This window comes from Mediterraneibacter sp. NSJ-151 (assembly GCF_022487435.1).
Taxonomy (GTDB): Bacteria; Bacillota; Clostridia; order Lachnospirales; family Lachnospiraceae; genus Schaedlerella; species Schaedlerella hominis.
Genome location: NZ_JAKVPP010000002.1, coordinates 115344 through 230686 on the forward strand (window position 1 = coordinate 115344; position 115343 = coordinate 230686).

Here is a 115343-nt window from a genome sequence, read left to right on the forward strand (position 1 = left end):
TCCAAATGCATTGATCATTGTTTTTATTTCTGCATTAGCCAGCACTTTATCAATACTTGCCTTTTCGACATTTAATATCTTACCGCGGATTGGCAGGATTGCCTGATAATTTCTGTTTCTGGCAGTCTTTGCTGAACCACCTGCCGAATCTCCCTCAACAATAAATATTTCACATTTCTTCGGATCACGACTCTCGCAATTCGCCAGTTTTCCATTACTGTCAAATGAATACTTCTGTTTTGTCAAAAGATTTGTCTTTGCTTTTTCTTCTGTCTTACGAATCTTCGCTGCCTTCTCTGCACTGGATAACACTGTCTTTAATGTTTCCAGGTTACGGTCGAAATACAGAACAATCTCATCTCCAGTCACTTTGCCAGTTGCTTTTGCTGCATCTGGATTATCAAGTTTCGTCTTTGTCTGTCCCTCGAAACGCGGGTCCGGATGCTTGATCGATACAATTGCAGTCATACCATTACGAATATCTGCTCCTGTAAAGTTCGCATCCTTTTCTTTCAATACTCCAAGTTCACGTGCATACTGATTCATCACTGTTGTAAAAGTTGTTTTAAATCCAGTCAGATGTGTACCACCTTCTGAATTGTAAATATTATTACAAAAACCAAGTACATTTTCATGAAACTCATTTACATATTGAATCACAGCCTCCACTTCAATTCCATCCGCTTCTCCTTTGAAATAAATTGGATCATGAAGTACTTCTTTCTTTTTATTCAAATCACGGATAAAACCTATAATTCCATCTGGTTCGTGATATTCAACATGTTCTTCACTTCCCGGACGTTTATCATCAAAGACAATTGTAAGATTCGGGTTCAGATATGCTGTCTCATGCATACGACTCTTTACTTCTTCTGCACGAAATTTCGTCTTTTCAAAGATTGTATCATCCGGCAAAAAATTCACCTTAGTTCCGGTTTTTCTTGTCTTTCCGACAACCGGAAGTAATCCATTCTCCAATTCAATTGTAGGAATACCTCTCTCATATGCATCATGGTGGATTGCCCCTTCTCTACTGATCCACACATCCATATGTGTCGACAATGCATTCACGACGGAAGATCCAACCCCATGAAGACCTCCGCTTGTTTTATACGCCGAATCGTCAAACTTTCCTCCTGCATGCAATGTTGTGTATACAAGTCTCGCTGCGGAAACTCCCTTTTGATGCATTCCCACCGGTACGCCTCGTCCATTATCTTCAACCGTTGCGGAACCATCCTTCTCTAATGTCACATGAATCTCAGAACAGTATCCGGCAAGATGCTCATCCACTGCATTGTCTACAATTTCATAAATCAAATGATTCAATCCTTTTGTAGATACACTTCCTATATACATACCCGGTCTTTTACGAACCGCCTCTAGTCCTTCCAATACCGCAATACTATCTGCATCATATGTATTTTTATTCGCCATATCCTCTCTCCTTCTCTTGCTTCCTGTATCTTTCCAGAAATTTGATCTTATTCCATCAGACACAGACTGCCTCATGGCATACTTCTTTATATTATCACGAATCTCAATTACTTTTCAATATCTTTTTCTCTATTTTGCAAACATATGTTCTCCTTCTGTTTTCTATCCTATCAATACATTCTGCAGGGTCACAGCAAGTACTTCCATTGCATTTCTCATTTCTTCTACTGTATTGGTTTGAGCCCCTGCCTCAATCAGTAAAGATTTTGGAAGTAAATGTAAATTATAGCGATACCCTCTCAAATAAATATGTCTCGCAAATCCCGGATACATTCGTTCACAGGCAAGCTGCATTTGAAGTGAAAACGCCAAATTATCCTGTATGTAAGGATTATATAAATATTCAATATCTCCATTTGTCCTGGTTCGGCTAAGTCCATTAAAAAACATAATTTTCGCCGTCTGCTTTCCTCCAATATCCGTCACAAGATGTGTCTCTTCTGCCACTCCATCCCTATGCAGATCTATTGCCACTTCAACGGAAGGATTCGCCTCCAGTATTGGTCTGACAGAGGCCTCTGCATTTTCATAGGCATTACTTCTATCTAGTTTTCCATTGATAATATCATAAACCCCTGTGTCATGGATTGTCTCTATCCCTTTCGCATTTAAAAGCTGTGTCAGATACTCTCCGATTCCTACTATACTGGTACTTGGATCTCCTGGTATAGAGTCTGCAAATGTTTCTTGCGAATGCGTATGAAAAATCAAAATTTTCGGCCCCTGACTGCTCTGATCTATTTTCATATTCTCACTAAGCAATGCGTCCGCATTCAGTTGTTCCGGTCCAATCATTGTTGAACTGTCTACAATATAGAAATTACTCAGTAGATAATCAAAATCTCTTAATCTTTCTATCGACAAATCGAGAACCGGCTGACTCTGTGCAGGCACAACTTCATCCTCTTGAGTTTCATTTTCCACCAGATTTCCTTTTTCATCAACATGATTCTCGTCATTTGCCTGACACTCCAGAATCTTCGCAATTGTGTCTTCATCCTCCACCACCTGCTTATATTCTCCTTGTTCAGTAACATAACCAACGAACGGAAACCACCTCATCGTACTCTTAAGCACCCATTGTTTTGCAGTATTTTTCCCTGACAGTTCACTTGCAAATACAATGGATGGCAAAAACATAGTCCCAAGATTTTGTATCAACATTTCATCGAATTGATATTTTATCATCGCCACTCCCGGCTTCACACCTCCGCAGGCATATGAAAATACCAACGTCAACACAACAATGCCTGCTGCCTTTGTCCCCCACCTTGGTATCTTCATATTTTTCACGACCTTCCTTTATATTAAACACCATCTAAATGACAGACATTTATACTTAGACATATTCACACAACATCTCCGTTATATTTATATATGAAATAACATTTTTAATTATTCGTTTTCATTTCTGTAAAAAGCATATTTAACGATTCAGATAAAGTGTAGCTGATTTGCTTTACAAGTTCATCTTCGTTTTTGGGTGTGACAAACATTCCATTTAAATGTGGTGATATCAGTTCTTTAATCAGCTCATATTTTTCACTATTATTATAGCTTCGCAATACATTTCCGACTCCTTTTAACACCTCCGATGTTTCCAGCGCACTAATTAGATTTTCCATAGTATCATTGACAATCGTCGCTGCATCTACAACTGTCGGAACTCCAATTCCGATTACCGGAATGCCCAGTGTCTCTTTTGTAAGACCACTCCTATGATTTCCTACTCCTGAACCCGGATGGATTCCCGTATCTGCAATCTGAATCGTTCGATTTAATCGTTTTGAATTTCGTGCAGCCAATGCATCAATCGCAATAACCATATCCGGTTTTGTCTCTGACACAATGCCTTTTATAATCTCAAGCGTTTCCATCCCCGTCTGTCCCATCACCCCCGGCACAATCGCGCTGACAATTCCATTTTCTTCCATATCCATTGCATATTTCCCATACTCTTTCATAATATGCCTCGTCACTCTTAAATTATCTACAACATATGGACCAAGTGCATCCGGCGTCACCTGACGATTGCCTAGTCCTACAACTAAAATGGAGCAAATTTCTTTCTCCTGCAAATGTATTATCTCCCCAATTTTTCTTGCAAGCTTTTCGGAAATTTCTCTGTGATAATCTTCGTCTGACATTGCCATATTAGGTGCTTCAATCGTCAAATATACTCCCACAGGTTTTCCCATGCTTTTAGCTCCGTTTTCCGTTTCGATTTTAACCTTTGTAATCTGAATCTCCAGTTCTTCTTCATACTCTTCCTCTAAAATCACTCCCGGAATTTCAACCTGATCTGATTCAAAACGTTCTTTTTCTTCCAACGCAAGATCAGTTCTCACATTATATTTTTCTAACATCGTCAATTTTTCCTCTTTTCCTTTTTTCTACTTGTATTTTTTACAGTATTTTTCAAATTATGTATTGACAAGTTCTTCCTATTAGCATAAAATAAACGAGTATGTTCCATTAGAACGTCCGTGTCCGAGTCTAATGTGGACAAGTAAAGTGGTGATTTATCATCCGCTTGAGATATTATTACATTTGAAAATTTATTATTATTTGGAGGTGCTCAGATTGGCTAACATTAAATCTGCTAAAAAAAGAATTTTAGTTAACGAAACTAAAGCTGCTAGAAACAAAGCAATCAAATCTAAAGTTAAAACTGCTATTAAGAAAGTAGACGCTGCAGTTGCACAGAAAGACGTTGAGGCTGCTAAGACAGCTCTCAAAGCTGCTATCGTTGAAATCACAAAAGCTGGAAGCAAAGGTGTATACCACAAAAATACAGTTTCAAGAAAGATTGCTCGTCTTTCAAAATCTGTAAACAGCATTGCTTAATTAATATATAGACGATTTTAAAACATCCGCTACCGTCATGGCGGATGTTTTTTATTGCGCTTGTGACGGTCGCTTGCAACACCTACATTGTACACCACAGTGTGCATCCTTAGCGGAGCGATTTTTATATATTAGGAAAGCACTTTCCTAATATATAAAAAAGCACTGCCCTACAACTATTATTGTTGTAGAACAATGCCTTTTATCTAATCTTATCTTTTCCTGATTTTCTAATTAGTTATTGATCAGTTTATCCTCATCACTCCAGCTATAGAGTTTTCTAATCTCAGCTCCAACCTTCTCTGATGGATGTTCTGCTGCCAGTTTTCTCATGGCTTTGAAATGAGCCTGTCCGCCTGCTTCTGACATATCTAACAGGAAGTCTTTTGCAAATGTACCATCCTGAATATCTGTAAGGATCTTTTTCATTGCTTTCTTTGTATCTTCTGTAATGATCTTTGGTCCTGTAATATAATCACCATACTCAGCTGTATTTGAAATAGAATATCTCATTCCTTCAAATCCTGACTGATAAATCAAATCAACGATCAGTTTCATCTCGTGAATACACTCAAAGTAAGCATTTCTTGGATCGTATCCAGCTTCGCATAATGTTTCAAAACCTGCCTGCATTAATGCACAAACACCACCGCAAAGTACTGCCTGCTCACCAAACAAGTCTGTCTCTGTCTCTGTTCTGAATGTTGTCTCAAGAACTCCGGCTCTTGCTCCACCGATTCCTGCTGCATATGCAAGTGCAATATCAAGAGCTTTACCTGTAGCATCCTGTTCAACAGCTACCAGACAAGGAACTCCCTTACCTACCTGATACTCACTTCTTACTGTGTGTCCTGGTCCTTTAGGGGCAATCATTGTAACATCAACATTTGCCGGTGGTATAATCTGATTGAAATGGATATTAAATCCATGAGCGAACATTAACATATTTCCCTCTTCCAGATTTGGTGCGATATCTTTTTTATAAAGTGCAGCCTGTTTCTCATCATTGATCAGAATCATAATAATATCAGCTCTCTTAGCTGCTTCTGCTGCTGTATATACTTTAAATCCCTGCTCTTCAGCTTTCTTCCAAGATTTGCTTCCTTCATACAGACCGATAATAACATTGCATCCAGAATCTTTCAGGTTCAATGCATGTGCATGTCCCTGGCTACCATATCCAATAATTGCAATTGTTTTTCCCTCTAACATTGAAAGGTTACAGTCTTCCTGATAATAAATTTTTGCTGCCATTTGCCATTCCTCCTAAAATTTCATGTCGGATTATCCCGACTGATTTGTATCTAGTTAAAGGCTTTTAAACCTCTAGCTTCTAAATTAAAAATTACTGCAATCCCTACTTCGATATTCTATAAGGATTATAAATATGTAATATCTTTGCTTCCTCTTGACAATCCTGTGATTCCGGTTCTTGCAAGCTCTAAAATCTCATAACCATCCAGCAAATTTAAAAATGCTTCCAATTTTGACTGATTTCCAGTAAGCTCAATCATAAGTGAATCCTGCTCTACGTCAACAATCTTCGCACGGAAGATATCTGCAACAGAAACAACTTCACTTCTCTGTTTTGAATTCGCTCTAATCTTAACCAGCATCAATTCACGATACACAGAATCTTCATCCTGTAATTTCTTAATACTTCTCACATCTACAAGTTTACGAAGCTGCTTTTCAATCTGTTCCAAAATCAATTCATCACCCGATGTTACTACCGTAATTCTGGTAAATCTTGAATCTGCAGTTCTACCTGCTGTGATACTGTCAATACTGTAGCCTCGTCTACTGAACAATCCTGCAATCCTACTTAAAACACCCGGATTGTTATCAACGAGTAAAGAATATACTTGTCTTCTCATAGTATCTCCCACTTTCCCACAAACGCTATTTTGTTTTATTTATAAAACAGAGTGCGTTCTGTTTTTTTATAATAGCAACTATACTTGTTTTTGTCAACACTTTCTACATTATTTCTCAAAAGTTTTTTCGTACACATCCCAATAGAAAAAGTGGCTGCCAACTTTCGTTGACAACCACTCATAGTTTTTAACTACCTATTACTCTTCGTCTCTGTATCCATTCGGATTGTGTGACTGCCATCTCCATGAATCTGCACACATCTCTTCAATACCACGCTCTGCTACCCAGCCAAGCTCTTCCTTTGCTTTTGTTGCATCACAATAACATGTTGCAATATCTCCGGCTCTTCTAGGTTTAATCTCGTATGGAATTTTCTTTCCACAAGCCTTTTCATACGCTTTCACAACATCCAGAACACTATATCCAACACCTGTTCCAAGATTATAGATATGAACTCCTGTCTGTCCTTTCATCTTTTCAATTGCTTTCACATGGCCAACCGCAAGATCAACTACATGAATATAATCACGTACGCCTGTTCCATCCGGTGTATCATAATCATCACCAAATACACCAAGACATTTCAACTTACCTACTGCAACCTGCGCAATATATGGCACCAAATTGTTCGGAATACCCTTTGGATCCTCACCAATTCTTCCTGATTCATGTGCTCCGATTGGATTGAAATAACGAAGCAGCATCACATTCCATTCTGGATCTCCAACATATAAATCTGTTAAAATCTGCTCTAACATTCCTTTTGTTCTTCCATATGGATTCGTAATCTCTCCCTTTGGACAATTTTCTGTAATCGGAATCTCCGCAGGGTCTCCGTATACTGTTGCGGAAGAACTGAAAATAATATTCTTACATCCATGTTTTCTCATCACATCTGTCAAAATCAGTGTACCTGTAATATTGTTGTGGTAATACTCCCAAGGTTTCTGAACAGACTCACCAACAGCTTTTAATCCGGCGAAATTAATCACCGCTTCAATATTTTCATTTTCAAAGATAGGATCAAGATCTTCTCGATTAAGGACATCCCCCTCATAAAACTTCAAAGATTTTCCTGTAATCTCCTGTACTCTCTCTAATGCCACTTCACTTGAATTATACAAATTGTCAATAACAACAACTTCATATCCTCTATTCAGAAGTTCCACACAAGTATGGCTTCCAATATATCCTGCTCCACCTGCTACTAAAATTGCCATAATCTTTTCATCCTTTCTTTTACAATGCTGTCAAACATAAAATCTTTAATTTAGATTCATGCCTATGCTTCCCACAAATGTTGTGGATAAACACCTGTATCCTTTAATTTCTGGACTGCTGAAACAACAGCTTCTTTGTCCTCTTTATATGTAATTCCGTACCATCTGTCTTCTGAACGCAGGACTTTAACATCTGCTTTATCTTCCTCTATCAGATCACTTACTACAGATGGAAGGAAATACTCACATTTCATAGGATTTTCTTTCAATCCTTTTTCCAAAAACTCTGGGAAACGACATTCCAGTTCTTTTAACATACTTGCTGTAAATCCAAACATGTTCATAGACACAATACTATCTGCTGCAATATCTTCCCATGTCTTCCCATCATCCTCTGTAAACTGTACGCCCATATCACGCTGCTCTATGTGTGTACGTTCTGTGATTCCTGTCAGAAATGCATCCTTATCCATCTCACAGATTCCTCTGGAAACATATCCATTCTCTGTCAATGTATTAGACAAAATGTAGCCTACCATTGCATAATGATACTTCTCATCATCTTCATTTTCAGTCAGATAATTATAAATCTCCTGGAATGCATGTACTCCATAATAATCATCTGCATTAATTACTGCAAATGGTCCATCTACTACATCTTTACAGCTTAAAATTGCATGTCCTGTACCAAATGGTTTTACGCGTCCCTCCGGAACTTCAAATCCTTCCGGCAGTGTATCCAGTTCCTGATATACATACTCGACATCCATATACTGGCTGATTCTGTCTCCAATTCCCGCTTTAAATTCCTTCTCAATTGCTTTCTTGATGATGAATACTACTTTTTCAAATCCGGCACGCTTTGCATCATAAATGGAAAAATCCATAATAATATGTCCTTCATTATCTACCGGATCAATCTGTTTTAATCCACCATATCTGCTGCCCATACCTGCTGCCATAATTACTAATACAGGTTTCTTCATTGTTATCTTCCTCCATCCTTCATCGTAATCAGTATACTTCGACTATATTTTCAAATCAATAAACGAAACGTGCATAATACGTTAAATTTATGTAATTTTGTTGCACGCTGTCTATATCTTTTGTAACAAAAATGCTATTTTTTCTGCGCTTCAATCTTTTCAGCCAAATCATTCAAATACACCCAGCGATCCATTTTTTCTTCAAGCTGTGCTTCCGCCTCCGATTTTTCTCCCATCAATTCTGAAAGTTTTGCAGAATTCGTTGCATTCTCCATAATTGCTGCATCCAGATTCTCAATTTTTTCTTCCAGTTCAGCAATCTCGTCATCTATCATATCATATTCTCGTTGTTCTTTGAAACTAAACTTTAATTTCACCGGTTGATTCTGTTTCCATTCTTTCGCGTTACTTTTCTTTTCTTCCGGCGTATTTATCGCTTTTTCGGAACCACTTCCCGGATTACTTCCGGTTTCTCCCATTCCCATTCTCTGTCTTGTTTCCAGATAATCCGTATATGCACCTTCATACTGTTTTAATTTTCCATTTCCTTCAAATGCAAAAATCCGCTCAACTACATTATCCAAAAAATACCGATCATGGGATACCGTAATAATAATTCCAGAAAATGAATCCAAATAATCTTCCAAAATAGTCAACGTTGGAATATCCAAATCATTTGTCGGCTCATCAAGAATCAATACATTCGGAGATTCCATCAAAACCTTGCATAAATACAATCTTCGCTTCTCTCCACCAGACAATTTTTCAATCGGAGTATATTGCATTGCCCCATCAAACAAAAATCGCTCCAGCATCTGCGAAGCCGTAATTCGCCCTTCCTTTGTCGGTACATACTCGGCCACATCTTTGATGTAATCAATCACTCTCTGTTTGCCATCCATATCTGTGACTTCCTGTGCGAAATAACCGATTTTAATTGTATCTCCGATTTCAACTTCGCCTTCATCCGGCTGAATCACTCCTGTGATAATCTTCATCAATGTAGACTTTCCACACCCATTCGGTCCGATAATTCCTAAACGCTGATTCTTTAACACAATATAATCAAAATCGTCGATTACCCTCTTCTCTCCATAACTCTTACTTACATGGTGCAGCTCGATCGTCTTTTTCCCCATTCGCGTTCCAATTGAATCAAGCTCTACATTCTGATCTGTAACAGGTGCTTTCCCGGCCTTTAAAGCTTCCAATCTTTCCAATCTGGCTCTCTGCTTTGTTGAACGTGCACGACACCCTCTTTTTGCCCACTCCAATTCCATACGAAGTACACTCTGTCGTTTTCGCTCCGTTGCCAGTTCCATCTCCTCGCGTTGCGCCTTCATCTCCAAAAACTTTGAATAATTCGCCACATAAGAATAAAGCTTACCATGACTAATCTCCAAAATCTTGTTCGTTACACGATCCAGGAAATATCGATCATGTGTAACCATAATTACAACACCACGGAATCGATTCAAATAATCCTCCAGCCATATAGCCATCTCATTATCAATATGGTTCGTAGGCTCGTCCAAAATCAGTACATCTGCCGGATTCACTAACGTTCGCGCAAGTGCAACACGTTTTTTCTGTCCTCCCGACAAATGCTCGATCAAAGCATCATGTTCTGTAATCCCCAAATTATTCAACACTGTCTTAGCTTCACTCTCCGTTGCCCAATCCTGGCTCAGTTTCCCATCAGCGACATAAGACAGTACCGTTGCTCCATCTGGAAATTCCGGGTTCTGCGGAAGATATGTTACACGCAATCCATTCTGGCGGATTACCTGTCCCTCATCTGGTTCTTCCAACCCCGCAATAATTTTTAATAATGTTGTCTTTCCGGTTCCATTGATTCCAATAATTCCAATCTTATCGCCTTCGTGAATTCCATAAGAAACATCATCAAAAATCTTTTTCTCTCCATATAATTTACTAACATGTTCAATATTTAAAACATTCATTTAAAATCCTCTTGCTTAAGTTTCTTTTACGTCAACGTATATTCAAATCGTACATTCATGACATGTAACGCACGATATCCCATATTACTGATATGCTAACGCTCACTTATCATATCATGTTCTGTAATATATTGCAAAAGGGCTTCGCATCCTTCTTTTATATCATCGTAAGTAATGTCAAAATTACCTGTATACCATGGATCCGCAATACTTCTCGGAGAATCTGTAAAATCCAAAAGCAACTGAACCTTGTTCTCTGGATCTTCTCCTAAAATCCGCATCATATTTCTTCTATTCTCACGATCCATTCCGATGATATAATCAAATTCATCATATTCTGATTTTTTCATCTGACGCGCCCTGTGATCTCCACAAGGGATTCCCATTTTTTGTAATTTTCGGCGTGTTCCATGATGGACCTGATTGCCGATTTCTTCCCGACTGGTAGCTGCGGAATCAATGTAAAACGAATCCTCCAGACTGGATTTTTTAACTAAATCTTTCATAACATATTCTGCCATGGTAGAACGGCAGATGTTGCCGTGGCAGATGAATAATACTTTTATCATTGTTGCATAACCTCGCATTTCTTAGTTTTTCTTGATATTTCTGGCTTTGTGAGCCTTTGTCAATTTTTGCTTTCTGGCATAAGTTGGTTTATTTTCGCATAATATCGTCCGCAAAAGGTGTAAAATCAGGTGTATTTTTTTAGACTTTACACCTTGCTATTTTTAATCGAAAATCGTAATTACACAATCCGCAGCCGGGCAACTTCTTCTCTGGCATCTTCAAGATTTACGTGCGTATATGTATTCAGCGTTACACTGATGTCTGAGTGACCCATAAGGTACTGTAATGTCTTCGGATTCATCCCTGATTTTGCCATAATGGAACAATAAGTATGTCTGCATACATGTGGAGTAATATTCGGCATCTGGACTTTGTAAATATTATTGTACTTCTGAACAATATGCTTAAAATAATGCTCCCAGTGCAGAGAATAACAGATACTCCCGTTTTTATCAAAGTATAGAAATCCTGCTTTTCCATTCACCATAGGTTCTGCTTTCGGTGGATTTCGTTTTTCTACAATCTTTCTAAAACATTCCTCCACATCCGCAGTCATAGGTATCTTTCTTGTTCCACTGGTTGTCTTTGTTTCTTGAATATAATATCCGATTTTTGATTTTTTCTGCAATTGATGATCAATATTAATCGTATGCTCTTTAAAATCAATATCAGAAATCGTCAGTCCACAGAATTCTGAGATGCGAAGCCCCGTCTTAAACAATATATAAATACCTTCATAGTATTTACTGAAATGTGCATCATCCTTTACAAATTGTAAAAACTTACGTTCCTCCGCTCTGCTGATTGCTTCTCTAGTCACACTGTCATTCACAATCACTTCCATTAGCTGAAACTGAAATGGATTCTTCCTGATCAGATCATCGTCCACCGCCAGCTGAAATGCCGGACGAAGAACTCCACGGATCGAATGAATGGAACTATAGCTTTTCTTTTCTACCTGCTGAAGATGTATCAGCCAACATTTGGCATCTGAAATTCGAACTGTATCAATTCTTCTTTTGCCAAACGGATCTTTCTTCAATAGATTCAGAACTGTTCCGTATCCTGCAACCGTTGTTGGTCTGACACCGGTTTTCGTTGAAGTATATTTTTCAACCAATTCCAGCACCGTCATATTGCCGCCATTTGCTGCAATCTGTTCAAAGTGATCTGCCTGGATTTTCTTCTCCATCTCTCGAAGCGACAATGTACGACGCTTTCCTTTCGGAGTTGCATCGTTACGGTCTAATCGCCAGCTATATACACAGCGTTCCTTTCCCATCTCATCGATATACTTAAATCGATATCTGCCATCAGATAACTGTATTTCTCCATTGTGTAATATACGTCCTCTATGATCTCTCCTTTTTTCACTCATAATATTTTCGTCTCCTTCATCAAATGTTCATTTAACTTGGAAGACCATCTCGGTGTGTTCATTATAACACAAGACATTCTCTTCGCTAAGATAAAATAAACATTATTTTCAACGCTATTTTTGCAGTTCTTATGACTTAAACTGTGCCGGTTGTGTCCAGGTACTCTTCAAATAATTTTCTTTTAAATCGGATGTGTGAACCAACTTCCAAAATAAAATCCGCTCCCTCATTTTCACCTGCAATTTGTCTTAATCTCTTCTCGCCAATTCCATAATATTCTGCTGCTTCGGAAACATTTAAAGAATATTTCTTCCATACAGGTATCGTTCTGTCAGTATTATTCATACGCATTTCTCCTCCCCTCCGTTGGTATCAAGTAACTTTTTCGCTTTCTCCATTTTCATACTCGCAATCACTTCTCGCTTACTTGCACCTCCAACATACATTGGCGTACACATTTCTAAAATGCGATCATAAATACGCCTTTTATCTAACGTGGTCTCACTTTTTATTTCTTTTAGCGGAAGATTAGTTGTGATGATCAAAGGTCGTCCTGAACGGATTCTGCGATCTATAACACCGAAAATAATTCCTAATGCATACTCCGAATTTCGTTCTACTCCAAGATCATCAATAATTAAAAGCTGATAAGAAGCCAATGCATTGATATATTCCGTTTTATCTGCGAGCGGAAATATATCATCGATAATGGTATTAAAATTTGTCATCTTTACCGTTACTTCCCGCTTCAAAAGTTCATTGGCAATGCACCCGGCAATATAACTTTTTCCAGTGCCAACTGGTCCCCAGAACAAACAACCCATATGATTTCTTTTCATTTCTTCCCAGTTATCAACATAATTTTTTGCCTTATGCATTACCGCATCTGACATATCTGCATTTTCAAATGTCCACTCTTCCATTCTGCTCTCGTCAAAACAGATGCTCGTATTTCTACTGACTAATTCCCGGTGCTCTTTATCTTTAAAATATTTTCGTTCTTCTTCATTTGCTTTTCTGTCACAGGCACATTGTCTGGAATGTTTCCTCAGCCCCATGAATCCACCATTTGGAAAATAAGCTTCTTTCGCTTCCCCACAGACTTTGCAATATTGCAAGCCATCACTGCCTACACATACGGTATCTTCTTCTCTCATCACAAACTCTCTCCTTCTCCATAGCAATAATTTACTTCATGATATTTATTTCTTTTATATTTCTCAGTTACTTTACTAGGTGCCATATTTCCGACTCCTGCACAGCCATTTTTATGACCAGATGAAGGTTGCTTTTCCGACTCTGTTATAGCCATCTTTTCATCCGTATTATTGTCAACCGGCTGTAAACCTATCTCATCAGATGGAATTCTCACATATAAATGATTGGGTTTTGAAAATCCACCAGACCTGCGAACTAATAGTCCCACATCATCTAATTCCTTCAATGCTGTTTTTACAGAAGACTTGCATTTGCCGATTTGAACAGACAATTCATCTATTGGAAATATCAGATAAACATTTCCATACTTGTCTATCCAGCTATTCTTTCTCGATATCCGTGCCCGGTCATACAAAATCATATAAAGAAATTTTGCATTTTGAGAAATGCGCAGTTTTAGCAAAAACTTCGGAAACTGGAAGTACTGAAGCATCTGCTCTGACTCCTTCATGTATTCATATTTCATTCTTTTCTCGCCTCATTTCTTTTTCTAATTATTGTAAAAATCATTTTTATGCCAGCTCAAAAATGTCCTTACACATATTCAAAAGATGAAGGGCATAAATACAGGCTCCTGATAGGAATTTTTTATTTTTTCCTGCAAAAAAATGTTCTTACATAATACGAAACGCTGAGAGACATATTTACAGCCCCCTGAGGAGATTTTTTTCTTTTTCGGTTAATTGAATACTTAAAAACAAAAAAACACCCACCTATTCCAGGTGAATGCCTTATCAAAATTTCATTATTTTGTTGTCCGTGATGCTTACTCAGAAACGCTTGCGTGTCTGCTAAAATGTAATTGCCAGCAATTATATTTTCACGTGGGTATGGGGACGTAATCCCCATCAAGGTCTGCTACTCGTAAGTAATACAAAATTGTCAAAATGACAATACTGTAATACACGGGTGGATCTTGCTCTGGTATTTTCTCCTCAGCAAATCAATTTGTAATATTTGGATATTATCCTACGGCCATTCTCTAAGAAAATGTTTCTACAAAAACCCGGTCGAGCCTCCTAATATTATTCGCCATGTCCTTCAGTTCTCCCATTCGTACAGATTTCGCATTCATGAATTCAGGACCTTTTCCGATGTCCTATATATTGCAATCTATACAAACCGTAAAGGACACCGGCCGTAACCATAAGAAAAATACTTATAAAAGACACACCCCATATCTATTGCCAAATAGATATAGAAGTGCGCCCTCTCTAACTTGTTTCTGCCAATTATTTTATTTACGCCACCTGCTTATATCTCATAAACACATACTCAAATATCAGCTTGCGATATTCAAATATTCTCTGATCTGAATAACTTTCCGGCAATTCTTCCCACAGAATCTTTCCAATCAATGTGTCTACCTCAGCCTTGGTCTCCTGCTTGTCAGTCCAGTGATCCAGCTCTGCTATCTTTATTTTAATCTTATCCAACAAATCTACAGCAATCTTCTTAATTTTCTTGATATCCTCTTTGGAAAGATTTTCATCAAAAAGCATATCATACATAGAAAGTTCTTCATCGCTGCTGAATCCTTCACGAACATAGCGCTGTTCCTCTTCATTCATGGAATTTGCCAGATTCATCAGTTCCATAAATGTCTTTTCAATATTAGCCCTATCCTGCTCCGAATTATATTCCTCAATAATCTGCTGATACCGTATGTAATAATCCACTCTGCGAGGATTCTCCCTCATCATGGCATCCAGCCTGACTTGAATCAATTCATCCAAATCCATGAATGCCAGATTTTTCTTTTTAATTCGAGCAAACTCTCTCCGCAATAAATCAAAGTCAATTTTGCTGATATCAAAACGTTTTGCAACTCCACGATCATCCGGTGTTCTCTCAATCACGATATAATCACCCAGAATTCCGTTAATCTGCACCATGATATCTGTATTATCAACATGCTTCTTTTTTTTCTTTAATTCATCAAAGATAGCAATAATGGCATCTTTCCTTTCACGGTCTGCCTTGGAAATATCATCACGATCCAGATATTTCATCATACGATTAAGTTCATTACCGTATGTCATAAACTGTTTCTTTGATTCCCTGGAGTCGGATACTGCATTAGCTGCTGTCAGTAGTAAAGAAATCTTTGCAAAATCCTTTGCATATATCAGATCATCCAAATCAAACTTTTTAGACTTCAAAAATTCAGTGGCCACAGCAATAGTTTCAAGCACTCTTTCTATCAGCTCGCCCTTGTCTATCGTCGGGTCAGTACTTCCATCACCCACATTGGCGGTATAATCAGCAAGTGCCTTTCTCAGAGCTTTAACAATACCTATGTAATCAATAATAAGTCCATTGCTCTTGCCTTCTGCCACGCGATTTGCTCGGGCAATGGTCTGCATAAGAGTGTGTGCCTTAAGTGGCTTATCCAAATACAGGCATGACAAACACTTCACGTCAAAACCGGTAAGCCACATTGCGCAGACAAATACTACTCTCAGCGGATTATCTTTATCCTTGAATTCCTTATCTAACTCCCGCTTTTCCATCTTTTCACGATGATACTTGATATCCAGATTCCATTTTTTGAAGGTCTGAATTTCATTCTGTTCCTGCGAGATAACAACTGCCATCTCCGTTTCCTTCATCCATTTCAGTTTTCTCTCCAATTCCTGGACTTCCTGTTGTGATGCGGTCTGTATCTGCTTTTCTAAATTCTTAATATCGTCCTGCCAATATTTCTGCACAAGATCATACATTCGCACGCAGGTAACTTTATTCAGGCAGACAAACATGGCCTTGCCACTGGTCCACAAATCAGAATAATGTGACACAAAATCCCTAGCTATAGACTTAAGTCTCGGCTCAGCAGTAAGCAAATGTATTTCTTTTTCAAATTCGTGTTCCAGCTTCTCCTCCTGCACCGGATCCATATCCGCAGCTTCAATGGCGTCAAGAATCTTGTCCGTAATATCTGGATTATGGATATCCAGAATCTTTTCTCCTCGATTTTCATAATATAGAGGAACGGTCGCCTTATCTTCTACCGCACGCTTAAAGTCATAAATGGAAATATATCCACCAAAGGTTCGCTCCGTAATATTATCATTAGAAAGAAGCGGTGTGCCGGTAAATCCGATTCTGGAAGCAGTAGGCAACAATCCAACCATATTGTCGGCAAAAACTCCATACTGGCTTCTATGAGCTTCATCAGACATGATAATAATATCGTAATCCGGAATGATTGGCTCGTCCACTTTCTTATTAAATTTCTGTATCAAAGTAAAGATAAAACTCGGATTTCCATTTAACTTATTGATTAAATCCTCTCCGCTTGTCGCTATAAACTTGGATGCCTTAGTTTTGCCCAATAATCCACAATTTTCAAAGGTATCTGAAATCTGGAAATTCAACTCTTCACGGTCCGTAAGAATAACAATGGTAGGAGATCCTGCAAACTTTCTGCGAATCTTCTGGGACAGAAAAACCATAGAATAGCTTTTACCGGAGCCTTGCGTATGCCAAAACACACCCAGCTTACCATTATTCAGCTTACGTGCCTCATAAGCCTTGACTGCTTCATTTACACCAAGATACTGGTGGTTTCTCGCAAGAATTTTAACTGTTTTACCTCCGGAGTGATCAAAAAGAATAAAATTCTCCAAAAGGTCCAGGAAGTTCTCTTTCTTGCAAATTCCGCGCAGCATTGTTTCTAGGGCTACACTGCCCTGCTCCTGTTCGGATAGTCTCTTCCACTCATGGAAAAATTCATACTTACTTCCCAAGGTACCAACCTTAGCTTCCACACCATTGGATAACATCAGAAATGCATTATAATAAAATAACTGTGGAATGGTATCCAAATAATCTGTATAGTTGTCTGTATACGCATTCTGAACATCCACAGAGTTCTTTTTCAATTCAATAAAAAGAAGGGGAATGCCATTTACAAAACCAACAATATCGGTTCGGCGACGATATAGATCACCGTAAATTTTCATTTCCTTTACCGCTAAAAAATGATTCCGCTCCATATCGTCCGGATGCTGAAAATCAATAATCATTGCTCGCTTTTCTTCCATCTGGCCATTTGGCTTTTTCTCTGTAACCGGAATTCCATCTCGGATATATGCATATTTTTCTTCATTAATCTGCATCAATGGTGCGGAGGAAAGATACTTTTCTAAGGTACCCTGGGCTTCTACCACCTGAACGTCCGTAATCCATGGATTAAGCGTACGAATAGCCTTTTGAAAATAACGTACCAAAAGAATATCCTTGTAAGAGCTTCTTCCAAAAGTCCCATTTGTTCCAAGGATTTCCTTATTATAAGCAAGTTCTACCTGCCAGCCCAGTTCATCAGCAAGCAGATGTCCTGCGCTTTCTTGAACTAAAATGTTTTCTGAATAGTCATAGCTCATAGAAATCCCCCTCCTCCTTTATCATCTCGTTAAGACAACAATCGTCATTTATCTTTATGATCATCATTATCATAACTTTTAAAAAGGTATAATAATCCGTAGTCATAGTTTTTTCGTCAGTGATAATCGAGTCATGTATATATCTATTTCTGATAGCTTTTCCATCGCTAAACTCAGAATTATTTAATAAATAGTCAAAGTATTGATATTCCGGTTTGGTTAACAGTTTATTGTCAGTTACGATTTCTCCTTTAGCAATCAATTCTTTAAGTATTGGAGATTTCATATACTGCATTGAAATCACATTTTTCTCATAAAGTTCTTTTAATAGAAGTACTCTTTCTTTTTGACATTTAATAACTTCATCTTCAAGATATATTACTCCTCTTTCAATCAACCATTTTATGGCCTCTTGATTATATGGTTGACAATCTGCAATCCCTATTTCTTCATTCAAAACGAGTTGAACCATATTATCATATTGGGAGCCTGTCTTTTCTGTATATGCAAGCATATTCTGATCAGAAAACATAAAGTTCATTTCTTTAGTAATATCATCACTATTTGCGTAACAGTATTTATTCTTAATCAAACTGGGGACATCCTTTATTCGCGGTGAATCAGTAATATACCTAAATAAGTCCAAATCTATTTCTCCATCATCACAGAACATTTTGTATTTGCTTAATACACCATCAATAGCAGATGCTAATGTCTTGCATTTACTCAAAATGCTGTCATTTGGTTTTGGCATGTTACACGTAAAATTTCTAATTCCAAACTCCTCAAACAAATAACTTTCAAAAAACCATTTTATGACATTCTCAATATTAATACCAAGAACATTCAATTGCTTAACATATCCCGCCATTTGAATATCGGACAACGATTCCAACATATCAAACGCTGTTCCCTTTTTATACATTCCTTTACCTCTGACTGAAAAGAAATCAGACAGAGCACTTTTACCATAATTATTTGATGCGTACGTACATCTGGTCTGGCTATCGGTATATTCAAACAAATATATAAAATTATTAAGCAACGTTGGATAGTCGGTATTACTTTTTATCCATCCAGTATCATATTCTAATGTCCATTTTCCATTTTCATTTCGAATATTTTTTACATTTTCATATGGACCAAACGACACACAAAATCCATATTCATGTGTAAATGCAGACTTATTACTATTCCAAAATTCTGTATTTCTCTGGTCTGCCATTTTTTTCATTTTAGGACTTATTGGTAATTCAGGAGTATATTTTGCATTTATGATAAGCTGCAAGATATTTGGATTAACATCTTCCCCCTTAAGATAAGCCTCTATCAACTTAACTCTCTTATCTACGGTAAAACTCCTTGGAATATATACCTTTTGCGCTTTCTCATGTTCCTCTAAATAATGAGAAACAATAAAGTGTAAACCATATGTCTGCTCTTCAAGCAAAAGTGTAATTTCTTTGTCAAAGTATTCAACAAACGACTTGTCCTGCAATATTTGAAACGTATTCCAATGAAGCCCTTTTAATACATCACATATCTTTTTTCTGGAAATACATGTGTAAGTCTTAAACTTATAAAAGAAATCTCTAAAGTCGTCCCAATAACTCACATAGCATTCATCAAAAATTGCGACAATATTATCCTCTGTAATTGACTTGAAAAACTCATGAACAACATTATTTAATTTCAATGTTTTTCTTTTGTGCTCGCTATATTTTTCTTCCGTCCACCCAGGGATTTCAGAAACGATTTCGAAAAATAATTTTGTATGATAAAGCTCAAATACCTTGTTTATATTTGTCAAATCAATTTGATTTTGAGCATAAGAATCCAGTATGGCGACAACTTTCTCTTCATCGCCATGGAAACATAATCTGGCATCAAAATAATCTTTATGTTCAAAATCCTTCAAAATAATTTACACCTCGATTTCTCCACTGATAAGTTTTGGTAATAAACAATCTCTCACTTGAGATAGTTTTTTTATGTTTCTGCTCAGTACATATATCTTCTCAAATATTGGTTTGCAATAATCGTAATATAGTTTCCTAAGTTCATCGTTTGGATATACCACTTCAATATTTCCAAACTTAGTTTTATTTACATTAGTCATTGTGGCTCCATTACTACCAACACCTTCTAGCAATTCTTTCAACCGCTTCATTGATGAATATACATAATATAAATCTTGCTCATTATTTAGAATAATAGAATTAATCTGCTGATTTGTTTGACATAGTTCAATTGCAATATTCACTAAACCAACTGTTGCAATACAAGAAACCATGATTCCGTTCTTTGGAATATACTTATTCTTTTGCGTGTTTGCCCCCTCATTAGTTAAAGTAACCTCTGTAGTTATAGGAAAAACACAACCATGCATATCAGGTATTTTTATAAAAGGAATATTGCCTCCATAATACTGTTCTTTAGAGGTAGAAGGTGTTTTTCCTGTTATGATTTCTCCCAAATCAGATATTTTTTTCTGGATCCAGCTTTCCGGAATTCCATCCACAATTTTGCAATTCTCATATCCAGGAAATCTCAAATCAACAAACCATTCCTTGTATAGGCGCTGGGTTACCTCTTCGAGAAGTTTAATTTGTTTTTCATTATTATAAATTAATTTGTCATATGTAGATAACACATTAGCAATCCGATGCTGCGTCCCTATATCAGGCACTTCTGCTTCATACACTGCCAATCTTCCTTGACTAAGATTTTGGATATTCGCACCAATTGCAGTTCCCGACATTGCTTTTCTAAAACCTTGATTTTTAAAATGGTATGCCCAAAAAACCGGGTCATGCTTTTCTAAATCCTTTAAACGTGCTCTGATGCAAAACCCTGAAAATGTAATCTTTGTCGGTGGATTCTGTATCAACATACATCTTCCTACTAATTCCTTGTTACCGTTTGACCTTACAAAAACAATATCTCCATCAACAAGTAAATCATTTTGACGAACAATATCTTCTTTTACTTCCTCAAGTTCTTTATAATCCGGGTAAAAACGATTTCTAAAATTAGATACCCCAATAAGTTTTATACCTTTAGAATACGCTTCTTTTCCAAAATTTAATCCATTGCCAAACTCAGCTATATCACCCAGTTTTACTCTCGTCCAACTCATACCCCCATCTCCTTCATATTCTTTGAAATGGTATCCATCAAATCATTGGACTCAGCCTGTAATGATAATAATTCCCGATGGATTTCAGCCATTCTTTCTTCAAAGTCAACATCATCATCTTCAGCCGGAGCTACACCTACATAAGCACCGGGAGTAAGAGACCATCCTTTTTCTTCAATTTCCGACAAACTTGCCACTTTGCAAAGCCCCAGGATGTCTTTATATTCTCCTTCACCAAATTTCTCATAAATCCAGACTGCTTCCTTAGCCACAGTAATCTCATCATTTTTTGCAGCTATCATTTCATCATATTTAGCCTGAATTCGTTTTTTATCCTTTCTATCAGCCTGTTCTATTTCCAGCTTTGCTTTCTTCTGCAAATCCTTTAATTCATTCTTTAAAAGATGCAGAGTCTCCTCAAAAGGAATCGCCTGTCCCAGAATTTTTCTATATTCCTCTAATAAAGCTGTATACTTGTCCTTTTCTCCACGATACAGACATACTATGGCATTCAGATTCTTTAACTGCCACTCGTTCCACTCATTCAAAGTGCGGTCTACTACGGTATAATAATTTCTGGCATCTATAAACAGAACCTTATCCTTCAGTTCCTCAGCCTTTCCTTTATCAAAGAACCATAGAGAACATGGCAGGCCCTTCGTATAAAAGAAGTTATTGCCTACAGAAACCATTACATCCACATGACCTGTCTTCACCAGTTTTTCACGAATCTCTTTATCCCGTCCCTGACTGTCTGTTGCAGAAGAAGCCATAACAAAACCTGCACGACCTGTCTCATTCAGATATGCATAGAAATAAGAAATCCAAAGATAGTTTGCATTTCCTATTTCCTTATTTTTGTTTTCCTTTGGCACACCAAAAGGCAGTCTTCCAGCATTGGCTGCTGTTTCTGCCTTTACCTTATCTACATTAAACGGTGGATTTGCCATAACATAGTTACACTTGCCTTCCAGATGATGGGCATCATGATAAAAACTGTTTGCTTCATCACCAGATTTGATTATACCGGTAAGTCCATGAACCGCCATATTCATAAGGCAGAGCTTAGCATTATATTCTACCTTCTCCTGTCCATAAAAAGTCATACTCTTATTAGCCTGAAGTCCAGTCTCATTTACGAAATCACCAGTCTGCACAAACATACCGCCTGATCCACATGCCGGGTCCAAAAGTATTCCGTTCTTTGGTTCAAGGATATTTACAATCATTTTTACCAGTGATTTTGGGGTAAAGAATACACCATCGTCAGACGCAATGTTTTTTGCAAATTTATTCAGAAAGTACTCATAGATACGTCCGATTACATCTCCACCCACTTCATCCAAAGCGTTGTTATTAAAGATTCTGAGCAGTTCACCAAGAAGCTCATCCGAGAAATCGGTGTAGCTTTTAGGAAGAACACCTGTAAGCTGATCACTCTGCTGTTCCACCAATTCCATGGCATTATTCACCACTTCCCCCAGACTTCCCATGGTCTGTCCGGATACATTTAATAGTCCCAGAGAAACAATATTCTCCGGAAGATTTACCAAATAATCAAACTGTGCCTTTTTAGGAAGGAACAATGCACTCTTAGCCGTGAAATCACTTGCCTCTACTGGCATCTTACGACCATTTCTTACCGGTCTATCCTTTAATATCTCTTCCTCAACCATTTTGTATCTGCTATGTGCATATCTTAAGAACAGCAGTCCCAATACGGGCATACAGTATTGATTCGATGTAAGTTTTGATCCCGCACGCAGGAGATCCGCAGACTCCCACAAATCTGCTTCCAGCTTCTTAATACTTGCCTTATCCATTTATCTATATCCTCCGAAATTAATTACTTTTTTTCTGTTTAAGCTTTTTGGCCTTACGTGGGTCTATCGGTTTTTCTGTTCCAACTGGAATGAACCACATTCTGCCTTTCTGAATGGCTCCTTCAATTCTGCCTTTCTTGCAATATATAGCCACCCATCTTTGGGATACATTCCACTTTTCTGCACATTCCGCCGAAGTTAAATATTCCATGTGTTTTCCTCCAAAAATGTATAAAAACTTAATTTAATTATATTCCATCAAGCGAATACTTTCAATTGAATTCTTCTTTGCTACAAACTTAGCGCTTTTTCAATGACTACATTTCACACATTACTTTGCACTAAAAAGCACTAATTTCCTAATGTATCAAAGTTTGGATAATCAAAGATTTTAATGGGCTTTCTAGCACTAATATGTATAAACACGAAAAAAATCAACCGCAAATTTTTACGATTGATTTTGAGTGTAGTATTCTTTTTTTTCAAATGAATTGTAACAACCATTCCGATCCGATCTTCCAAAGGTATAAATAAGGTGTAAACTATTCCTTTCTATCTAGAAAACTACATAAAATCAAGGCTTTCGCAACATACATTAAATATTGCCTTGGCAAACAAATAGTATTTTTATCATTGTTGCATAACCTCGCATTTCTTAGTTTTTCTTGGTATTTCGGGCTTTGTGAGCCTTTGTAAATTTTTGCTTTCTGGCATAACCTGGTTTATTTTTGCATAATATCGTCAGCAAAAGGTGTAAAATGGGTTACAAATTAACTGTATAACACATCACATTTTTATCCAAATACTTGCTTCAATAATTCAACAACATCCTCGTTTTTCAGCCCATATCTTTTCAATGAATTTTGATCAAATGGTTCTAGCTCCAATGAATCAATAAAGCTATGTATATCGGCATCTACTGCTACCGGCAATTCTTCTGTTTTTTCAAGCATAAGTTCCGAAGCAATACGCAAAACATCTTTTTTATGCTTCTTTATGTCACTAGAATCCACTTTTTCGCCTAAATCTTTTCGCTTTTGTAAATCAAGATATGCTTTTGCTTTAAAAAGAATGATATATTCTGGCCTTAAAACAGAAAGTCCATTTCTCACTTCTTTTCCATTGAGTAGTGCCTTATAGTAATCATCATTCAAAAGGATTGCTGATAAACTGGAGACTTCATCATCAATATGAATTGGAGTAATTCCTTTCGCATTTTTTAGTTTAAAATCACTTCTACAAAACAATTCGATCATTTTCGGAAATTCATCGTCTTCTGGTTTATCAAACCTATAAAATTGAGGGTTGCTACCGTTTGTTGCTTTGTTTCTATATTTTCCATCAACGATAAACTTCCAAAATTTCTCGCCAAACTCCGGCGTTAGTGCTTCAATAATCAAAACCATATCCAGATCTCTTGTTGCCCTGAAATTTACTTCATTGCTTTCAAACAGAATATCACAGGCTGCGCCACCTATTAAAACATACTGTTCTTCATAATCTTTTAAGTACTTCTGAAATGTATCTAATCCCTTGACCATACATATTCCTCCAACATCTCATTAATAGAAATATCTACCCGTTCCTCTTCTTGCTCTTCTTCTGTCAGTGACAGTACTACACTCAAAGGGTCCTGCAAGCCTTTTCCCAAAAAATCAGTGAAATATCCAACTTCCAAAACAACACACCCAATTTCTTCCAATTCACTTGCTTGCTTTTCTTCTTTCACTCCACTAGCTTTCAGCTCTTTCTTCGTTACCGCATAGGTAGGATAAGCGTTATCGGACAAAAGAGAATACTCGCATAAAGCAGAAATACCTGCTTTCTTTTCAAGTTTCATATCTTTTCTCAATATAAATCTTCGGATCACTGGATTTCTTAACACACTCTCAATCTGCTGCCATAATTGTTCTCGGTCATCCGGAATATTGATAACTCTTGATTTACCTTTCATGCCCAACACCTTAACATTTAAATATTCCAACTCATCAAAGCACCGACTTGCAGATTTTGTTGACACTTCCAAACGTTTCGCCGCATCAGATACTCTCACTTCATTCCAACGTTCATAAATGGCAATCAAAAGCATTTTTTGCGTCAAAAATGAAATTAAATGAACTGGTGGCAATTCTCTTTCATTTTCCTTACTCAGCAAATAACCAATAAATGGAAGAAATACTTGCTTTCCATCTATAACAAAAGGAATTCCTTCTTCCATCAATTTTTCTTTTATATAAAATGTAGTTCGATCAAGAAATATTGCACAGTTTAATCCTGTCATTTTTTCTACGCCAGCTCTGTCTCTACGTAACATAACAAGTCCGACATCCTCTTTGGGATGAATAGCCATCCATAATACACCATTCATCTCTACCGTAAAAATATTATATCTTCCACGATATGCTAACGGGAGCTTTTTATATACCTCTTTATTCTCCGTCATTATTACATTTTGCTGTAATGATTTTTCCAAAAATTCTTTCATATTAATCACCTTTTTATAAAATGTGACTCTTTTTACGTCACATTTATAATTTATCATGTGTTATTTAATTTTTCAAGTAATATATGATCACATAATCTAAGAAAAAAGACGCAAGATTCAACCTGCGTCTTTACTATTCTAACTAAGCCGATTCGGTCTTCCAAAGGTATAAATAGTGTGTAAATTCTATACTTTCATCCAAGAAATCCAATAAAATCAAGACTTTTGCTCCATTCCTTAAACACTGTCGTGGCAGATGAAAAGTACACGTATACTCATAAAAACTCCTTTCAAAATGCGCTATCCTGCTGTCATCTTGCACCTGAGAAGACGGATTTTGGAATCCGCATATCTGGTGACAGTATGGAACCAATGTATCATACCGGAGATGTTGCATGGGTTCATAAACAAGACAGTATCTCCAACGGTGAAATCGGTATCTTCTATCTCAATGGCAATACCTATATCAAAGAGCTGCATGACGGACCAGATGGAGTTTACCTTGTTTCATTGAATGAAAAGTATCATCCAATCCAGATTTATGAATCTGATTCTTTTAAAATCTTTGGGAAAGTAATCGGAAAATGCAAAGGGGCAGAAATCCCTGGTTTTCATTAAAGATCAACTGCAGACTTCTAGCCTGCTCCTGCTGAAAATAATAAAGGAAGTGATAAAATGGCAATTAACAACACACTTAAAGATATCCGTGAAAAACGAAATCTCGTTCAGGCGGATCTTGCAAAAGCTGTCGGTTCTTGCAGTGATACCATCGGACGCATTGAGCGTGGTAAGCGAAATGCTTCTCTCGAAATTGCAATCCGTCTGGCACATTATCTGAAAATGCCAGTAGAAGAGATTTTTCAAATTGAAGACTGACCCGCAAATATCAGAAAACCGAGGACTGTTCCCCAGTTTTTCTTTTTCGCTAAACTATTTAAAGTCCTTTTACAAACTCAACTGCATTTTTTATATCTTTTTCATCTGGATGCCCTTTTGCTATACCACCCACCAGTTTAAATGGGCCAAATGTGTCATAGCCCTTGCATCCGAATTTTCCGATTGCTGTAGAATGCTTCTTGTCCAAAATCTGCTCTATGGATTTATAATTCGCACTTCCACCATAAGTACAGATCAGAAATACCCTTTTATCGTCCGGTAGATTCTTCTCTGCAAATCTCAATATCGACTGATGAAATTTTGAAAAATAGATTCCTGATGCAAACCCAATCATATCATAACTGCTCAGATCTGCATCTGGCTGTTTTACAGCATCAATCAAATCTACCTGGCACTCTTCTGATATTCCCTTTACTATTTTTTCTGTATTTCCATGATGTACAGATGCATATACGATCGCTTTTCTCATTTGTTTTCCTTTCTGTCTGCTCCATCAATCAGGTCATAACTCATATCCAAAAAATCTAATGTCTTTGCTTCACTTACTGATCCATCCAGTAAAATTGTGATCCAGTGCTGTTTGTTCATATGGTATCCTGACAAAAATCCAAAGGTCTGAATAATCACACTTGTCATTTCCGGATCACATTTTACATTCATAATATCGACAAATTCATTTTCTTCCAATCCGAGTTTGCATTTTTCAACACTCATAACTACAGCATACCATTTTCCATTCTTATGTCGCAGCACAGCATTATCTGGTGATTGTGCCCATAAATACTCCGCACCGTACCATACTGTTTCTTCACATATTCAAAAATTTCTTCTTTCTTCACAGTTTATTCAACTCCTGATTATTCTGATATCCTGCCCATAATCATACCATATTTTTAACTCCCGTACTACCTGCCAAATTCTTTTGCATTTTCCCGGTTCTCCTGACTTTAACTAATAGAGGGGTAAAACAGCAAGGACAGGAAGTGAGGATACACTTCCGGGAAATCCCAATTTAGGGTACCCTGCCCTAAATTGAAAAACGCTGAAAGCAACGATACCCCTCCACTGAAGAAACAGTATGAGGAAATACACAAGATTGGTGTAAATATCAACCAGATTGCAAAAAAGGTAAATACCACCGGAGATCTATATCCAGAATAAATGCAAGAATTGAAAGAGATGGTGAAAGAATTATGGCGTATCTTAAGATCTTCCCCATTAAAGTAACAGACAAGAAAATACTGGACTATATTACAAATCCAGATAAGACAGATGAAAAACTTTTAGTTTCCAGTTTTGGCTGTTCCCCGGAAACTGCAGATCTTGAATTTTCTATGACAAGAGAAATGGCAAAAAAGAATGGAATGGACAAGGGTGATAACCTGGCATTTCATCTGATCCAGTCCTTCAAACCTGGAGAAGTTGATGCCGAAACTGCCCATCGCTTAGGGCAGCAATTTGCAGACGAAGCACTGAAAGGAAAATGTCCGTATACGTCTGGCTAAAAATCGTAGCAAAGCGAAAGCTCCAAGGCACCTATCCAGAGAAGCTCGCCTGTATATCAATATTTCCACCTATGTAACAACAGGCAATCGTGAAGGTTTTGAACGATGGGCAAAACTCAATAACCTGAAAGAAGCGGCTCGTACCTTCAACTACCTTTCTGAAAATAACCTGCTGAATTATGAAGATTTCCAGCAGCATATTTCTGATGTTGATGCTTCTGTTAAAGCGGCTGATCTGAGAATAGCACAAATCACCAGTGATCTGAGCATGCAGAAAATCATTCAAAAACACTGTGATTCTTACCGGCTTTGCCTTAAAGTAATTGAAGATTATAAATCTTCTAAAAATCCAAAAGCATACCGGACCAAGCATCAGGCAGAATACCAACTCCACGATTCACTAAAAAAAGAGCTTCAGGATCTCGGTGTTACCAAAATCCCAAGCTCTAATAAAATCCAGAAACAAATTGAAAATCTTGAATCTGAACGGGCTGTTACCGTCCGGGAAAAACAGGAATTACAGAAAAAGCAGAAAACACTGGATATCATTCAGCAAAATTTCTCTGTGCTGCTCGATGCTCCTGAGAGCAGTTCTAACTTACTTCCGGCGTTTTCTTATGTTTTTTGACCATAGGTGTTTCCAGTGTAATTCCACTCTGAATGTCTCTTAGGATACGTTCTTCATAACTTTTTTCACGCTTTTCCACAATTTTATAAAATTCTTCATATTCCGTTTTAGAAGCAAGCGATTGAACTGCCGTAAACAACCTTTTGCATATATCATTCATTTCAGTAGCATCCGGCATTCGCTGATTCTCAAGATAAAACTTCAAGTACATTTTGTATGTTTTATCTGATATTGCACTCTTCTGTTTTTGTTTTAAGTCTTTATAGCTTCTGTCGTTCCATTAGCATCTGATCAATATTATCATTCGTGTACCATTTACCTGATTGATGAATAGCATAAGCACCTTTTCCCAATGCCATTGCAGCTACACCGTAGTCCTGTGATACGACAATATCTCCTTTATGGCAAATACTGATCAGTTTATAATCTACTGCATCTGCTCCTGCACCGACAACAACAACTTCGCTATAAGCTGATGACAGAACATGATTCGTATCACACAACAAGGAACAGCAGAAAAAACTATAAACACAGTTTTTTCTGCTGAACATGATTATCCACAATATAAAAAAATAAAAATTCGTCACTTTTTACAATGACTTATGCATACCCTTGAACAGTAACAGGCAATCGTATGGATCATTTTTTCTACATCCAGTGGTTTGGCCAGATGTGCGTTCATACCACAGTCCAGTGCATGGCGTACATCCTCTGCAAAAGCATTAGCGGTCAGTGCGATGATGGGAATGGAAGAAGCATCCGTCCTGTCAAGCTTCCGGATCTGACGTGTGGCCTCGTATCCGTCCATCAGAGGCATCATAATATCCATAAGTATCACATCAAATGTCCCCTCGGGGTGACGGGAGAAAAGTCTTACAGCTTCCCTGCCATTGGATACTGCAGTTACCACAGCACCTTCCTCTTCAAGGAGTACCTGTGCCACTTCTCTGTTTATTTCATTATCCTCTGCCAGCAGGATCTTTATGCCCTGAATGGAGTTTCGCTCAGATTCTGGCTCAAAAGAGATATCCGTTTCTTCTACCTCTTCAAATGGCAAAGTGATCACAAAAGTACTTCCGATACCCGGAGTACTGGAAATCTCAATGGTACCACCCATCTGTTCAAATAGCGCTTTGGCAATGCTCATACCCAGTCCGGTGCCATGATATACACTTCGGGCATCCATATTCTCCTGAGTAAAGGGTTCAAAGATCTTCTCCAGATATTCTTTGTTGATGCCGATTCCCGTATCAGAGATCGTCCATCTGCAGACCAGCTTATGATCATGGGAAGGGAGAGCATGGATCTCCGTATGGATTGCCCCATTTTCTCTGTTGTATTTGATACAGTTACTGTAAATATTCATCATGGCACGACGGAGGTGCAGAGGGCTGCCGTATACAAAGGGATGTTCGTATATCTCCGGTGCGATATGAACGGTGAAATCAATGCCGTTTTTCTGTGCCTGCATATCAATCAGCATCTGTGTCTCTTTTTCATATCTGATCAGATCAAAAGGTTCATGGTTGAGTACAAGTCCGCCCTCCTCGATCTTGGACATATCCAGTACATCATTGATAAGAGAGAGCAGATGACTGGCTGAAATGAATGCTTTTTCACGATTACTTTTCAGGAATCCGATATCATTTTCGTGCTTTTTATCAATTTCCAGCAGACCAATGATCCCATTCAACGGCGTACGCATATCGTGGGACATACGGGAAAGAAAATTGGATTTCTCTGCATTGGCACGTTCGGCAGTATCAAGAGCTTCTTTGAGAAGCTTCTGGTGTCTGATTTCTGATTCCACCACATCGTCCACATTCAAAAATCCCAGAACAATGATACCGGAGTCTTCGTTTTTGATAAAGCGGAACTGATAGTAATGGATACCATCCCTGTCATTTATCCGGTAATTCCCCTTGTATTCGGACTGACCGGACAAAACACTCATTACATTATCCAGTTCCAGTGATTCTTCCAGCATTGTACGGTCATCCGGATATACACGCTGCCGGATATAGTCTGAGAGGAAAAGATCATAGGGGTATGTATTGTTGTGTTTTTTGTCCGGAGCAGGGACATCGCGGTCTTCCTGCTTGATCACAGAGAGAGTTTTTTCTCTGGGATTGATCAGGTATACGTTCAGGTAGTTGCTGCTCAGTGTCTGGACAATACTTACCTGTGTCTCATAGGCTTCCTGTGTTCTGGTGACATCCTCACCGTAGAGGATTGCTTCCAGATGGTTATTGGAAGGATTGAGCAGCAGTCTTGTCACATATTTGGAAAGCCTGGTTATATTGTCATCGTAGAGACAGCGGGAAACTCTGGTGACCTCTACCTGACCGTCCTCGTAGCTTTTCATCAGGGAACTGCGGCAAAATGCGTTGATGAAATCGTTTCTGTCCTTTAATACCGGTATAAAAACAGCAGTCTCTGCAATAAAATGGTCAATAGAAGCGTCAGCATCTATCTTATAGGCCAGGGCAGAAGTGCCTCCGATCTTCAGAATCTTATCATCTGTAAGATCGAGATGAAAGTAGCCGGCAGCATGGGCAATGGATGCCAGAAGAGAGTGGAGCTGATTTTCATAGATTTTGCGTGCTGTCACATCATTGTCTTCACAGGCCACTGCAATTACGAAATCCCGATAGTCATCGGCGTTTCCGTTTCTGGCAATGAGCAGATAATAGTAATGGACAGTATCTGTGACAACCCTGAAATGGATTTTGAAAGAGGCTTCCTGAGAAAGTCTTTCCAGCAGGGTTTCATAATTCAGGTGTCTGGACACATAGGAACGCTCATCCGGATGAATATATTTCTGGATGAGAAAATTAAATGACAGCTTATAGTCCGCATTATCTTTAATATCCGCAAAAGCATCAGTAAATCTGGAACGATATACGGAGATTTTCCCGGTTTCCCGGTTTACGCCATAAACAGACATGTAGTCAGAAGCAAGCAGGTTGATGGCACCCAGCAGACGGAGAGAGTTCTCACCTGTGGGAATAGACTTTGACAGGCTTTCTCCTTTGGCTACTGTGCTGAATACAAGTGCATGTCCTCTGCTACCATCGGGCTGTACAGTCTCTACTGCATCAACTGTCTCATAAATATGACGGATCGGATCCAGGTAGGTCTTTGGCCCCTGTATCCCCAGTGCTACAGGGCAGGGCGGGCATGGGGAATCAAGCCCCATAAGTGCCTTATAGCATTTCACTCCCGGCTGGAGATTGGGGTACAGTTGTTTGGCAGTGTCGTTATAGCTTAGGATATTATAGTCTTTGTCTATGCTGTAATATCCGGATGAGTGTGTGTTCATAATTTTATACTCCTGGTGTTTAGTGCTTTAAAGTATACTCTTTTTACCAAAAAATAGCAATGATAATGGACGAATTTGTAAAGGTTGTACAATGTTTCGGGATTTTGGCATATTCATGCCAAAACGCCTCGCGGGATAGTAGCGTGTGAACAGTAACCTAAACTTCTTGTTCATCTGTAAAAGCTGACCACCTTAGTATTCTTTCTCTTTCATCTTCAAACATATCCACTCAGCTAATTGAAGCATACTTATTTCAAGAAAAAGAGCATATGGATTTGATTCCATACACTCTATGATTGTAATCTTCATATTTATTTTACAGTGTCAAAATATCCAATGATTCCAATGTATCCATCCTTCTTTAAAGGCGACCACAATGTATGCAATTTCATTCTATACATCTGACTGTTATTATCCGCCGTCGCTTTTATCGTGGCAGATATTTCTTTATTTTGTACAGATGTCTGATGTAATAAAACACGAATACATTGAACCTCTTCTTCATTTACTCCAAATTCTTTGAACAAATTGAATTTCGGATTATCTCTCTGACATAATATCTGATGTTCTCCGTTTAAGATAGTTAATTGGCCTGAAATTGCATTGTAATCAATTGAGTACATTCCACTGTTTGATTTGAAGAAATCGATCTTTTCCTGCATGACCTTGACAACACTCTGTGAATAATTTTGATTCGGTAAAGATCTGTCGCTGAGTATTTCATTAGAAAGTCTCTGTACTTCATGGCGATAGCTATTTTCATCCATTTCCTTATCAAACATATTTGAAAATTGAAGACTCAGTTCTTTCAAACATTTCAGAAGGATGGGGTTAAATTGTCCGCATTGCCCATCCAGAATCATTTGAATCGCTGTGTCATGATTAAATGCTTTCTTATAACATCTTTCACTTGTAAGTGCATCATAAACATCAACAAGCGATACCACCTGCGCACAGATTGGTATTTCTTCTCATAAGTTCCTCCTGTCAATTGTATTCCACTAATTCATGAACCTCTGCTAATCATTTATATACATACCTTAAAATCGTTTTTATAACTTCATCAATCACAATCGGCTTTGACAAATGTGCGTTCATCCCTGCATCCAGTGATGCCTGAACATCTTCTGCAAATGAATTAGCTGTCATTGCTATAATAGGAATGTTTTTTCCATCCGGTCTGTCATTCATTGCCCTGATTGCTTTTGTTGCTTCATAACCATTCATTTCAGGCATCATGATATCCATCAGGATTACATCAAATGTGCCTTCCGGATGATTTCTGAAAATCTCAACAGCATTCTTTCCATCCACAGCTCTTTCTACATTCATCCCTAACTCTTCCAACTGCACGGCAGCAATCTCTGTATTCAGTTCATTATCCTCTGCAAGAAGGACATTCACACCTGTAAGATTTACCTTTTCAGAAAAACCTGTGTCTGACTTATTATATTCCTTATCTGTAATTTCCAAAGGAATATCCACAGTAAATGTGGTTCCCTCATGCTTTTTACTCTGCACGGAAATGGTTCCACCCATCATATCTACATACTTCTTTACGATAGCCATCCCCAGTCCAACTCCATGGTACTGCGTTCTCACACCGGAATCTTCCTGTGCAAATTCCTCAAAAACTTCTTTTGTAAATTCCTCACTCATGCCAATACCAGTATCCGAAATGCGGTAACGCATATTTATATATCCATCCCCGCCCTTTTCCTGACACCGGGCTTCAAATGTAATCGTCCCTCCATCCGGAGTGAATTTCACGGCATTGCTCAGAATATTGACCAGCACATCGCGCAGGCGTGCAGGATCCGCAAGTACATTTGGAATCTTTGCTTCTTCACGCTGAATTTTAAAGTTGATATTCCTGTTCATAAGAAAACCTTTTGTAATATCCAATGCAGAATCTGTAATGTTTTTCACATCCGCCGGTACCGGATTGTAATTCACTTTTCCACTTTCGATGCGGGTCAGATCTAATATATCATTGATTAGCGACAGTAAATGCTCTGAGCTTTCGTCAATCTTTTCCAGACAATTTTTCACTTCGTCTGACGGATTGTTTTTCATTGCAATACCGGTAAATCCTATGATTGCATTCATCGGTGTCCTCATATCATGGGACATATGTGACAGAAATGCTGTTTTTGCCTTGTTTGCAGCCTGTGCATGCTCTGCCAGTTCCGCCATTTCCTCAGCTTTCTCCTGGTCCGCCTTCTGAGCTTTTTTTCTTGCACTGAGACGCACCATTATCACAGCCATAGTAGTCAGCAGCCATCCAAAAATAAGAAGAACCCAAACAGTAACAATAGGATGCAGACGTATCCAGTCAACAAATGTCAGATCTGTTGCTTTGTATGTGGTATACTGTGCTGCAAGATCTTCAACAAGATTTTGGGGCATGGCATACATTGCTTTCGTCAGAATACCAGCCAGCGCATGGTTCTCAGTTGATGAAATTACCATGCGGTAGGTGAATGTAGGCTGTTCCAGCATAGTATATGTCATGGTGCCCGTAGTGTCACTGTTCACAAACGCCTGTGCCATGTAATAGTAGACGAAGGCGGCATCTGCTTTACCCTCACGGACAGCTTCCATCATTTCCTGTCGGGTACTGCACATCAGTTTTTCTGCACCGGGTGCCATTGCATCTTCAATTGAATTTGATGCTGTCTGGTCAACAGTAGTAACAACATTAATTTTTCCATCAAAGTCACGCCGTGTCACCCTTGCCAGCTGCATCGTAATGAAAGGTGCAGTAATCCCCCATTTTTTCGTCTCAGCATAGTTATCTGTTTCCAGGCGCGCATCGATGCTCATATCTGTGGTTTCCTTATTTTTCTGATAAGCAATATACTCATCTCTGGTGGCAGGTGTAAGAAACTCATAGGAAATCCCGGCATAGTCTGCAATTTTCCGGAAGTAATCCGGGATAATACCCTTCATCTCACCATTTTCATTATAAGAATATGGATAACGGGTCGGATCACACAGAACACGAATTGGGTTGTACTTGGAATATTGTGCAATAATACTTTTTTCTTGCTCCGTATATTCCAGATTCTTAGTTTCTATGCTTTCATAATTTTTATTATAAAGTGTCGTTTTCCAGTCACCCTCAACCGCATTCATCTGATCGATCGCATAATTGATCTCATTCAGCAATTCTGTATTGCCCTTTTTAACAATGACATAGAAATCGCTGCTGCCAAATTTCTCCACGATTCGCTCATTGTTTGTTTTTCTCAGAGAACTGGTAACAATCGCATCAACTTTTTCGCTCTGAAGGGCTTCATCCATTTCTGTGGTCGTATCAAAATAAGATGGAACATATGTAAATCCTTTGTCGTCTGCAAAATCCGCAAACTCTTCATTCCGAGTGTTTCCGTTCAAAAGTGCCACACGCATACCGTTGTAAGTGCTGTAATTGCCGTCCACAATCGTGCTGTTGTCACTGCGGACGGTCAGCATCCCATAATTGGTTCCGATCGGACGTGAAAAATCAAACTTTTCTTCTCTGTCCGGTGTTTTGCGGGCAGATGTTACCATGTCAATCTCGCCATCTTCAAGCATCTGCTGCATATCATCCCAGCTCTTATCATATCCGACATATTCGTAATCTACATCCCAATAACGGGCCATCAGCCGAAGAAAATCATAGCCATACCCACTGCGGTTGCCTTCTTCATCCATCACATGATAACCATCCATGGCAAAGAAACCGACTTTGACAGTTTCATGCTGCGAACTGTCCTCGGCTGCATATACAGTCTGGGGAGAAAATATCATACAGACGCATACAAAAACCAGTAACACTGCCACATATTTCTTTGCTCTCGAAATCATATTAAATCTCCTGTCTGTCTGTCTGTCTGTCTGTCTGTCTGTCTGTCTGTCTGTCTGTCTGTCTGTCTGTCTGTCTGTCTGTCAAATATATTTCTCTATACATCTCCTTGTCAACCTCCTATTTTATTCAAGTCGAACGCACGTGAGACTTGGTGCGTGATTCTGGTCAGCGAAAGCTGACATATTCTTCTCAGAATCACTGCACATCCCCGCGGAGCGTTTATCTCAGTCGGAGATTGTACTCCCACTGAGAAAGACTTGTTATTACTCACCACTTGCAGAAGTGGGAGTCTTCTCGACTGAGATAAAATTGCACTGCCACATCAAATCCATTTGTCACTGTTCAATAACCTGCGGTTCGGTACCCCCCCCCCACCAGATTTTATGCTTCTGATCGTCTTTTCCAGTACCTTCATCTCAACCGGTTTTGAAACATGTGCATTCATGCCAGCCGCAAGAGAATGCTGAATGTCTTCTGAAAATGCATTGGCGGTCATGGCAATGATCGGAATCTTCTTTGCCAGCTCATGGGAACTTCTGCGGATTGCTTTCGTTGCCTCATAACCATTCATAACAGGCATCTGTATGTCCATCAGGATCATGTCATAATCACCTGGAGCAGACTGTTCAAATGCTTTCAAAATCTCTTCGCCATTTTCACAGATGGTACATTCCGCACCTTCAATCTTTAACAGTTCCGTCAGAATCTCTGCGTTCAGCTCATTATCCTCTGCACACAGGAATCTCATTCCCTGAAGGATATTACCATCCTGCTCATCTGTTTCTTCTTGTGCCGCCAGAGCAACCGTTCTATCCTCTGCAATTTTCAGATCCATGAGAACCTCAAAACAGCTTCCCTGTCCCAGTTCACTCTCCACGTCAATGGTGCCTCCCATTGCCTCAACCAGGTTCCTGGTAATAGCCATTCCAAGTCCGGTTCCCTGTATCTTATTAGTCACAGAACTTTCAGCGCGAGTAAACGGATCAAAGATTGTTTTTTTGAAATCTGCCGATATTCCCAAACCATTATCGCTAACTAAGAAACGGTACTTTGCATAGACAGATGACTTTGTCTCACATTCTTCTACCAGAAGCTGAATTTTTCCACCTTCCTGCGTATATTTTATGGCATTAGACAGCAGGTTGCTGAAAATCTGCATCAAATGAACCTGATCCCCATTCACCCACTCATGTTGAATATTTTCTTTTATGATTGTAAAGGTCTGCTGCTTTTCATATATTTGAGAATGAAATATAGTGTCAAGTTCCTGCATAAAATCCAAAATAGAAAAGTCAGAATACTTGAAGACTGTTTTTCCTGCCTCAATCTTACTCATATCCAAAACATCATTAATAATTCCTAACAGATGCTGTGATGAAATATCTATTTTATCTGCATACTCTATAACTTTTGCTTTATCACCTGCATCATGTCTGATCAAAGACGTGATACCAATGATTGCATTCATAGGTGTACGAATATCATGTGACATATTAGACAGGAAATCCGTTTTCGCCTTATTTGCATTTTCAGCTGTCTGCAAAGCCTCTGTTGCAGCGTTCTTTGCCTTTTTCAGTTTTTGATTGACTACTTCCATTTCCTTCATTGTTTGTAAATGAAGGTCATTATTTCTTTTTTCATATTCTGCTTTTTGATCTGCAAGACTAAGTCTGGAAATACTGTAGAATAATCCGGCAAAAAGTAAAAGTATAAAACCTGCCATAAGTATTGTTGTAAACAACACCGTCTTCTGGTAATCCATCAGCACATTGTCAACAACTCCCTTTTCCACAATGCATACCAAAATGGTGTTGTTGCTTTCTATCGGGCAATACCCCAGATAATAGGGATTCTGTTTTCCCAAAAGTGCAACTCCGGATTCTCTGTTATCAAACTTCTTTTTGAACAAATCAGCCTCTTCTTCTGTAATAGCCTGTTCCCCTTTTAAATGTTTTAACAAAGAATAATTACGCTGGTATTTATCACCACTCAGGTTCGTATATGTAATATTTCCGTCATAATCCAGCATGAACAAATATGCTTTCCCATCATAACCTTTCAGTTTTAACATGGAATCCAGTTTCGAATGATCATACACAGTTCCAATTGCCGTATAAGTTTCCCCATTGATAGTGTATTCCTGACATGGGATTGCAACCAGATAACCGTCTTTTTTCTCCTGATCATAATCAAGACGCACCAGTTTTCCAATATTGTATCCATTCTTTAAGTCCAGCAGAAATTTACTTGGCATATCAATCCGCATTTTTGTTCCACCTGCTGATATTGCCTGACCATTTTCCTGAAGGAATATAAGTGTACTTTCCGATTCTTTTTCCCATGCTTCAAAGAAACTTTTGTTCGTATCCGTTTCAAGAGACAGCTCCCTCTCATGAAGTAAAAATTCCTCAACCAACTGCAGCTGGCTGTAGTACCCACTCACCTGAAGATCATAGGTCTGCTGTATCTGTTCAACAACAGCTCTCATACTGCTTTTTCCATTTTCGCTGATATACTTACTAGACTTACTTATAAGATACTTTATACAAACTAAGCTTAAAAGAATAATAAGTAGTATAAGCAACAGCCTTGTTATTTTTTTTCTTTTATTTATCGTTTGTTCTATCTCCACTTTTACTGTTCAACCTCTATATAGTCTTCCGGTGCTGACGGCTGCTGTCCTTTTGACATTGCTTCGATCCATGCACTTGATAATGTTGTATCTTTAAGCTGCTCAATCTCACATTGTGGATTTATTTTTTTCAAAACAGACATTGTGGTGTCTGTAAGAAGAATAGAGTATTCCTTTTCTTTGTCTATTTTCTTATCATTAACTGTCAAGTCCTTTAATGAAAATCCACTTTCCGCTTGATTGACGATCATTTTCATACCGGATGCAATTGGTAATTCGTATTTATTGGTTACATAAAAATTCTCATCAGCATCGTCGAGATAATTTTCCACGAGTTCATAAACCTGTTTACCATTAATTTTTGCAAAATATAATGCTGTATCTGAACTCTTCGCTGTCATCATGCCAACCCGGCTACTGCTGCATTCTCCTTTGTACATAGAAGAAGTAAAATAATAATATGGTGCCAGAGCCAGCTGTGCATCATTTTCTTCTCTGATCGTAGTTAAAATGGAAGATGCTGCATCACGGCCATTTCTATCGTTCAGTGAAATGGAATATTCATTTTCAAAATTCACCGTTGATTTTTCTTCTGGATCTTTACGATTCATTACACTGCGCAAAGTATCATAAGCCTGTGTTTCATCCATTTCCCCTGACAGTAATCCGTGAACAGCCTCAAGACTTGCATCAAATGATTTTTGAGCGGAATATCGGATATAAACAGCATTATTATTAATTTCCACTTCCAGTCCAGGCACATCCTGCATCATGGTTGGAACATCTGTATTCAATGAAATAACACCGCTTCCATCCGCAATCAGCTTTTGCCCCTCTTCTGAAATCATACAATCCAGCACATCCAGTGCAGTATCCAGTTTCTCCCGGTCTTTTTCTAGGTTTTTGTTAAATGCAATGTTTAAGGATGGAGTCATGTACACATAGGATTCATCCGATGTCTGTGAAAAGTAAGGAATACGGATCAGCTCCGCATCCATCTGTTTCTGTAGCTGCTGCATAACCGTCGGATGTCCATGAAACATTGCCGATTTTCCCTCGACAAACATCTGGGTTCCTGTATCGATGTCAATATTGATATCTTCTTTACTAAAGTGCGAGTCCTTAAGAAACTGACTGGTTTCTGAAAAAATACGTTTCCATAATGTATCATCAAACTTTACTTCATCCGCTGCAGTCTCTGCACCGTTTCGCCATTCAATACCATCCAGGCTTGTAAACTCACCGATTGCCGCAGCCTGGATGATTTCATTATTAGACCAGTCTTCACCAAGATCCATGGAATACGGTTTTATGCCATTATCATAAAACTGCTGACAGGCCTGTACATATTCCTCATAATTTTTTGGAATCTTAATTCCATACTGATCAAACAGTGTTTTGTTGGCAATGATCGTCTGCGGAATACCACAGATTGGCAGCCACTGGATTTCATCCTCCGCATTCTTATAATATTGCACCGCATAGGAATAATACTTAGAAACAACATCATAAGAAGCAAAATCCATAAGATAAGGCTGTAAGTCCTGTGCATCTGTTCCAGAAAATCGACGTACTGTTATGATATCCGGTAATTCATCATGTTCTTTAAAATAACTGTATAAATCGGTATCATTGTTACCAATAATAAATTCAATATCCTGATCAGGAAACTGTTCATGGATATAGGGTGCAATATTTTTCATCAAACGATTTTCCCACAGATAAACTGTAAGATGATCATCGTTTTTAGATACTTCTTTCTTTGACTGTCCACATCCAGACAAGACAGCAGTTGCTACAAGTACACCTGACACCACTGCAATCAAACAACGTTTTGCCTTTTTCATACTTTTATTTTCCTCATTCTTTCCTGATAAAATCATTATTGTTACGTCTGTGAAATAACACCGTAAAAAAGCACCGTCAGACAGACAGTGCACCTCATTTTATGCAGCTGGCTGCCATTTTACAGGCCCTGTAGCTTTGCGTCCCAGACTTTCGTCTGGTTTGCCGATTTCCTTATTATAGCTTTTAAACTTATGCAAAAAACTGGTTTCATTATACTATAGTTCTCTACTGTACACAAGAAAAACATTACCATTTTAACGCCCGAAAACAAAAAAAAGAACAGCCGATACATATGAACTGTCCACTTTTTTTAATAATATTCTCGTTCTTCCCACCAGTCGTTCACTTAACATCGGATTCCAATATAAATCACATTCTCAGGCAGTAACAGTACAATAAGATTTATCGGATATTTCAACAGACGCTTATAACAATCCACTGTATATTTTTAAATCTTCATCCTTAAACACATTAAAGATTACCTTTTTTATTCTGCTGTCTTTGTTAAGATACTGCTTTACAGTATTCGTTGCAATCTCGGCAGCTCGTTGCTGTGGAAAGCGGAATACACCTGTAGACAAACAACAGAATGCAATAGATTCCACACCCGTATCAGCTGCAAGCTTTAGGCACTCTGTGTAGCAGCTTGCCAACAGGTCTTCATCTTCTTTTGTGACTTTCCATTGTATAATAGGTCCTACCGTATGAAGAATATATTTTGTCGGAAGATTGTATCCCGATGTTATCTTTGCTTTGCCGGTCTCTTCTTCATGCCCCTGCTTTGCCATAATTTCATGCATTTTCAGACGAAGTTCCATTCCAGCATAAGTATGAATAAAGTTATCAATACAGGCATGCATCGGCGAAAAACAACCAAGCATCTGTGAGTTACACGCATTCACGATCGCATCACATTTCAAAGTGGTAATATCCCCCTGCCAGATATATAATCTCGAATCAGATTTTACAGGTGCAAGCGTGTCAACATCTGTGATTCCACGCTCTATATTTCTTTCTGTAAGATACTCATCCTGTATTTTCAAAAAATCATTACTGATTGGTCTTGGCGGTCTGACATTCATAAGTGAGCGGATCAGATTTTCCTGCCCCTGCTTATCCGTAGGAATGTTCTGTCTGCCAAACGGTATTTCTTCTTTTAAAAGATACTGAATTAGATATTCTCTTCGCTCATCCTGTGTCATAATACCAGCCCCCTTATATCAGTAATTGCCTTTGCCATATCACCGCCAATACCGATTACACGTTCCCCGAAGCTTTCCGGAACTACCGCTTCATCCATATTCAGGCGTATCAAACTATAAGACGAGTTCTCCCTCACCATCTTTTCAAAAGGGAAACGTATAATAATCGGCGTATTAAATCCAACTCCAAGTTCCAAAAGAACAACCCTTTTATCTTTATTCTGTTCCAGAAAACCCGCATACCTGTCGGCTGCCTCATGCCACGCTTCATCTTCCACAAAATAATTATCACAACGGAGATTCATAGCCATATTGCCGCCACACACCGGACATTTTGGTACAAGTTCTGATGGAATCAGGCAGTCTCTTCTTGCTTTATCCATTTTACGAAACAGGTCTTTTGCATCGTAAGTCTTTAGATGACAGGCTTTCTGGCACTGGATTTTCCCATAATCTCCCTGTGTTGCAAATATTCTTTTTTCATCGAATCCCGCTTTATAAAACTGATGATCCACATTGGTTGTAAGTACAAAATATTCTTTGTTCTTTACAATATCATAAAGCTCTGTATAAAGCGGCAATGCCGGAGGATCAAAGCGGTTCATCAATGCATGTTTTGACCAGTATCCCCACTTTGCCTCCTCAGACGGATATGGATAAAATCCGGCTGCATACATATCTGTCATGTAGTACTCACCGTATTTTTTTATAAATTCTTCAAAATTGTCTGTAAACCTTTTACCACCATATTGGATTCCCGCAGCTGTCGATGCCCCGGCTCCTGCCCCGATTATAACACAGTCTGTATTTCTTATATTCTTTGCTGCCCTGTCAATCTGGTCTTCATATGCATCCTTTTGGAATACATAATCCCTTGCCGGAGTACTACATAAAAAGTTTCTCCAGTCAGCATGCCCTTTTCTGATTTTCTTAAAAATCATAATGAACCTCTTTTCTCAATACACTGCTTCGGACAAATTTCTGCACATCTTCCGCAATGCAGACAATGATTCTGGTTGATAGTAACCGGAACTGAAGATATATCAATGCATTTTTGCGGACATACAGAGTAACACAGTTTGCATCCAATACATTCTTTTCCAATAAAATACCCTGTCTGAACTGCCTCGGTTTTTCCAATTGTTATAGTATCCCTCACAATATTTGATGGATTGCTGATATCAAAATACTCTCCCTGTGCCTCATACAGCCGAAACACTTCGATTGCATCTTTCGTATCTCCCGGATAGATTTTCTTCATATATGGATTTTTTTCAAACATAATATCAAGATTCTTTTTTCCGATGTTCTTTATTTTTCCACGCAGAGACACCGCAATTTTGTCTTTTGTTGCGGATATTGCCACATACTGCTGCTCCATTAACTGGTCATAAAATGCTTTTCCCTTTGCTGTAAGGAAATACACACCTTCTTCATCATAGTACATCATATCTATGATTCTTGTCTGAGGATGTCCATCTGAACCTATCGTTGCAACTGTTGTTGAATGAATTTCATCCACCAGAAGTTTAAGATAATCCATTTTTGTCATTTCAAAGTCTCTCCTTTCAGTATCGGTGTAAGTTTTTTATATGTCATCATGGCAATTAAAACAGCCCGCAGGACGGGATTCCCTGCGGGACTTGTTTTATCATATCTTCTCTCATCCGGACTTTACCGTCGGTTATGGAATTGCACCATATCAGCTTTTGCTCGCAGACTATACTGCCGGTCAGGAATTACACCTTGCCCCGAAGACTGTAATTTTTTCTGTTAATTATCTTTAAAATTCATAAGGTGGATTTCCAGAGAAATCTGCGATTAAACCATGCGGATTTTCAAGATAGAATACCTCAAAAATAGGATTATCTGCTGTCTGGTACTGTCCCTTAACGATAGGATTGTTCATGCATCCTTCCTTTACACTCTTGTTGTCCTCAAATACTGCTTTACCATGAAGGCGAATCCATGCGTATTCAGGGGAAGATACTGATACTTCTACTTCAGGATTTGCTAACATATCCTTGTAAACATCCTTTGTGTTGTTAGTACAGAACCAAAGCTTTCCGTCCTGCTCAAAACAGAACATGAATGGACGGCATTTTGCCTTTCCATCTCTTCCGACGGTTGCTAAATACTGAACCGGGTTTTTCTGTAAAAATTCTACTACTTTCTGCATTTTAAATTACCTCCTCGATATGTTGTAACAATGATTATTACATCTTGCAGCTATACAATATCATCCGTTTAATGTAATGTCAATAGTTACATCAAACTTTTTGTAACTTTTTTTGTTACAACTCCTTTTGAAGATTTTACATTGATTATGAAAAACGAAAAGGCTCCGGAAATTGTGATGATATAATCACTCATCCGAAGCCTTCTGTAGACTACTCTTCCTCTGTATACACTGCAATATCTTTTTTCACATCAGCAAGTGTCATTTCTGAAAGTTTTTCCTCCATTGCCTTCTGTACTTCTAACAGTCTCTTATCAAGAACATGGTGAATATTCTTTCCTACCGGACATTTCTGATTGGGATTCTCATGAAAATGAAACAGTTCTTCATCTGGTGCACATTCCACTGCTTTATACACATCAAGGAATGTAATCTGCTCCAATGGTCTGGTAATTGTCACACCGCCTGTCCCTCTTGCAACTTCAATAAGACCAGCAGCCTTTAATTGTTGCAATATTTTACGAACAATCACCGGATTAGTTCCAATGCTTGCTGCCATAAAATCACTAGTCATCTTCTGATTCGAAAATGTATCTATACAGGCAAACATATGGATTGCCATTGTAAATCTACTTGAAATCTGCATTATAAACACCTCTCTTTGACAGTAATCATATCAAAAAACAGATGTAATTTCAATGGTTACATTGTTGTTGAAAACTTAATATAAATACAATCAATAGTCTGCTTTAGAAAAAAACAGAAAGATACTTTACAAAATCTTCCTGTTCTCTTTTTGTTTTAGTAATAGCCTCGTTCCTCCCGCCAGTCTTTCACATAACTTCGGATTCCGATATAGACCACGTGCACAAGAAGTAATAGTAGAATAAGGTTCATCGGAATGATTGATTTTATCCATTTTCCGAAGTAGATTGCAATAGCTGTACTCATTATCGCCATCATGATACTATTTGAGATTCTATTGCTTAATTGTCCGAAAGAATCTGCACCTGTCACAAACTCTTGAAGCAGACTTATAAATCTGTATTTTCTTCAACAGTATATTTTGTCTTTTTATGATTTGGTTTTCCATCACTTTCCATGACGCTGATTGTGTCTGCCCATTCTGAAATTTCTCATCAATTTTTCTGGCATCCGCACCCTCTTGGATCGCCGGCATCTCTAATTTTCCCTGCCTTGCATAAGAAATCTGCTTTTACTTCCTCTGCAATCATTTCTGCTACTTTTTTGTTGTTCCGCTTGCACTGAAAAATGCCACTAATTTTTTACTCATAATAATGACCCCTTACTTTACGAATTTCTTGTATAAAAATAGGTGTACAAGATTTGATTTTCTCTTATACATCTATATTTTTATATTCCTACAAATTTTTCAAGAACCAGTATACCTTCAGAAATATTCATTTTTCCCTGAAATTCTTTTAAAAAAGTGTCTTCGACACTTCAACTCCCCAGCCCCTTTGTGTGGGCTATTTTCATCAGCATAATCATTGTATCAGGATAAAGTTCACAAAGTATCCGCAATACGTTCCCATAAGTTCATGTCATTATTGAAATCGTACATATTTCAGTATAAAAAGTTCACTATTCAAATTCTGATTATTTATAGTAAACATGGTCTATCAAAATGACTATTTTCTGTTTCATTGTTTAACTTAACAAAACAATTCCTATGCAAAAAGGCGTAATTCACTTTACATTTTCCCCATATATTTTTCTGCCATATGTACTGCCACAGCCCCATCTGCAACAGCTGTTACTATCTGACGAAGTAACTTTGTTCTGACATCTCCTACAGCATAAACACCCGGAATACTCGTTTCAGTATTTTCACCTGCCACAATATATCCTTTATTATCCAGTTCTATCTGATTATCTAAAAAATCTATTGTCGGTTTTCTTCCTATACTCACAAACAAGCCGTCACATTCTATAATGTTTTCTTCTCCTGTAACTGTATCTTTCAACCGCACACCAGTCAATCGTTCTCCATAAAGCAGTTCTTTTACTGTACTATTCCATCGAAACTCTATATTTTCAGTTTTCATCAGCTGGTCATTGTAAATTTTTGTTGCACGTAATGTATCCCTTCGATGAACAATGATAACTTTCTTAGCAATTCGACTTAAAAGAGTAGCATCTGATATAGCAGAATTTCCACCACCAACAACAACCACAATCTTATCTTTATAAAACATACCATCACAGGCGGCACAATAAGCAACTCCATGACCTATCAATTCTTTTTCTTTATCAAGACCAAGTTCTCTTGGATTTGCTCCTGTAGCTATCACTACTGTTTTCCCAATATAAATTCCCGAACTGGTTTCTACTCTCTTAAGCTTTCCTGCTAAATCCATATTAAAAACTTCTGCATATTCACTTTTAGCACCATATTTTTCCGCCTGTTTTTGCATTTTCTCTGCCAATGAAAATCCGTCAATTCCATTTTCAAAACCAGGATAGTTATCAATCTGCCAGGTCAATGACATCTGACCACCTGCAGATAATTTTTCTAAAACAATTGTTTCAAGTCCTGCTCTGGCTGCGTATAATGCTGATGTATACCCACCAGGTCCTCCTCCCACGATAATCATATCGTAAACATGATTTTCATTCATACAACAGTCCTCCTATTTTATTTTTCCAAAGCTTCATTAATAAAGTTTTCTATCATTTTTTTGATTCGGGTGCAACAATAGAATCTATTGCCTTTCCATCTCGATATAAAACCAGTTTTTCCTTATGAATTAATTGTCCAAACTTTTCTTTATTTATATTTATTGATGTCATATTTTTTAACCCCTTCCTCCTGTTTGAACTTAATATACCGCATAAAAGATCTTGCTTCCGTGATGATATCACAGAAAAGACAATTTACTTTATCACGCTTCTTTTTATTTCTATTTATGGCATATGTCAATTATGGAATTGACGCATCTTAAAAAAGCAAGTATACTATGTTCGTAAAGGAGATAACTGTTATGAACTTCGAAAATTATTTTCCACTATGGAATGACTTGAACATAGCACAGAAAAAACTAATTTCAGACAATTTAATCACACAGTATGTAAAAAAAGGGACAATCATTCACAATGGAAACCTGGATTGCACTGGATTATTACTGGTTAAATCCGGGCAGCTTCGAACCTACATACTTTCAGATGAAGGACGAGAGATTACACTTTACCGTCTGTTCGATATGGATATGTGTCTTTTATCCGCCTCATGTATCATACGCTCCATTCAATTTGAAGTAACCATTGAAGCAGAAAAAGATACTGATCTTTGGATCATCCCTGCTGAAATCTATAAGGGCATTATGAAGGAATCTGCTCCCGTCGCAAACTATACCAATGAGTTAATAGCCACCCGTTTTTCTGATGTCATGTGGCTGATTGAACAAATCATGTGGAAGAGCTTGGATAAGCGTATTGCTTCATTTCTTTTAGAAGAGACCTCTATTGAAGGTGCAAATGAATTGAAAATCACTCACGAAACTATCGCCAATCATCTTGGTTCCCACAGGGAAGTTATCACTCGAATGCTTCGATACTTTCAAGGCGAGGGGCTTGTCAGACTCTCCCGCGGCAAAATCACAATCCTTGATTCGAAAAGACTTGAAACACTACAAAGATCATAAAACTGTTTTTCTATAATATCTAAAAATCCTCCATTTATCAGAATTATGAAAGTCATTCTAATAAATGGGGGATCTTTTTATGCTACAAAAAAATCATAAAAATATTTTTGTTTATTTCTAATAATCCATACCACATGCATATGCCCTTTCGATCAGCGTACGGTCATTAACCACTGCATCATAGAAGCGAAATCCGCCGGAAAAGTTGTATGTTTCATATCCATTTCCCTCCAGAATACGGCTCGCAATATAACTGCGCAGCCCACTCTGGCATATCAGATATACAGGCTTTCCTTTCTCAACTTCATTGATACGTTCCCTCAGTTCATCTACAGGAATATTTTTAAATCCATTAATATGGCCCCTGCTAAATTCACCTACCGTTCTCACATCCAGCAGCACAGCATTTTTATCTTTAGAAATCTTATCCACATCTTCCAAATGCCATTGTTTTAAGGTTCCTTTTGCTATATTGTCTATCATGAATCCGGCCATATTTACAGGATCCTTGGCAGAGGAATAAGGAGGTGCATATGCGAGATCCAAATCTTTCAGCTGGGTTGCCTTCAGCCCTGCATGGATTGCTGTTGCAAGCACATCGATACGTTTATCAACTCCTTCATATCCAATAATCTGAGCACCAAGCAAACGATAAGTCTCTTTTTCAAAAACTACTTTCATGGTCATCACTTTTCCACCAGGATAGTAACCGGCATGACTCATAGGAGAAAGAATTACTGTATCTACCTCTAATCCTGACTTTTTAGCATTGGTTTCATTTATATCTGTAGTGGCTGCTGTCATATCAAACACTTTGATAATGGAGCTTCCCTGACTACCCAAGTAATGACTATCACCACCACAAATATTATCCGCAATGATCCTTCCCTGTTTATTGGCAGGTCCTGCTAAAGAGATTAATGCATCATTGCCAGTAACATAATGTTTTACCTGAACTGCATCACCTGCAGCATAAATGTCTGGTACAGAAGTTTCCATTCTATCATTCACTACAATACTTTCCTTGATGCCAAGTTCCAGACCAGCTTCTTTTGCTAATGTTGTATCTGGTGTAACGCCGATTGCCAGTACTACCATATCAGCATGAAGGGATGGATTATCTTTCAATAGGATCTCTACTCCATTGTCTTTTTCTTTAAATCCTTCCACTGTATAGCCCAGTACCAGTTTTATCCCGTGTTTTCTCATTTCACTATGAATCATGGATGCCATATCTGGATCAAAAGGATTCATCAGCTGCTTAGGCCGCTGGACAATTGTAACATCCATGCCAAGCTCCCTCAAATTTTCTGCCAGTTCCAGACCAATAAAGCCACCACCTGCCAATACAGCCGATTTTGGATGGTTCTTATTTATATATTCCTTTATCCGAAAAGTATCTTCTACTGTACGAAGTGTAAAAAGTTTATCAATGCCTACTCCAGGGAGTCTCGGCTGTGTTGGTTTTGCACCTGGAGAAAGGATTAGTTTATCGTAATTTTCTTCAAATATTTCACCGTTTTCTAAATTCTTCACTGAAACCGTTTTACGTTCCGGATGTATGGAGATAACTTCATGATGAATTTTCATGTTAATACGGAAGCGTTTAAAAAAACTCTCTGGTGTCTGTAGTGTAAGTTCTTCCGGGTCTGTGATCACGTCTCCAATATAATATGGAAGTCCACAATTTGCATAGGATATGTATCCGGATCTTTCAAACACAGTAATTTCAGCATGTTCATTCAGTCTGCGTATTCTTGCTGCAGCTGTAGCTCCTCCGGCTACACCTCCTACAATTATTACCTTCATCTTATTTTTCCACCTTTCCTGAGTAAGCTGCAATGCCACCGATATTATTTACTTTAGAATATCCCATTCGTTGCAGTATCCCAGTTGCCTGGCGGCTTCGTGAACCGGAATAACAGTATACAAACAGTGGGATATCCTTATTCTTCGCTACAGAAGCAATATTGTCAAGTTGCTGCAACGGCACATTTTTACTTTCTGGTATATGTCCTTCCTGATATTCCTGCGGTGTACGTACATCCAGCAGAACTGCATCATCAGTCCTTTTATATTCTTCTATGCCTTGATTAATATTCGACTGTTTAAAGAGATCAAAAAATCCCATTAGCACACCTCCCTAAAGCATTTCTAAAATCGCATTCTTAGGTCTCGCCCCTGAAACCTGCTGTACAATCTTCCCATTCTTCATAACCACTAAAGTCGGAATGCTCATAATACTGAACTTATTTGCCAGTTCAGGCTCTTCATCTACATTAATCTTTCCAACTTTAATATCTCTACGCTCACTTGCAATCTCCTCTACAATAGGTACTACCATGCGGCAAGGCGCACACCAAGATGCCCAAAAATCTAAAAGAACGGGTTTATCGGAATTCAGTACTTCGTTCTGAAAATTATTTTTATTGATATTAATTGCAGTCATTTTATAATCCTCCTTATCATTTCTTTGTGGCTTTATTATAATCTGAATTTTATTTCTTTTCTGTGATGACATCACCATACCACATTGCCTTAACTTCTTGCCATACCATCTACACTTAGTATAACACCTGTAATATAACTCGCTTCATCTGAAGCAAGAAACACAAATGCATTGGCAATATCTTCTGGCTGTCCAAGACGACGCAATGGAATTCTTTCAATCATAGGTTCGATAACTTCCTTTGGCACGGCCTTCATCATATCAGTTTCTGTAATCCCAGGTGCAACAGCATTAACACGAATACCTTTAGGTCCTAGTTCTCTTGCTAATGATACAGTCAATCCGTTTACTGCAAACTTCGATGCCGGATAAGCAAACCCACTTGGCTGTCCCGAAATACTCACCATGGAAGAAGTTGAGAGAATGACCCCCTTGCCTCTTGCCACCATACATTCTGCTGCTACACGAGTAGTATTAAATACTCCTTTTACATTTAGATCCATTACTTTATCAAAAGTCTCCTCTGTATAATCCATAAATGAGGTGTTTTCTGAAATCCCTGCATTATTTACCAGTATGTCGACACATCCATATTTTTCAGTTGCCTCTTTAAAAGCCTTTCTGACAGACTCCATGCTTGCCAGATTTGGACTAATTCCAGCAACTATTGCATTTGGATATTTTTCTTTTAATTTATCTACAGCAACGTCTGCCGATTCCTGTGAACTTGCTGCCAACACAACTGAAGCACCTTCCTTCAAGAATTTATCAGCTGTAGCAAATCCTATACCACGGCTTCCACCCGTAATGATTGCAACTTTATCTTTTAATCTCATTTAGACTACCTCCTTACTTTGTTTGTAGTTACATTATAAGCAAAAGGTAAATCATTTTCTGTGATATCATCACAAACTATCGCAATAAAAAACCCTGTTGCTCACACGCACCAGGGTTTTTGTTTATCTATCCGTATTTAAATAATCAGAATTTTATTCAACTTCTGAAAACTGATCTTTTCCAACATTACATAATGGGCATTCAAAATCTTCTGGAACGTCCTCCCACTTTGTTCCTGGTGCAATACCACCTTCTGGATAACCTTCCTCTTCATCATATTCCCATCCGCAAACGTCACATACATATTTCATTAGTTTGTTCCTCCTTATAAATATATTAATACACAGCATATATTACTGTTGTATCTGAATTATTTTGTAATCTCAGCACGAATGTCAAGTGTTTTTAGCATTTCCAGAACCCATGAAGATTGCAGTATGCGTATACTTCTTCTACATATTCTCCATCGCAAAGACAAAAATCTGCTACCGGCTCCTGCCCTGGATTTAACTGTTTTCTGTATATTCCCTGGTTTGTATTTAATGTAATCCACTCAATGAAATGCTCTTCAAGCATTGGATGTTTTGTCTCTCCGACCACGACATGAACATGACTGCCTTCTACCGTATATACAGGTACATGCTTCTCAACAGCAGCATCTGTCACTCCGGCTTTTAATTCCTGCATAGGTTCTCCGCAACAAATTACAGGTACCCCCTTATCCTTTACCTTTTCAACAATGTTTCCACAATGCTTACATATATAATACTTTACTTCCATGCTTTTATCTCCTTCCATGTGTAAAATTTATAATCCAATTGTCTCTATAATCTTTTTCAAAGAATCTGCGGATTCCTTAAGCTTTAACGCTTTCTCTCCACTTAAATTAATAGGTATATCAGACTCAATGCCATCTGCACCTACAATAGCCGGCATACTTAACGATACTCCGTCAATGTCATATACTCCATGAATCATATGAGATACTGGGAGTATTGATTTTTCATCTCTCATAATCACTTCGCAGATTCTTTTTACAGACATTGCGATTCCATAATATGTAGCGTGCCTTTTGTTTATAATCTCATAAGCACTGTTCTTGACTGCTGTAGCTATTTCTGCCGTGTTTTCCTTGTGCTTGTAATGTCCACGCATTTCACACATTTCACTCTCGTAATAATCTCATCCCCTTAATAATTCTCTTCATGTACTTCAAAATAGCTCTGTGGATGATTACATACCGGACATACTTCAGGTGCCTTAGTTCCTACCACAATATGCCCGCAGTTACGGCATTCCCATACTTTAACTTCACTCTTTTCAAAAACTTTAGCAGTTTCAATATTCTTAAGAAGTGCACGATATCTTTCCTCATGGTGCTTCTCAATCTCGCCTACTGCCCTAAATTTTGCTGCAAGCTCAGGGAATCCTTCTTTCTCAGCTGTTTTAGCAAAGCCTTCATACATATCTGTCCACTCATAATTTTCGCCTTCTGCCGCTGCCGCCAGGTTTTCCTTTGTATCACCAATTCCTGCTAATTCCTTGAACCACATCTTTGCATGTTCTTTCTCATTATCTGCGGTTTTTAAAAACAATGCTGACATCTGCTCGTAGCCTTCCTTTTTCGCTACAGAAGCAAAATAGGTATACTTATTTCTTGCCTGCGATTCCCCTGCAAATGCCTCCTGTAAATTTTTCTCAGTCTGTGTTCCTACGTATTTGTTTGCTGCCATTTCTTTTTCCTCCGTTTTCTTTACTATTTTTTCAAAATCTGATGCTGGGTGCTTACATAAAGGACATATAAAATCATCCGGTAATTCTTCTCCTACATATTCATATCCACAAATTCTGCAACGCCATATTGTCTGCCCATCCTCGGTTTTTCCGACTGCCTGTGGCTTAGGTTTAATATTATTCTGGTAATAATCATATGTGACAGAAGGAACATTACTTAAAACTTCCATATCTGTTATCTCACCGATAAACATTGTATGTGATCCTAAGTCCTCCGTTTTATTAACTGTTACAGAAATGTATGCATTTGTATCTTCTGTAATATAATAAATACCATTTGTACCCCTAGCACACTTTTCAAATGCTTCAAATTTATTGGTATCCCTTCCTGATTGGAAGCCAAAATGTTTAAACAATTCAAACCGTGCCTTCTGACTTAAGACTGATACTGTGAATTTTCCAGTTCTCTGAATCATGTCATGCGTGTAATTTGCTTTGTTGACGCAGATACTTAACTGGTTCGGTTCTGAAGCTGCCTGAATGGCTGTATTAATAATACATCCATTGTCTTTTTCATCTTCCCTGGCAGTCAGTACAAACAATCCATAACTCAACTTATACATTGCTTTCCTATCCATTTTTTTCCTCCTTTACCTTCTCCCTGCATTTTGGGCAAATACCTTTAAATGAAATATCATAATCCCAAAATTCGATTCCATGAGTGTTATGAATTCTTTCCAGCAAATCCGGTATTTCATCCATATCCACATCTGAAACTTCACCGCATTTTGTACACCTGACATGGTAATGATTTTTCAATGAAAAATCGAACCTATTCGCTCCATCCGGAACTTCAACCTTCCTTAACGAACCCTCATCTACCAATATATCAAGATTTCTATATACAGTTCCTTTTCCGATTGTAGGATATGCTGCTTTTATATCTTGCGTTCGATTATTTCCAACTCCCGCCGTTTTTTTCTATCAGTTTTTTCTGATTTAACAACTTATCTTCTATCACGTCGATGTCTCTGTTTCCCAAAAACTCTCCAATCTGACCCAATGGCATATCCAAAACGCGCAAGTAACGAATCGTATTTAAAACCTCAAACTGACGTGCACTATAATAGCGATAGCCTGTTTCCGGATCTGTGTATTCTGGTTTCAACAGACCTGCCTGTTCATAATGCTGCAGGCTGCCAACACTGATATGAAACATTTTTGCCACATCACCAATCTGGAATAATTTTTTATTCTCCAAGCTGTTTCTCCTCATGAATTATGTCTGTCATTTTCTGATCAAAACAAGCATCAACCTGTGAAGCGATTTCTCCATCAAGCCATCCTTTTTCTACCATATCATTTAAAATACCGTAAGCTTTTTCATGTGGCATTCCCTGTTTATACGGGCGGCTTTCTGTCAGTGCCTGATAAATATCGACACACGCCATGATGCGTTCCTGTGTGTTTAATTCAGCAGCTGTTTTTCCAAATGGATAGCCTGTCCCGTCCAGTCTTTCATGGTGAAAGGCAGCCCAGTCACGTATCTCTTCAAAATCATCGATTTCTGACAGAATAGAATAAGTATATGCTGCATGGTGTTTCATAACTGCAAACTCATCATCCGTCAGTCTTCCCGGCTTCTCCAGAATTTTGTTACCTATGGCAACCTTTCCAATGTCATGCAGCGCTCCTGCAAGATACATTTTCTGCATTGTCTCCTCATCAAATCCCATAAATCTGGATAATTTCTCAGCATCTGCCGCCACACCTATGGAGTGTGTACTCGTAAATGGTGATTTATAGTCTACGATGCGTGCGAAAAATTTCGCCAGTACTTTAATCTGTTCAAAGCTAAGATCTTGTTTTGTACGCGGCACTCTGTTCCATAAACGAGTCTCCACATCTTTTTCTCCAAGTGACAGAAAATGTTGTTCAGAAAAAGCATGTCTAAATGCTTCTATACATTCTTCATCCGCTATAGAACCTGTGATTTCCTGAAGAAATGCTTCTACATTCTGCCAGGTGCCTGAATCAAAAGAATCACTGCAGCAGACCTGGTCAAGCAGATCACATAGATGGATAATTCGTGCAAAAACCGGTACTTCTGTCCATTTTTTTCCAAAAGGTCCACTTCCATCTGCATTCTCATGATGATACAAAATGACATTCTTTATATCCGTATGGGATGGAATGTCTTTCATGTTCTTCTCACCTGCCGCACAGTGAATTCCCAGCTCCAGTGGAATCGCCGAACCTATTGAACTTGCAATATCATTGTGTAATTCTTCCTGAATATATTGAGTCAGTGCATTATCATGTAACAACGCACCGGCTGTCAGATCCTGCAGACTCTCCCCCTGAATTCCCATCTGTTCTGCCATGCAGACACTCATATATGCAACACGCTTCGCATGCTTATATGTTACATGCACTAACTCTGCTTCCACACAGTCCAATGCATAGGAACACGCTCCCAACAATCCCAAAACATCTAATTTCATACCCTTTTGTCTCCTGTCTGTATCATATATCTGACTGTTATTTTATCACAAAAAATTTATATAAAAAAGGTTTCATTGTTATTTATGCAAAAATAACAGGCAAATCTTTATCTGCATAATTATCAAATAAAAGACGGGATTATATATCATATTATTATATTGTAAATAATATAGTAATAATTCTCATTATTACTAAAAGATGCCCATGCTGAGCATCTTTAATCTAAATCATTGTTCTATTTTTCGTTCAAAAACATATTCAGTTTCTGATGATAAATCAGAACGGAATGAATAACCAAGTCTGTCGAATTTCTTAATATCCAGCGGATTCTCAATATTATTTTCTGCCATAAATCTGACCATTTCACCACGAGCCATCTTGGCATATGTACCTTTTGTTACCATTTTATCTCCAGAAACTTCACAAAATGTAACCGAAATATATCTGTCCTGTGGTGTCAAATACTTTTCTATACATTTTGAGTATTCTTTTGATGCAAGATTAATGATAATCCTGCTGTCATCTATTACTGATCGGTATAACAAGTCACCCCAGTACTCATACAGATTTTTGGCATCTCCAATCCTGATCTTTGCCTGCATTTCCAAACGATAAGGTGTCACACCATCCATTGGTTTCAGAGCACCATAAAATGCAGACAATATTCTCAAATGATTTTGCACATACTCAAGCTGCATATCTTCAAACACAGATGGTGCCATATATTGAAAAGCAATTCCTTCATATGATAAAACAGCCGGACTGAGCATCTGATAAAGATTCATATTTCTCAATCTATTGAAATTTTGTTCTGCAATCTTGTCATTACATTTCCAAATGCCTTTCAGTTCCTCTTTTGACTTACTTTTCAACCAGCTTTGTATCTCTGTCGTCTTTTCAATAAATTCAGGCAATGCATCCGGTTCAATACTGTCAGTATCTGTAATCATCTTTTTAGCAGGGGATAATATTATCTTCATTAATCTAATTCCTTAAGCATATTTTCAGGATCATCTGCAGCCTTGACTTTATCATTTACCTTTATAATAATCCCTTGTTCATCAATAAGATATGTGGTTCTTACTACTCCCATAGAGACTTTGCCATAATTTTTCTTTTCTTTCCATACATCATAAGCTTCAATAACTTTCCGCTCTGGATCTGCTAAAAGTGTAAATGCCAATCCATATTTTTCCTCAAATCTCTTGTGAGACGCTACAGAATCCTTACTGACTCCAAGAATAACTGCACCTTTTTCGGTAAACTGAGGGTATCTCTCGGAAAAACCACATGCCTGCTTCGTACATCCTGGTGTATTATCCCTTGGATAAAAATACAAAATCACTTTTTTTCCTATATAATCCGATAATCTATGTATTTTCCCATTTTGATCGGGCAACTCAAAATCAGGTGCCTTAATTCCTACTTCCAACATTATTTATTTCTCCTCATCTGTAACTTTCTCTTTTTTTGCCTTTTCTTTTCTATTCCCAGTAATCATTTTATGACCTGTATATATCGCCATTACCATACATAACATAGAACTTAAAGCAAAGTATTTATGACTTGATTTTAGCTTTTTATATCCAGTGTAATAAGTCCCAAACATTGTAATTAATGCTCCAACTGACCAATATTTATGTGCTTTCATGTAATTCCTCCATTTTTCAGTGTATTCAATTGTAATTATACTCTACCACATTCCTATGTCAATTTGATAATAGTACATTCCTATAAATTTTTCAGAATATCATGGTTAAAACTATGTATTGTTATCCTATTGTCCATAAGTAAATGCAGGAGTCTCTTCCATAATACCTTGTCGTATTGCGTTTTTCTTAGCTACCTCTGTTGCCATTTATGCCACACACACAAAGAAGAGTGTGGCATTTAACCACACTCTTCTGAGAATTACGAATCCACTTTTCGCCTAAATCTTTTTCGCTTTTGCTTTAAAAAGAATGATATATTCTGGTCTTAAAACAGAAAGTCCCTTTCTCCTATTATTTTGGTTCATTATTGCTAGATGGTGATTCTTTTTAAAGTTACTATCAAATCTTATTAGCAGATCCTTGTTAAATTTCTTACATCTTTCCACCAAAAGCAGGGAATTTTCCAGTGTCACCATAGCTCTCAATTTTCTTAAAATTCTTTAACAGTTCCATGTCTTCAGCACTAATTTCAAAATCTAGTTCTGCATTATTCTTCATATGTTCAGGATTACCTGTTTTGGGCAGAGAAATTGCACCAAGCTGAAGCGTATATCTAATGCAGAGCTGTGGAACAGTCACACCATACTTCTTTGCAATCGTAGTTATCTCTGGTTGATTCAATATTTCACCATGTGCAATTGGTGAGTATGCTTCTACAACAATATTATTCTTCTGGCAATATTCTACTAACTCCATCGGAGTATTACTGATATGAAGAAGAATCTGATTTACCATTGGCTTAATCTTTGCTATTTCAAGAAGACTTACAATATCTTCAATCAGAAAATTGGAAATTCCGATTGCCTTAAGTTTTCCTGCCTTATAAGCATCCTCAAGAGCTTTCCATGCTGCTCGATTTCCCTCTACGTATCTGTCTTCGCACTGATTAACCTTTGCCCATGGCTGTGGACTGTGAATAATCATCATATCAAGATAATCCAGTCCCATCTTTTCAAGCGTCTCATTGATTCCTGCCATCGCTTCTTCATATGTCTTATGCTCCGCGGCAACCTTTGATACAACAAACAACTCCTCACGCGGAATACCACAGGTTCTTACTCCTTCACCAACGCCACGCTCATTTCCATATGTCTGTGCAGTGTCAATATGTCTATATCCAATCTCTACTGCTGCTTTTACAGTGTCAGCAGCCTTATCATCATCAATAAACCATGTTCCTAGACCAAGCTGTGGAATTGTCACTCCATTATTCAATACAATACTTCTATCAAACATTTCATCTACCTCCTATTTTAGTTTTCTATATTCTTCATCACTTACCGGTTCAAGCCATTCATTGGAACTATTTTCGCCCGGAACTTCTATTGCCAGATGTGAAAACCATTCATCCGATGCGGCGCCATGCCAGTGTTTCACCTCTGCCGGAATATTGATGCAGTCGCCTGGCTTTATTTCTACAGCATCTTTCCCTTCTTCCTGATAATATCCTCTTCCGGCAACACATACCAGGATCTGTCCTCCCCCACTTTTTGCATGATGAATATGCCAGTTATTTCTGCATCCAGGTTCGAATGTCACATTAAAAATTCCAACCTGAGAAGTGGAGATCGGTGCAAGAAAACTTCTGCCGGAAAAATACTGTGCAAACCCATCATTTGGTGCACCAATCGGAAACATCATTTCTTTTGCATGCGCACGCATCGCTTCCTCTTCGTATGGCAAATCTCCTTCGCCTGCTTCCCACACTTCCTTTGCAAGATTGAAAACAGCCCATGCTTTTGGCCAACCTACATAGAATGCGACATGTGTGATCACTGCAGCAATCTCTTTTTGTGTTACACCATGATTTTTTGCATTTTGAAGATGATATTTTAAAGAAGAATCTGTAATTCCAGAAGCCATCAGCGCAACCACTGTGATGATAGTTCTTGTTTTTACATCAATATCCTGGTTATTCCAGTTTTCGCCAAAAAGCACATCATCATTAAAATGTGCAAACTCCGGTGCGAATTCGCCAAGTGCATTTCTTCCTGCTGTCTGTATTATTTTTCCCATATTATGTATCCCTCCATAGCACTGTTATTTATATAGATTTTACCCAATCACTGATTTCCTGTTTTGTTCCACGATTTAACATGCTGCCTTCTATGATAACTGCATCTGGCGCGGACAGCTGTAATTCCTTTATAGTATTACCGAATCCACTTCCACCGGATGTTGCAAAAAGCACGATCTTTTTACCGCTAAAATCATAAGTTTCCAAAAATGTATTGATGATTGTCGGGGCCACATACCACCAGATTGGAAATCCAAGAAGGATCTCATTATAAGAACTCATATCCATTTCTTTTTTCATAATCTCTGGTCTGTATTTCTTATCACTCATTTCCACACTGCTTCTGGATTTTTTATCCATCCAGTCAAGATCAGCTTTTGTATATGGAATCTTCGGCTCAATCTCAAATAAATCTGCTTTTGCTTCCTCTGCGATCATCTCTGCTACTTTTTTTGTTGTTCCACTTGCACTGAAAAATGCGACTAATTTTTTACACATAATACAAAACCTCTTTCCTTACGTATTTTTTCACAGAAAAAATAGATGTATAAGATTTACATTCATCTTACACATCTATTTTAAGCTCTATCACTTCATTATGTCTAATGCTTATATTGAATTTTGTTTTATGCCTGAAAAGCATTTATTTCTTCTATCATTTTACGGATTGCCAGCGAATATGGGATATTTCGTCTCCAGGCAATCACAGTGCTTGTCGTGATTTCAGGAAAAATTCTTCGCTGTACAAGAATATCCTCACGCCAATACTTTGCAGCACCTTCGATTGATATTGGATACCCCAGTCCATTTGCCGCCATGACTCCGGCATTTGTTCCAAGATTACTTGTAAAAGCAATCTGAAGTTTTGAAAAGTCTTTTCCAAACCAGTTGGCAAGTTCGCTTTGAATGTTCATTCTTTCCGGCAGGATCAATGGTTTTCCAATAAGATCTTCCTTTTTTATAAACTTTTTTCCTGCCAGCGGATCATCCGGCCGCATTCCGACACACCAGTGATCACAATCCGAAATCCGAATATAATCCATTCCTTCAGTGTCCACCGGTTCCAGAAATAACGCAATATCTACAAGACCTTTATTCATCATCTCATACACCGTATCTGCTGTTGCAGTATGAAGCGCAATCTGAACCAGTGGGTATTTTTCTTTATATGTTTTGCATATTTTCGCCAATGTTTCTACTGCCGCAAATTCACCACATCCAATGGTTATACTTCCCTCTACAACCTCTTCTTTTCCTTTCAGTTCCTCAAGCGTCCTTTCCTCAAGATTGAGGATCTCCAAGGCACGCCTTTTTAATAGAATTTCCTCATCAGTAAGTGATATTTTCTTCCCGTTTCGAATAAATAATGTTATTCCCAGGTCCTCTTCAAATGCCGCCATTTGTCTGGATAGCGTTGGCTGGGTAATATGCAATTGTTCTGCTGCTTTTGTAAAGCTCTGTTCTTTTGCTACTGTTAAAAAATAGCGTAATAATCTTAATTCCATATCTTTATATTCCTGCACTTTTTTGTTGTATTCATTCTATTCAGAATATAACGACGTACTTTTGGATCGATCTGCCATCCCCAGTCGCTTAGATTAACTGTTCCTTAAGGGTCTATATCATTTACAACCAATATTATAAGGCTTTATATATTTTTACAGTTTCATAGCACTGCGGATGCAGTTCTCAATAAATTCTTCTCCCAAATCTGTATTCAGGCTAAGATCAAAGTTTCCGGCTGCACCCCACATACGGCGGGTGTAATAGCGGTAGTTATCTGCACGAAGTTTTTCATTTTTCTGAACCGTAGCTTTTGCTTCTCCTTCGGAGATATTCTGTCTCTGTGCCACTCTTCTAATTCTGCTCGCAAGAGGCGCTGAAAAAAATACTTTCAGGCAATTTTCAGAATTTCTGAGAACGTAATCTGCACAACGGCCTACTATCACGCAGTTGCCTTTTTTCGCAAGATTGCGTACAACCTGACATTCTGCCTCGAAAATTTTATCCTTCGGCGCTTCATCCTGCCTATCTGTATTCAGGTACATCTGATTGACCAGATCATAGAGAAGACTATTTGTCATGATTTCCTCGTTTTTCTTAACGAATTCCGGTGTGTATCCGGTGGTTCCTGCTGTCATCTGGATAATCTCAGCATCATAAAAATCATATCCCAACTTTTCTGCAAGAACCTTGCCAATATCATGGCCACCACTTCCAAATTGTCTTCCAATGGCGATAACATTTTTTCCATAGGTTCCTGCTGTCTGTTCTTTTGCTTCGTTCTCGCTTTCTGCAGATACACTTTCCGGGAAAATCATATCTTTCAGGAATGCAAGTTTCTTACCGATGAGTCTGGCGATAAAGCCTACCAGAAGGGCAGCAATAACGGTACCTTCTCTTACACCAGCCAGTCTTCCTGCAAATACGAAAGAAAGTACAGCAGCAATCACTGACATGGATACATCAAAACAAATCTTGGTTGTTCCGAAATTTGTTTTCCATATAAGAACAATAGCACGGACAAAAGATTCTCCTGGAAGCATGACAACGTCTGCCAAGACCTCCATATATACACCTACGCCAAGAATCAGACATCCGATAAGAAGATATACAATCTTCATGAGGTACTCTTCCGGATTGACCCAGGACAAAAGAATCATGGCAAAATCAATAAAATATCCAAATATGATGGATACCGGAATCTGAAGGATGTGTTCCAATTTAAAGTTCTTTCTCAGAATGATCAGCTGCAGTACGATCAGAAATATACTGAAAAAGATGGTAAAATTTCCGAGTGTAAATGGAAAATTAAGACTTAATACGTAAGGAATTGATGAAATAGGGGATGTTCCTAGGTTTGCCTTTGTGATCAGGCTGACTCCCAGGGAGTTTATAAACAATCCCACCAGAAATATTAAATATCGTTTTAGTGTCTCCATTCTTTTTTATTTTCTCCTCATTTCATAGTTTTTTATCGTCAGCTCATTTCATATCTGCAAGATTTCGGTAGATCCGGCAAAAAATTTCCATAAACAGCTTCTGCTCTTCTTCGGAAATACTATTTAATGCAGTTTTTTCTATTTTTTTAAAAGCCTCCTCCACAAGCTTCTGATTTTTCTTTCCGGTTTCTGTCATAAAAATATGAAAAGTACGACGGTTTCCATTGAGCATTTTTCTTTCAATCAGGTCTTTTTCTTCCATACGGTTCAAAATGGACGTTAAAGATCCTGCCTCGATGAGACATCCTGCCGCAATCTCTTTCTGGCTGACACCATCGTGATCTTTCAGGTAATCCAATACTTTGGGCTGTCCCAAGGTAAGTCCTGTATCTTTCAGCTGTTCCATTAGTTTTTTCTGGATGGTCATATGGTTTATCATAGACATGTAGTGAAAAGAATCATCCATTTATTATTCATCTCCTTCTTTTATTATATAATGCTTATAATTCAAACAATTATAATTCGAATGTTTAGAATTATAACTATGTTTGTAGTGCATGTCAATAACTTTTTTCTTTTTTATTCTACCAGTAAACAGTATCTCTTCAGAAATTGGCCATTCATTTTCAAGAATGCCTCTGCATTCTTGCTGCGAGATGCGCGTCATGCAATGCATGACATACTTCTTCTGCGCATCTCTGCAATCCTGCCGGAGGCTATATCAGATGGGGGGATTGACTCCCACCACTGATACTGATTTGTTACTCGCCACCTACAGTGGGAGTCATCTCACATCTGATATGACCTTTGGATCCACTCTTTATATGTTTCCATATCAAGCGGATCTACTTTCGTAAATGATAAAATAAATATGTACAATCAATAATATTATAAAATATTTATTTATATTTTAGCACTATTTTCCTCTTCTATTCGTTTGCAAAAAAAGCCATAAGATTTTCTTTTCAAAATCTTACAGCTTTTCTATCATGTTGCATCCAGTTCCAAAACAAAGCGGATTGTGCCTGGTTACCCTGCTATCGATTGACAAAAATACTTTCTTACCATCAGCGGTCTGATGGAACTTCATATAGTCACCAAGCCAGCTCTCTAGCCAACGTTTTTCGTCGCGATAAGACCTGGCTCTTTATTTTGTATAAACTGTATTCCCTTTTGCAATTACTTCAACAAGCTGAAGTTCTTGGTCAAGAATACAAAGATCAGCATCATAGTCTTCTTTAATCTTACCTTTTCCTTTAAGACGAAGAATATCTGCTGGATTTGATGTAATTGTAGAAATAGCTATTTCTAAAGGAATTTCTGTTTTAAATACACATTCCTTTACTTCCTTCAGAAGGCAGCTGGACTGTCCAACGCCCATTCCAAGGAATTCGCCATCACTACTGTACATAGGAAGGCTTCCCTGTCCATCAGAAGAAATTGTCATGCGGTCAGGATTTACACCTGCATCTAACATCCGTTTAATGCCATTGCATACACGTACCTCATCACAGATAGTTTCCCAATAATCAATATCTTCATTTCCTGTAAAGTCTACTGCTCCGCCTTTTAGTGCATACTCAATCGACTTGCCAAAAAGCATCTCATTTCGATTAATATGTGTTGGCAGGATTTGAGAAGCCGGTATCTCTGTCTCATCTACTACTCGCTCAATAAGATCTAAGCATCTCGGACTGTCGCCAAGATGAACATTTACAATACCAGCTTTCCCTGAAAGGACACCACCAAGTCTCGTATCCGCAACAACACGTGTAAATTCCTCAAAAGTCGGCTGTGAAGAACGATGATCAGAAATCGCGATTTCTCCGGTTCCAACAATTTCCTGAATCATCATAATGTCTTTTACAATACTGTCAGTCAACGTGCGAACCGGAATCTGATAACTGCCTGTATAACAGTATGCTGACATTCCCTGCTCATTCAATCCTTTTGTCTTTGCAACCAGTGCACACATATCACGGCCGATTCCATCTGTTCCAAGACAGCCGACAACTGTTGTTACTCCAAACTTCGTAAGTCCTTCCATAGTTGCTTCCGGAGTACGATTGGCGAATCCGCCTTCGCCACCGCCTCCGAGTACATGAACATGACTATCAATGAATCCTGGAGTTAAAAGCAACCCCTCTCCATTGATTATTTCTGCCTCAGAAAGAAATCCGTCTGCGGATATAGAACCTGCATCTTTAATCTTGACAATCTTATCATTGATTGTAAGTACATCTTTTTTCCCCAGATGCTTTGGGGCATAAACATCAATATTCTGAATTAATTTCATCATAAATCACTCCCAATTACCAAATGCATATTTTAGAATCCAATTCCAACTGCAATAAGAATTGTAATGATTGCACCTATCATTAAGACACCAAGGAATTTCCACATGAATTTAACCCAGTTAGACCACTCAATCTTTGCAATCGCAAGAGATCCAATCAGACATCCGGATGTAGGAACAATCAGGTTTGTAAATGCATCACCTAGCTGGAATGCAACTACAGCTGTCTGACGTGAAACACCTAACAGATCTGACAATGGAGCCATAATCGGCATTGTAATTGCAGCCTGTCCTGTTCCGGATACAACAAAGAAATTGAATATGGACTGGAACAGATACATAAGTACTGCTGCAACTGCTCCGGAAACTCCAGACAGTGCATTTGAAATATTATACATAATTGTATTGATAACTGTAGGTGTTGTCGGATCAGATCCACCAAGAACCTGCATGATACCCTGAGCCATAGCAACAACAAGTGCTGCACCGATCAGGTCTTTTGCTCCATCTTTGAAAGAAGTTGCAATATCATTCAATCTCATATCGTTCAGCTTAAAGATAACTCCAATCACACCGGAAACAATTCCCATAATAAAGAACTGTGTTGCAATCTCTGGCATATAGTATCCTTGAGTCATAACTCCCCAAATTACCCATACTACTGTAGCAGCCAGTGTCAGAAGAACTAAAATATGTCCAAGACCAAATGAATGTCCTTCGTCAATTCCTGTTTTTTCATTCTGCTCACGGAAATATGAATCCGTCTTATATGCGATTGAGATCGTCGGAGTCTTTTTGATCTTTGATGCATAGAACATAGTCATTCCACAGCCAAGTGCTGTAAATACTACCCACATTACCATACGGAATCCCGCTCCGGAAAATACATCAATACCTGCAATCCCCTGTGCAATACCTACCGAGAATGGATTCATCCAAGATGAACCGAAACCAATCTGTGTTGCAACATAGGTAACAAGAACTGCGATAACTGAATCATATCCAACTGCTACAAATAATGGACAAAGAATCATAGTAAACGGAAGTGCTTCTTCTCCCATCCCGAAAACTGCTCCCCCAAGAGAAAACAGTACGAAAAGTACTGGAATCAGCAGTTTCTCGGCTCCCTTTGCCTTACGGATCAATCCGATCAGTCCGGATTCAATTGCACCGGTACGTATCATGATACCAAATGCACCACCTACAACCATAAGGAATGCGATAATCTCGATTGCAGAACTGCTTACGATTCCGTTATACATATAATTAAAGAATCCTGTTCCGCCATCTCCGCTAAAAAGTGCTACTCCTTCCGTTACTACGTTCCCTGCATCGTCTGTCAGATACTGGAAACTTCCGTCTTTGATTACTGTACGGGTTTTCTCAACACCATTGATCATGTACGAAATATCCTGTGTTTCGTAAAATCCCTTTGGTACAAGGAAAGTCAGAAGTGCTGCGACAACAACTACCAGAAAAATAATAATGTAGGTGTCAGGCACTTGAAATCCCTTGTTAAAAGACTTTAACCCTTTTCCTTCTTTTTTGCTCATTTTTGAGTCTCCTCCCATTTTTGATATGCTATATCAGTGTACCATAGAATACTCAAAATCTAACTAAAAATTTACATATTTCATCAATTTTATGTTATTTTCTTGTATTTTTATACACCTAAAGGTGGGATTTGGCTCTATAAAGCGTTTTACTCTTTCGGATTATCTCCAGCCCGATAAGGCACTGTTGCCGCCGGAACAACCGCCGAAGCTGGTTCTGTATGTATATCCTGATCATCAAAAAAGATATGTGCCCCAAATGCTGCAAGCACTTCTGTCTTGCTGACCCCACCAAGGAAAAATGCTTCATTAATGGATACACCCCAATTGCGAAGTGTTTTCACTGCACGTTCATGCGCAGGAGCATTTCTTGATGTGACAAGTGCTGTTCGGATCGGCTGAATATCTTTTTCTTTAAACATCTGCTGCACATAAGACAGTTTTGTCAGGAAGTTAGCAAAAGGACCTTTCGCCATCGGCGTGTTCGCATTTGCTTTCTCATGCTCTTCAAATGCCTGTATTCCATTCTTCTGGAAAATCTTTTCAGATTCAGCAGAAAATAGTACTGCATCTCCATCAAAAGCAATACGGATCTGATCAATCTTTTGCTTCGGATCAGCATGTGCTTCACCCGTAAGAATACGACCTGCAGCAATCCCATCATTGATTGCCGACTGTACATCATCTGAATTCGCCGACAAAAACAAGTCTGTCTTAAAAGCCTTTAAATAAGGAGCTATTTCTGCACCGCTTGTCAACGCAGCTCTCGTAATATCCAAGCCATAATGCTGTATAGAATTAAAAATACGAAGACATGTATTTGCATTATTCCGTGACATAATAATCACTTCCACCAGTCTTCCAAATCCTGTATTATTCAGCTCTAAAAATGCTTTGATCAATTGAAATGCTGCACCCTTTTGAAGGATCTCATTCTCATGTGCTACCTGATAAGCTTCATATGCTTCAACACCTTTTTCTTCGAATATTTTATTCTCCTGTTCAAGATTAAATAAAGCTCTTGAACTAATCCCTATTACAAGAGGTTTTGATAAATCATACGGCATTTTTACCACCTCCGATTAAGAAAAGAATCATATATCTATCACATCTTTCTTACATTATATATTTCCATCTTACGAGTTACAAGTGAAAATATATAGGAAAAGATTGCATTTTTATGAATTTTCAATGTAATCCCAATGAATTTTCAGTCTATTTTTTAAATTCTACTGCATGTTTTCTCTTCCAAAGCGGAAATAAATTACGCTGACATACATAATTCTTTCGTTCATCTATCGCAATCGCGTGAAAAAAGGTCTTCCACATATCTGTATACTCATCCTCATAATCTTCTGTCTTTCTCAATGTCTGAAATTCTTCATCTGTCAGATATCGCAGGTAGTTCTCTCCGTCTTTTGAATGAACACAGGCCGTTTTGCGATTATCGTCTATAATCATCCAATGCTCTGAAGGCATACGATCTGCAAAATGTCTGCCTACCAGCATAATGACATCACTTTTCGTCTCTAGATGACTGACATAAACATTGCCTGAGTTCAACCGCTCAAATCGTGCAAACTCTCTAAAATGATGGCTCTCATTGGACACTTTTCGACGCAATTCCAGTATCCGCATCACATACGGATTCGCATATTGCTGTAGTACACTCTCTCCGGTTTTGAATCCAACACGAAGGAAATTATAAATTGCCTGCAGTGCATCTTCCTCAGCAGACAAAGTCGCCAGATAGATATTCAGATATGCTTCATCCGAAATATCTCTCCGAATCGAACGAATTACCTTTTCTGCTTTGGAAAGATCTTGGTCTATATGAATATATTCATCAAATATCGTTTGTTGAAATACTGGTTCTTTCTTTAATTGTATTTGGTCATGGCCAATCCGCAAGGCTTCAGACCAAGCATCATAGATACAAGTCATGATATCTTCCAAACGGTCTTTACAAGTAAAAATCTTCATTAGCATACTCCAAAATCTGTCAACGTCATCTGTGTAAATGACTCATTCGCATGTTGTGTGTTCCATATATCCTTCGTGTCTACACTAATTAGTTGACGCGTAATATAAGATGCCTCAATAGGAGTATGATACATCTGTTTCCCACCACACGTGATGAAATAATGTGCACGCTTTAATACTACTCCCATCTTCTTTAGACTATCATAATCAAGTCTGCCATAGCGTCTTGCATAGGTGATACGACTCGCTGATTTAGGCCCGATTCCCGGAACACGAAGCAGTGTAGCATAATTTGCTTTTTCTACTTCTACCGGAAACTGCTCTAAATGGCGCAATGCCCAATCGCACTTCGGATCAATCATTTCATTGAAATTCGGCTGCTCTAAAGACAATAATTCTCCTGCCTGAAACCCATAAAATCGAAGCAGCCAATCAGCCTGATATAATCTGTGCTCACGTAAAAGCGGTGGTGGCGTTCCGATCTCCGGCAATACCTTGTCTTCGTTCAAAGGAATGTATGCTGAATAAAAGACACGTTTCAAATCAAACCCCTGATACAATGCCTGAGTCGTCTGCAACAACGTATAGTCACTCTCACCTGTCGCACCAATGATCATCTGCGTGCTCTGTCCGGCTGGAGCAAAGCTGCGCTTCAATTGCGACATGTCACGCGGTGCCAATTGATTCGCATTCTCCCATGTCAGTGCATGATCCAGTGAGGTATATCTTTTATAAGATTCTAATCGATTCATCTGAGAATCTTGAGAAATTGCTGTATCATTCTTCTGAGCATTCAAGCACTCAGAAAAATGCTTTTTCGAAGCATCAGAAAAAATACCTGCATTCAAAAACTTATTTCCTCCACTTCGATCCATATATGCTGACTTTCCAATTGCCATTCTGTGAGATGCGATTGTGCTCTGCACCTTCCCCATAGGATCCAGAATGTTCTTCATGGTCTTGTTTGGAGCCAACGTATGCAATCCTTCTTCCGTTGGTAATTCAAGATTGACACTAATACGATCTGCAAGATAACCTGCTGCTGCAAGTAACTCGTCCGAAGCTCCCGGAATCGTCTTGATATGAATATAACCATTGAAATGATATTTCGTCCGAAGCAACAATAACGTCTCGCACATCTTCTCCATCGTATAAGTCGGATTCTTTAAGATTCCGGAACTCAAAAACAGACCCTCGATATAATTACGCTTATAAAACTCTACTGTTAAGTCACAGATTTCTTCCGGAGTAAAAGTAGCCCGCTTTACATCATTGCTCTTGCGATTAATACAATACTTGCAATCATAAGCACAATGGTTTGTCATTAAAATCTTAAGCAAGGAGATACATCTGCCATCTGCCGCAAAACTATGACAAATGCCGCATGCCTCTGCATTGCCGAGCTCTCCTTTCTTTCCCCGCCGGCTTGACCCGCTTGATGTACATGCCACATCATATTTTGCTGCGTCAGCAAGAATCTGCAGCTTTTCCTGTGTTGTATAATTACTATTCCTAATATCTGTATTCATATTTTCATTATACAAACATTTGTTCGGTAATGCAAGTGTTTTTCGAACAAATGTTTGTATATGATCATTCGAAAAAATATCGTAATAGTCTTATTTCCATGTTTTCTATTTCTGCATATTATTTTTCTACTAATATATATTCCATTTGTCTTTCTTTCGTTCGCATTCCCATTTTTTCATAAAATTTCTCTGCTGGAGTATTTCCTGCCCATACATTCAATGTCACTTCATAGCACCCTATCTGTTTCGCTTCATTTTTTACATATTCAAACAGACTTTCGCCAACATGCTGACCTCGAACCTCTTGACTGACACAAAGATCATCAATAAAAAACGTCTTAAACGGAACCATGTTGTTTGAAAAAGGTTGCTCTTGTAATTGACAAAATGCATATCCTACACAAACATCATCCTCATCCACCGCAACATATATTGGCTTTTCTTTATGTTTCAAAAGCTCTCTCAATTCGTCTATCGTATATTTGGTCGTGCCCGGAATAAAAATATCAGGCCTTATATCTGCATGAATTTGTAACACTTGCTCTAATAACTCTAAAATTCTCGGAATATCTTTTTCTTTCGCTTTTCTAATAATCATTTTTACCTCCATCCATTCTCATTCTTCTGCAAAACATTTATCTACTGTTCGTTTATCACGCTCTATCTTGTTATATCAAACATTTCCCTGCAAATCATTTTTCCACATGATATTTTGAAAATATTATGATAGGCTTTTAAAGCCGCTTCTTTTGATAAACCATCTTCCATAATATTGACCAGGAAATCAGCCTCTACCAATATCTGATAATCTATACCATCAATATTATTATACGTATGATGATGTGCAATCAAATACTGCACACGCTCAGATACCTCTTGTTCAAATCCTAATTTTCTAAGCAGCTTTTCTGCTATTGCAGGACCTTCTTTTTCTTGTAGTTTTCCATTGCAATCCCCATATTTTTCTTCACAGAAATGAATTCCAATATCATGTGTCAAAGCTGCTGCTTCAATGGTAAACAAACATTTCTTATCTACATTTTCCGTTTCTGCTATCAATTTTGCATAACTATGCACTTTACAAAAATGTTGAATTCTCTTTGAATCTCCTCTATATAACTCAATCATTGCTAAATGTAATTTATTTATCATCTAAAATTTCCTCCTCTTGCACATTATAATAATTCTCAAATTAATCCTATATTTCCCTTGATATACATCACATTTTCCTTGTTGAATCCACATCATTAGAAACCATTAATTCAAAATGATTTCGATTTGTTTTTATAAAACCTTCTTTTTGTAACTTTGATATTTCCGTAGACATTGCTGCACGGTCAATACAAAGATAATCCGCTAACTGCTGCCGGTCAAAAGGAATATCAAAGGATAAAGATGAATGTCTGATGGATTCGGCTGACAGATATGACAATAGTTTATCTCTTGTCGTTCGCTTGCCAACATGTGTGATCTTATCGTTCAAGATCAGTATCTTATTTGCCAGGACACTGACCAGGTTACGGATCAACTTCTGATGATGCTCGCATGCAGTTGGACAAGTAACCAAAAGCTTCTGGACATTTAGGAAAATAATTTCGCAATCCTCATCAGCTACCACACTGATATTCAAAACAGCACCCGGACTTGCCGCATATGGTTCTCCAAAAAAATCACCGGCATGACATTTTGATAAAATATTGCGATGCCCCCAGAGGTCTTCCTGGATAACAAGAACACAGCCTGACACCACAAGTCCCATTACTTCTGTAGAATCTGCTGCTCTGAAAATATAAGAATCTCTCTCTTTTGAAACTGTTGTTGCCTCTACACAGTGCAATATGGATAATATCTCGTCATCAGTAAGACCTTTAAAGAAAGGACTGTTCCTTAAAATGGGTAAAAATTTTTTCAAAATTGTTCCTCCTGTTGGAAATCAAACATACAAGTTGCATTTATTATACTATGATTCTAACAGAAATAAAAATTTTATGCTATAGACGGAGGGTAAAAATGATAAGAAAGATTATTCGAATTGATAAAGAAAAATGTAATGGATGCGGTGCCTGTGCAGATGCCTGTCATGAAGGTGCCATTGATATCATTGACGGAAAAGCAGAATTGGTAAGAGAACATTTCTGTGACGGGCTTGGTGATTGTCTCCCGGAATGTCCTACAGGAGCCATTTCTTTTGAAGAAAGAGAGGCTCCTGCATATGATGAAGAAGCCGTAAAAGAAGCGCAAAAAAAAGTATTTGCCAAAAATCAGGCAATGTCTACACACACCGGCTGTCCTGGTTCTAGAAGTATGCAGATTCAGCGATCCGAAACACCTGAAAACATAAAATCAGCTCCAAGCGTAGAGCAGCTATCAAAACTTCAGAACTGGCCAGTTCAGATTAAACTGGCACCTGTAAGTGCCCCATATTTTGACGGCGCAAAACTATTGATCGCAGCTGATTGTACTGCTTATGCATATGCAAGCTTTCATCAGGATTTTATTCGGAATAAGGTAACATTAATCGGCTGTCCTAAATTAGATCAGGTGGATTATAGTGAAAAATTAACTGCAATTATTCAAAATAACAACATTCAAAGTGTAACCATCGTAAGGATGGAAGTTCCTTGCTGTGGTGGTCTGGAGATGGCAGCAAAAAAAGCGCTTCAGGATAGTGGAAAATTCTTACCATGGCAGGTTATAACAATAAGTATTGATGGGAAAACTATAGAATAAAAAAGGAGAATACAATAATGGATAAGAAAATGTTTTGCTTTCAGTGTGAGCAGACCGTCGGATGCGCCGGATGTACAGGAAATGCCGGTGTCTGTGGAAAAAAGGCAGATACAGCCAGATTACAGGATGAACTGACAGGTGCCTTGGTTGGTCTTGCAAGAGCTGTCGATAGTACAACAGCTATTTCCAAAAGAACCGGACAGGTCATAATTGAAGGGCTGTTTACCACAGTTACAAATGTAAATTTTGACGATGCCTCAATTGAAAACATGATACAAAAAGTCAGAGCTGAAAAAGAAAGACTAGTTCCTGACTGCAGCAAATGTCAGTCACCTTGCGGTAAAACAGACGAATACGATATGCAACAGTTATGGAATGCCAACGAAGATATACGCTCTTTGAAGTCTCTGATTCTTTTCGGAATTCGCGGAATGGCTGCCTATGCCTATCATGCAAATGTTCTGAATTATGAAGATACCGAAGTAAATCGCTTCTTCTGTGAAGCATTATTTAAGATTGGTTATGAAGAAAGTGCAGATGCACTGCTTCCTACAGTACTAAAAGTAGGAGAAATCAACCTGAAGTGTATGGCACTTCTTGATAAGGCAAATACAGAAACCTATGGGACACCAGAACCAACCAATGTTACACTTACAATAGAAAAGGGACCATTTATTGTTGTAACCGGACATGATTTGAAAGACCTGCAGCTTTTACTTGAACAAACAGAGGGCAAGGGAATCAACATCTATACTCATGGTGAAATGCTCCCTGCCCATGCCTATCCACTCTTAAAAAAATTCTCACACTTAAAAGGGAATTTTGGAACCGCATGGCAGAATCAGCAAAAAGAGTTTGATCATCTTCCAGCTCCGATTCTCTACACCACCAACTGTCTGATGCCGCCAAAAAGCAGTTATGCTGACAGAGTATTTACAACAGAAATGGTTGCCTTCCCCGGTGCTGTTCATATTGATGAGAAGAAAGATTTTACGCCGGTTATTGAAAAAGCGCTGGAACTTGGTGGTTACAAGGAAGATCAGGTACTCACCGGCATCAATGGCGGTACAAAAGTGACAACCGGTTTTGGTCATGCAGCCATCCTGTCCCATGCAAACACTGTAATTGAAGCAGTAAAATCAGGTGCAATCCGTCATTTCTTTCTGGTTGCCGGCTGTGATGGTGCTAAACCTGGACGAAACTATTACACAGAATTTGTAAAACAGACACCTTCTGACAGTATTGTCCTTACTCTGGCATGCGGAAAATTCCGTTTCAACGATCTCGATCTTGGAGAAATCGGTGGTCTGCCGCGACTGATGGATATGGGGCAGTGTAATGATGCTTATGGTGCGATTCAGGTTGCTGTAGCACTTGCAGATGCATTTGGATGCTCCGTAAATGAACTTCCGCTTTCCTTCGTTCTCTCCTGGTACGAACAGAAGGCCGTCTGCATCCTGTTAACACTTTTACACCTGGGTATCAAGAACATTCGTCTTGGTCCTTCTCTTCCGGCATTTTTGTCTCCTAATATTTTGAATTTTCTGGTAGAAAATTACGGTATAGCACCTATCACCACGCCGGAAGAAGACATCAAAACACTGATGAATTACAACAAATAAATTTCTTCAAATCTCTGTGGAATCAACGAAGCCGATACAGGATTCAAAAATCCTGCATCGGCTTTATGATCAGATTACTTCTGTTTCTTTTTTTACCTCAAAATACTGGAGCTAATATTTACAATCCATTTACAAACTCAACTGCATTTTTTATGTCGTCTTCATCTGGATGCCCTTTTGCAATTCCGCCAACCAATTTAAATGGACCAAATGTATCATAACCCTTGCATCCGAATTTTCCAAACACTTTAGAATGCTTCTTGTGTAAAATCTGCTCTATGGATTTATAATTTGCACTTCCGCCATAAGTACAAAGCAGAAACACCTTTTTGTTGTCTGGCAGATTCTTCTCTGCAAAATCTAATATCGACTGATGAAATTTCGAAAAATAGATTCCTGATGCAAATCCAATCATATCATAACTGCCTAGATCTGCATCTGGCTGTTTTACAACATCAATCAAATCAACACGGCACTCTTCTGCTATGCTTTTTACTAATTTTTCTGTATTTCCATGATGCACAGATACATATACAATTGCTTTTCTCATTTGTGTTCCTTTCTCTTTCTGTCCACATTATTTACACCTCGTTTCACACTCCGCTATATAACATAAATCCTTCATCTGCTTTTATTATAACATTCACCCTATATTTACGCACTAAAAAAGGATATTGAAATTGACTTTTCAAAGACTCCTATATACTTCGGTTCAAGAAGCTTGACCAGATCTTTCATATTTATATTGATTACATCTTCGCACGCAGAGCCTAAAACACTCATGATTAACCTCGGTTTTATTTTTCGACTGGAAGGTACTTGTGTGTAACAGACAAATTGATTTGACTTTTTTAGTACACGAGAATAAAATAATAACGTTGATTTTTCATTTCATTGACTGTGTTCTGACAGGATGCTATGATTTGTGCGTAAAGAACAAATCATTATTGTTAACGAGAAAAGAGGAATACAGTATGAAGGGTATAAAATTATTTAAAAATGCAAGGCTAAAAGGTCAAAAAGAACTTGTTTCTATATTAGTTGAAGATGGAATTACCAAGAAAATCTCAGCAGACATACCTTATGAAAAAAGTACCGTATGTGAGGAAGTTGACTTAAATGGACAACTGGTGATTCCTCCATATGTAGATCCACATTTACATCTTGACTATGTATTTACAGCAAATCTTGGTGAGGAAAACGGATCCGGAACTCTTTTTGAAGGAATCCGGCGATGGAGTGAATCAAAAGGAAACATGTCTGTCGAACAGATGAAGGATCGCATTTACAATGGAATAAAAAAGGAGATGCTGCATGGTATTCAAGCTATCAGAACTCATATTGATGTGACAGATCCGACATTTACAGGTCTTAAGGCAGCACTTGAAGTAAGAGATGAAGTAAAAGACTTTCTTGATCTGCAAATTGTTGCATTCCCTCAGGAAGGAATGTACGCATACAAAGGCGGGGATGAGCTTGTAGAAGAAGGTCTTAAAATGGGTGCTGACTGTGTTGGTGCAATCCCTCATTTCGAACTGAAATTAACGTTTGCGTAACTGGGAACGCTTGATTTTACTGGATTCTTGGAATATGATGTTGCAAACACGTTACAAACGCAGGACTTCTCATTACGCCTCACCACACCTCTAAATTATCAAAGAGGGAGATGACTCAAAGTAACAAATGTGCATCTTCCTCTTTTTTTCTCGCAATATCATTCAACTTCGACAATTTCTAATCAATTTTGTTTAAATATTATTCGTTGCTTTGTTATCATTGTTATATTCGAAAATATATATGTACTCTTCTGATATATTTACTTCTTTCTAAAAATAATTTGCAAATGTGATTTCAAAATTTTTATCTAAAAATTTCTATAATTGCATGTTCAACTTGATGTTCTTTTATTTTATCAATGATTATATGCATATTTTCTATTTCTAATTCTATTTTTGTATCCCCATCCTTCGGTACCATACCAAATTTTCGAAATACAAATCCAGTAAATGTATCACAATCTTTTGCTGTAAATGTAACACCTATAGCGTCTTCAATATCACTTAATCGTATATTTCCTTTCACTTCCCACTTGTTATCACTTATTCTTATAATAACAGTTTCTTCTTCCGACGATATTGGTTCAATATCATTTAAATCGCCAACAATTTCTTCTAATAAATCAAAAAGAGTCACTATTCCAACCACTCCACCATATTCATCTAATACAATCGCCATAGATTGCTTCGATTGTTTCATATTTTTAAAAAGCACATCTGCTTTTGTGGTTTCCATAACAAAGTATGGTTCAGAAATTGCAGAATCTATAACCATATCCTTACTTTTTTCTTTTAATCTAAAATAGTCTTTTGCATTTAAAATACCAATAACATGATCTATCGAATCTCCACAGACGGGATAAAGGGTATGTCGTGTATTATGGATCGTTTCATCCCACTCCTTCACATCATCAGACATCCATAATATTGTCACATCTGTTCGATGTGTAGCAATCGTACCAGCCATAATATCATTAAATTCAAAAACATTTTGAATAAACTCTTTTTCTTGATGATCTATTGTTCCTTTTTCACTTCCCGCATCAACAAGCATACGTATTTCTTCTTCACCTACTTGATCTTCCGTTTCATTTGGATCAATACCCCAAATCTTCAAGACAATATTGGTTGATATTGAAAGAAATGAAACGATTGGCTTAAATAAGATAGAGATTCCCGTAACCAATCCTGAAATTCCCATTGCCAGTTCTTCAGATTTTTTCATTGCGATTCTCTTTGGAACTAATTCGCCAAAAACCAACGTGAAATATGATAAAATCAATGTAATCAATATAACAGCTATGGTATCTAAAGTAGAACGTGGAATATTCACACCCATCCCAACAACCCAATCAACTAAAGGTTCTGAGAAATTATCTGCTGCAAAAGCACTTCCTAAAAATCCCGACAATGTGATTGCAACCTGAATTGTCGCAAGAAATCGTGCCGGCTCTTGCGTTAATCGTACTAATCTCTTTGCCCGACCATTACCTTGTTCTGCCATTCGTTCTAGCTTTGTTTCATTCATTGATAAAACAGCGATCTCTGCACTCGCAAAAATCGCGTTTAATATAATTAAAATAATCTGCACTACTAAAAGAATAAAAATTGATGTACTCATAAATAAAACCTTTCTACAATAAAATTATCTAAATATCACACTTACTTAAAAGCAACAAAAGACATGGTCTATGTTCCGAATACATAGTCCATGCCTTGCGATATATAAATAAAAATTCTATTGAATTGGTTCGCTTCAGAATCATTATCACTTTCGTCCATGTTAAATATTCCTCCTCTCAAATAGTATTGTAGTACAGTATAACAAAAAGACCTAACATAATCAATTCGAAAAAGTAAAAGTTGTGTTAAATTTATGTAAAACATAAAATCCGATTATTTTTAATTTCTTTGGGAAATTCAATGGTTAATCCGCCTGTTTTTCAACTCTTTATCTTATCACTACATACTGCGATATATACACTGCTGCCATTGCTCCGATTACACTCAATACGACATAGATTATTGCCCACCAAACTGCGCCTCGTTCCAATAGTTGATTCGTTTCCAATGCAAAAGAAGAAAATGTTGTAAACCCTCCACAAATGCCAACTTTTAAGAATAAAATCCATTGCGGGTTCCAGTCTTTCTTTACTCCAATAGCTACTACAAACCCTATTAAGAATGCTCCTACAATATTAATCAGTAATGTTTTTATAGGAAATCCACTTTGCGGATTTATTGGAATCAGCCCAATTAGATAACGAGCTATCGCTCCAAAAAATCCTCCCATTCCAACTATAATACAATTCACCATTTTACTTCCTCTCCTCTTGGATAAATGCCTCAGCATCTTTGGATTATTCTAATATTACGTATTAAGCAAGTGCTCATCTTTTCAATATTTAAGAACCTACTCTCTTGTCATAATCCCTGTAAACTGTCCAACACCGAAACGTCTCATAAACATTTCACATTTGCATAGGAAAAAATAATAAATATTTAATCCACAACCGCTTAATCCTTCAAAATTCCCCTGGCCTTTAGAAATTAACAGATCAGCGTTCTCAACCTCATCCATTGCTTCCTGAGATATTGCTCCGATAACATTACCTGGCATTCCCGTACCATTCCCAATTACCTTTTGTGCAACATCTTCCATATGCACATATTTTGCATCCTCTAACGTAGCATCATTTAAAACCGGCTTTCCTCTTACAATTACGGATATATATAAATCAGGATTGATGTCTCGAAGGGTTGCAATCAATAACCTATCTGTTACAATTTCTCCACAGTTATCTGTAAAATATACCAATCTGTTAGCATTGACTATCTCTTTGTGAAAATCAGTCAATAGATTAGAATCTATTTGTATATTTACTGCTTCATCCAATTTATCTTTCAATTCAATATCATTCACATTTTCCAATGCTCCGAAATCAATATAATTTCCAACCATTGCATACTGTATTGCCATTTTTAAATGATTTTCAGATGTATTAACTTTATTTTCCATGTACGGAAAATAATCCAGCATTAATTTATTATAATGCTGTTTGATTTCCGTGTAATCCATTGTGTTACCAAAGAGTTCTTTACGAAAATTATCCATTTGCTCGGCAACCTGTGGTGTAGTTAAACCATCACTATTTTTTACAATTTCATTAACTTTATATTGATATTCTTTTATTTTTTTCTCTGTTGCACCAACCGGATATCTATTATTATTTCGTTTTATCTGACATATTTTACACTTTTCATTTATAACCATAATACGGCACTACATTCCTCTCTCTGAAACTTCAGACTCACGAACATGCTTAAACAATGTAACTTCACCCCTATATACTGCTTCTATATCATATGAAGGTTCTTCATTTTGCTCAAATGTTCCATATGCATCAACGATATATATCACTCCGTCAATTTTTTGAATTTCTCCCTCGATGTTGAAATTAAAAGTCACTAAATCTTCTCTCTTGAACCTAGGTTTTCCTAACATTTGTTTTTTCCTCCATTAACTTTCTTGAACACTATATTATACAACTAATTATATATTTCTATTGTGTCATCGTCAATTGAAAAAGGACCAGCTCTCACTGGTCCAAAAACATTCTGCGTAAAGTTCTCTACCTCTCCCCTGTTATTCGTATTTATCAGCGAAACAAACCCTCTTTAATCCAAGCAAAGCTGCGGCTCCGGAAGCACTTGTTCCGAAAAATAATATTTCTGTAGATAGCAAATTGGGCGTGTAAAAAAACAAAGGTTTTTCACACGCCCAATAAGGCCGCCTATTTTCGTTCTAAAAGCACTACTGTTTCACAATGATCGCAAAATGGGAACATATCCACAGGCTGAATACATTTCACCTGATATCCATGCTTCGTTAAATATTTTAGATCTCGTGCCAACGTATCCGGTCCACATGAAATATATACCACTTTCTTCGGATTCAACTTCACAACAGATGATAAGAATTTTACATCACTTCCGGCTCTCGGAGGATCCATAAAAACTACATCTGCCTTTTGATCATTCTCTGCCATCTTCACCATAAACTCACCTGCATCTCCCTGTCGGAATTCTGCGTTTGTGATATGATTTTCTTTTGCATTGATTTTGGCATCTTTTACAGCGTCTTTATTTAGCTCTACCCCGATTACTTTCTTTACATGCTTTGCTGCAATCAGACTGATTGTTCCAATACCGCAGTAAGCATCAATAATTGTTTCTTTTCCTTTCAATCCTGCATACTCAATTGCTGTGTTATACAAAATTTCTGTCTGCACCGGATTGACCTGATAAAATGATTTTGGTGAAATACGAAATGTACATCCGCACAATTCATCTTTAATAAATCCAGTCCCATAAATCGGTTTTTCTTTTTCACCTAAAACCATACTTGTCTTTTTATCATTCACATTTAATACAACCGTTGTAATCTCCGGATGTTCTTTTCGAAGTGCTTTCACAAAATTATTTTTTGATGGAAGAATTGGAGAACCCAAAACAAGGATTACCATAATTTCCCCACTTTTAAATCCTCTACGGACCATAACATGGCGAAGCAGTCCGTACCCTGTATCTTCATCATATGTTTTAATTTTAAAAGATTTCAGTAGGTTTTTAATTGTATGAATGATTTCCTGGCTTTTCTGATCTTCAATAAGACAGTTTTCTACCGGTACAACTCGATGACTTTTCGCTTCATATGTTCCGGAAATGACATTCCCCCTTCTGTCGCGATCAAACACTGCATGCACTTTATTTCTATAGTAATATGGGTTTTTCATTCCTATGATTGGTTCTACTTTTCCATAACCACCCAACAAAGACTCTTCCTGTCTTTGTTTTTTCTGCAACTGCTTATGATATGACATTCCCTGATACTGACAGCTTCCACATTTTTTCGAGATTGGACAGACTGCCTGTTCTGTTGATTTTTTCTTATTTTTTCCTTGTTCTGATTTCATTTATCTACCTCTATAAAATTCCAATGCCTTCTAACAGAATCTTCAACCCGATTAAAATCAAAATGATTCCACCACATAATTCTGCTTTTGATTTATATTTTGTTCCAAATATACTTCCGATTTTTATTCCTACCGCTGAACAGACAAATGTTACAACTCCGATAAATACAACTGCAGGTAAAATTGCAACCTTCAGAAAAGCAAATGTCACGCCAACTGCCAGTGCATCAATACTCGTCGCAACCGCAAGCAAAAACATGGTTTTTATATCCATTGCATCATTTGACTCTTCCTCTTCACACAATGATTCTTTTATCATACTTCCGCCGATAAACAACAATAGTATAAATGCAACCCAGTGATCATACTGTGTCAGTTTTTCAGCAAAAAAACGACCTGCAAAATATCCGATCAATGGCATCAATGCCTGAAAGCCTCCAAACCACGCCCCTGCAATTGCCATATGTTTCTTCTGGATCTTTCCCAGTGATAATCCTTTGCAAATCGATACTGCAAAAGCATCCATAGAAAGGCCAACTGCTAAAATAAAAAGCTCTAAAATATTCATTGGTTTATTCCTCTTCTTTCGTTTGAACATAAGAAAACTCATAGACAACCTTTTCGTATTGTCCATGAGTCCCATCATTTTCAATTTTTAGAAAATTCTCATAATGTCATTATACATAACAACCACCATTAATATCATTAACAATGCGAATCCTGCAAAATGAACCATTCCTTCTTTTTCCGGCGGAATACGTTTTCCTCGAATGGCTTCGATAAACAAAAATATCAAGCGTCCACCATCTAATGCCGGAAATGGTATGAGATTCATCACACCTAAGTTTGCTGTCAACAAAATCCCGATATTTAAAATATTCAGCCATACCACCTGCATTCCCGCTGGTTTTGCCTGTTGATATGCATTATCTACTACCGATACGATTCCGACAGGTCCTGACATCTGATTGATTCCAACCTGTCCGCTAAGCAACATTTTTAAGCATTCGAAAGTATAAGATATCCAGTATTTCACTGTATAGGCACCATATTTTAATGTTCCGAAAATCCCCGGTTTTGTACGCTCACCAATACTTACGATACCAAGTCTGGCATAGGAATCATTTTCCAATTGTTTTGCCACCAGTTCTGCGGTATGCGTTTTTCCATCACGTTCATATGTGACAGACAATGAATCGCCCTCTTTTGTTGAAAAATTATACAATGTAATTTCTTCCCACAAATGAATACTATGACCATTGATCTTTGTGATAACATCCCCTGCCTGTAATCCTTGTTCCGCAGCGGAATACCCTGTTTCTACTGCACCTATTTCCGGTGAATGATACCCAATCCATCCAACCAGAATAATACAAAGAATCCATGCCAGTATGAAATTAAATATCGGCCCTGCTGCAATAACAGAAATTCTTGCCCAGACGGATTTACTATTAAAACTACCTTCCGCTGTATCATCCGCATCGTCCTCTCCCATCATGCATGCACCGCCCAAAGGAAGCAATTTCAGAGAAAATTTTGTCTCTCCAATCTGCTTCCCGATCAATGTCGGTCCCATGCCCAATGAGAACTCATCGACTCGGATTTTATTTGCTTTGGCAAGCAAAAAATGACCTAATTCATGAAAAATTACAATTGCACTAAATAATAAAATCGCAATGATTATACCCATTAATTACCACCTTTATATTTTGCTAAAATATATTCATACGTTTCCTGCTCTGTAGCCAGAATTTCCGGTATTGTTGGATTTACAATATTTTTATGATGCTCCATACACTCCCGGATAATTTCTGGAATCTGCAGATATCGAATCTCACGATTCAAAAACATTGCAACCGCTTTTTCGTTCGCAGCATTGAGTACTGTTGGAAGCGAGCCACCGATTCTTCCTGCTTCATAAGCAAGTTTCAATCCATAAAATGTTTCCATATCCGGTTTCTCAAATGTAATCTGAGTCAATGTTTCAAAATCCAATCTTTCCCCCGGTAAATATCTTCTCTCTGGGTAATATAATGCATACTGGATTGGAAGCTTCATATCCGGTGTACCTAACTGTGCGATCACCGCTCCATCCTCATATTCTACCATTGAGTGGATAATACTTTGTGGCTGTACAACCACCTGCACCTGATCTACATTTACATCAAACAGCCATTTTGCTTCTATAACTTCCAGCCCCTTATTGACCATGGTTGAAGAATCAATTGTAATCTTTCTTCCCATTGCCCAGTTCGGATGTTTTAATGCATCTTCGACCTGTATATGCTCCAGTTCCTCACGCTTTCTTCCTCTAAACGGACCTCCGGAAGCAGTCAGTAAGATTTTGTGTAATGCCTTTTCCTGTCCTCCTTGTAGAGACTGGAATATTGCACTATGTTCACTGTCTACAGGTAAAATTGATACCCCATATTCTTTTGCCAGAGGCATGATAATATGTCCTGCTGTAACAAGAGTTTCCTTATTGGCAAGCGCGATATCTTTTCCGGCTTTGATAGCTTCGATCGTTGGAAGGATTCCTATCATCCCCACAATTGCTGTTACAAGAATCTCAGATTCTTCTATTGCCGCTACCTCAAGCAAACCATCCATTCCTGTCACAACCTTAACATTCAAATCCTGAATATTATTCTTTAATTCAGCTGCTTTCTTTTCATTCCATACAGCAGCCAGTTTTGGATGAAATTCTCGAATCTGCTTTTCCAAAAGTTCTATATTATTCCCCGCTGCCAAAGCAACGACATCCAAATCTCCATTTGTTCTTGCCACTTCCAATGTCTGTGTACCTATAGAACCTGTTGAACCTAATATTGCTATTTTTTTCATTATACTCACCTATTATTCTCTTTATATCTAAATTATATCTCGCATATTGCTACATACTTTTTCTTATATTTACAAAATATTAGACAAGAAATATATCAATGGTGCTGTAATAATAACACTGTCAAATCGATCCAGGATACCACCATGCCCCGGTATCAGCTTTCCATAATCTTTAATATTATAATTTCTCTTTATCGCAGAAGCTGCCAGGTCACCGATCTGTGAAATCGCACCGCCTGCTGCTCCGATAATTGCAAATTCAGCAACACCGACGCCTGCACCGCCCCATTTATTGATTGCAAGTGCATAGAGAACTCCGATCAACGCTGCTCCGACAATTCCGCCGATTCCACCTTCTACAGATTTCTTTGGACTTAGTACCGGTGCCATTTTATGTTTTCCGATCAACATACCGACACAATATGCACATGTATCACATCCCCATGCACAGATAAATACAAGCCATACTTTAAATACTCCGCCAACTTCAATTCGGATCTGATAGATATATGAAAGCATAACAGCAACATAGAACAATCCAAAATATGCAGCCATCAACTGATCTGCATGATATGTTGGATATGCGAAAACCATAATTGCCATAAGACAGATTAAATATCCTAAGAACAACATCATAAACCAGTCATGATTACCTTTTGATAACAAGGAACTCATGTATAACAAAACATAATATCCTATGGTAAATAAATACCCACATATTCCCAATGGTTTTTTTTCAATTTTGAACACCTTGTAAAGTTCACTCAGTCCGATCAGACTGATAACTAAAACAGTTCCAAATAAAATATTTCCACCTGAAATAATTGTGATCAACGCAATGATCACTAATAATATTCCACTCAACAAACGTGTCTTAAACATTCTGATCCTCCTTTATTCCTCCGAAACGACGATCTCTATTATTATATTGTTCGATTGCACGGATCAATTCCTCTTTTGTAAAATCAGGCCATGGAACATCTGTAAAATAAAACTCTGAATAAGCAAGCTGCCATAACAGATAATTTGACAAACGCTGTTCTCCACTTGTACGGATCAGCAGATCCGGATCTGGAATATCCCAGGTATCTAAATATGAACTATACAATTTTTCATCTATATCTTTCGGATCTACTTTACCATCTACACAATCCTGAGCTACTTTTCGCACAGCACGGACAATTTCATCACGGCTTCCGTAATTTAATGCAATTGTAAAGTTCAATCCTCCGTTATCTTTACTTGCTTCTTCCAATTCATGGATACGTTTTTTAATATCATCATCTAAAGGGGCGATATCTCCGATCACGCGAATCTTCATATCGTTTTTCTTCGCTGTCTTCAGACATGTTTTCATATAATTACGAAGTAATGTCATCAAAGCATCGACCTCTGATTTTGGGCGATTCCAGTTCTCTGTAGAAAACGCATAAACAGTCAGATATTTAATTCCCATTCTCCACGCTTCTTCACAGATACGCTCTACATTCTTACTTCCCTGTGCATGTCCATAATTTCTAGGCATTCCTTTTGCCTTTGCCCAACGTCCATTTCCATCCAGAATAATGGCTACATGTTGTGGTACATTCATAGTTTTCCTCCTTGCTAAGTACATACAGCATAAGAGGGGCTGCAATAACTGCGCCCCTCCATATAATTAGACAGTCATGACTTCTTTTGTCTTCACATCTACTGCTACATCAATTTCTTTGATGTATTTATCTGTTAATTTCTGAAGCTGTTCTTCCAGATCTTTAATCTCATCCTCTGAAATATCACTTCCTTTTAATTTCTTGAACGCATCGTTTCCATCACGACGAATGTTACGGATTGCAACTTTTGCGCCTTCTCCTTTTTTCTTAACATCTTTTGCAAGCTCTTTTCTTCGCTCTTCTGTAAGCTCTGGGAAGATCAAACGAATGCTTGTTCCGTCATTTGTAGGATTGATGCCGATATCAGATACAAGGATTGCTTTTTCGATTTCCTTAAGCAGGCTCTTCTCCCATGGCTGAATCTGGATCATACGAGCTTCTGGTACAGATACGTTAGCAACCTGCTGGATTGGTGTTGGTGAACCATAATAATCTACTGCAAGCTTATCCAATACATGTGGATTCGCACGTCCTGCACGGATTGTAGCAAGCTCACTGTTCAGGCTGTTAATTGATTTCGTCATCTTGTCGTCGTATACTTTCAATTGTTCGTTCATATCTTATTAATTCCTTTCTTATACAGTTACTTTTGTTCCTGTAAATGTTCCACTCATTGTCTCAACAATACTGTTCTCTTCATTCAGTCCGAAAACAAGCATCGGCATCTTATTCTCCATACAAAGAATGGATGCTGTCATATCAACTGCTGCGAGCTTCTGATCAATAACATCCTGAATTGAAATCTCATCATACTTTTTCGCTTCCGGATTCACCTTCGGATCACTGTCGTAAATTCCATCGATTGCTTTTGCAAGAAGCATTGCATCTGCTTCAATCTCGATTGCACGAAGTACTGCACCTGTATCTGTTGAAAAATATGGATGTCCTGTACCGCCTGCAAAGAAAATTACTTTGCCTTCTTCTAATGAAGCAAGTGCTGCATCTTTTGAGAATAATGATGTAAATGCTCCACATACAAATGGTGTGAAAATCTCTGTCTTCATACCTACATGTCTGAAAATATCTGATACATAAATACAGTTCATAACTGTTGCAAGCATACCAATCTGATCTGCTTTCGTACGGTCAATTGTTTCACTTGTACGACCTCTCCAGAAGTTACCTCCTCCTGTTACAATCGCAATCTGATAACCTTCATCAACTAAAGTTTTGACCTGCTTTGCCACTCCGATACAAGTAGCTTCATCAAACCCTGTTTTTTTATCTCCGGCAAGTGCTTCGCCGCTAAGTTTTAAGAGTACTCTTTTCATAACAATCTGCTCCTTAACGTATTCCGATAGAAAAATAATTTATCATTTTTCTATATTTAGATTTATAAATTGAAGTATACCATATCTTTTCTATTTTGTCATGTATATATCGTTCTTCTTTATATGGTTTTCTATCTGGTTTTTCGATTAATATATCTTGCTTTATATTTTGAATATACAATCGTCTGATCTTTATACAAACTGTAATATCCTGACACTGCATAGCTGATAGAAATTGCGATCAAATAATATGCAGCACCGGAAAATCCAAACAATTCAAACGAAATTAACATTGCTGTAATCGGGCAATTTGTCACTCCACAGAATAACGCCACCATACCAGCTGCTGCAGCCACCTCCGGTGACACATCAAGTATATTTCCCATCACACAGCCAAACGTCGCTCCAATCGCAAATGCCGGTACAATTTCTCCTCCTCGATACCCGGCACGCATCGTAATGGCTGTCAATATCATCTTCCATAAGAAATCAAGAGGACGTGCATCTCCTGTTGCAATCGCTCGTGCAATAAGTTCATTTCCTGCTCCCATATAATCTTTCGTCTGTAATAAAACTGTGATTACGATTACAAGACATCCCGCCACAACAACACGGATATATGGATTTTTTAAATATTTACCATAAATTTGTCCTGTCCATTTTAATAACACACAAAATAAAATACTGAGTACTCCACATAGTGTTGCAATAATTCCCATTTTAATGCCGCTCTCAATCGTAAGCACCGGAATTCTGTCTACTGGAAATGTCTCCGGGAAAATTCCCATACCTGTTGCAAACTCTGCTGCTATGATAGATGCCGTCACGCATGGAAGTAAAGCTACATAATACATAACTCCTACACTTACTACTTCCATTGCAAATACTGCCGCTGCCATCGGTGTTCCGAATACTGCCGCAAACGCCGCACTCATTCCACACATGATTATGACATGCTGGTCAAATTCATCCAGGTGTACAAGCTTTCCAAGCCAGCTTCCGATACTTCCTCCAAATTGAATGGAAGCTCCTTCTCGACCTGCCGAACCGCCTGTTAAGTGAGTAAGCAAGGTTGCCACAAAAATTAATGGTGCCGAACGAAACGGAACCTTATCTCTGGAACGGATCGTTGCTAATACCTGATTCGTACCTCCATCTTGTCTTCCCATCTTTTCATATAAAAATACAATAATCAATCCCGCTATAGGCAAAAGCAGGAACACCCATAAATGGCTGTTCCTATATTCTGTCGCATATTTTATACAAGCTGCAAAGACACTGCTGGCCCCACCAACCACCAGACCGGTTAACACTGCAAGTGCAAGCCATTTCAAAAAATTATTTACGTCTCGTCGGGTTCTTTCATAATAGTAATAAATTAAAATCTTCCCTTTATCAAATAGCGTTTTTTCATTTTCTTTTTCCACAGCTCACACCTCATTCAACTTATTCTATATTTACAATAATATCATGGATATAAGCACTGTGACAATACCACAGATTCCGATAGCCAATCCACTCATTGCACCTTCAACTTCGCCAATTTCAATTGCTTTTGAAGTACCAACCGCATGACTGCATGAACCAATAGCAAGTCCTGCCGCTATAGAATCATTTACATGGAAAATCTTAATTAAATACGGAGCAAGAATGCTTCCTAATATTCCAGTAAAAATAACGGCCACTACAGTGATTGGTACAACCCCGCCATTTCCTTCTGAAATGCTGACTGCTATCGGAGTTGTCACAGATTTTGGTACCAATGATACTGTAATACTCTGCTCAAGACCAAATAATTTACACATACCATATACACTGAACATAGATGCAGCGGAACCAACAACACATCCTACCAGAATTGGAAGCCAGTATTTTTTCAGGATATCAAGTTTTGAATAAATCGCAACTGCCAGGCATGCTGTGGCCGGTGCCAGGAACATATTGATAATTGCTCCTCCCACATCATATGCATCATACGAAATATGGAATATTTCTAACACACCTACTATCAATACAATCGCAATAATTAATGGATTGCAAATTGGTGACTTTGTTTTTTTCTGAATTTTTACACCAATCCAAAACGCAATCACACTTAATGCTACACCAAAATATTCTGAGTTACATAATTCACGCATTATTTCTTCCTCCTGTTCATCAGCTTCATCACAAATTGTACGCTGTATGCAGTTGCTGCAAACGTAATAATCGTAGAAACAATACAGATAATAAGGAACGGAACAAGTGTGCTTTTTAAAATGTCAAAATAATTCATAACACTTACTCCTGCCGGAACAAAAAAGAATGCCATGTTTTCCATTAAAAAATCTGCTTTTTCCTGAATATGTTCGATTTTCAAAACACCTGCCAGCAGACAGATAAATAACAAAATCATTCCAATCACACTGGATGGAAATGAGAAAGGTAAATACGCTGCCACTACCTGACTAAGCCAACATACAGTAAAAAAGATTCCTATTTGTTTAATAATTTTCATTTTTAAATCACCCCAAGCTACATTACACCTTAGATAAAAAATTGTCAATCAAATTACTATTGATTTTTTTCGCAGTAAAGTTATAATTTTTCATAATAGTATATTTGATTTTATTGACATTCTCTCTTATATGTTCTATTATAAGAGTGATTTTCACACTTTAAAGAATTAAAACATCACAGTGTGCAAATGTCTGTTTTTTGATTCGCTAATGAATAATAGTATTATTTTTTATAATGATTGAGAGGTAAAAATTATGATTATTGTATTAAAACCACACGCTTCTGAAGACCATATTCTTCGTGTTGAAGAATTGATCAAGAAAAAAGGACTGGAAGCACACATTGTCCGAGGTGAAGAGATGACAATCATCGGTTGTATCGGAGATACTACTGCCGTTGATCCAAGACTCTTTGAAGTTGATTCTGCAGTCGACAAAGTCATGCATGTCCAGGAGCCTTACAAACTTGCAAACCGTGCATTCCATCCGGATGATTCTATTATTGATGTATCTGGTGTTAAAGTCGGTGGAGAACATCTTGCAGTAATTGCAGGTCCTTGTTCTGTTGAATCTTATGAACAGGTACTGGAAATTGCTAAAGCTGCTAAAGCTTCCGGTGCAAATATGATCCGTGGCGGTGCTTTCAAACCGAGAACAAGCCCTTATTCTTTCCAGGGATTGGGCCTTGAGGGTCTTGATATCCTCTGTGCGGTACGTGATGAAGTAGGTCTCCCTATTGTAACAGAATTAATGTCACCGGATTATCTGGATGTCTTCAATGAAAAGGTTGACTTAATCCAGATTGGTGCAAGAAACATGCAGAATTTTGATTTATTAAAACAACTGGGGAAGGTTGACCGTCCTATCCTTCTGAAACGTGGTCTTAACGCTACTTATGAAGAATGGATTATGTCAGCAGAATATATTATGGCTTCCGGTAATGAAAATGTAATCCTCTGTGAACGCGGTATCCGTACTTTCGAGTCCTTCACAAGAAACACATTGGATCTTCAGAGCATTCCTGTATTAAACAGCAAAACGCATCTTCCTGTTATCGTCGACCCAAGTCACGCCGGTGGAAAATGGTGGCTTGTAGAACCTATGGCAAAAGCCGCTATCGCTGCCGGAGCGAACGGATTGATGATTGAAGTACATAATGATCCTGACAGTGCTCTTTGTGACGGTGCACAATCATTAAAACCGGAGAAATTTGACGCATTAATGAAACAGATTCGTCAGATTGCTGCTGTCGTAGATAAAAGAATCTAGTTTCAAGGAGAACAAACTATGGAATTAACAGTAAACTTAGGAGAAAACAGTTATCCTATTTATATTGAAAATGGTATTCTTCCACACGCCGGAGAATATATTTCAAAATTCTATCATGGAAAAAAAATCATCTTGATTTCCGATGATAATGTATTTCCACTATATGGAGAAACAGTATTGAATTCTCTGCAAAATTATGAATGCCATACCCTTGTCTTACCACATGGCGAACCAACAAAAAGTTTTGAATCTTTACCTAAGATTTATTCCGCTATGCTTGATGCGAAAATTTCCAGAAGTGATCTTGTCATCGCTCTTGGTGGCGGCGTAATTGGAGACCTGACAGGATTTGCAGCTTCCAGTTTCCTGCGCGGCGTAAAACTGGTTCAGATTCCAACTTCTCTTCTGGCTCAGGTTGATTCCTCAGTCGGTGGAAAAGTTGCTGTCGATCTTCCACAAGGGAAAAATCTGGTCGGTGCATTTTTCCATCCAAAAATGGTTCTTATTGATCCAGATGTATTAAACACATTACCTACGCGATATATCAATGATGGGATGGGTGAAGTAATTAAATATGGCTGCATTAAAGACGCAACACTTTTTAATACTCTAAAAGTGCATACTTCCTTTGAGGATTTAAAACCGGAACTTGCTTCTATCATTGCACGATGCGTAGATATCAAACGTATTGTTGTCGAACATGACCAATTCGACACCGGAGAACGTATGCTATTAAATTTTGGCCATACACTCGCCCACACAATTGAACAATATTATCATTATGAACGCGAAAGCCATGGCGAAGCCGTAGCAATCGGTATGTATCAGATTTGTAAGATTGCCGAAGAAAAAGGATTAACGAAAGATGGCTGTGCCACTGAAATCAAACAGCTCCTTCAAACATACGGCCTTCCGTTTTCATGTAATCTTCCAATTGACGATTTGACCGGTGCAATTAAACTAGATAAAAAGAATTTAAATAATCATTTGAATGTTGTACTGTTACATACCATCGGTGACAGTTATGTATATCCTACTGATGTCACATTTTTCGATGATGCCGGTATCATGTAACTTTCATCTAATATTTTGCATTCAAAATCGCTTTAAACAAATAAAAGAACGTTATCGTATACCGTATTTCTAAATACACGACAACGTTCTTTTTTATATTTTCATTTCAAAAATAAACTGACGAAGTATCCTAAAACTCCTTCATAACTGCCGTAAATGCTGCTTCTAAGTCTTCAATAATATCATCAATATTTTCCAGACCAACTGAAATTCTGATCATTCCACCATCAATTCCTGCTGCTACAAGCTGTTCATCTGTCAGCTGACGGTGTGTCTCTGATGCAGGATGAAGCACACACGTACGAATATCGGCAACATGTACTTCATTGGATGCCAGATGTAATGAATCCATAAATTTAGCTGCTGCAGGACGACCACCCTTAATTATAAAGGAAATAACCCCACTGCATCCTTTCAAATATTTTTCAGCAAGTGCATGACATGCATCGGATTCTAACCCTGGATAATTTACTTTTTCTACTGCCGGAGATGCTTCCAGATATTTTGCAACCGTCATTGCATTTTCACAATACTGTTTCATACGAACAGGAAGTGTCTCTAATCCCATATTCAATAAAAATGCGGAATGTGCTGCCGGATACACTCCAAAATCACGCATCAACTGCATTCTGGCTTTAATAATATATGCCATGTTCCCATAACTTTCTGTATAAGAGATTCCGTGATAAGATTCATCTGGCTCTGTGAGTCCTGGAAAGTTTCCATTTGTCCAATCAAACTTACCACTGTCAACAATTACACCGCCAATCTGAACTGCATGTCCATCCATATATTTACTTGTCGAATGAATCACGATATCTGCACCAAATTCAAATGGTTTACATAAAATTGGTGTTGCAAATGTATTATCAACAATAAGCGGTACATTCATTTCATGTGCAATATTAGCAAAACGCTCAATATCAAATACAACTAACGCCGGATTGGCAAGTGTCTCTCCAAAAACAAGTTTTGTATTTGGCTTAAATGCTGCCTTAATCTCTTCATCACTTGAGGCTGCATCTACGTAAATACACTCAATTCCAAGTTTTTTTAATGTAAATGAAAACAGATTGATCGTTCCTCCATAAATCTGTGGAACACTGATAATGCTGTCTCCTGCCTCACAAATATTTAAAATAGAAAGCAATGTTGCTGCCTGACCGGACGTAGTACACATCGCACCTACTCCACCTTCTAATGCAGCAATCTTTTCTTCTACTGCCATTACTGTTGGATTTCCAAATCTAGAATAGCAAAGCCCTTTTGTCGGATCATCAAAAATTGCAGCTACTTCTGCTGCTGAATCATATACATATGTAGTACTCTGTACAATTGGAAGTACTCGTGGTTCTCCATTTTTAGGTGTATAGCCTGCATGCAGACATTTTGTTTCATCTCTCATTATCACTTGTCTCCTTTTCTTAAGTCATATATAAATTCTAGCAAATTTCATCAACTTTTCCTAGCAATTTTATCAGATTTATGAATCTGATCTATAATTCGGATTGTATTCAGGGAAATATCCAGATATGGGTGTTCTACATTTTCTTCCTTTATAAGCTCATAAAATTTCTGAATCTCATAAATCATATTATTTTCTACCGGCTTGTATGGTAGTTTTTCACACGTTCCACCTTCTAGTCCGTCCCTGTCTCCCTTGCGCAGTCTTATCTCGATTTCTGTCGGACTGCCAATATGATTCAATAAAATAGAACCCTTTTCTCCTTGAATCACACTCGGATTAACCGAAGCTGTAATTTTCGAATATACTGCCTGTGCCAGAAAATCCGGATATTTCATCAAAACAACTCCACTACCCTCAAATCCATTTGAAAGAAATGTAGAATACGTCTCTACCTTTTCCGGTTCTCCAAACAAACGAACAATTGCATGGATACAATATACTCCAATATCACGTGCCGCTGAATTCAATAACTCCGGATCAAAAGCATTTTCCACAATTCCATTAAGGAAATTATCGTATCTGCTGGAATACTGACAAAATTCAAATTCCACTCTCCTCAATGTTCCAATTCTAGGAAGCTGCTCTTTCACTAATTCAAAAGCAGGATCAAAATCTGACCTCATTGCCTCTAAAAGAATTACATGGTTTTTCTTTGCACACGCAATCATTGCTTCTGCTTCCTGCTCATTAATTGCCATAACCTTCTCGCATAATACATGCTTTCCGGATTCCATTGCCTGTATTGCCTGTTCGCAATGAATATAATTTGGTGATGCAATATAAACCGCGTCCAGTCCTGAATCTAAAAAATCTGTATAATCAGTAAATACGTGCTTTATATTATACTTTTGAGCAAAGCTCTCTCCTGTCTGTTGTGCCCTTGAATATACTGCAAATAACTCCGTTTGAGGATTTTGTATAGCTGCCTCACAAAATTTATGACTAATTTTATTTGTCCCTACAATTCCAATTTTTATCTTCATATACTACTCTTCCTATTTCTCTTCCCATTCTCGCTTTGTAAATAAAATGTCATGATTGATCAAACGATAGAAATCGCGTTTCATTTCTTCATATCGCTGATCCCCCAACGCCATTAACCACATCATCTTCGTAATAGTTGCTTCCAACGTCATATCATACGCTTCCAGTAATTTAAAGTCCAGTTTTACACGCTTGCCAACTTCGTATACAGTCATATTACTTCCTTCATTTGCAACCTGCGTAGTCATCACAACAATTTTGCCTTTGTCTTTCCATTTATTCATTTCTTCGTAAAATTCTTCTAATAAACTCTCTGGAATTCCACCCACTCCAAAACTCTCAATGACAAGACAGTCATAATTTTCAAACAAGTAAGGTAAAATATCTGCCTTCATTCCCGGAATCAATTTCAACACATACACACTATTTTTCATTTCATAATAAAATCTGACTGGACCTGTGTACGGCATTTCTGTAATATAACGTACCAAAACACCATCTTGGATTACTGCAAGATATGGGAAATTTATGCTTGTAAATGCATTATAGCTCTTTGCTCTCTCTTTTCTTGCTCTTGTTCCCACAATAACTTTCCCGTCAAATACTATATTCACATCCTGAGAATCATTATCCGAAGCATATATAAAACTATCCAGCAAATTCGTCTTTGCATCAGTAACATCCATTTCTATCGGTTTCTGTGCACCTGTAACAACAATCGGTTTTCTGGAATTCTGAATCATATAAGACAGTGCCGCTGCTGTATATGCCAAAGTATCCGTTCCGTGACAAATTACAAATCCATCATACTCATTATAATTTTCTTCTATTGTTTTCACCAATAATTTCCAATGATCCGGTGTTACATTTGTACTATCTAAATTGCAAACTTGAATAGACTCTACTTCACAAATCTTTGCAACTGCAGGTATATAAGTCAAAATATCCTCCGGCGAAAGCCCTGGCGCAAGTCCGTATTCTGTTTGTTTCGAAGCAATCGTCCCCCCAGTTCCTATCATCAATATCTTTTTCATATCGCTCCCTCTCCATGTTTCTCGTATAAATGAGTATACCACAATTTATATCATATAGAAAGGATGACTCTGTGCAATCATAGAAATCATAGAAATGGATGTTGCTGTTCACAGTACCTGTGACCAGCAACAAATGGATTCTTTATTTATATTACAGTCATAGTTAGCTAACGGCTTATTCTCACACAAATTTTGCCATTAACCATGCCGCTATCGGAATCACAATCACACATGAAATAGCTCCAAAAATCATTGAAACACAATTCTGAAATAGAATTTTAGAATTTAATATAATCTCTATTGAATAATCCTGGATTTTTAAATATGCAAAAAGCAATAATGACTCACCTAAATATGCAAATAACAATGTATTCACTGTTGTCCCAATCACTTCTCTTCCTATTTGAATTCCACTTTCCATTACTTCTTCCATTTTTAAATCTGCTCTATGCATTTTCACTTCATATATTGATGTTGTAACTGTCAATGCCATATCAAGGACTGTTCCCAATGTACTAAGTATAATCACAGACACTGCAACTTTTTGCATATTAATATCTAAATTCATATTATAATAAAATACGTCTTCTCCTACTGCCTGTATTTCATTTAATCCACCTGCTTCGCTTTTCCATATTACAAAATATACAGCAAAAAATAATATACTCATTGTAAGTAATACCGCTATAAATGCACTCCACGTTTTCACGTTAGAACCATTTTGATAAAACAACGTAATACATGAAATCAAAAAACCTGCTCCTATCGTAGTAAAAAGAACTGGCATTCCAGATGCCATAAGCCAAATTGCCAAACTTATCACAAACAGATTTCCGCACAATGCTATCAGAGATACTACTCCTCTGTCTCCACCGACAACTACAATAGAAATCAATAAAATTACGCCCAATGCCATCAGCATGTTATTTTTCTCCTCTTTATCGTCGTTTTCATTATTAATGAAGTAATTAAAATAGAAACCGGAATGGCAAGAACAATTCCTGTACTTTCAACAAAAAACCGACATAATTCACATGGAATATGCAACTTAATAATTGTCATAAACCGTATTTCATTATTCATTCGAATCAAACATGTTGGAATCAATCCACATACAAATACAAACAGCAATACATTTATCATAGTCCCCATGATGTCATATCCTATTTCTCTTCCCGATTTAAAAAGTTGTAAAAATGTCACATCTGGTTTCTTCCTAATGATTTCACTCAAGGCTGTAGCTATGGCAACCGCCACATCCATAATTGCACCTATTCCAGAAAGTAATATCTCTGCATGAAAAATTTCATCTGGATTATCTATACTCCCAAGATATTCCATTGTTGAATAGTCTACCTCTTGTGCATAAGTAATTACAATATCAAATGCTCCCATGATTATTACAAGGACAATCAATGTCGATACTATTGACGCTATTGTTTTTTTATTGATTCCATTTAAACCAATCAGCGTTGCAACTGCAAAAAATACTATCATCCTGCTACAAATTTCCAACACATTAGAAGTATTTTCCGCACATATAAATCCAATTATAAATATCACGATATTCATCAATACTGTAATAATTGTCAATACTCCTTGCCTTCCTGTAACTATTACAAGTAAAATAAATAAAAATCCTATTAAACTCACTAATTCTGTATCACGCTTCAAACCTCTTATTCCTAATTTGATATCATCTTTTGTGCCATTTAAAAATACTTTATCCCCTTTATGATATTTCTGACTTAACATCCCAGTGTAAGTATACTCATTTGATGCCCCTATCATTTTCCCCTTACTTTTTCCATTAAGAACAATTCCGCGAATACTTTGTTTATATTCTGTTTCCATAGTTCCACGCGTACTTTTTGTTTCACCCGATTCCATTGTTTCTACTTCAGTTAATTTTGCAATTGGGATGTGATATAGCCATGCATCGCACATTGTAAAAAGAATAGCTGTCAGATACACAATAATCAATATAACTTGTTGTTTTAATTTTTTACTTTTCTTTATATGTTTTATTATCTTTTTTCCAAACTGTCTCATTTTTATCCTACTTTGTTTCTGCATTCCTTGCATATTCCACAAAAAACGACTACATCTATTCATATTTCGAAGATTGTAGTCGTTTCATTACTTTTCAATTGTCAAATATGGATTTTTACAACGCCTCTTTAATTGCCGCAAGCAACTCACTATATTCCTCGTATGCCGGAAGTTCCGGATACTCTTTCTTAATAGCATCTGTACTTCTAAAAAGAAAGCCAGCCTTACTTGCCTGAATCATACCCAAATCGTTGTGGCTGTCTCCACTTGCTATCGTATCATACCCGATAGACTGCAGTGCTTTCACTGTTGTAAGCTTTGACTTTTCACATCTCATTTTAAATCCTGTGATTTCTCCAGTTTCTGCAACTTCAAGTGAATTACAGAAAATAGTCGGCCATCCCAGTTTTTCCATAAGTGGACTTGCAAACTGTGTAAATGTATCACTTATAATAATAACCTGTGTGATAGAACGAAGCTCATCCAGGAACTCTTTTGCCCCCGGCATTGGATCAATCTTTGCAATCGTCTCCTGTATTTCTTTTAATCCAAGTCCATGTTCTTTTAATATCTGAATTCTCCAGTTCATGAGCTTATCATAATCAGGTTCATCTCTTGTAGTTCTTTTGAGCTCCGGAATACCACTTTCTTCTGCGAAAGCAATCCAGATTTCCGGTACAAGCACTCCTTCGAGATCTAAACATACAATATTCATCTTTCTTCCTCCATAATTTATCAGTTTAATAGGATAAAGTATACCACACCTTTTTGGTTATGTCATCTATGATTATGTATATGTGATGATAAAAACAAATATTTTTATCTTTCAGCCAGGTACTTCTCCGTCAATTTCACTGCATCTTCAATACACTGAGAACAACTGCACAATACCTTTCCAGTATCAACACCCTTCAGTTCACGACAGATGCATGATCCATTTTTCCCAACGAACCGTTCTACCTGTTCTCTTATCTTTTTATATGTAGTCCCCTTCGTTTTAGACCCTTCTTTTGTACTTCCCTTGCTATTATCAAGCCCTATGATCATTGCCATTCCTGAAAGTGCACCGCACATCTCCATGCATCCCATACCAAGGCCAAAGCCTTCTGCTATACGAAACATTTCATCTTCATCAATACCAAATTCTTTACAAAAAGAACAAGCTACCGCCTGTGCACAATTACATCCTCTGTTATGCAATTCCAATGCATGTTCTACTTTTGTACTCATCTTTCTTTTCTCCTCTTCTCTTCTTATCTTTTTGTTATTATGTTTCTTACTTCTTAACATATCATTTACTTATAATTTTTTAATTCTTGTAATAGCAGCTCTTATCGTCTTAAATAAAAATAGAAAGTAAAAGCGCAAACTAGCTGCTTTTCCAAATAGGAAAAACAGCTAATCTGATAAATGCCCAACACTTTAAATCTTATTAGTTATTAGAATAAAATGATCCCATATAACGGATATATTCATCATCTGTTTTATTTGCCTGCCAATTATGAACATTTGCTTTATTATGTTCGCCTGCAATAACAGAAAGAGATTTTCCGAGATTGTCAAATGCTTCTTCAACGCAAGCCTCCGGTGTCATAGCAGTCTTCATAACAGCTTCTCCTGCCGGTCCGCCCGGAAGGTTGCTTAACAGACTTGGTGTTATTGTTGTGCCTAAAGTAATAACCTCCACATCAACATTTGTACTCTCACATTCTGCTGCTACAGCTTCTGTCAACTTTTTAATATAGGATTTACCTGCACCATACTGTGCATTATATGGTGAACTGCTGATTGCTGTTAAAGAAGATACATTGATCACAGCACCACGATCCTGTTTTGCAAAGATTCCCATATAGTGATAGAAGCATTTTAAGAAAGTCATAACGTTAACATTAATCATCTGCTCATGCTTCTCCCATGGAGTATCCTGTAATTTCCCAAATGTATGGAAACAGGCAACATAACTCATGAATCCCATATCAAGATCTTTTGTTGCTTCAAAAATCTTATCTGTACAGTCAGACTGTGCAAAATCCGCACGGATAACCATATGATCTACGCCATATGTTTCACTGATATTTTTTCCAAGTTCCTGCAGCATCTCTTCTCTTCTTCCTACAAGAACAACACTCATTCCCTCAGAAGCAATTTTTTCTGCAAAGGCTTTTCCCACTCCTTCAGTTGCTCCCAGAATAATTCCCCATTCACCGTATTTTTCTCTTAAATTCACCGTTTTTTCCTCCATTTCTTTACGATTCACACTGAGATATACTATAACATGTCTAGAGAATTTTAACAATGGAGAAAGTCTATTATCTTTGATTTCTGTATACACGATGGTATCAATTGTTGGATTTATGATTTTATCCGCGGTAATTTTACAGTGATCTGTAAGTGCATGCGAAGACTGTTAGACAAAACATAGATGAGGTGATATAATTCTATAGATATTCATCGCTATGAAAATATTTATGATAAGGAAGTGAAATTTTGGAACAAGGGAACTTAACAAAAGGTCCTATTTTAAAAACATTAACTAAGCTTGCCATTCCTATTATGGCATCTTCTTTTTTGGGGACATTATACAATCTTACTGACATGGCATGGATCGGATTGCTCGGCTCTAAAGCTGTTGCCGGTGTCGGTGTCGGTGGTATGTTCACCTGGCTCTCACAGGGATTAGCCTCTATGGCTAGAATGGGTGGGCAGGTACAGGTGGCACAGTGTATCGGTCGAGGGGACCGGAAAAAAGCACATGCTTATGCACAGACAGCAATACAATTATCTACTTTTATGGGGTTATTATATGCTGCTGTTTCTTTATTGTTTACGAATCAGTTGGTAGGATTCTTCCATTTGACCGATCCGGAAGCATGGACTGCTGCTATCTCTTATACTAAAATTGCCTGTGGACTTATTGTTTTTTCATTTTTAACATTAACCATGACAGGCATTTATACTGCACAAGGTGACTCAAAAACACCTTTTTTAGCCAACTTGGTTGGACTTGTACTGAATATGATCTTGGATCCTGTTCTAATTCTCGGACCGGGACCATTTCCTAAATTTGGTGTGGCAGGTGCAGCTATCGCAACAGTTACCGCTCAGTTTGTTGTTATGAGCGTTATGATTTTAGGCGTTATAAAGCAAAAGAAAGACAACGTATTGAAAAAGACTCGGTTAATTGCGAAAATGCATTTTGAACATGTTGCAGGTATATGTAAAATCGGAATTCCAACTGCACTTCAAGGAATGGCTTACTGTGCAATTTCTATGATACTGACCCGCATGGTATCTGCCTTTGGGGCGGAAGCCATTGCTACGCAAAGAGTTGGCGGACAGATTGAATCTGTTTCATGGAATACCGCTGATGGATTTGCTTCTGCTTTGAATGCATTTATCGGGCAAAACTATGGTGCCGGTAAGATGGACAGAGTAAAGAAAGGGTATCGTGCCTCATTATTTACGGTTGGTATCTGGGGCTTATTAATTACAATGTTGTTTGTTTTCGCTCCAAACACAATTGCCTCTCTTTTCTTCCATGAACCAAAAGCCATTGCTACCGCAGTCGGATACCTTGTTATTGTAGGCTTCAGTGAAGCTTTTATGTGTGTCGAGCTTACTACAATCGGTGCATTATCCGGACTTGGAAAAACACACCTTTGCAGTGTTATTTCTATTTTATTTACAAGTGCACGTATTCCTCTTGCGATTGTCCTTGGACAGAGCACACTCGGTCTTGACGGAATCTGGTGGGCGGTCTCGCTTACATCAATTGCAAAAGGTATTATTTTTGTTTTTACATTCTTCTGGATTACAAAAGAAAAACCTGCCTGAGTACTTTACTCAAGCAGGTTTTCTTTATATTGAGTTGCTGTACTTAGAAAAAGACCGGGCTTCACATTTTCCCCAGTCTTTTAGCTTCTTCAATGATATCTAATAACTTTCGGTTCGCACTGCCAATCTGTACTCCTGCATCGATCACTGTATCGCACATTTGTACTGCCTTAATTGCCTCCTCATACGCCCGATTGCTTATTTCTTCAAATGGAGTTTCTTCGATTACTTGTGTCGCCAATACCTTTGCCACCTGGTAATCCACATCATTTTGATATAAAATTCCTGCTATAAAAGGTATCTGCTCCTTTCGAAGTTTCCGGTAGATTGGTATTCCATTTCCTCCAGAAGATATAACAAAGGTCTTTGGCTTTCCTTCTATCTTCGGTAATTCCATGCTTCCAAATAACGGATCAAAATATCCATTTTCTATCTCATATAATTCTCGGATAATCGGCTCTGTAAAAATATCCTCTGGTTGTCCATAATGAGTAATCGTCTCACCCTTCACACACATCACTTTATCCGAAACCTTCTGTGCCAGCTCAATTTCATGTAAAGACATAATAACCGTAATATGCTTTTCTCTCACCATACGCTCCAAAATCGAGAGTAGCTCAAGCTTATGTTTCACATCCAAAAAGGAAGTTGGCTCGTCTAAAATCATCACTTCCGGTTCCTGACAAATTGCTCTTGCAAGCAAAATACGTTGTCTTTGTCCGTCACTGATTTCATTAAAATTACAATTTCCTAACTCTAATGCGTGCACCGTCTCCATCGCTTCTTCGACGATTTTCTCATCCTTAGCTGTTAAAATTCCTAACCGCCCGGTATATGGATAACGTCCCATTGCTACTACATCGTGACAAGTCATATACTCCGTTTTGATTCGTTCTGTCAAAACCACCGCCATCTTCGAAGCCATTTCCTTGTAAGATAATTGTAAAAGAGACGTATCATCATAAAACACATTTCCTGCAATCCACTTTAATTGTCTTGTAATGCTCTTTAAAATCGTGGACTTTCCCGAACCATTTGGCCCAATCAATGTTACAATTTCACCTTTGTTAATCCCTATGTTAATATCATGGATCAACGCTTTTCCTTGATAGCCTACCGCCAGATTATCCAGCCGGATATAATGATTTGTCATCTCTTATCTTCCCTTCTCACGCTTCAGCATCATATAAATTACAATCGGAGCTCCTAATATAGACGTTACTGTGCTGATATTTAACTCTGTCGGTGCCAGTACCATTCTCGCAATCAAATCACACAACATGCAAAATACCGCTCCCGCAAAAAATGTTCCGGGAATAATAATAAGTGGCCTTGCTGTCCCAAATGCTTTTCGTGTGAGAAATGGAACCGCAATTCCTACAAATGAAATTGGTCCGGCAAATGCTGTCACACATGCTGACAGGATACTCGACAATAAAATCAATGCCACACGAAAGAGTTTAATGTTTACTCCCATACTCTGTGCATATCCTTCTCCCAACTGGTATGCACCAATTGGCTTTGACAGAAAAAATGTGAAGATTACCGTAATTCCCACAATCACTGCAGCCACCTGAATATTACTCCAGCTGGTTCCCGAAAAGCTTCCTTGTGACCAGCCGTGCAGATTTACGATATCCGAATCATCCGCAAAAGTGACTACAAAATCTGTGATTGCGGAACAGATATATCCTATCATAATTCCTCCGACAAGTAATGAAGCCATATGATGTATTTTTTTTGACATCAGCAAAATAAATCCTGTCGAAATCAATGCCCCGATAAATGCAGCCATTACAAGCGTATAGGAAGAAAATGTGCCTATATATTTCAAAAAAACAATCATAGTCATGGCCACTGCCATCTTTGCACCGGAGGATATTCCTAACACAAAAGGCCCTGCAATTGGATTTGAGAAAAATGTCTGCAGCAAAAATCCCGACAATGACAATGCTCCTCCGAGCAATGCTGCCATCAATATTCTCGGCAATCGGATTTTCCATATAATATTATATTCTACAGCTTCTCCGTCTCTTAAAAATAAAATTTTCAAGATTTTTGCCACCGAAATATGTACGTTTCCTGTATTGATATTTAACACTACAATTATAAAAAATAGAATTGCCATTGTGATAAACACCATTGTATATCTGGAACGTCTTTTTAAATTTTCCATTTGAAAACTATGTTTTTCCATATTTTCTCACCAATCTTTTATCTCACCATTACCTTATTTATTCCATTTTCTGTAAAAATGTCATGTCTTGTGGATTTTCTTCTGTCAGCATTAAATGAATATCTCGGATCAATTCACCGACTGTATCCGTTGACTGATAGAGATTTTTTCCTGTATACCAGACATTTCCGTTTTTCACAGCTTTAAATTCTGAAAACAAATTATTTTTTGCTTCTAATTCTTTAATACTGCTTACTTGTCCCACAATTGTTCCATTGTAGATCAGATAATCTGCATCTACTGCTGTCGCATAAAATTCTTCCATTGTCAGTTTTACTGATGGGGCATTATTATCCGGATTCTTTAAATCAGAAAATGCATATCGCCCTCCCGCTATCTCAATCATAGCTGGTATATAATCATCTGATTTTCGGACAACTACGGTTCCGTCTGTATTGATATAAAAATACGCCACCGTTTTTTCTGTATTTTCAAAACCCTCTAAATCTTCAATGATTTTTGCCTGCTCAGAGAAGAAGTTTTCTGCTTCTGTTTCTTTATTAAACAAAGCTCCATACAGTTTTACCCACTCTGTTCTTCCAAGCGGATGGGATTCATAACTTGCATAGTCTATCAGCACCGGAATATCCAGATCTTCTATCATTTCCTGTACTTTTGGTGTGTGCAGTATCATCGTCGACTCAATTGCCAGATCACAATCTCCGTCTACCAAATTTTCATAATCCGGCTCACTGTATTTCCCGGCATATATCATGGTTCCATCCTGCATGGCCTGTCTGGCAGCATCGACATACCAATCTGATTCGTCCAACCCGGAAAACTTCACGCAATCTATCGCATCTATAGAGGCGATCAAGGACATAGAGGCACTGGCTGCCATATAGACATGCTGTAATGGCTGCTGGATTATTTTAATGTCTTCATCCAATCCTTCCGGAGCTTCTTTCCCCTCCGGCACGATTAAATATTTTCCACTTTCCTGAATATTGATCAGCTTGTATCCGTCTTTGTAATAGTATACATCGAATTCTTCTGCATAGGTCAGATCCATTGTTTTTTCATAGGTAAGCCCGGCAATCTCAGGGGCTAAGTCTTGATTCTCTTTCGCCTTCTCCTGCGACGAACCACATCCGGTTAAAGCAAATATGCATATAAGCAGAACTGCAATATATTGATACCATTTTCTTTTCATATCATTCACCTGTCGTTTTGTACACTTCCCGTATCAGAAGAGCCACTATTCCCCGTCCCCAATGGCTTCTTCGCATCCGAATAACACTTTGTATACTTTTATCCATTCTTTTTTCGCGAGCTCAGTCTTTTCATTTGCTGAACAGTCTACGATAAATGGAATTCCAAGCATTGCAAATTTTTCTGTATATTCGTTAAAACGTTCTGTCTGTTCTTTTACTGTAAGCGTATCTTTGTTTGTATCGCTCTCTTTTTGAGGAAGGATTGATGCCGGGAAGATTGCAAGGTCTACTTTTTGTTTTACTAAGGTTTTATATTTTGGAGCATCATAGCTTCCTCCATATACAACCTCTGCTGATTTACCATCTTTTCCTTTACTCATTCTGTCTGCGATTTCAGAAATTGTACAGTCTTTTTTCTTAGAACCAACTGCAGCTACCAAATCCAGCAAATCTAATTGCTCCATCGTTTTCAAAATTTCTTCTGATGCTACATAAGCTCTGTCTGCCGGGATATTTATAAGTATCATGTCCTGGTCAAGTCCGACCGGGATGTTTACATTTTCCGGAACAAGTAAATACTTTACAATATTTGCCTGATAAAGCTTTGCTGTTGCATCTTCAGATGTTTTTTTATCTTCTTCTTTTTCAGGCTCTCTGGCAGTATTTTTTGTCATATCTACTTCTAAGAGAACGATTCCTTTTTCATAATGATAAATCTTGAAACATTCTGCATGTTCTACTTTTGTTTCTGACTGATATTCCAGCCCCATGATTTCCGGAGCTTCTTCATCGAGTGTCTTACTATCATTATTGCCACTTCCTATTGCTTTACTTTCATTTGCATTACTTCCGTTAGCGGCTGCCAGATATACATAAATGTGATACTCAATCTCATGTGCCACTGACATCTTATCCGTCATTGCTATAATGCGGTTATTCTGATTTAATGCCACCGGAATTACCGCTGTCGCAGTTCCTGAACCCTTTGTCGTATAATATGTATTTCCGTTTGCTTTTACATATTGATAATGGTCACTGCTAAATACCAATGTTGCAAATGCCTGTCCGTTTTGAATTGTAATCTCATTACATGTAATCTGCACTTTTCCGGTTCCGCCTGACCACTTAAAGCCATCCGGAGTATATGTTCCATCTGCCAAGGCTGTTGTACTTTCTACTTTTGAGGTAGAACCACTTGTATTAGAATCGTATTTTGAGTCCGTATTTGTGTCTGTATTTCCTGTATTTCCATTACTTCCGGTTTCAGGTGTTGACGCTTCCGGGATTGACGGCACGGTAGGAACAGTTGGTGTTGTTGGCTCCGTCGGTGTTATCGGAGTTGTCGGCTGTGAAGGCTGCGGTGGATTTGGCAAAATTCCGCCGTCACCATTTCCGCCATCTTCCAGTTTCTGTAAAGAGTCTGACTGGAATACCAATGTTCTATCATACCATTTTTTATTCTTTATAGAATAAGCTGCAACCGGAATTTCTGTATCCAGTCCGCCTATCTGGATTGTATACATGTATCCGCCGTTATCATTTACTACATATGGTGCCCATTGTGATGTTTTTGCCTCTGCTGCCTGCTTTGCAGTACCTGAATACAGATATCCATATCCTTTTCCGCTCAAAGTTAATTGTGCACGAATTAATCCCTCTTTTACTGTTAATACACAATCTGTCACTTTAAACATAGCACTGCTTGATGTCACCTGTACTTTATATGTTCCATCTTCGAGAACTTTTGTATCTTCTCCCGGTTCTGGATTTGGTTCTGGTGTTGGCTCTGGATTTGGCTCAGGTGTTGGTTCCGGTTCTGGTACAGGCTCCGGATTTGGAGAAGGTGCAGGTTCTGGTGTTGGAGTTTCTTCTGGTTTTGAAACCGTTTCTTCTGCCCCTGTCAGTTCATCGCTCTTAGCTGTGCTCTCATCCTCACCTTTACCTTCATTCTCACCTGCTTCTTTATCTTCCTCGATTTGTCCGGCATCCTCTCTATCTGTTGTGTCAGTCCCGCTGTTCACATTGTCACCACTTTGTTCCGGCTGTGTTTCTACTTCACCCGTACCCGAAATGTTTATCGGCTCCTCGCTTTCTACAATCACATTATTCACACTGTCTTCAGCATAGACCTGCATATAGGTTAATGCCGGGCTTATCATAGATACACTCAATAATAAAGCCAATAATATCGCACTTCGTTTCTTCATATTTTCTCCAATCTAACTAACTATCTTGATTTTTGATTATACTCTCATAATCTTACGGGAATAAGTAGAATTTAAACATACTTATTTTTCAAGAATGCCTCTGCATTCTTACTGAATATATTTTGCTTTTAATTCATTTACTTTATCTGAATAAGCTTTATCCTGTTTCTGTTTCAAAGCTTCTGCTTTAATCTGTTCTTTGACTTCTTCAAAATCTGCTTCCTTGGCATCATTCTTCTGTTCAACCTTGATCAAATGATATCCGAACTGAGTCTGAACCGGTCCTACAACATGTCCAACCTCTGCTGCAAATGCTGCTTCTTCAAACTCTTTCACCATATGTCCTCTGCCAAACTCTCCAAGGTCTCCTCCCTGTGCTCCTGATGGACATGTTGAAAATTCTTTTGCAGCTTCCTCGAACTCTTTCTCACCACTTGTAATTTTTTCTAAAATGTCATTACATTTTTCTTCTGAATCTGTCAAAATATGTTTTGCACTTACTGTAGCAGGTTTTGCATAACGCTGCTTATTATTCTCAAAGAATTCTTTTGCTTCTTCATCTGAAACTGTTACTGCATCTAATGTATTCTTTAATACAAGCTGTGCTAAAATGTCTCTTTTTGCATCTTCTATGATCTTCTGGAATTCTTCTGTCTCCTCTAGTTTTTCGTCAACTCCACACTGTGCAAGTACATTCATCGCGATTAACTGCTCTTTGCAGTGCTCTCTAAACTGTGGGTTTGTCGCATACATCTGCTGTTCTCTAGGCAGTCTCTGGATAAATGCGTTCAACTCCTCTTCTGTAATCTCACGTCCTGCAATAACTGCTAATACATTCTTTTCCATTTTGTATTCTTTCTCCTTTTCTCTGCTCGTTCACAATCTATCTCCATTGTGACTATCTCTCTTATTATAAAAGAAAACAGATTAACTTTCAATCTCAAATGAAAACTGCGCTCATATAAAGAAAAAGCTGCTCACTAATTTCTTAGTTTGCAGCTTCTTCTAACATTCAAACTATTTTATTTCACACTCACCTATAAGATTCTGTATAACTGTAACGGATTCTTCTAATTCTTCTGCTATCTCATCTATTGATTTTCCTTTGGAAAGTTTTCTTTGGATTAATTGTTTTAGCAGTTCCATTCGACCTTCCTCGATTCCAGCCATTCGCCCCTCCTCGATTCCAGCCTCCCGACCAGCCTCAAATTCAGCCTTCCTTAGTTTTTTCTCTTCTTCATCCTTGTTATATTCGAATATACTCATGCTAATCACCTCAGCTCGATTTTGGATTAGAAATTCCGCTAATATTCCTTCTTTTATACATTCTTCAACGGCACATTCTACCGCTTCTTCCAATGACAGCTCGCCTAAAGAAGTATATTTACGGACTTTCGCTACATACTGAGCATATTCCTTCAATGTTTGGCAATGTTCCATCAGTTCCTGATTATGACCTTCATTAACATTCAGCACAGTTACTCGCAATTCCAGATCTGGGTCATCTGTCTGGCATTCATACGCTGATGAAAGTCTGAATTCACTGACATCTTCAATCTCTCTCGTCCCATTATAGAACACAACAAATTTGGGTGCTGGAATCTTCTGTAGCACTGATGAATACAAAGACTTCTGAACAACCAGTTTCTGGTATTCATTGGAGATATAAAACAGATCTCTTAACGGCATGTTTGGATTATATGTGGACTGGTGTTCATAAAGATATAAATTCATATCCAGAATAAATGCCAAGTCATTTTTCATTCCCATATAAATCGAATTTTCCAATGTTACTACCTGTAATGCATCTGCATCGGTATAATTCTTATGGTTCATTGCGTTGTAAAGCGACAACAGATTTTCCTTGTTTTCAAACAGCATGCGGAAAATGGTATCTTTGTACTTCTTTGTTGCTTTTACCGTCCGGTTCCGTACAGAATACTTTCTGCTTCTCTGTGCATTCTTTCGTTTTGACATATTCACTTTTCCTCCTTTTTGCAGGAGGTTATCTACTCTTTTTCAGCCGCCTCCTGCTTTACATAACTATTGGTATCTAAAGCATAGACTTCTGAAATGAAATTAGAAAATAGATGGTGAATTGTCACCTTAGATTCATAAGAAATATGCTTTGTATTAGTATAACATATGCTTTTTATAAAAAACAACTTAAAAAGAAGCTGCTCACTAATTTCTTAGTTTGCAGCTTCTTCTAACATTCAAACTATTTTATTTTACACTCACCTATAAGATTCTGTATAACGGTAACAGATTCTTCTAATTCTTCTGCTATCTCATCTATTGATTTTCCCTTAGAAAGTTTTCTTTGGATTAATTGTTTTAGCAGTTCAATTCGACCTTCCTCGATTCCAGCCTCCCGTCCAGCCTCAAATTCAGCCTTCCTCAGTTTTTTCTCTTCTTCATCCTTGTTATATTCGAATATACTCATGCTAATCACCTCAGCTCGATTTTGGATTAGAAATTCCGCTAATATTCCTTCTTTTATACATTCTTCAACTGCACATTCTACTGCTTCTTCCAATGACAACTCTCCTAAAGAAGTATATTTACGGACTTTCGCTACATACTGAGCATATTCCTTCAAGGTTTGACAGTGTTCCATCAGTTCCTGATTATGACCTTCATTAACATTCAGCACGGTTACTCGCAATTCCAAATCTGGGTCATCTGTCTGACATTCATATGCTGATGAAAGTCTGAATTCGCTGACATCTTCAATCTCTTTCGTTCCATTATAGAACACAACAAATTTTGGTGCCGGAATCTTCTGTAGCACTGATGAATACAAAGACTTCTGAACAACCAGTTTCTGGTATTCATTGGAGATATAAAACAAGTCTCTTAACGGCATGTTCGGGTTATATGTGGACTGGTGCTCATATAGATATAAATTCATATCCAGAATAAATGCCAAGTCATTTTTCATTCCCATATAAATCGAATTCTCCAATGTCACTACCTGTAATGCATCTGCATCGGTATAATTCTTGTGGTTCATTGCGTTGTAAAGCGACAACAGATTTTCCTTGTTTTCGAACAACATACGGAAAATGGTATCTTTGTACTTTTTTGTTGCTTTTACCGTCCGATTCCGTACAGAATACTTTCTGCTTCTCTGTGCATTCTTTCGTTTTGACATATTCACTTTTCCTCCTTTTTTACAGGAGGTCATCTACTTTTTTCAGCCGCCTCCTGCTTTACATAACTATTGGTATCTAAAGCATAGACTTCTGAAATGAAATTAGAAAATAGATGGTGAATTGTCACCTTAGATTCATAAGAAATATGCTTTGTGTTAGTATAACATATGCTATTCATAAAAAACAACTTAAAAAAAAGCTGCTCACTAATTTCTTAGTTCGCAGCTTTTCTACTATATTAAGCGACTTCTTTTTTCATTGCTTTGTAACCAATCAGTACAGTCCATACATATGCACATGTTTTCGGAATCATCAGCATACCAATCATCGTAATGACATCAGCCCACAGCACAACTGGGATATAGAAAGCAAAGCTCAGAACGATGGTCAGCCACATCCAACTAAAAGACTGGTCATTACTCTCTTTTGCACTCTTATAGAATAAAACAATGATAATTAATCCCATAAGTGCAAATGGAACGTTACGATAGATTCCCCATGAAAGCGGAGCATTTGCACTAAGCCAGTCATTCTGTGGCATCATACACAGAACAATTCTTAATCCTGCAAGACCATAGATTGCTGCTGTCGTTAATTTCTGCCCTTTAATGTGATAGCGTTCACGCCAAATATGATAAAGTACAACATAAAATATTGTCATTGTAACGGATGTGATCCATTTACCTAATCCAAGCGGTACAGTGAAATTTTCAAGACCTGTTGTACAAAGTGCGAATGCACGTGGAACCAAATGGAATGCATCTCCACTGCCTAAAAGGACAGCCATAATTCCAAACATCGTAAATTGGCGGTTTCCCTTACTTCTGCGAATCATCAGAATTCCGATTGTTATTACCGAAATCAAATATACTGCGTCAAATATAGTTTCTACAATTGCCTGCATAACAAACATCCTTTCTTGTTCAAAATATTCAGCTATATGAACAGTGTTCATTTTGATTTAAAAATTTTCCCACACTAATTGTGGGAGAATTTTTTAACGCTATTGCATTCTTGCTGCGAGATGCGCGTCATGCAATGCATGACATACTTCTTCTGCGCATCTCTGCAATCCTGCCGGAGGCTATATCAGATGGGGGATTGACTCACACCAATGATACTGATTTGTTACTCGCCACCTACAGAGGTGGGAGTCATCTCACATCTAATATAGTGTCTTTTTAATAAGCATCAATACATCGGATGGATCATAATCTTGACGGAGCATTGACATCAAGATTAAAGAGAATAATATATCTGCAAACTTATCTTCTGTAAATTGTTGATCAAATACATCTGGACGAATCTTCGGATCATTCTTTAATACTTCACATAATCCGTGAAGAATATGTTCCCAAGTCTGCATCATTTTTTTCTTTCCATCTGACTTTTCATTTCTCATAAATCCTAATGAATGTAATGAGAAGAACCCTGGAAATTGAGCATCTCCATATTCTAATCGTTCATAAATCCATGAGATACATGTTTCGACATCATGGAATACCTGTTCATCTTTTGGATGAAAGAAGATTTCATACCAAACGCTCTCTATTGTGTCTCCAAGCAGATCAGCCTTTGAGTTATAATAGTTATAGATCGTGCCTGCTGAAACAGAGCATCTGGCCGCAACTGCACGTATACTTACCGCAGCCCATCCATTTTCCCTGATTAGGTCTCTGCTGGCAGTTAATATATCTTCTTTTGAAGTAGCAAGATGATTCACTATTCCACCCCCTCATGTCTTATTTGCTTATTTTATATTGAACACTGTTCACATTGAAAATATACACTGTTCATGTTGCTTTGTCAAGAGTCTTTTCTTCCTGCATATTTCTGATATAAAATGCAATCTGGTACGGCAATCTCTCATCCGGTGTTTTAAGCTCATTGTTTAAAATTTTCTTGATATTTCCTATACGATACAATACTGTATTCCGATGCGTATACAACTCTGCCGCCACCGCCTGTATACTTCCGTTATGTTTCAGATATGACTGCAAAGTTTCCACATACCCTGCATTATGTTTATAATCATATTCTTCTAACTCTTTCAAACATTCCGTTTCGATTTCATTTAAAATACCCTCGTCTTTTACCATATAAAGAAGACGATATAACCCGCACTCATCAAATTTTACCAGTTGCTTTTTATGTCTCATTGCCATGTAAGTTGCTGCCTTCGCTCTCTGATAACTTACTGAAAGCTGTGAAATGTCCATGCATTTACTTCCGATTCCTACGCATAATTCCAACCCTGGCATTCGTTTTTTCCCTCTTTTTAATGCCCCTTCTGCAAGCTGACATAAAAACTCTTCTGTAATTGCATTGGCAACCAGCACAAAATCTGAGTTGTAATAAAAGAAACTGGCATTATGTGTAATATCTTCCAGATACATTTGTATTCTATAGGATAATTTTCTTCGCTCCACTGTATCCATAGCATCTAGTCCTTCACAAGTAAGTAAAAGCACTTGAAAACTTCCATCCACGTCAAAATACTGTAATAACTCTTTTCGATATGCCTCCTGGTTATCCGGAGATTCAATGGCTGCAATCAATGCCGAAGCAATCTGTTCATCTGTACTATCTTGTAAAAACACATGAATACTGAAATCTTTTATCATATCTGACAAATGTACTTCCCATGGCACCGTTAAGAGTGGAAGATCATTTTCATCACAATACATTTTCAATTCTTCCGGTACCTCATGAATATACTGCCCTACATTAATGATCAGCCCTGATGCATGATGTCTGTTTAACTGTATCGCCAATTGCATCCAATCTTCTTTGTCTGGAAATCCCAGCCCTGTTGTTACTGCAAGCTCCTTTCCCCAGAAATTCTGTATAATCGTTGTATCTTCCAAAAGATGCACCCAGCTAATAGAATTAGCCCAGCCATTTTGCCCAGCCAGAAACTTCATTGCATACCTATTTTCCGCTGTCAGCATCATATCTTCAATTGTAAAACTCATACGCCCTCTCCCTTTATAGTTCTCTTTTTCTAATCTTAATATAGCACATTTCTTGTGCTGACAACACATATTTTACCCATTACTTTTAGAATTATTTCCCATAGTTTTTCTTTGTTTTTGTGCTACAATATAAGTAACTAAAAGAAACGGAAATAAATTAAAAGGGGGCACTGTTATGAGATTCGTAACTTATACAAATTCTTTAGATTCACTTTCTCTTCCAGAATGGATGCGAACAGAACGTTATATGTATTGTGACAATTTTGTAAATGATTATATGAAATCTGAGCATTTCGGTCTTCTTTCATTAGTCAAACATCTATTTTGTAAATAGTTTACACTTTCTTTCTTAAAATGGCTGCTTGGAATTTCTAGGCAGTCATTTTTATTGCTAACATTAATAAACAAACTTTTTTGAAATGATTTCCTGCCTTGACGCTGACTCTTGGAAAGGTATAGAATAATTATATCAAAACAGTTCAAAAAATACGTATTAATCAAGGAGGTATCTTATGGAAAGAAAAATTACATTCGCTCAATACGGTTGTGGTAAAATGGGAAAATACTTGATTCGTTACGGAATTGAAAAAGGAGCAGAATTAGTTGCCGCATTTGATGTGAATCCTGCTATTTTAGGTAAAGATGCAGCAGAGATTGCAGGTGATGGCTATCCGGCTACCGGAATTCAGATTGCAGATGCAAGCCAGGCAGATGAAATCCTTGGAAATCTGAAACCGGATGTCTGCATCATTGCTACTAGAAGCACCATCGCAGAACTCGAAGACATTTTTACAATTTGTGCAAAGCATGGTATCAATGCGATTACAACCTGTGAAGAAGCACTATATCCATGGAACTCTTCTCCTGCTCTTACACACAAATTGGACAAACTTGCTAAAGAGGGCAACTGTACACTGACTGGTGTTGGCTACTGTGATCTTGTTTGGGGTACTATGGTTACAAATCTTGCCGGTTCTTCATTCAAAATCACAAAAATTCATGGTAGCAGTTGGTATAACGTAGAAGATTATGGTATCGCACTTGCAGAAGGTCATGGTGCAGGATTTACGCCAGAACGTTTCAAAAAAGAAATTGCAAATATTAACACTATGTCACCAGATGAACTTAAAGAACTTATTGAATGTGGTCAGTATGTTCCGGCATATATGTGGAATCAAAATGGTTGGCTTTGCAGCAAAATGAACCTTCATATTATTTCACAGACGCAGAAGTGTTATCCTACTACCCATACCGCAGATCTTTTCTCTACAACTTTAAATGCTACAATCAAAGCTGGTGATCCGACGGGTATGCGTGCTGTTGTTACTACTGAGACAGAAGAAGGCATCACTCTCGAAACCGAATGTGTAGGCAAAGTATTCGCACCAGATGACTTTGACAGAAATGATTGGACCTTTATCGGCGAACCTGAAACAACTGTTTCTGTAAATCGGCCTGCGACTGTAGAAATGACTTGTGCTACCATCGTAAACCGTATTCCACAGTTAATTGATGCTCCGGCTGGATATGTAACAACTGATAAATATCCATATAACGAATATTGTGTTCATGATTTGAACACTTATGTAAAATCAAAATAAGGTTCCTATAAACCTATAAGACATCTATAAAGGGAACAGCTATAGAATTTCGGTATATGAAAAGCTATAGCTGTTCCCTTTTACCATTTTCTTACAATGCATTGATATTTTTATCTAAAACCCTATAATATAATTATCAATAGAAAGAGGTATACACTATTATGATATTAATAACTTGCGTAGATAACAATATGGGCATGCTTTTCAATCATAGAAGGCAGAGTCAGGATCGTACTCTAAGAGAGAGAATCCTTAAATCGGCTTCTGGAAAAATTTTCTGGATGAACCACTATTCAGAAAAGCAATTTAAAGATTTTGAAAATTATATCAACAATTCTCAAAATTATAACATTGATGAGAATTTCCTAAGTAAAGCTGCCTGCAATGATATATGTTTTGTTGAAGACTGTTCTGTTGCTGCGTTTGAGCAAAAAATTAAAAAGATAATCTTATATAAATGGAACCGGGACTATCCTGCTGATTTTTATTTTGATATTCCACTGTCTGAGCATGGATGGAAGCTAATTTCCAGTGAAGATTTCGTCGGTTCCTCACACGATAAAATAACAGAGGAGATTTATGTAAAATGAAAAGATTGAAAAAAGTTATTTTTCGTTCCAAAGGATTATTCTCTCTATTTTTAGTGCTCCTGCTCTCACTTTCTGTTTGTAGCGAGACGTTTGCAGCAAAAGCAGCTTCGACTTCTTTTGATCTGACAGGCATTCCGACTTACTCTAAAGACCCTTATGTTGTTCTTAATAACAACACCCCTTATTTCACTGAAAGTGAACTAAATGTATCCACTTCCTTTGAAACCTACAGTGCGCTAGACAAGTTTGGGCGATGCGGTGTTGCATATGCAAATGTCGGAAAAGATTTAATGCCAACCGAAAAACGAGGGGCTATCGGCAAAATCAAGCCTTCCGGATGGCATACTGTAAAATATGATTTTGTTGATGGAAAATATCTCTATAATCGTTGTCATTTAATAGGGTATCAGCTTACCGGCGAGAATGACAATGAACGTAACTTGATTACCGGAACACGATATCTGAATGTACAAGGTATGCTTCCTTTTGAAAATATGACAGCTGATTATATAAAAGAAACCGGTAACCACGTATTATACCGGGTGACACCTGTCTATGACGGAGATAATCTTGTTGCATCTGGGGTTGTTATGGAAGCAATGTCTGTTGAAGACAACGGGGAGGGTATTCTTTTTTGTATATTTGTATACAATGTTCAACCTGGCGTCTCCATTGATTATGCTACCGGAGAGAGCAAAGCCGACACCTCTTCCGACAGCAGCGCAACAACCAAAAATTCATCTTCTTCCACTACCTACGTGCTAAACACAAACAATCACAAATTCCACTATCCAACTTGTGGAAGCGTAAAACAGATGAAGAAAAAAAATCGCAAAAATTACACCGGAAAAAGAGCTGATGTCATTAAAATGGGGTATGAGCCATGCAAAAAATGTAATCCGTAATGTAAATTTCCGGAACTAAAAAACGAACTATGTCATCCATTCAATGATATAGTTCGTTTAAAAAATATATGAAGTTATTATTTAAGAATTAAATTCAGTACACCTGTTGACTGTAAGAATAAAATCAACATAATGACCGGCATAATATAGCGTATCATTGCATTATAAAGCTTTTTGCGTTTAAATTTGCTTCCATTTAATTCCATCTCTTCTGCAATCCATGATGGTTTCATGATCCATCCGATCAGAATTGCAGACAACAATGAAATAAACGGCATCAAGAAACTGTTACTGATATAGTCCATAATATCCAAAAGCTGACCTGTGCTTCCGTTTGGTAATGCCACTTCTACATAGAATATGCTATATCCCAATGCTATGACTGCTGTTGCTGTCAAATAGATAACAGACAAAACTCCTGTTGTCTTTTTTCTTTCCGTATGGAAAAGCTCCATGCAGTTTGCTGTAATAGACTCTAATACCGAAATACAAGAAGTCAATGCTGCAAATCCCGCCAGTACAAAGAATAAGATTCCGATAAATCTTCCGATTTTTCCCATGCTAAAGAATACATTTGGCAAAGACACGAACATAAGTCCAGGTCCTGCTGACATTCCATCAAGTCCTGAGAAAACGAATACAGCAGGAATGATCATAACACCTGCCAAGAATGCTACTCCTGTATCCATCAATTCAATCTGGGATACCGCCTTGTTCAGATCAACATCTTTCTTTACATAAGAACCATATGTGATCATAATACCCATTGATACACTTAAAGAGAAAAATAACTGACTCATCGCATCCAGCGTAATCTGAAGAAAACGTCCTACTGTAACGCCAGTCAAATCTGGTTTCAGATAAATCATCATTCCCTGTAAGCCTGTACGGACAGTTCCATCATCCAAAGTTGTTTTGAGTGTCAATGAGAAGATTGCGATCACAATTACCATCACCAAAAGTATTGGCATGAT

The 115343-nt window shown here is 37.8% G+C and carries 110 protein-coding genes, 6 pseudogenes and 2 riboswitches (2 of these 118 cut by a window edge); of the genes and pseudogenes, 16 read left to right on the forward strand and 100 right to left on the reverse strand.

The window, feature by feature from the left end:
• The 3 genes from LQE94_RS02455 to gpr all read right to left on the reverse strand — a co-directional run.
• A protein-coding gene (locus tag LQE94_RS02455; protein WP_240576901.1) for a DNA gyrase/topoisomerase IV subunit B crosses the window boundary here: on the reverse strand, window positions 1–1437 show its 5' portion. The gene continues 486 nt to the left of window position 1, outside the view; 1437 of the gene's 1923 nt are visible here — the first part of the coding sequence; the start codon lies at window positions 1435–1437; the stop codon falls past the left edge of the window.
• Between the two features lie 162 nt (window positions 1438–1599).
• Window positions 1600–2781: a stage II sporulation protein P gene (spoIIP, locus tag LQE94_RS02460; protein ID WP_240576902.1), complete on the reverse strand. Its 1182-nt coding sequence runs from the start codon at window positions 2779–2781 to the stop codon at window positions 1600–1602.
• Between the two features lie 107 nt (window positions 2782–2888).
• The gene (gene gpr / locus LQE94_RS02465) at window positions 2889–3863 is read right to left on the reverse strand and encodes a GPR endopeptidase (RefSeq protein WP_240576903.1); all 975 of its coding nucleotides are present in this window, start codon (window positions 3861–3863) and stop codon (window positions 2889–2891) included.
• 217 nt (window positions 3864–4080) lie between these two features.
• On the opposite strand from gpr, the gene rpsT reads away from it, so the two are divergent.
• A complete protein-coding gene (gene rpsT, locus LQE94_RS02470) occupies window positions 4081–4344 on the forward strand; it encodes a 30S ribosomal protein S20 (protein ID WP_117989851.1) in 264 nt (87 codons plus the stop codon).
• A 234-nt stretch (window positions 4345–4578) separates the two neighbouring features.
• On the opposite strand, the gene ilvC is transcribed toward rpsT, so the two are convergent.
• The 17 genes from ilvC to LQE94_RS02555 form a co-directional block, all read right to left on the reverse strand.
• Complete coding sequence (gene ilvC / locus LQE94_RS02475) at window positions 4579–5598, reverse strand: ketol-acid reductoisomerase (RefSeq protein WP_022076103.1); 1020 nt, start codon at window positions 5596–5598, stop codon at window positions 4579–4581.
• 125 nt (window positions 5599–5723) lie between these two features.
• A complete protein-coding gene (gene ilvN / locus LQE94_RS02480) occupies window positions 5724–6221 on the reverse strand; it encodes an acetolactate synthase small subunit (RefSeq protein WP_118723770.1) in 498 nt (165 codons plus the stop codon).
• 198 nt (window positions 6222–6419) lie between these two features.
• The gene (gene galE, locus LQE94_RS02485) at window positions 6420–7442 is read right to left on the reverse strand and encodes a UDP-glucose 4-epimerase GalE (protein ID WP_022076101.1); all 1023 of its coding nucleotides are present in this window, start codon (window positions 7440–7442) and stop codon (window positions 6420–6422) included.
• A gap of 62 nt (window positions 7443–7504) precedes the next feature.
• Window positions 7505–8428 (reverse strand): nucleotidyltransferase family protein, encoded by a 924-nt coding sequence (locus LQE94_RS02490; protein WP_240576904.1) that lies wholly within the window; start codon window positions 8426–8428, stop codon window positions 7505–7507.
• A gap of 134 nt (window positions 8429–8562) precedes the next feature.
• On the reverse strand, window positions 8563–10392 hold the full coding sequence (locus LQE94_RS02495; RefSeq protein WP_240576905.1) for an ABC-F family ATP-binding cassette domain-containing protein: 1830 nt from the start codon (window positions 10390–10392) through the stop codon (window positions 8563–8565).
• 95 nt (window positions 10393–10487) lie between these two features.
• The gene (locus LQE94_RS02500; protein ID WP_118737062.1) at window positions 10488–10961 is read right to left on the reverse strand and encodes a low molecular weight protein-tyrosine-phosphatase; all 474 of its coding nucleotides are present in this window, start codon (window positions 10959–10961) and stop codon (window positions 10488–10490) included.
• 179 nt (window positions 10962–11140) lie between these two features.
• Window positions 11141–12340, reverse strand: a complete 1200-nt coding sequence (locus tag LQE94_RS02505) for a site-specific integrase (protein ID WP_240576906.1) — start codon at window positions 12338–12340, stop codon at window positions 11141–11143.
• A gap of 136 nt (window positions 12341–12476) precedes the next feature.
• A complete protein-coding gene (locus tag LQE94_RS02510) occupies window positions 12477–12686 on the reverse strand; it encodes a MerR family transcriptional regulator (RefSeq protein ID WP_240576907.1) in 210 nt (69 codons plus the stop codon).
• Window positions 12683–13498: an ATP-binding protein gene (locus LQE94_RS02515; protein WP_240576908.1), complete on the reverse strand. Its 816-nt coding sequence runs from the start codon at window positions 13496–13498 to the stop codon at window positions 12683–12685. Before LQE94_RS02515 ends, LQE94_RS02510 begins: the two co-directional genes overlap by 4 nt.
• Window positions 13498–14025 (reverse strand): replication initiator protein A, encoded by a 528-nt coding sequence (locus LQE94_RS02520; RefSeq protein ID WP_240576909.1) that lies wholly within the window; start codon window positions 14023–14025, stop codon window positions 13498–13500. Before LQE94_RS02520 ends, LQE94_RS02515 begins: the two co-directional genes overlap by 1 nt.
• Before the next feature lie 775 nt (window positions 14026–14800).
• Window positions 14801–17944: a type I restriction endonuclease subunit R gene (locus LQE94_RS02525; protein ID WP_240576910.1), complete on the reverse strand. Its 3144-nt coding sequence runs from the start codon at window positions 17942–17944 to the stop codon at window positions 14801–14803.
• Complete coding sequence (locus LQE94_RS02530; protein WP_240576911.1) at window positions 17934–19862, reverse strand: hypothetical protein; 1929 nt, start codon at window positions 19860–19862, stop codon at window positions 17934–17936. The genes LQE94_RS02525 and LQE94_RS02530 overlap by 11 nt, the downstream gene beginning before the upstream one ends.
• Before the next feature lie 6 nt (window positions 19863–19868).
• Entirely contained in the window at window positions 19869–21083 is a 1215-nt protein-coding gene (locus LQE94_RS02535; protein ID WP_240576912.1) for a restriction endonuclease subunit S, read from the reverse strand.
• A complete protein-coding gene (locus LQE94_RS02540; protein ID WP_240576913.1) occupies window positions 21080–22906 on the reverse strand; it encodes a class I SAM-dependent DNA methyltransferase in 1827 nt (608 codons plus the stop codon). The genes LQE94_RS02535 and LQE94_RS02540 overlap by 4 nt, the downstream gene beginning before the upstream one ends.
• A gap of 19 nt (window positions 22907–22925) precedes the next feature.
• A complete protein-coding gene (locus tag LQE94_RS02545; protein WP_240576914.1) occupies window positions 22926–23117 on the reverse strand; it encodes a helix-turn-helix domain-containing protein in 192 nt (63 codons plus the stop codon).
• Between the two features lie 583 nt (window positions 23118–23700).
• Entirely contained in the window at window positions 23701–24447 is a 747-nt protein-coding gene (locus tag LQE94_RS02550; RefSeq protein WP_118737028.1) for a hypothetical protein, read from the reverse strand.
• Window positions 24432–25391, reverse strand: a complete 960-nt coding sequence (locus LQE94_RS02555; RefSeq protein ID WP_118737029.1) for a hypothetical protein — start codon at window positions 25389–25391, stop codon at window positions 24432–24434. Before LQE94_RS02555 ends, LQE94_RS02550 begins: the two co-directional genes overlap by 16 nt.
• A 249-nt stretch (window positions 25392–25640) precedes the next feature.
• On the opposite strand from LQE94_RS02555, the gene LQE94_RS02560 reads away from it, so the two are divergent.
• Entirely contained in the window at window positions 25641–26009 is a 369-nt protein-coding gene (locus LQE94_RS02560; protein WP_240576915.1) for a S24 family peptidase, read from the forward strand.
• Window positions 26010–26066: 57 nt separating this feature from the next.
• Complete coding sequence (locus tag LQE94_RS02565) at window positions 26067–26267, forward strand: helix-turn-helix transcriptional regulator (RefSeq protein WP_118737030.1); 201 nt, start codon at window positions 26067–26069, stop codon at window positions 26265–26267.
• A 58-nt stretch (window positions 26268–26325) separates the two neighbouring features.
• Here LQE94_RS02565 and LQE94_RS02570 read toward each other — a convergent pair whose 3' ends face one another.
• Window positions 26326–26757 (reverse strand): flavodoxin family protein, encoded by a 432-nt coding sequence (locus tag LQE94_RS02570; protein WP_118737031.1) that lies wholly within the window; start codon window positions 26755–26757, stop codon window positions 26326–26328.
• Window positions 26754–27127: pseudogene (locus LQE94_RS02575) on the reverse strand (MmcQ/YjbR family DNA-binding protein). Before LQE94_RS02575 ends, LQE94_RS02570 begins: the two are co-directional and overlap by 4 nt.
• Window positions 27128–27320: 193 nt before the next feature.
• On the opposite strand from LQE94_RS02575, the gene mobC reads away from it, so the two are divergent.
• The 3 genes and pseudogenes from mobC to LQE94_RS16505 all read left to right on the forward strand — a co-directional run bounded on the left by mobC (window position 27321) and on the right by LQE94_RS16505 (window position 28421).
• On the forward strand, window positions 27321–27449 hold the full coding sequence (mobC, locus tag LQE94_RS02580; RefSeq protein ID WP_240576916.1) for a plasmid mobilization relaxosome protein MobC: 129 nt from the start codon (window positions 27321–27323) through the stop codon (window positions 27447–27449).
• A gap of 32 nt (window positions 27450–27481) precedes the next feature.
• Window positions 27482–27781: pseudogene (locus LQE94_RS16500) on the forward strand (relaxase/mobilization nuclease domain-containing protein); the annotation flags it as partial.
• Window positions 27782–28061: 280 nt separating this feature from the next.
• Entirely contained in the window at window positions 28062–28421 is a 360-nt protein-coding gene (locus LQE94_RS16505) for a hypothetical protein (RefSeq protein WP_240576918.1), read from the forward strand.
• Here the strand turns inward: LQE94_RS16505 and LQE94_RS02595 are convergent.
• The 14 genes and pseudogenes from LQE94_RS02595 to trxB all read right to left on the reverse strand — a co-directional run bounded on the left by LQE94_RS02595 (window position 28387) and on the right by trxB (window position 46099).
• Window positions 28387–28581 carry a hypothetical protein gene (locus tag LQE94_RS02595; RefSeq protein WP_240576919.1) on the reverse strand — a complete coding sequence of 65 codons (195 nt, stop codon included), beginning with the start codon at window positions 28579–28581 and terminating at the stop codon, window positions 28387–28389. The two genes, LQE94_RS16505 and LQE94_RS02595, sit on opposite strands and share 35 nt — an antisense overlap.
• A 112-nt stretch (window positions 28582–28693) precedes the next feature.
• Window positions 28694–28930 (reverse strand): annotated as a pseudogene (locus tag LQE94_RS02600) (DUF188 domain-containing protein); the annotation flags it as partial.
• A gap of 74 nt (window positions 28931–29004) precedes the next feature.
• Window positions 29005–31743, reverse strand: coding sequence for a response regulator (locus LQE94_RS02605; protein ID WP_240576920.1), 2739 nt, complete (start codon window positions 31741–31743; stop codon window positions 29005–29007).
• Between the two features lie 311 nt (window positions 31744–32054).
• Window positions 32055–32690, reverse strand: coding sequence for a hypothetical protein (locus tag LQE94_RS02610; protein WP_186864828.1), 636 nt, complete (start codon window positions 32688–32690; stop codon window positions 32055–32057).
• Between the two features lie 76 nt (window positions 32691–32766).
• The gene (locus LQE94_RS02615; RefSeq protein WP_240576921.1) at window positions 32767–35595 is read right to left on the reverse strand and encodes a hybrid sensor histidine kinase/response regulator; all 2829 of its coding nucleotides are present in this window, start codon (window positions 35593–35595) and stop codon (window positions 32767–32769) included.
• Between the two features lie 323 nt (window positions 35596–35918).
• A complete protein-coding gene (locus LQE94_RS02620) occupies window positions 35919–38084 on the reverse strand; it encodes an ATP-binding protein (RefSeq protein WP_240576922.1) in 2166 nt (721 codons plus the stop codon).
• A gap of 146 nt (window positions 38085–38230) precedes the next feature.
• Window positions 38231–40075 (reverse strand): ABC transporter substrate-binding protein, encoded by a 1845-nt coding sequence (locus tag LQE94_RS02625; RefSeq protein ID WP_118737036.1) that lies wholly within the window; start codon window positions 40073–40075, stop codon window positions 38231–38233.
• Between the two features lie 99 nt (window positions 40076–40174).
• A riboswitch (cyclic di-GMP riboswitch) is annotated at window positions 40175–40250 on the reverse strand.
• Window positions 40251–40501: 251 nt separating this feature from the next.
• Window positions 40502–41278, reverse strand: a complete 777-nt coding sequence (locus LQE94_RS02630; RefSeq protein WP_118737037.1) for a protein-ADP-ribose hydrolase — start codon at window positions 41276–41278, stop codon at window positions 40502–40504.
• Window positions 41275–42219 (reverse strand): Sir2 silent information regulator family NAD-dependent deacetylase, encoded by a 945-nt coding sequence (locus LQE94_RS02635; RefSeq protein ID WP_240576923.1) that lies wholly within the window; start codon window positions 42217–42219, stop codon window positions 41275–41277. The genes LQE94_RS02630 and LQE94_RS02635 overlap by 4 nt, the downstream gene beginning before the upstream one ends.
• On the reverse strand, window positions 42216–42830 hold the full coding sequence (locus tag LQE94_RS02640) for a 4Fe-4S binding protein (protein ID WP_019162392.1): 615 nt from the start codon (window positions 42828–42830) through the stop codon (window positions 42216–42218). Before LQE94_RS02640 ends, LQE94_RS02635 begins: the two co-directional genes overlap by 4 nt.
• A 99-nt stretch (window positions 42831–42929) precedes the next feature.
• Window positions 42930–43041: riboswitch (FMN riboswitch) on the reverse strand.
• 20 nt (window positions 43042–43061) lie between these two features.
• The gene (locus LQE94_RS02645; RefSeq protein ID WP_004844992.1) at window positions 43062–43457 is read right to left on the reverse strand and encodes a pyridoxamine 5'-phosphate oxidase family protein; all 396 of its coding nucleotides are present in this window, start codon (window positions 43455–43457) and stop codon (window positions 43062–43064) included.
• 211 nt (window positions 43458–43668) lie between these two features.
• Window positions 43669–44103: an Rrf2 family transcriptional regulator gene (locus tag LQE94_RS02650; RefSeq protein ID WP_118737039.1), complete on the reverse strand. Its 435-nt coding sequence runs from the start codon at window positions 44101–44103 to the stop codon at window positions 43669–43671.
• A gap of 155 nt (window positions 44104–44258) precedes the next feature.
• Window positions 44259–44420 (reverse strand): DUF6040 family protein, encoded by a 162-nt coding sequence (locus LQE94_RS02655; RefSeq protein WP_330638823.1) that lies wholly within the window; start codon window positions 44418–44420, stop codon window positions 44259–44261.
• A 752-nt stretch (window positions 44421–45172) separates the two neighbouring features.
• The gene (trxB, locus tag LQE94_RS02665; protein WP_118737041.1) at window positions 45173–46099 is read right to left on the reverse strand and encodes a thioredoxin-disulfide reductase; all 927 of its coding nucleotides are present in this window, start codon (window positions 46097–46099) and stop codon (window positions 45173–45175) included.
• Between the two features lie 363 nt (window positions 46100–46462).
• Between trxB and LQE94_RS02670 the strand changes: the two genes are divergently transcribed.
• Window positions 46463–47122, forward strand: a complete 660-nt coding sequence (locus LQE94_RS02670) for a Crp/Fnr family transcriptional regulator (RefSeq protein WP_240576924.1) — start codon at window positions 46463–46465, stop codon at window positions 47120–47122.
• 117 nt (window positions 47123–47239) lie between these two features.
• Here LQE94_RS02670 and LQE94_RS02675 read toward each other — a convergent pair whose 3' ends face one another.
• The 29 genes and pseudogenes from LQE94_RS02675 to LQE94_RS02815 all read right to left on the reverse strand — a co-directional run bounded on the left by LQE94_RS02675 (window position 47240) and on the right by LQE94_RS02815 (window position 70591).
• Window positions 47240–48931, reverse strand: coding sequence for an FAD-dependent oxidoreductase (locus LQE94_RS02675; protein WP_240576925.1), 1692 nt, complete (start codon window positions 48929–48931; stop codon window positions 47240–47242).
• 1 nt (window position 48932) lies between these two features.
• The gene (locus LQE94_RS02680; protein ID WP_005421613.1) at window positions 48933–49253 is read right to left on the reverse strand and encodes a rhodanese-like domain-containing protein; all 321 of its coding nucleotides are present in this window, start codon (window positions 49251–49253) and stop codon (window positions 48933–48935) included.
• 12 nt (window positions 49254–49265) lie between these two features.
• Window positions 49266–49571 (reverse strand): thioredoxin, encoded by a 306-nt coding sequence (gene trxA / locus LQE94_RS02685; RefSeq protein ID WP_055151676.1) that lies wholly within the window; start codon window positions 49569–49571, stop codon window positions 49266–49268.
• Window positions 49572–49660: 89 nt separating this feature from the next.
• Entirely contained in the window at window positions 49661–50407 is a 747-nt protein-coding gene (locus LQE94_RS02690) for an SDR family NAD(P)-dependent oxidoreductase (protein WP_005421611.1), read from the reverse strand.
• Between the two features lie 153 nt (window positions 50408–50560).
• Complete coding sequence (locus LQE94_RS02695; protein ID WP_005339874.1) at window positions 50561–50719, reverse strand: rubredoxin; 159 nt, start codon at window positions 50717–50719, stop codon at window positions 50561–50563.
• A 94-nt stretch (window positions 50720–50813) separates the two neighbouring features.
• Window positions 50814–51188: a desulfoferrodoxin family protein gene (locus tag LQE94_RS02700; protein WP_117989805.1), complete on the reverse strand. Its 375-nt coding sequence runs from the start codon at window positions 51186–51188 to the stop codon at window positions 50814–50816.
• A 27-nt stretch (window positions 51189–51215) separates the two neighbouring features.
• Window positions 51216–51578 (reverse strand): annotated as a pseudogene (locus LQE94_RS02705) (L-lactate dehydrogenase); the annotation flags it as partial.
• 20 nt (window positions 51579–51598) lie between these two features.
• Window positions 51599–52141 (reverse strand): rubrerythrin, encoded by a 543-nt coding sequence (rbr, locus tag LQE94_RS16380; protein ID WP_240577012.1) that lies wholly within the window; start codon window positions 52139–52141, stop codon window positions 51599–51601.
• 18 nt (window positions 52142–52159) lie between these two features.
• Window positions 52160–52780: pseudogene (locus tag LQE94_RS16385) on the reverse strand (flavin reductase); the annotation flags it as partial.
• Window positions 52773–53084: pseudogene (locus LQE94_RS02720) on the reverse strand (Fur family transcriptional regulator); the annotation flags it as partial. The pseudogenes LQE94_RS16385 and LQE94_RS02720, both read right to left, overlap by 8 nt.
• Before the next feature lie 13 nt (window positions 53085–53097).
• Window positions 53098–53403: a MerR family transcriptional regulator gene (locus LQE94_RS02725; protein ID WP_240576926.1), complete on the reverse strand. Its 306-nt coding sequence runs from the start codon at window positions 53401–53403 to the stop codon at window positions 53098–53100.
• Window positions 53393–54646 (reverse strand): HD-GYP domain-containing protein, encoded by a 1254-nt coding sequence (locus LQE94_RS02730; RefSeq protein WP_118724716.1) that lies wholly within the window; start codon window positions 54644–54646, stop codon window positions 53393–53395. Before LQE94_RS02730 ends, LQE94_RS02725 begins: the two co-directional genes overlap by 11 nt.
• Before the next feature lie 228 nt (window positions 54647–54874).
• A complete protein-coding gene (yaaA, locus tag LQE94_RS02735) occupies window positions 54875–55627 on the reverse strand; it encodes a peroxide stress protein YaaA (RefSeq protein WP_118724715.1) in 753 nt (250 codons plus the stop codon).
• Window positions 55627–56082, reverse strand: a complete 456-nt coding sequence (bcp, locus tag LQE94_RS02740; protein ID WP_240576927.1) for a thioredoxin-dependent thiol peroxidase — start codon at window positions 56080–56082, stop codon at window positions 55627–55629. The genes yaaA and bcp overlap by 1 nt, the downstream gene beginning before the upstream one ends.
• 3 nt (window positions 56083–56085) lie before the next feature.
• Window positions 56086–56298: a DUF6219 family protein gene (locus LQE94_RS02745; RefSeq protein WP_117989801.1), complete on the reverse strand. Its 213-nt coding sequence runs from the start codon at window positions 56296–56298 to the stop codon at window positions 56086–56088.
• 433 nt (window positions 56299–56731) lie between these two features.
• The gene (locus LQE94_RS02750) at window positions 56732–57595 is read right to left on the reverse strand and encodes an aldo/keto reductase (RefSeq protein WP_118737044.1); all 864 of its coding nucleotides are present in this window, start codon (window positions 57593–57595) and stop codon (window positions 56732–56734) included.
• A 12-nt stretch (window positions 57596–57607) separates the two neighbouring features.
• A complete protein-coding gene (locus LQE94_RS02755; RefSeq protein ID WP_118737045.1) occupies window positions 57608–58375 on the reverse strand; it encodes a carboxymuconolactone decarboxylase family protein in 768 nt (255 codons plus the stop codon).
• A gap of 28 nt (window positions 58376–58403) precedes the next feature.
• On the reverse strand, window positions 58404–58874 hold the full coding sequence (locus LQE94_RS02760) for a flavodoxin (protein WP_118737046.1): 471 nt from the start codon (window positions 58872–58874) through the stop codon (window positions 58404–58406).
• Between the two features lie 128 nt (window positions 58875–59002).
• Complete coding sequence (locus LQE94_RS02765; protein ID WP_240576928.1) at window positions 59003–59881, reverse strand: LysR family transcriptional regulator; 879 nt, start codon at window positions 59879–59881, stop codon at window positions 59003–59005.
• 153 nt (window positions 59882–60034) lie between these two features.
• On the reverse strand, window positions 60035–61318 hold the full coding sequence (locus LQE94_RS02770; protein WP_118724709.1) for a cytidylate kinase family protein: 1284 nt from the start codon (window positions 61316–61318) through the stop codon (window positions 60035–60037).
• A gap of 43 nt (window positions 61319–61361) precedes the next feature.
• Window positions 61362–61784, reverse strand: coding sequence for a MarR family winged helix-turn-helix transcriptional regulator (locus LQE94_RS02775; protein WP_118737048.1), 423 nt, complete (start codon window positions 61782–61784; stop codon window positions 61362–61364).
• Window positions 61785–62465: 681 nt separating this feature from the next.
• Window positions 62466–63614, reverse strand: coding sequence for a beta-aspartyl-peptidase (gene iadA / locus LQE94_RS02780; RefSeq protein WP_240577013.1), 1149 nt, complete (start codon window positions 63612–63614; stop codon window positions 62466–62468).
• Between the two features lie 32 nt (window positions 63615–63646).
• Window positions 63647–65167, reverse strand: coding sequence for a putative basic amino acid antiporter YfcC (yfcC, locus tag LQE94_RS02785; protein WP_117989785.1), 1521 nt, complete (start codon window positions 65165–65167; stop codon window positions 63647–63649).
• A 149-nt stretch (window positions 65168–65316) separates the two neighbouring features.
• Entirely contained in the window at window positions 65317–66234 is a 918-nt protein-coding gene (locus tag LQE94_RS02790) for a 5'-nucleotidase (protein WP_240576929.1), read from the reverse strand.
• Between the two features lie 148 nt (window positions 66235–66382).
• A complete protein-coding gene (locus tag LQE94_RS02795; protein WP_118737050.1) occupies window positions 66383–67150 on the reverse strand; it encodes a TIGR03915 family putative DNA repair protein in 768 nt (255 codons plus the stop codon).
• Entirely contained in the window at window positions 67150–68679 is a 1530-nt protein-coding gene (locus LQE94_RS02800; RefSeq protein WP_240576930.1) for a putative DNA modification/repair radical SAM protein, read from the reverse strand. Before LQE94_RS02800 ends, LQE94_RS02795 begins: the two co-directional genes overlap by 1 nt.
• 118 nt (window positions 68680–68797) lie before the next feature.
• Complete coding sequence (locus LQE94_RS02805; protein WP_118737066.1) at window positions 68798–69277, reverse strand: GNAT family N-acetyltransferase; 480 nt, start codon at window positions 69275–69277, stop codon at window positions 68798–68800.
• A gap of 62 nt (window positions 69278–69339) precedes the next feature.
• On the reverse strand, window positions 69340–69831 hold the full coding sequence (locus tag LQE94_RS02810) for an HD domain-containing protein (RefSeq protein ID WP_240576931.1): 492 nt from the start codon (window positions 69829–69831) through the stop codon (window positions 69340–69342).
• Window positions 69832–69898: 67 nt separating this feature from the next.
• Window positions 69899–70591 (reverse strand): Crp/Fnr family transcriptional regulator, encoded by a 693-nt coding sequence (locus LQE94_RS02815; protein ID WP_118688135.1) that lies wholly within the window; start codon window positions 70589–70591, stop codon window positions 69899–69901.
• Between the two features lie 98 nt (window positions 70592–70689).
• Here LQE94_RS02815 and LQE94_RS02820 point away from each other — a divergent pair, with 98 nt between their 5' ends.
• The gene (locus LQE94_RS02820; RefSeq protein ID WP_240576932.1) at window positions 70690–71409 is read left to right on the forward strand and encodes a 4Fe-4S binding protein; all 720 of its coding nucleotides are present in this window, start codon (window positions 70690–70692) and stop codon (window positions 71407–71409) included.
• Between the two features lie 17 nt (window positions 71410–71426).
• Window positions 71427–73031, forward strand: a complete 1605-nt coding sequence (hcp, locus tag LQE94_RS02825; protein ID WP_240576933.1) for a hydroxylamine reductase — start codon at window positions 71427–71429, stop codon at window positions 73029–73031.
• A 118-nt stretch (window positions 73032–73149) separates the two neighbouring features.
• Here the strand turns inward: hcp and LQE94_RS02830 are convergent, their stop codons facing one another.
• Window positions 73150–73581 carry a flavodoxin family protein gene (locus tag LQE94_RS02830; RefSeq protein ID WP_240576934.1) on the reverse strand — a complete coding sequence of 144 codons (432 nt, stop codon included), beginning with the start codon at window positions 73579–73581 and terminating at the stop codon, window positions 73150–73152.
• Between the two features lie 424 nt (window positions 73582–74005).
• Here LQE94_RS02830 and LQE94_RS02835 point away from each other — a divergent pair, with 424 nt between their 5' ends.
• Window positions 74006–74587, forward strand: a complete 582-nt coding sequence (locus LQE94_RS02835; RefSeq protein ID WP_240576935.1) for an amidohydrolase family protein — start codon at window positions 74006–74008, stop codon at window positions 74585–74587.
• A 304-nt stretch (window positions 74588–74891) separates the two neighbouring features.
• Here LQE94_RS02835 and LQE94_RS02840 read toward each other — a convergent pair whose 3' ends face one another.
• The 15 genes from LQE94_RS02840 to LQE94_RS02910 form a co-directional block, all read right to left on the reverse strand.
• Complete coding sequence (locus LQE94_RS02840; protein WP_240576936.1) at window positions 74892–76208, reverse strand: hemolysin family protein; 1317 nt, start codon at window positions 76206–76208, stop codon at window positions 74892–74894.
• A gap of 330 nt (window positions 76209–76538) precedes the next feature.
• Complete coding sequence (gene crcB / locus LQE94_RS02845; RefSeq protein ID WP_240576937.1) at window positions 76539–76904, reverse strand: fluoride efflux transporter CrcB; 366 nt, start codon at window positions 76902–76904, stop codon at window positions 76539–76541.
• 96 nt (window positions 76905–77000) lie between these two features.
• Window positions 77001–77861, reverse strand: coding sequence for a damage-control phosphatase ARMT1 family protein (locus LQE94_RS02850; protein WP_240576938.1), 861 nt, complete (start codon window positions 77859–77861; stop codon window positions 77001–77003).
• Between the two features lie 9 nt (window positions 77862–77870).
• Complete coding sequence (locus tag LQE94_RS02855; RefSeq protein WP_022075434.1) at window positions 77871–78092, reverse strand: hypothetical protein; 222 nt, start codon at window positions 78090–78092, stop codon at window positions 77871–77873.
• Between the two features lie 289 nt (window positions 78093–78381).
• A complete protein-coding gene (gene rlmD, locus LQE94_RS02860; RefSeq protein WP_240576939.1) occupies window positions 78382–79563 on the reverse strand; it encodes a 23S rRNA (uracil(1939)-C(5))-methyltransferase RlmD in 1182 nt (393 codons plus the stop codon).
• 10 nt (window positions 79564–79573) lie between these two features.
• Window positions 79574–80131, reverse strand: a complete 558-nt coding sequence (locus LQE94_RS02865) for a manganese efflux pump MntP (protein ID WP_240576940.1) — start codon at window positions 80129–80131, stop codon at window positions 79574–79576.
• An 87-nt stretch (window positions 80132–80218) separates the two neighbouring features.
• Window positions 80219–81253, reverse strand: coding sequence for an RIP metalloprotease RseP (gene rseP, locus LQE94_RS02870; protein WP_240576941.1), 1035 nt, complete (start codon window positions 81251–81253; stop codon window positions 80219–80221).
• Window positions 81253–82407, reverse strand: a complete 1155-nt coding sequence (locus LQE94_RS02875) for a 1-deoxy-D-xylulose-5-phosphate reductoisomerase (protein WP_118688153.1) — start codon at window positions 82405–82407, stop codon at window positions 81253–81255. The genes rseP and LQE94_RS02875 overlap by 1 nt, the downstream gene beginning before the upstream one ends.
• A 69-nt stretch (window positions 82408–82476) precedes the next feature.
• The gene (locus tag LQE94_RS02880) at window positions 82477–83289 is read right to left on the reverse strand and encodes a phosphatidate cytidylyltransferase (protein ID WP_022075441.1); all 813 of its coding nucleotides are present in this window, start codon (window positions 83287–83289) and stop codon (window positions 82477–82479) included.
• Entirely contained in the window at window positions 83282–83998 is a 717-nt protein-coding gene (locus tag LQE94_RS02885) for an isoprenyl transferase (RefSeq protein ID WP_022075442.1), read from the reverse strand. The genes LQE94_RS02880 and LQE94_RS02885 overlap by 8 nt, the downstream gene beginning before the upstream one ends.
• Window positions 83999–84064: 66 nt before the next feature.
• Window positions 84065–84616: a ribosome recycling factor gene (frr, locus tag LQE94_RS02890; protein ID WP_022075443.1), complete on the reverse strand. Its 552-nt coding sequence runs from the start codon at window positions 84614–84616 to the stop codon at window positions 84065–84067.
• Window positions 84617–84634: 18 nt separating this feature from the next.
• Window positions 84635–85330, reverse strand: a complete 696-nt coding sequence (pyrH, locus tag LQE94_RS02895) for a UMP kinase (RefSeq protein WP_022075444.1) — start codon at window positions 85328–85330, stop codon at window positions 84635–84637.
• Between the two features lie 131 nt (window positions 85331–85461).
• Window positions 85462–86757 (reverse strand): chloride channel protein, encoded by a 1296-nt coding sequence (locus tag LQE94_RS02900; RefSeq protein WP_240576942.1) that lies wholly within the window; start codon window positions 86755–86757, stop codon window positions 85462–85464.
• A gap of 30 nt (window positions 86758–86787) precedes the next feature.
• The gene (locus LQE94_RS02905) at window positions 86788–87468 is read right to left on the reverse strand and encodes an LrgB family protein (protein WP_240576943.1); all 681 of its coding nucleotides are present in this window, start codon (window positions 87466–87468) and stop codon (window positions 86788–86790) included.
• A complete protein-coding gene (locus LQE94_RS02910; RefSeq protein WP_022075667.1) occupies window positions 87468–87827 on the reverse strand; it encodes a CidA/LrgA family protein in 360 nt (119 codons plus the stop codon). Before LQE94_RS02910 ends, LQE94_RS02905 begins: the two co-directional genes overlap by 1 nt.
• A 256-nt stretch (window positions 87828–88083) precedes the next feature.
• Here LQE94_RS02910 and aroF point away from each other — a divergent pair, with 256 nt between their 5' ends.
• Complete coding sequence (aroF, locus tag LQE94_RS02915; RefSeq protein ID WP_117989768.1) at window positions 88084–89097, forward strand: 3-deoxy-7-phosphoheptulonate synthase; 1014 nt, start codon at window positions 88084–88086, stop codon at window positions 89095–89097.
• 18 nt (window positions 89098–89115) lie between these two features.
• A complete protein-coding gene (gene aroB, locus LQE94_RS02920) occupies window positions 89116–90171 on the forward strand; it encodes a 3-dehydroquinate synthase (RefSeq protein WP_240576944.1) in 1056 nt (351 codons plus the stop codon).
• 130 nt (window positions 90172–90301) lie between these two features.
• Here the strand turns inward: aroB and LQE94_RS02925 are convergent, their stop codons facing one another.
• The 8 genes from LQE94_RS02925 to LQE94_RS02960 form a co-directional block, all read right to left on the reverse strand.
• Window positions 90302–91576, reverse strand: coding sequence for an O-acetylhomoserine aminocarboxypropyltransferase/cysteine synthase family protein (locus LQE94_RS02925; RefSeq protein WP_117989766.1), 1275 nt, complete (start codon window positions 91574–91576; stop codon window positions 90302–90304).
• Between the two features lie 50 nt (window positions 91577–91626).
• Entirely contained in the window at window positions 91627–92622 is a 996-nt protein-coding gene (locus LQE94_RS02930; RefSeq protein WP_022075663.1) for a Gfo/Idh/MocA family protein, read from the reverse strand.
• A 12-nt stretch (window positions 92623–92634) separates the two neighbouring features.
• Window positions 92635–93657 (reverse strand): asparaginase, encoded by a 1023-nt coding sequence (locus LQE94_RS02935; protein WP_240576945.1) that lies wholly within the window; start codon window positions 93655–93657, stop codon window positions 92635–92637.
• A gap of 181 nt (window positions 93658–93838) precedes the next feature.
• Window positions 93839–94579, reverse strand: coding sequence for a YibE/F family protein (locus LQE94_RS02940; RefSeq protein ID WP_117989764.1), 741 nt, complete (start codon window positions 94577–94579; stop codon window positions 93839–93841).
• Window positions 94573–95709: a YibE/F family protein gene (locus tag LQE94_RS02945; RefSeq protein ID WP_240576946.1), complete on the reverse strand. Its 1137-nt coding sequence runs from the start codon at window positions 95707–95709 to the stop codon at window positions 94573–94575. Before LQE94_RS02945 ends, LQE94_RS02940 begins: the two co-directional genes overlap by 7 nt.
• A gap of 115 nt (window positions 95710–95824) precedes the next feature.
• Window positions 95825–96424, reverse strand: a complete 600-nt coding sequence (gene thrH / locus LQE94_RS02950; RefSeq protein ID WP_117989762.1) for a bifunctional phosphoserine phosphatase/homoserine phosphotransferase ThrH — start codon at window positions 96422–96424, stop codon at window positions 95825–95827.
• Window positions 96425–96528: 104 nt separating this feature from the next.
• The gene (locus LQE94_RS02955; RefSeq protein ID WP_117989761.1) at window positions 96529–96939 is read right to left on the reverse strand and encodes a C-GCAxxG-C-C family protein; all 411 of its coding nucleotides are present in this window, start codon (window positions 96937–96939) and stop codon (window positions 96529–96531) included.
• 202 nt (window positions 96940–97141) lie between these two features.
• On the reverse strand, window positions 97142–97936 hold the full coding sequence (locus LQE94_RS02960; RefSeq protein ID WP_117989760.1) for a 7beta-hydroxysteroid dehydrogenase: 795 nt from the start codon (window positions 97934–97936) through the stop codon (window positions 97142–97144).
• 260 nt (window positions 97937–98196) lie between these two features.
• Here LQE94_RS02960 and LQE94_RS02965 point away from each other — a divergent pair, with 260 nt between their 5' ends.
• Window positions 98197–99543 (forward strand): MATE family efflux transporter, encoded by a 1347-nt coding sequence (locus tag LQE94_RS02965; protein WP_243238190.1) that lies wholly within the window; start codon window positions 98197–98199, stop codon window positions 99541–99543.
• A 61-nt stretch (window positions 99544–99604) separates the two neighbouring features.
• On the opposite strand, the gene LQE94_RS02970 is transcribed toward LQE94_RS02965, so the two are convergent.
• From LQE94_RS02970 to LQE94_RS03015, 10 genes are all read right to left on the reverse strand, one after another.
• A complete protein-coding gene (locus tag LQE94_RS02970; protein ID WP_240576947.1) occupies window positions 99605–100696 on the reverse strand; it encodes an ABC transporter ATP-binding protein in 1092 nt (363 codons plus the stop codon).
• Between the two features lie 3 nt (window positions 100697–100699).
• Complete coding sequence (locus LQE94_RS02975; RefSeq protein ID WP_240576948.1) at window positions 100700–101740, reverse strand: FecCD family ABC transporter permease; 1041 nt, start codon at window positions 101738–101740, stop codon at window positions 100700–100702.
• A 37-nt stretch (window positions 101741–101777) separates the two neighbouring features.
• Window positions 101778–102932 carry an ABC transporter substrate-binding protein gene (locus tag LQE94_RS02980; protein WP_240576949.1) on the reverse strand — a complete coding sequence of 385 codons (1155 nt, stop codon included), beginning with the start codon at window positions 102930–102932 and terminating at the stop codon, window positions 101778–101780.
• Window positions 102933–102977: 45 nt separating this feature from the next.
• Window positions 102978–105140 carry a hypothetical protein gene (locus tag LQE94_RS16185; protein ID WP_276312686.1) on the reverse strand — a complete coding sequence of 721 codons (2163 nt, stop codon included), beginning with the start codon at window positions 105138–105140 and terminating at the stop codon, window positions 102978–102980.
• A gap of 108 nt (window positions 105141–105248) precedes the next feature.
• A complete protein-coding gene (locus LQE94_RS02990) occupies window positions 105249–105986 on the reverse strand; it encodes a peptidylprolyl isomerase (protein ID WP_022075653.1) in 738 nt (245 codons plus the stop codon).
• A 171-nt stretch (window positions 105987–106157) separates the two neighbouring features.
• On the reverse strand, window positions 106158–107117 hold the full coding sequence (locus LQE94_RS02995) for a hypothetical protein (protein WP_240576950.1): 960 nt from the start codon (window positions 107115–107117) through the stop codon (window positions 106158–106160).
• Between the two features lie 244 nt (window positions 107118–107361).
• Window positions 107362–108297 carry a hypothetical protein gene (locus tag LQE94_RS03000; RefSeq protein WP_240576951.1) on the reverse strand — a complete coding sequence of 312 codons (936 nt, stop codon included), beginning with the start codon at window positions 108295–108297 and terminating at the stop codon, window positions 107362–107364.
• Between the two features lie 239 nt (window positions 108298–108536).
• A complete protein-coding gene (locus tag LQE94_RS03005) occupies window positions 108537–109202 on the reverse strand; it encodes a hypothetical protein (protein ID WP_240576952.1) in 666 nt (221 codons plus the stop codon).
• 261 nt (window positions 109203–109463) lie between these two features.
• On the reverse strand, window positions 109464–110021 hold the full coding sequence (locus tag LQE94_RS03010; RefSeq protein ID WP_240576953.1) for a TetR/AcrR family transcriptional regulator: 558 nt from the start codon (window positions 110019–110021) through the stop codon (window positions 109464–109466).
• Window positions 110022–110091: 70 nt separating this feature from the next.
• Window positions 110092–111273, reverse strand: a complete 1182-nt coding sequence (locus LQE94_RS03015) for a PucR family transcriptional regulator (protein WP_240576954.1) — start codon at window positions 111271–111273, stop codon at window positions 110092–110094.
• Window positions 111274–111785: 512 nt separating this feature from the next.
• On the opposite strand from LQE94_RS03015, the gene LQE94_RS03020 reads away from it, so the two are divergent.
• The 3 genes from LQE94_RS03020 (at window position 111786) to LQE94_RS03030 (ending at window position 114369) form a co-directional block, all read left to right on the forward strand.
• The gene (locus tag LQE94_RS03020; RefSeq protein ID WP_240576955.1) at window positions 111786–112874 is read left to right on the forward strand and encodes an NAD(P)H-dependent amine dehydrogenase family protein; all 1089 of its coding nucleotides are present in this window, start codon (window positions 111786–111788) and stop codon (window positions 112872–112874) included.
• A gap of 161 nt (window positions 112875–113035) precedes the next feature.
• Window positions 113036–113464 carry a ribonuclease Z gene (locus LQE94_RS03025; protein ID WP_240576956.1) on the forward strand — a complete coding sequence of 143 codons (429 nt, stop codon included), beginning with the start codon at window positions 113036–113038 and terminating at the stop codon, window positions 113462–113464.
• Complete coding sequence (locus tag LQE94_RS03030; protein ID WP_240576957.1) at window positions 113461–114369, forward strand: DNA/RNA non-specific endonuclease; 909 nt, start codon at window positions 113461–113463, stop codon at window positions 114367–114369. The genes LQE94_RS03025 and LQE94_RS03030 overlap by 4 nt, the downstream gene beginning before the upstream one ends.
• 77 nt (window positions 114370–114446) lie before the next feature.
• Here the strand turns inward: LQE94_RS03030 and LQE94_RS03035 are convergent, their stop codons facing one another.
• Window positions 114447–115343, reverse strand: partial view of a sodium-dependent transporter gene (locus LQE94_RS03035; protein WP_022074547.1) — the 3' portion only. Its footprint extends 501 nt past the window's final position; only the last 897 of its 1398 coding nucleotides appear in the window; its start codon lies beyond the right edge, outside the window; it ends in the stop codon at window positions 114447–114449.

What these genes read in the sequence shown, in the direction of transcription:
- spoIIP (WP_240576902.1), bottom strand. Translation starts at nt 2,781, where the DNA reads ATGAAGATACCAAGGTGGGGGACAAAGGCAGCAGGCATTGTTGTGTTG.
- gpr (WP_240576903.1), bottom strand. Translation starts at nt 3,863, where the DNA reads ATGTTAGAAAAATATAATGTGAGAACTGATCTTGCGTTGGAAGAAAAA.
- ilvC (WP_022076103.1), bottom strand. Translation starts at nt 5,598, where the DNA reads ATGGCAGCAAAAATTTATTATCAGGAAGACTGTAACCTTTCAATGTTA.
- ilvN (WP_118723770.1), bottom strand. Translation starts at nt 6,221, where the DNA reads ATGAGAAGACAAGTATATTCTTTACTCGTTGATAACAATCCGGGTGTT.
- galE (WP_022076101.1), bottom strand. Translation starts at nt 7,442, where the DNA reads ATGGCAATTTTAGTAGCAGGTGGAGCAGGATATATTGGAAGCCATACT.
- LQE94_RS02490 (WP_240576904.1), bottom strand. Translation starts at nt 8,428, where the DNA reads ATGAAGAAACCTGTATTAGTAATTATGGCAGCAGGTATGGGCAGCAGA.
- LQE94_RS02495 (WP_240576905.1), bottom strand. Translation starts at nt 10,392, where the DNA reads ATGAATGTTTTAAATATTGAACATGTTAGTAAATTATATGGAGAGAAA.
- LQE94_RS02500 (WP_118737062.1), bottom strand. Translation starts at nt 10,961, where the DNA reads ATGATAAAAGTATTATTCATCTGCCACGGCAACATCTGCCGTTCTACC.
- LQE94_RS02505 (WP_240576906.1), bottom strand. Translation starts at nt 12,340, where the DNA reads ATGAGTGAAAAAAGGAGAGATCATAGAGGACGTATATTACACAATGGA.
- LQE94_RS02510 (WP_240576907.1), bottom strand. Translation starts at nt 12,686, where the DNA reads ATGAATAATACTGACAGAACGATACCTGTATGGAAGAAATATTCTTTA.
- LQE94_RS02515 (WP_240576908.1), bottom strand. Translation starts at nt 13,498, where the DNA reads ATGAGAGAAGAAGATACCGTATGTGTAGGCAGTGATGGCTTGCAATAT.
- LQE94_RS02520 (WP_240576909.1), bottom strand. Translation starts at nt 14,025, where the DNA reads ATGAAATATGAATACATGAAGGAGTCAGAGCAGATGCTTCAGTACTTC.
- LQE94_RS02525 (WP_240576910.1), bottom strand. Translation starts at nt 17,944, where the DNA reads ATGAGCTATGACTATTCAGAAAACATTTTAGTTCAAGAAAGCGCAGGA.
- LQE94_RS02535 (WP_240576912.1), bottom strand. Translation starts at nt 21,083, where the DNA reads ATGAGTTGGACGAGAGTAAAACTGGGTGATATAGCTGAGTTTGGCAAT.
- LQE94_RS02540 (WP_240576913.1), bottom strand. Translation starts at nt 22,906, where the DNA reads ATGGATAAGGCAAGTATTAAGAAGCTGGAAGCAGATTTGTGGGAGTCT.
- LQE94_RS02545 (WP_240576914.1), bottom strand. Translation starts at nt 23,117, where the DNA reads ATGGAATATTTAACTTCGGCGGAATGTGCAGAAAAGTGGAATGTATCC.
- LQE94_RS02550 (WP_118737028.1), bottom strand. Translation starts at nt 24,447, where the DNA reads ATGGTCAAGGGATTAGATACATTTCAGAAGTACTTAAAAGATTATGAA.
- LQE94_RS02555 (WP_118737029.1), bottom strand. Translation starts at nt 25,391, where the DNA reads ATGAAAGAATTTTTGGAAAAATCATTACAGCAAAATGTAATAATGACG.
- LQE94_RS02565 (WP_118737030.1), top strand. Translation starts at nt 26,067, where the DNA reads ATGGCAATTAACAACACACTTAAAGATATCCGTGAAAAACGAAATCTC.
- LQE94_RS02570 (WP_118737031.1), bottom strand. Translation starts at nt 26,757, where the DNA reads ATGAGAAAAGCGATCGTATATGCATCTGTACATCATGGAAATACAGAA.
- LQE94_RS16505 (WP_240576918.1), top strand. Translation starts at nt 28,062, where the DNA reads ATGCAGAAAATCATTCAAAAACACTGTGATTCTTACCGGCTTTGCCTT.
- LQE94_RS02595 (WP_240576919.1), bottom strand. Translation starts at nt 28,581, where the DNA reads ATGAATGATATATGCAAAAGGTTGTTTACGGCAGTTCAATCGCTTGCT.
- LQE94_RS02605 (WP_240576920.1), bottom strand. Translation starts at nt 31,743, where the DNA reads ATGAACACACACTCATCCGGATATTACAGCATAGACAAAGACTATAAT.
- LQE94_RS02615 (WP_240576921.1), bottom strand. Translation starts at nt 35,595, where the DNA reads ATGATTTCGAGAGCAAAGAAATATGTGGCAGTGTTACTGGTTTTTGTA.
- LQE94_RS02620 (WP_240576922.1), bottom strand. Translation starts at nt 38,084, where the DNA reads ATGAGAGCTGTTGTTGAACAGATACAGCAGACCTATGATCTTCAGGTG.
- LQE94_RS02625 (WP_118737036.1), bottom strand. Translation starts at nt 40,075, where the DNA reads ATGAAAAAGGCAAAACGTTGTTTGATTGCAGTGGTGTCAGGTGTACTT.
- LQE94_RS02630 (WP_118737037.1), bottom strand. Translation starts at nt 41,278, where the DNA reads ATGACACAGGATGAGCGAAGAGAATATCTAATTCAGTATCTTTTAAAA.
- LQE94_RS02635 (WP_240576923.1), bottom strand. Translation starts at nt 42,219, where the DNA reads ATGATTTTTAAGAAAATCAGAAAAGGGCATGCTGACTGGAGAAACTTT.
- LQE94_RS02640 (WP_019162392.1), bottom strand. Translation starts at nt 42,830, where the DNA reads ATGACAAAAATGGATTATCTTAAACTTCTGGTGGATGAAATTCATTCA.
- LQE94_RS02645 (WP_004844992.1), bottom strand. Translation starts at nt 43,457, where the DNA reads ATGCAGAAAGTAGTAGAATTTTTACAGAAAAACCCGGTTCAGTATTTA.
- LQE94_RS02650 (WP_118737039.1), bottom strand. Translation starts at nt 44,103, where the DNA reads ATGCAGATTTCAAGTAGATTTACAATGGCAATCCATATGTTTGCCTGT.
- LQE94_RS02655 (WP_330638823.1), bottom strand. Translation starts at nt 44,420, where the DNA reads ATGATGGCGATAATGAGTACAGCTATTGCAATCTACTTCGGAAAATGG.
- trxB (WP_118737041.1), bottom strand. Translation starts at nt 46,099, where the DNA reads ATGAATGAAAATCATGTTTACGATATGATTATCGTGGGAGGAGGACCT.
- LQE94_RS02670 (WP_240576924.1), top strand. Translation starts at nt 46,463, where the DNA reads ATGAACTTCGAAAATTATTTTCCACTATGGAATGACTTGAACATAGCA.
- LQE94_RS02675 (WP_240576925.1), bottom strand. Translation starts at nt 48,931, where the DNA reads ATGAAGGTAATAATTGTAGGAGGTGTAGCCGGAGGAGCTACAGCTGCA.
- LQE94_RS02680 (WP_005421613.1), bottom strand. Translation starts at nt 49,253, where the DNA reads ATGGGATTTTTTGATCTCTTTAAACAGTCGAATATTAATCAAGGCATA.
- trxA (WP_055151676.1), bottom strand. Translation starts at nt 49,571, where the DNA reads ATGACTGCAATTAATATCAATAAAAATAATTTTCAGAACGAAGTACTG.
- LQE94_RS02690 (WP_005421611.1), bottom strand. Translation starts at nt 50,407, where the DNA reads ATGAGATTAAAAGATAAAGTTGCAATCATTACGGGTGGAAGCCGTGGT.
- LQE94_RS02695 (WP_005339874.1), bottom strand. Translation starts at nt 50,719, where the DNA reads ATGAAATATGTATGTGACGTTTGCGGATGGGAATATGATGAAGAGGAA.
- LQE94_RS02700 (WP_117989805.1), bottom strand. Translation starts at nt 51,188, where the DNA reads ATGGAAGTAAAGTATTATATATGTAAGCATTGTGGAAACATTGTTGAA.
- rbr (WP_240577012.1), bottom strand. Translation starts at nt 52,141, where the DNA reads ATGGCAGCAAACAAATACGTAGGAACACAGACTGAGAAAAATTTACAG.
- LQE94_RS02730 (WP_118724716.1), bottom strand. Translation starts at nt 54,646, where the DNA reads ATGAAATTAGATGTTTTGGGATTGTTGGGAGCGTGTTCCTATGCATTG.
- yaaA (WP_118724715.1), bottom strand. Translation starts at nt 55,627, where the DNA reads ATGAAGATAATATTATCCCCTGCTAAAAAGATGATTACAGATACTGAC.
- bcp (WP_240576927.1), bottom strand. Translation starts at nt 56,082, where the DNA reads ATGTTGGAAGTAGGAATTAAGGCACCTGATTTTGAGTTGCCCGATCAA.
- LQE94_RS02745 (WP_117989801.1), bottom strand. Translation starts at nt 56,298, where the DNA reads ATGAAAGCACATAAATATTGGTCAGTTGGAGCATTAATTACAATGTTT.
- LQE94_RS02750 (WP_118737044.1), bottom strand. Translation starts at nt 57,595, where the DNA reads ATGTTTGATAGAAGTATTGTATTGAATAATGGAGTGACAATTCCACAG.
- LQE94_RS02755 (WP_118737045.1), bottom strand. Translation starts at nt 58,375, where the DNA reads ATGGGAAAAATAATACAGACAGCAGGAAGAAATGCACTTGGCGAATTC.
- LQE94_RS02760 (WP_118737046.1), bottom strand. Translation starts at nt 58,874, where the DNA reads ATGTGTAAAAAATTAGTCGCATTTTTCAGTGCAAGTGGAACAACAAAA.
- LQE94_RS02765 (WP_240576928.1), bottom strand. Translation starts at nt 59,881, where the DNA reads ATGGAATTAAGATTATTACGCTATTTTTTAACAGTAGCAAAAGAACAG.
- LQE94_RS02770 (WP_118724709.1), bottom strand. Translation starts at nt 61,318, where the DNA reads ATGGAGACACTAAAACGATATTTAATATTTCTGGTGGGATTGTTTATA.
- LQE94_RS02775 (WP_118737048.1), bottom strand. Translation starts at nt 61,784, where the DNA reads ATGGATGATTCTTTTCACTACATGTCTATGATAAACCATATGACCATC.
- iadA (WP_240577013.1), bottom strand. Translation starts at nt 63,614, where the DNA reads ATGAAATTAATTCAGAATATTGATGTTTATGCCCCAAAGCATCTGGGG.
- yfcC (WP_117989785.1), bottom strand. Translation starts at nt 65,167, where the DNA reads ATGAGCAAAAAAGAAGGAAAAGGGTTAAAGTCTTTTAACAAGGGATTT.
- LQE94_RS02790 (WP_240576929.1), bottom strand. Translation starts at nt 66,234, where the DNA reads ATGCCGTATGATTTATCAAAACCTCTTGTAATAGGGATTAGTTCAAGA.
- LQE94_RS02795 (WP_118737050.1), bottom strand. Translation starts at nt 67,150, where the DNA reads ATGAAGATTTTTACTTGTAAAGACCGTTTGGAAGATATCATGACTTGT.
- LQE94_RS02800 (WP_240576930.1), bottom strand. Translation starts at nt 68,679, where the DNA reads ATGAATACAGATATTAGGAATAGTAATTATACAACACAGGAAAAGCTG.
- LQE94_RS02805 (WP_118737066.1), bottom strand. Translation starts at nt 69,277, where the DNA reads ATGATTATTAGAAAAGCGAAAGAAAAAGATATTCCGAGAATTTTAGAG.
- LQE94_RS02810 (WP_240576931.1), bottom strand. Translation starts at nt 69,831, where the DNA reads ATGATAAATAAATTACATTTAGCAATGATTGAGTTATATAGAGGAGAT.
- LQE94_RS02820 (WP_240576932.1), top strand. Translation starts at nt 70,690, where the DNA reads ATGATAAGAAAGATTATTCGAATTGATAAAGAAAAATGTAATGGATGC.
- hcp (WP_240576933.1), top strand. Translation starts at nt 71,427, where the DNA reads ATGGATAAGAAAATGTTTTGCTTTCAGTGTGAGCAGACCGTCGGATGC.
- LQE94_RS02830 (WP_240576934.1), bottom strand. Translation starts at nt 73,581, where the DNA reads ATGAGAAAAGCAATTGTATATGTATCTGTGCATCATGGAAATACAGAA.
- LQE94_RS02835 (WP_240576935.1), top strand. Translation starts at nt 74,006, where the DNA reads ATGAAGGGTATAAAATTATTTAAAAATGCAAGGCTAAAAGGTCAAAAA.
- LQE94_RS02840 (WP_240576936.1), bottom strand. Translation starts at nt 76,208, where the DNA reads ATGAGTACATCAATTTTTATTCTTTTAGTAGTGCAGATTATTTTAATT.
- crcB (WP_240576937.1), bottom strand. Translation starts at nt 76,904, where the DNA reads ATGGTGAATTGTATTATAGTTGGAATGGGAGGATTTTTTGGAGCGATA.
- LQE94_RS02850 (WP_240576938.1), bottom strand. Translation starts at nt 77,861, where the DNA reads ATGGTTATAAATGAAAAGTGTAAAATATGTCAGATAAAACGAAATAAT.
- LQE94_RS02855 (WP_022075434.1), bottom strand. Translation starts at nt 78,092, where the DNA reads ATGTTAGGAAAACCTAGGTTCAAGAGAGAAGATTTAGTGACTTTTAAT.
- rlmD (WP_240576939.1), bottom strand. Translation starts at nt 79,563, where the DNA reads ATGAAATCAGAACAAGGAAAAAATAAGAAAAAATCAACAGAACAGGCA.
- LQE94_RS02865 (WP_240576940.1), bottom strand. Translation starts at nt 80,131, where the DNA reads ATGAATATTTTAGAGCTTTTTATTTTAGCAGTTGGCCTTTCTATGGAT.
- rseP (WP_240576941.1), bottom strand. Translation starts at nt 81,253, where the DNA reads ATGGGTATAATCATTGCGATTTTATTATTTAGTGCAATTGTAATTTTT.
- LQE94_RS02875 (WP_118688153.1), bottom strand. Translation starts at nt 82,407, where the DNA reads ATGAAAAAAATAGCAATATTAGGTTCAACAGGTTCTATAGGTACACAG.
- LQE94_RS02880 (WP_022075441.1), bottom strand. Translation starts at nt 83,289, where the DNA reads ATGTTTAAGACACGTTTGTTGAGTGGAATATTATTAGTGATCATTGCG.
- LQE94_RS02885 (WP_022075442.1), bottom strand. Translation starts at nt 83,998, where the DNA reads ATGAATGTACCACAACATGTAGCCATTATTCTGGATGGAAATGGACGT.
- frr (WP_022075443.1), bottom strand. Translation starts at nt 84,616, where the DNA reads ATGAACGAACAATTGAAAGTATACGACGACAAGATGACGAAATCAATT.
- pyrH (WP_022075444.1), bottom strand. Translation starts at nt 85,330, where the DNA reads ATGAAAAGAGTACTCTTAAAACTTAGCGGCGAAGCACTTGCCGGAGAT.
- LQE94_RS02905 (WP_240576943.1), bottom strand. Translation starts at nt 87,468, where the DNA reads ATGCGTGAATTATGTAACTCAGAATATTTTGGTGTAGCATTAAGTGTG.
- LQE94_RS02910 (WP_022075667.1), bottom strand. Translation starts at nt 87,827, where the DNA reads ATGAAAATTATTAAACAAATAGGAATCTTTTTTACTGTATGTTGGCTT.
- aroF (WP_117989768.1), top strand. Translation starts at nt 88,084, where the DNA reads ATGATTATTGTATTAAAACCACACGCTTCTGAAGACCATATTCTTCGT.
- aroB (WP_240576944.1), top strand. Translation starts at nt 89,116, where the DNA reads ATGGAATTAACAGTAAACTTAGGAGAAAACAGTTATCCTATTTATATT.
- LQE94_RS02925 (WP_117989766.1), bottom strand. Translation starts at nt 91,576, where the DNA reads ATGAGAGATGAAACAAAATGTCTGCATGCAGGCTATACACCTAAAAAT.
- LQE94_RS02930 (WP_022075663.1), bottom strand. Translation starts at nt 92,622, where the DNA reads ATGAAGATAAAAATTGGAATTGTAGGGACAAATAAAATTAGTCATAAA.
- LQE94_RS02935 (WP_240576945.1), bottom strand. Translation starts at nt 93,657, where the DNA reads ATGAAAAAGATATTGATGATAGGAACTGGGGGGACGATTGCTTCGAAA.
- LQE94_RS02940 (WP_117989764.1), bottom strand. Translation starts at nt 94,579, where the DNA reads ATGCTGATGGCATTGGGCGTAATTTTATTGATTTCTATTGTAGTTGTC.
- LQE94_RS02945 (WP_240576946.1), bottom strand. Translation starts at nt 95,709, where the DNA reads ATGAGACAGTTTGGAAAAAAGATAATAAAACATATAAAGAAAAGTAAA.
- thrH (WP_117989762.1), bottom strand. Translation starts at nt 96,424, where the DNA reads ATGAATATTGTATGTTTAGATCTCGAAGGAGTGCTTGTACCGGAAATC.
- LQE94_RS02955 (WP_117989761.1), bottom strand. Translation starts at nt 96,939, where the DNA reads ATGAGTACAAAAGTAGAACATGCATTGGAATTGCATAACAGAGGATGT.
- LQE94_RS02970 (WP_240576947.1), bottom strand. Translation starts at nt 100,696, where the DNA reads ATGACAAATCATTATATCCGGCTGGATAATCTGGCGGTAGGCTATCAA.
- LQE94_RS02975 (WP_240576948.1), bottom strand. Translation starts at nt 101,740, where the DNA reads ATGGAAAAACATAGTTTTCAAATGGAAAATTTAAAAAGACGTTCCAGA.
- LQE94_RS02980 (WP_240576949.1), bottom strand. Translation starts at nt 102,932, where the DNA reads ATGAAAAGAAAATGGTATCAATATATTGCAGTTCTGCTTATATGCATA.
- LQE94_RS16185 (WP_276312686.1), bottom strand. Translation starts at nt 105,140, where the DNA reads ATGAAGAAACGAAGTGCGATATTATTGGCTTTATTATTGAGTGTATCT.
- LQE94_RS02990 (WP_022075653.1), bottom strand. Translation starts at nt 105,986, where the DNA reads ATGGAAAAGAATGTATTAGCAGTTATTGCAGGACGTGAGATTACAGAA.
- LQE94_RS02995 (WP_240576950.1), bottom strand. Translation starts at nt 107,117, where the DNA reads ATGTCAAAACGAAAGAATGCACAGAGAAGCAGAAAGTATTCTGTACGG.
- LQE94_RS03000 (WP_240576951.1), bottom strand. Translation starts at nt 108,297, where the DNA reads ATGTCAAAACGAAAGAATGCACAGAGAAGCAGAAAGTATTCTGTACGG.
- LQE94_RS03005 (WP_240576952.1), bottom strand. Translation starts at nt 109,202, where the DNA reads ATGCAGGCAATTGTAGAAACTATATTTGACGCAGTATATTTGATTTCG.
- LQE94_RS03015 (WP_240576954.1), bottom strand. Translation starts at nt 111,273, where the DNA reads ATGAGTTTTACAATTGAAGATATGATGCTGACAGCGGAAAATAGGTAT.
- LQE94_RS03020 (WP_240576955.1), top strand. Translation starts at nt 111,786, where the DNA reads ATGGAAAGAAAAATTACATTCGCTCAATACGGTTGTGGTAAAATGGGA.
- LQE94_RS03025 (WP_240576956.1), top strand. Translation starts at nt 113,036, where the DNA reads ATGATATTAATAACTTGCGTAGATAACAATATGGGCATGCTTTTCAAT.
- LQE94_RS03030 (WP_240576957.1), top strand. Translation starts at nt 113,461, where the DNA reads ATGAAAAGATTGAAAAAAGTTATTTTTCGTTCCAAAGGATTATTCTCT.